Origin of the sequence: Mesorhizobium sp. M0894 (assembly GCF_040319725.1) — a bacterium.
GTDB lineage: Bacteria > Pseudomonadota > Alphaproteobacteria > Rhizobiales > Rhizobiaceae > Mesorhizobium.
In genome coordinates, this window is record NZ_JAMYOG010000008.1 from 1 (window position 1) to 108,277 (window position 108,277).

121 protein-coding genes and 1 tRNA gene are annotated in these 108,277 nt (G+C 62.3%); 53 read left to right on the plus strand and 69 right to left on the minus strand.

Annotated elements, in window-relative coordinates; genetic code table 11:
- Nucleotides 1–149: 149 nt before the first annotated feature.
- The gene (locus tag NKH91_RS16775) at nucleotides 150–647 is read right to left on the minus strand and encodes a GFA family protein (protein WP_352845046.1); all 498 of its coding nucleotides are present in this window, start codon (nucleotides 645–647) and stop codon (nucleotides 150–152) included.
- Between the two features lie 90 nt (nucleotides 648–737).
- On the opposite strand from NKH91_RS16775, the gene NKH91_RS16780 reads away from it, so the two are divergent.
- Nucleotides 738–1,055, plus strand: a complete 318-nt coding sequence (locus tag NKH91_RS16780; protein WP_352845044.1) for a TfoX/Sxy family protein — start codon at nucleotides 738–740, stop codon at nucleotides 1,053–1,055.
- Between the two features lie 34 nt (nucleotides 1,056–1,089).
- Here the strand turns inward: NKH91_RS16780 and NKH91_RS16785 are convergent, their stop codons facing one another.
- Nucleotides 1,090–2,022, minus strand: coding sequence for a PfkB family carbohydrate kinase (locus tag NKH91_RS16785; RefSeq protein WP_352845042.1), 933 nt, complete (start codon nucleotides 2,020–2,022; stop codon nucleotides 1,090–1,092).
- A 277-nt stretch (nucleotides 2,023–2,299) separates the two neighbouring features.
- Here NKH91_RS16785 and recA point away from each other — a divergent pair, with 277 nt between their 5' ends.
- From recA to NKH91_RS16800, 3 genes are all read left to right on the plus strand, one after another.
- Nucleotides 2,300–3,397 (plus strand): recombinase RecA, encoded by a 1,098-nt coding sequence (gene recA / locus NKH91_RS16790; protein WP_023717366.1) that lies wholly within the window; start codon nucleotides 2,300–2,302, stop codon nucleotides 3,395–3,397.
- A 259-nt stretch (nucleotides 3,398–3,656) separates the two neighbouring features.
- Nucleotides 3,657–6,323 carry an alanine--tRNA ligase gene (gene alaS / locus NKH91_RS16795; RefSeq protein ID WP_352845205.1) on the plus strand — a complete coding sequence of 889 codons (2,667 nt, stop codon included), beginning with the start codon at nucleotides 3,657–3,659 and terminating at the stop codon, nucleotides 6,321–6,323.
- Nucleotides 6,324–6,389: 66 nt separating this feature from the next.
- Entirely contained in the window at nucleotides 6,390–7,184 is a 795-nt protein-coding gene (locus NKH91_RS16800) for a PhzF family phenazine biosynthesis protein (RefSeq protein ID WP_352481174.1), read from the plus strand.
- A gap of 278 nt (nucleotides 7,185–7,462) precedes the next feature.
- On the opposite strand, the gene NKH91_RS16805 is transcribed toward NKH91_RS16800, so the two are convergent.
- Together NKH91_RS16805 and NKH91_RS16810 are read right to left on the minus strand one after the other, a co-directional pair.
- Nucleotides 7,463–8,089 (minus strand): glutathione S-transferase family protein, encoded by a 627-nt coding sequence (locus tag NKH91_RS16805; RefSeq protein ID WP_352845040.1) that lies wholly within the window; start codon nucleotides 8,087–8,089, stop codon nucleotides 7,463–7,465.
- Nucleotides 8,090–8,100: 11 nt separating this feature from the next.
- Complete coding sequence (locus NKH91_RS16810; protein ID WP_023717370.1) at nucleotides 8,101–9,312, minus strand: NADP-dependent isocitrate dehydrogenase; 1,212 nt, start codon at nucleotides 9,310–9,312, stop codon at nucleotides 8,101–8,103.
- Nucleotides 9,313–9,518: 206 nt separating this feature from the next.
- Between NKH91_RS16810 and NKH91_RS16815 the strand changes: the two genes are divergently transcribed.
- The 4 genes from NKH91_RS16815 to NKH91_RS16830 all read left to right on the plus strand — a co-directional run bounded on the left by NKH91_RS16815 (nucleotide 9,519) and on the right by NKH91_RS16830 (nucleotide 12,330).
- Nucleotides 9,519–10,385: an RNA methyltransferase gene (locus tag NKH91_RS16815; RefSeq protein ID WP_352495797.1), complete on the plus strand. Its 867-nt coding sequence runs from the start codon at nucleotides 9,519–9,521 to the stop codon at nucleotides 10,383–10,385.
- A 79-nt stretch (nucleotides 10,386–10,464) separates the two neighbouring features.
- Nucleotides 10,465–11,109: a DUF805 domain-containing protein gene (locus NKH91_RS16820; RefSeq protein ID WP_352884186.1), complete on the plus strand. Its 645-nt coding sequence runs from the start codon at nucleotides 10,465–10,467 to the stop codon at nucleotides 11,107–11,109.
- 140 nt (nucleotides 11,110–11,249) lie between these two features.
- Nucleotides 11,250–12,062 carry a glutamate racemase gene (murI, locus tag NKH91_RS16825; protein ID WP_352495799.1) on the plus strand — a complete coding sequence of 271 codons (813 nt, stop codon included), beginning with the start codon at nucleotides 11,250–11,252 and terminating at the stop codon, nucleotides 12,060–12,062.
- A gap of 79 nt (nucleotides 12,063–12,141) precedes the next feature.
- On the plus strand, nucleotides 12,142–12,330 hold the full coding sequence (locus NKH91_RS16830; RefSeq protein ID WP_023717374.1) for a DUF3008 family protein: 189 nt from the start codon (nucleotides 12,142–12,144) through the stop codon (nucleotides 12,328–12,330).
- Between the two features lie 90 nt (nucleotides 12,331–12,420).
- On the opposite strand, the gene NKH91_RS16835 is transcribed toward NKH91_RS16830, so the two are convergent.
- Nucleotides 12,421–12,633, minus strand: coding sequence for a hypothetical protein (locus NKH91_RS16835; RefSeq protein ID WP_023674706.1), 213 nt, complete (start codon nucleotides 12,631–12,633; stop codon nucleotides 12,421–12,423).
- A gap of 380 nt (nucleotides 12,634–13,013) precedes the next feature.
- Here NKH91_RS16835 and rpsD point away from each other — a divergent pair, with 380 nt between their 5' ends.
- The 3 genes from rpsD to NKH91_RS16850 all read left to right on the plus strand — a co-directional run bounded on the left by rpsD (nucleotide 13,014) and on the right by NKH91_RS16850 (nucleotide 15,496).
- Nucleotides 13,014–13,631, plus strand: coding sequence for a 30S ribosomal protein S4 (gene rpsD, locus NKH91_RS16840; protein ID WP_352884189.1), 618 nt, complete (start codon nucleotides 13,014–13,016; stop codon nucleotides 13,629–13,631).
- A 154-nt stretch (nucleotides 13,632–13,785) separates the two neighbouring features.
- A complete protein-coding gene (gene ttcA, locus NKH91_RS16845) occupies nucleotides 13,786–14,679 on the plus strand; it encodes a tRNA 2-thiocytidine(32) synthetase TtcA (protein ID WP_352641108.1) in 894 nt (297 codons plus the stop codon).
- Nucleotides 14,669–15,496: an inositol monophosphatase family protein gene (locus tag NKH91_RS16850; protein WP_023717378.1), complete on the plus strand. Its 828-nt coding sequence runs from the start codon at nucleotides 14,669–14,671 to the stop codon at nucleotides 15,494–15,496. The genes ttcA and NKH91_RS16850 overlap by 11 nt, the downstream gene beginning before the upstream one ends.
- Before the next feature lie 22 nt (nucleotides 15,497–15,518).
- Here the strand turns inward: NKH91_RS16850 and NKH91_RS16855 are convergent, their stop codons facing one another.
- Together NKH91_RS16855 and grxD are read right to left on the minus strand one after the other, a co-directional pair.
- On the minus strand, nucleotides 15,519–16,718 hold the full coding sequence (locus NKH91_RS16855) for a multidrug effflux MFS transporter (RefSeq protein WP_031193515.1): 1,200 nt from the start codon (nucleotides 16,716–16,718) through the stop codon (nucleotides 15,519–15,521).
- Between the two features lie 206 nt (nucleotides 16,719–16,924).
- Nucleotides 16,925–17,260 carry a Grx4 family monothiol glutaredoxin gene (grxD, locus tag NKH91_RS16860; RefSeq protein WP_023674712.1) on the minus strand — a complete coding sequence of 112 codons (336 nt, stop codon included), beginning with the start codon at nucleotides 17,258–17,260 and terminating at the stop codon, nucleotides 16,925–16,927.
- A 162-nt stretch (nucleotides 17,261–17,422) separates the two neighbouring features.
- Here grxD and NKH91_RS16865 point away from each other — a divergent pair, with 162 nt between their 5' ends.
- The gene (locus tag NKH91_RS16865; protein WP_352845035.1) at nucleotides 17,423–18,229 is read left to right on the plus strand and encodes a phosphodiester glycosidase family protein; all 807 of its coding nucleotides are present in this window, start codon (nucleotides 17,423–17,425) and stop codon (nucleotides 18,227–18,229) included.
- A 12-nt stretch (nucleotides 18,230–18,241) separates the two neighbouring features.
- On the opposite strand, the gene NKH91_RS16870 is transcribed toward NKH91_RS16865, so the two are convergent.
- The 3 genes from NKH91_RS16870 to NKH91_RS16880 all read right to left on the minus strand — a co-directional run bounded on the left by NKH91_RS16870 (nucleotide 18,242) and on the right by NKH91_RS16880 (nucleotide 22,364).
- Nucleotides 18,242–18,475: a BolA/IbaG family iron-sulfur metabolism protein gene (locus tag NKH91_RS16870; RefSeq protein ID WP_023674714.1), complete on the minus strand. Its 234-nt coding sequence runs from the start codon at nucleotides 18,473–18,475 to the stop codon at nucleotides 18,242–18,244.
- Nucleotides 18,476–18,561: 86 nt separating this feature from the next.
- On the minus strand, nucleotides 18,562–20,802 hold the full coding sequence (gene purL / locus NKH91_RS16875) for a phosphoribosylformylglycinamidine synthase subunit PurL (RefSeq protein WP_023717381.1): 2,241 nt from the start codon (nucleotides 20,800–20,802) through the stop codon (nucleotides 18,562–18,564).
- 149 nt (nucleotides 20,803–20,951) lie between these two features.
- On the minus strand, nucleotides 20,952–22,364 hold the full coding sequence (locus tag NKH91_RS16880) for an aminotransferase-like domain-containing protein (RefSeq protein ID WP_023717382.1): 1,413 nt from the start codon (nucleotides 22,362–22,364) through the stop codon (nucleotides 20,952–20,954).
- A 138-nt stretch (nucleotides 22,365–22,502) separates the two neighbouring features.
- Here NKH91_RS16880 and NKH91_RS16885 point away from each other — a divergent pair, with 138 nt between their 5' ends.
- Nucleotides 22,503–22,709, plus strand: a complete 207-nt coding sequence (locus tag NKH91_RS16885) for a DUF1127 domain-containing protein (RefSeq protein ID WP_353022699.1) — start codon at nucleotides 22,503–22,505, stop codon at nucleotides 22,707–22,709.
- 18 nt (nucleotides 22,710–22,727) lie between these two features.
- Here NKH91_RS16885 and NKH91_RS16890 read toward each other — a convergent pair whose 3' ends face one another.
- The 7 genes from NKH91_RS16890 to purC are packed head-to-tail and all read right to left on the minus strand — an operon-like array spanning nucleotide 22,728 to nucleotide 26,780.
- Complete coding sequence (locus tag NKH91_RS16890) at nucleotides 22,728–23,369, minus strand: Pr6Pr family membrane protein (RefSeq protein WP_023717384.1); 642 nt, start codon at nucleotides 23,367–23,369, stop codon at nucleotides 22,728–22,730.
- A 4-nt stretch (nucleotides 23,370–23,373) separates the two neighbouring features.
- Complete coding sequence (locus tag NKH91_RS16895) at nucleotides 23,374–23,784, minus strand: hypothetical protein (protein ID WP_023717385.1); 411 nt, start codon at nucleotides 23,782–23,784, stop codon at nucleotides 23,374–23,376.
- A gap of 2 nt (nucleotides 23,785–23,786) precedes the next feature.
- Nucleotides 23,787–24,452 carry a glutathione S-transferase family protein gene (locus NKH91_RS16900; protein ID WP_352845034.1) on the minus strand — a complete coding sequence of 222 codons (666 nt, stop codon included), beginning with the start codon at nucleotides 24,450–24,452 and terminating at the stop codon, nucleotides 23,787–23,789.
- A gap of 31 nt (nucleotides 24,453–24,483) precedes the next feature.
- The gene (gene purQ / locus NKH91_RS16905) at nucleotides 24,484–25,152 is read right to left on the minus strand and encodes a phosphoribosylformylglycinamidine synthase subunit PurQ (protein WP_352817470.1); all 669 of its coding nucleotides are present in this window, start codon (nucleotides 25,150–25,152) and stop codon (nucleotides 24,484–24,486) included.
- Nucleotides 25,149–25,706, minus strand: coding sequence for an RNA 2'-phosphotransferase (locus NKH91_RS16910; protein ID WP_352845203.1), 558 nt, complete (start codon nucleotides 25,704–25,706; stop codon nucleotides 25,149–25,151). The genes purQ and NKH91_RS16910 overlap by 4 nt, the downstream gene beginning before the upstream one ends.
- Nucleotides 25,703–25,945 (minus strand): phosphoribosylformylglycinamidine synthase subunit PurS, encoded by a 243-nt coding sequence (gene purS / locus NKH91_RS16915; RefSeq protein ID WP_023717389.1) that lies wholly within the window; start codon nucleotides 25,943–25,945, stop codon nucleotides 25,703–25,705. Before purS ends, NKH91_RS16910 begins: the two co-directional genes overlap by 4 nt.
- A 40-nt stretch (nucleotides 25,946–25,985) precedes the next feature.
- Nucleotides 25,986–26,780, minus strand: a complete 795-nt coding sequence (gene purC / locus NKH91_RS16920; RefSeq protein WP_023674725.1) for a phosphoribosylaminoimidazolesuccinocarboxamide synthase — start codon at nucleotides 26,778–26,780, stop codon at nucleotides 25,986–25,988.
- Between the two features lie 270 nt (nucleotides 26,781–27,050).
- Between purC and NKH91_RS16925 the strand changes: the two genes are divergently transcribed.
- Nucleotides 27,051–27,371, plus strand: a complete 321-nt coding sequence (locus NKH91_RS16925; protein WP_023717390.1) for a DUF1476 domain-containing protein — start codon at nucleotides 27,051–27,053, stop codon at nucleotides 27,369–27,371.
- 120 nt (nucleotides 27,372–27,491) lie between these two features.
- A complete protein-coding gene (locus NKH91_RS16930) occupies nucleotides 27,492–28,265 on the plus strand; it encodes an HpcH/HpaI aldolase family protein (protein WP_023717391.1) in 774 nt (257 codons plus the stop codon).
- On the opposite strand, the gene NKH91_RS16935 is transcribed toward NKH91_RS16930, so the two are convergent.
- On the minus strand, nucleotides 28,262–28,810 hold the full coding sequence (locus NKH91_RS16935) for an RBBP9/YdeN family alpha/beta hydrolase (RefSeq protein ID WP_023717392.1): 549 nt from the start codon (nucleotides 28,808–28,810) through the stop codon (nucleotides 28,262–28,264). The two genes, NKH91_RS16930 and NKH91_RS16935, sit on opposite strands and share 4 nt — an antisense overlap.
- Before the next feature lie 271 nt (nucleotides 28,811–29,081).
- On the opposite strand from NKH91_RS16935, the gene NKH91_RS16940 reads away from it, so the two are divergent.
- Nucleotides 29,082–29,894, plus strand: a complete 813-nt coding sequence (locus NKH91_RS16940) for a VOC family protein (RefSeq protein WP_023717393.1) — start codon at nucleotides 29,082–29,084, stop codon at nucleotides 29,892–29,894.
- 1 nt (nucleotide 29,895) lies between these two features.
- Here NKH91_RS16940 and NKH91_RS16945 read toward each other — a convergent pair whose 3' ends face one another.
- The 4 genes from NKH91_RS16945 to NKH91_RS16960 are packed head-to-tail and all read right to left on the minus strand — an operon-like array spanning nucleotide 29,896 to nucleotide 33,072.
- Entirely contained in the window at nucleotides 29,896–30,468 is a 573-nt protein-coding gene (locus NKH91_RS16945; RefSeq protein ID WP_352845032.1) for an RBBP9/YdeN family alpha/beta hydrolase, read from the minus strand.
- Nucleotides 30,468–31,775: an adenylosuccinate lyase gene (gene purB / locus NKH91_RS16950; RefSeq protein ID WP_023717395.1), complete on the minus strand. Its 1,308-nt coding sequence runs from the start codon at nucleotides 31,773–31,775 to the stop codon at nucleotides 30,468–30,470. The genes NKH91_RS16945 and purB overlap by 1 nt, the downstream gene beginning before the upstream one ends.
- Nucleotides 31,776–31,834: 59 nt before the next feature.
- Nucleotides 31,835–32,335 (minus strand): hypothetical protein, encoded by a 501-nt coding sequence (locus NKH91_RS16955; protein ID WP_031193518.1) that lies wholly within the window; start codon nucleotides 32,333–32,335, stop codon nucleotides 31,835–31,837.
- Between the two features lie 11 nt (nucleotides 32,336–32,346).
- Nucleotides 32,347–33,072 carry a DUF2259 domain-containing protein gene (locus NKH91_RS16960; protein WP_352845031.1) on the minus strand — a complete coding sequence of 242 codons (726 nt, stop codon included), beginning with the start codon at nucleotides 33,070–33,072 and terminating at the stop codon, nucleotides 32,347–32,349.
- A 248-nt stretch (nucleotides 33,073–33,320) separates the two neighbouring features.
- On the opposite strand from NKH91_RS16960, the gene NKH91_RS16965 reads away from it, so the two are divergent.
- Nucleotides 33,321–33,575 (plus strand): DUF2171 domain-containing protein, encoded by a 255-nt coding sequence (locus NKH91_RS16965; protein ID WP_254817658.1) that lies wholly within the window; start codon nucleotides 33,321–33,323, stop codon nucleotides 33,573–33,575.
- A gap of 29 nt (nucleotides 33,576–33,604) precedes the next feature.
- Here the strand turns inward: NKH91_RS16965 and NKH91_RS16970 are convergent, their stop codons facing one another.
- Both NKH91_RS16970 and NKH91_RS16975 read right to left on the minus strand, forming a co-directional pair.
- A complete protein-coding gene (locus NKH91_RS16970) occupies nucleotides 33,605–34,624 on the minus strand; it encodes a P1 family peptidase (RefSeq protein WP_352481167.1) in 1,020 nt (339 codons plus the stop codon).
- Complete coding sequence (locus NKH91_RS16975; protein WP_352884196.1) at nucleotides 34,624–35,697, minus strand: branched-chain amino acid ABC transporter substrate-binding protein; 1,074 nt, start codon at nucleotides 35,695–35,697, stop codon at nucleotides 34,624–34,626. The genes NKH91_RS16970 and NKH91_RS16975 overlap by 1 nt, the downstream gene beginning before the upstream one ends.
- Nucleotides 35,698–35,877: 180 nt before the next feature.
- Here NKH91_RS16975 and NKH91_RS16980 point away from each other — a divergent pair, with 180 nt between their 5' ends.
- From NKH91_RS16980 to NKH91_RS17010, 7 genes are read left to right on the plus strand one after another with little or no spacing between them, the layout of a single operon-like run.
- Nucleotides 35,878–36,372: a flavin reductase gene (locus NKH91_RS16980; protein WP_023717402.1), complete on the plus strand. Its 495-nt coding sequence runs from the start codon at nucleotides 35,878–35,880 to the stop codon at nucleotides 36,370–36,372.
- Nucleotides 36,373–36,403: 31 nt separating this feature from the next.
- Entirely contained in the window at nucleotides 36,404–37,333 is a 930-nt protein-coding gene (locus NKH91_RS16985) for an AAA family ATPase (RefSeq protein ID WP_352884199.1), read from the plus strand.
- Between the two features lie 4 nt (nucleotides 37,334–37,337).
- A complete protein-coding gene (locus NKH91_RS16990; protein WP_023717404.1) occupies nucleotides 37,338–38,582 on the plus strand; it encodes a vWA domain-containing protein in 1,245 nt (414 codons plus the stop codon).
- Nucleotides 38,583–38,607: 25 nt separating this feature from the next.
- Nucleotides 38,608–38,946 (plus strand): XdhC family protein, encoded by a 339-nt coding sequence (locus tag NKH91_RS16995; RefSeq protein ID WP_023717405.1) that lies wholly within the window; start codon nucleotides 38,608–38,610, stop codon nucleotides 38,944–38,946.
- Between the two features lie 6 nt (nucleotides 38,947–38,952).
- Nucleotides 38,953–39,657, plus strand: coding sequence for an XdhC family protein (locus NKH91_RS17000; protein WP_352481162.1), 705 nt, complete (start codon nucleotides 38,953–38,955; stop codon nucleotides 39,655–39,657).
- Nucleotides 39,654–41,264 carry an NTP transferase domain-containing protein gene (locus tag NKH91_RS17005; RefSeq protein ID WP_352845028.1) on the plus strand — a complete coding sequence of 537 codons (1,611 nt, stop codon included), beginning with the start codon at nucleotides 39,654–39,656 and terminating at the stop codon, nucleotides 41,262–41,264. Before NKH91_RS17000 ends, NKH91_RS17005 begins: the two co-directional genes overlap by 4 nt.
- Nucleotides 41,265–41,296: 32 nt before the next feature.
- Nucleotides 41,297–42,214, plus strand: a complete 918-nt coding sequence (locus NKH91_RS17010) for an alpha/beta hydrolase (protein WP_352855843.1) — start codon at nucleotides 41,297–41,299, stop codon at nucleotides 42,212–42,214.
- On the opposite strand, the gene NKH91_RS17015 is transcribed toward NKH91_RS17010, so the two are convergent.
- The gene (locus NKH91_RS17015) at nucleotides 42,211–43,242 is read right to left on the minus strand and encodes a DUF1176 domain-containing protein (RefSeq protein ID WP_023717409.1); all 1,032 of its coding nucleotides are present in this window, start codon (nucleotides 43,240–43,242) and stop codon (nucleotides 42,211–42,213) included. The two genes, NKH91_RS17010 and NKH91_RS17015, sit on opposite strands and share 4 nt — an antisense overlap.
- A 123-nt stretch (nucleotides 43,243–43,365) precedes the next feature.
- On the opposite strand from NKH91_RS17015, the gene NKH91_RS17020 reads away from it, so the two are divergent.
- Entirely contained in the window at nucleotides 43,366–43,872 is a 507-nt protein-coding gene (locus NKH91_RS17020) for a DUF1993 domain-containing protein (RefSeq protein WP_023717410.1), read from the plus strand.
- A 52-nt stretch (nucleotides 43,873–43,924) separates the two neighbouring features.
- Here NKH91_RS17020 and NKH91_RS17025 read toward each other — a convergent pair whose 3' ends face one another.
- Entirely contained in the window at nucleotides 43,925–44,089 is a 165-nt protein-coding gene (locus NKH91_RS17025; protein WP_023674744.1) for a hypothetical protein, read from the minus strand.
- A 385-nt stretch (nucleotides 44,090–44,474) separates the two neighbouring features.
- Between NKH91_RS17025 and NKH91_RS17030 the strand changes: the two genes are divergently transcribed.
- Nucleotides 44,475–45,542 carry an aldo/keto reductase gene (locus NKH91_RS17030; protein ID WP_023717412.1) on the plus strand — a complete coding sequence of 356 codons (1,068 nt, stop codon included), beginning with the start codon at nucleotides 44,475–44,477 and terminating at the stop codon, nucleotides 45,540–45,542.
- Nucleotides 45,543–45,590: 48 nt separating this feature from the next.
- Nucleotides 45,591–46,856: a cysteine desulfurase-like protein gene (locus NKH91_RS17035; RefSeq protein WP_352845027.1), complete on the plus strand. Its 1,266-nt coding sequence runs from the start codon at nucleotides 45,591–45,593 to the stop codon at nucleotides 46,854–46,856.
- Nucleotides 46,857–46,874: 18 nt separating this feature from the next.
- On the opposite strand, the gene NKH91_RS17040 is transcribed toward NKH91_RS17035, so the two are convergent.
- The 5 genes from NKH91_RS17040 to NKH91_RS17060 form a co-directional block, all read right to left on the minus strand.
- Complete coding sequence (locus NKH91_RS17040) at nucleotides 46,875–47,906, minus strand: histone deacetylase family protein (RefSeq protein WP_023717413.1); 1,032 nt, start codon at nucleotides 47,904–47,906, stop codon at nucleotides 46,875–46,877.
- Nucleotides 47,903–48,412 carry a GNAT family N-acetyltransferase gene (locus NKH91_RS17045; protein WP_352845025.1) on the minus strand — a complete coding sequence of 170 codons (510 nt, stop codon included), beginning with the start codon at nucleotides 48,410–48,412 and terminating at the stop codon, nucleotides 47,903–47,905. The genes NKH91_RS17040 and NKH91_RS17045 overlap by 4 nt, the downstream gene beginning before the upstream one ends.
- A gap of 193 nt (nucleotides 48,413–48,605) precedes the next feature.
- On the minus strand, nucleotides 48,606–49,535 hold the full coding sequence (gene kce, locus NKH91_RS17050; RefSeq protein WP_023717415.1) for a 3,5-dioxohexanoate:acetyl-CoA acetone transferase: 930 nt from the start codon (nucleotides 49,533–49,535) through the stop codon (nucleotides 48,606–48,608).
- 10 nt (nucleotides 49,536–49,545) lie between these two features.
- Entirely contained in the window at nucleotides 49,546–50,913 is a 1,368-nt protein-coding gene (locus tag NKH91_RS17055) for an aminotransferase family protein (RefSeq protein ID WP_023717416.1), read from the minus strand.
- Nucleotide 50,914: 1 nt separating this feature from the next.
- Nucleotides 50,915–52,555, minus strand: coding sequence for a N,N-dimethylformamidase beta subunit family domain-containing protein (locus NKH91_RS17060; protein ID WP_352845024.1), 1,641 nt, complete (start codon nucleotides 52,553–52,555; stop codon nucleotides 50,915–50,917).
- A gap of 156 nt (nucleotides 52,556–52,711) precedes the next feature.
- On the opposite strand from NKH91_RS17060, the gene NKH91_RS17065 reads away from it, so the two are divergent.
- The 5 genes from NKH91_RS17065 to NKH91_RS17085 all read left to right on the plus strand — a co-directional run bounded on the left by NKH91_RS17065 (nucleotide 52,712) and on the right by NKH91_RS17085 (nucleotide 55,476).
- Entirely contained in the window at nucleotides 52,712–52,960 is a 249-nt protein-coding gene (locus NKH91_RS17065; protein ID WP_352481155.1) for a ParB N-terminal domain-containing protein, read from the plus strand.
- A 124-nt stretch (nucleotides 52,961–53,084) separates the two neighbouring features.
- A complete protein-coding gene (locus tag NKH91_RS17070; RefSeq protein WP_352845023.1) occupies nucleotides 53,085–53,570 on the plus strand; it encodes an SRPBCC family protein in 486 nt (161 codons plus the stop codon).
- A 24-nt stretch (nucleotides 53,571–53,594) separates the two neighbouring features.
- Nucleotides 53,595–54,551: an alpha/beta fold hydrolase gene (locus NKH91_RS17075; RefSeq protein ID WP_352481153.1), complete on the plus strand. Its 957-nt coding sequence runs from the start codon at nucleotides 53,595–53,597 to the stop codon at nucleotides 54,549–54,551.
- A 195-nt stretch (nucleotides 54,552–54,746) separates the two neighbouring features.
- Nucleotides 54,747–55,145, plus strand: coding sequence for a GFA family protein (locus NKH91_RS17080; protein ID WP_352481152.1), 399 nt, complete (start codon nucleotides 54,747–54,749; stop codon nucleotides 55,143–55,145).
- 118 nt (nucleotides 55,146–55,263) lie between these two features.
- Nucleotides 55,264–55,476: a hypothetical protein gene (locus NKH91_RS17085; RefSeq protein ID WP_352495816.1), complete on the plus strand. Its 213-nt coding sequence runs from the start codon at nucleotides 55,264–55,266 to the stop codon at nucleotides 55,474–55,476.
- Between the two features lie 13 nt (nucleotides 55,477–55,489).
- Here the strand turns inward: NKH91_RS17085 and NKH91_RS17090 are convergent, their stop codons facing one another.
- On the minus strand, nucleotides 55,490–56,401 hold the full coding sequence (locus NKH91_RS17090) for a hypothetical protein (protein WP_352817500.1): 912 nt from the start codon (nucleotides 56,399–56,401) through the stop codon (nucleotides 55,490–55,492).
- Between the two features lie 258 nt (nucleotides 56,402–56,659).
- Between NKH91_RS17090 and NKH91_RS17095 the strand changes: the two genes are divergently transcribed.
- Nucleotides 56,660–57,679, plus strand: coding sequence for a GH25 family lysozyme (locus NKH91_RS17095; RefSeq protein WP_352481149.1), 1,020 nt, complete (start codon nucleotides 56,660–56,662; stop codon nucleotides 57,677–57,679).
- A gap of 287 nt (nucleotides 57,680–57,966) precedes the next feature.
- On the opposite strand, the gene NKH91_RS17100 is transcribed toward NKH91_RS17095, so the two are convergent.
- The 7 genes from NKH91_RS17100 to NKH91_RS17130 form a co-directional block, all read right to left on the minus strand.
- Nucleotides 57,967–58,173, minus strand: coding sequence for a type II toxin-antitoxin system HicB family antitoxin (locus NKH91_RS17100; RefSeq protein WP_023783899.1), 207 nt, complete (start codon nucleotides 58,171–58,173; stop codon nucleotides 57,967–57,969).
- A gap of 105 nt (nucleotides 58,174–58,278) precedes the next feature.
- A complete protein-coding gene (locus NKH91_RS17105; RefSeq protein WP_352481148.1) occupies nucleotides 58,279–59,010 on the minus strand; it encodes a hypothetical protein in 732 nt (243 codons plus the stop codon).
- Nucleotides 59,011–59,311: 301 nt separating this feature from the next.
- Entirely contained in the window at nucleotides 59,312–63,076 is a 3,765-nt protein-coding gene (locus NKH91_RS17110; protein WP_352845021.1) for a vitamin B12-dependent ribonucleotide reductase, read from the minus strand.
- Between the two features lie 654 nt (nucleotides 63,077–63,730).
- Nucleotides 63,731–64,219: an NUDIX hydrolase gene (locus tag NKH91_RS17115; protein ID WP_023717429.1), complete on the minus strand. Its 489-nt coding sequence runs from the start codon at nucleotides 64,217–64,219 to the stop codon at nucleotides 63,731–63,733.
- A 200-nt stretch (nucleotides 64,220–64,419) separates the two neighbouring features.
- A complete protein-coding gene (gene gpt / locus NKH91_RS17120) occupies nucleotides 64,420–64,920 on the minus strand; it encodes a xanthine phosphoribosyltransferase (protein ID WP_023674762.1) in 501 nt (166 codons plus the stop codon).
- A 124-nt stretch (nucleotides 64,921–65,044) separates the two neighbouring features.
- Nucleotides 65,045–65,878, minus strand: a complete 834-nt coding sequence (locus NKH91_RS17125) for a universal stress protein (RefSeq protein ID WP_023717430.1) — start codon at nucleotides 65,876–65,878, stop codon at nucleotides 65,045–65,047.
- A 79-nt stretch (nucleotides 65,879–65,957) separates the two neighbouring features.
- On the minus strand, nucleotides 65,958–66,707 hold the full coding sequence (locus tag NKH91_RS17130) for a competence/damage-inducible protein A (protein WP_352845020.1): 750 nt from the start codon (nucleotides 66,705–66,707) through the stop codon (nucleotides 65,958–65,960).
- Nucleotides 66,708–66,854: 147 nt separating this feature from the next.
- Here NKH91_RS17130 and NKH91_RS17135 point away from each other — a divergent pair, with 147 nt between their 5' ends.
- Nucleotides 66,855–67,841, plus strand: coding sequence for an alpha/beta fold hydrolase (locus NKH91_RS17135; RefSeq protein ID WP_352845018.1), 987 nt, complete (start codon nucleotides 66,855–66,857; stop codon nucleotides 67,839–67,841).
- Nucleotides 67,842–67,938: 97 nt separating this feature from the next.
- On the opposite strand, the gene NKH91_RS17140 is transcribed toward NKH91_RS17135, so the two are convergent.
- The 8 genes from NKH91_RS17140 to NKH91_RS17175 form a co-directional block, all read right to left on the minus strand.
- Nucleotides 67,939–68,832 (minus strand): carbohydrate ABC transporter permease, encoded by an 894-nt coding sequence (locus NKH91_RS17140; RefSeq protein WP_023717433.1) that lies wholly within the window; start codon nucleotides 68,830–68,832, stop codon nucleotides 67,939–67,941.
- 1 nt (nucleotide 68,833) lies between these two features.
- Entirely contained in the window at nucleotides 68,834–69,685 is an 852-nt protein-coding gene (locus NKH91_RS17145; RefSeq protein WP_376705884.1) for a carbohydrate ABC transporter permease, read from the minus strand.
- Nucleotides 69,686–69,869: 184 nt separating this feature from the next.
- On the minus strand, nucleotides 69,870–71,195 hold the full coding sequence (locus tag NKH91_RS17150; RefSeq protein WP_352495827.1) for an ABC transporter substrate-binding protein: 1,326 nt from the start codon (nucleotides 71,193–71,195) through the stop codon (nucleotides 69,870–69,872).
- A 33-nt stretch (nucleotides 71,196–71,228) separates the two neighbouring features.
- On the minus strand, nucleotides 71,229–72,314 hold the full coding sequence (locus tag NKH91_RS17155) for an ABC transporter ATP-binding protein (protein WP_352845017.1): 1,086 nt from the start codon (nucleotides 72,312–72,314) through the stop codon (nucleotides 71,229–71,231).
- A 163-nt stretch (nucleotides 72,315–72,477) separates the two neighbouring features.
- Complete coding sequence (locus NKH91_RS17160; RefSeq protein WP_023674770.1) at nucleotides 72,478–72,717, minus strand: DUF2188 domain-containing protein; 240 nt, start codon at nucleotides 72,715–72,717, stop codon at nucleotides 72,478–72,480.
- Nucleotides 72,718–72,745: 28 nt separating this feature from the next.
- A complete protein-coding gene (locus NKH91_RS17165; RefSeq protein WP_352495829.1) occupies nucleotides 72,746–73,039 on the minus strand; it encodes a DUF982 domain-containing protein in 294 nt (97 codons plus the stop codon).
- Between the two features lie 63 nt (nucleotides 73,040–73,102).
- Entirely contained in the window at nucleotides 73,103–73,420 is a 318-nt protein-coding gene (locus NKH91_RS17170; RefSeq protein ID WP_352845015.1) for an SH3 domain-containing protein, read from the minus strand.
- A 112-nt stretch (nucleotides 73,421–73,532) separates the two neighbouring features.
- Complete coding sequence (locus tag NKH91_RS17175) at nucleotides 73,533–74,636, minus strand: NADH:flavin oxidoreductase/NADH oxidase (RefSeq protein ID WP_352495830.1); 1,104 nt, start codon at nucleotides 74,634–74,636, stop codon at nucleotides 73,533–73,535.
- A 153-nt stretch (nucleotides 74,637–74,789) separates the two neighbouring features.
- Between NKH91_RS17175 and NKH91_RS17180 the strand changes: the two genes are divergently transcribed.
- Nucleotides 74,790–75,368 (plus strand): NUDIX domain-containing protein, encoded by a 579-nt coding sequence (locus tag NKH91_RS17180; RefSeq protein WP_254817694.1) that lies wholly within the window; start codon nucleotides 74,790–74,792, stop codon nucleotides 75,366–75,368.
- Between the two features lie 331 nt (nucleotides 75,369–75,699).
- Here NKH91_RS17180 and NKH91_RS17185 read toward each other — a convergent pair whose 3' ends face one another.
- From NKH91_RS17185 to NKH91_RS17210, 6 genes are all read right to left on the minus strand, one after another.
- On the minus strand, nucleotides 75,700–75,864 hold the full coding sequence (locus tag NKH91_RS17185) for a hypothetical protein (protein WP_352495831.1): 165 nt from the start codon (nucleotides 75,862–75,864) through the stop codon (nucleotides 75,700–75,702).
- 115 nt (nucleotides 75,865–75,979) lie between these two features.
- Complete coding sequence (locus NKH91_RS17190) at nucleotides 75,980–76,423, minus strand: hypothetical protein (RefSeq protein ID WP_352495832.1); 444 nt, start codon at nucleotides 76,421–76,423, stop codon at nucleotides 75,980–75,982.
- A complete protein-coding gene (locus NKH91_RS17195; protein WP_352495833.1) occupies nucleotides 76,410–76,928 on the minus strand; it encodes a hypothetical protein in 519 nt (172 codons plus the stop codon). Before NKH91_RS17195 ends, NKH91_RS17190 begins: the two co-directional genes overlap by 14 nt.
- Before the next feature lie 86 nt (nucleotides 76,929–77,014).
- Nucleotides 77,015–77,752, minus strand: coding sequence for a TIGR04255 family protein (locus NKH91_RS17200; protein ID WP_352495834.1), 738 nt, complete (start codon nucleotides 77,750–77,752; stop codon nucleotides 77,015–77,017).
- Entirely contained in the window at nucleotides 77,749–78,231 is a 483-nt protein-coding gene (locus NKH91_RS17205) for a hypothetical protein (RefSeq protein WP_352495835.1), read from the minus strand. Before NKH91_RS17205 ends, NKH91_RS17200 begins: the two co-directional genes overlap by 4 nt.
- A 115-nt stretch (nucleotides 78,232–78,346) precedes the next feature.
- A tRNA-Leu gene (locus NKH91_RS17210) sits at nucleotides 78,347–78,432 on the minus strand.
- Between the two features lie 279 nt (nucleotides 78,433–78,711).
- Between NKH91_RS17210 and NKH91_RS17215 the strand changes: the two genes are divergently transcribed.
- On the plus strand, nucleotides 78,712–79,164 hold the full coding sequence (locus NKH91_RS17215; RefSeq protein ID WP_023717441.1) for a cupin domain-containing protein: 453 nt from the start codon (nucleotides 78,712–78,714) through the stop codon (nucleotides 79,162–79,164).
- Between the two features lie 553 nt (nucleotides 79,165–79,717).
- Nucleotides 79,718–81,529, plus strand: coding sequence for an adenine deaminase (gene ade / locus NKH91_RS17220; protein ID WP_352495837.1), 1,812 nt, complete (start codon nucleotides 79,718–79,720; stop codon nucleotides 81,527–81,529).
- 261 nt (nucleotides 81,530–81,790) lie between these two features.
- Here ade and NKH91_RS17225 read toward each other — a convergent pair whose 3' ends face one another.
- The 3 genes from NKH91_RS17225 to NKH91_RS17235 form a co-directional block, all read right to left on the minus strand.
- Nucleotides 81,791–82,954 (minus strand): alpha/beta hydrolase, encoded by a 1,164-nt coding sequence (locus NKH91_RS17225; RefSeq protein WP_352495838.1) that lies wholly within the window; start codon nucleotides 82,952–82,954, stop codon nucleotides 81,791–81,793.
- A 131-nt stretch (nucleotides 82,955–83,085) separates the two neighbouring features.
- Nucleotides 83,086–84,159, minus strand: coding sequence for an alpha/beta hydrolase (locus NKH91_RS17230; RefSeq protein WP_352481136.1), 1,074 nt, complete (start codon nucleotides 84,157–84,159; stop codon nucleotides 83,086–83,088).
- A gap of 103 nt (nucleotides 84,160–84,262) precedes the next feature.
- Nucleotides 84,263–85,672: a M24 family metallopeptidase gene (locus tag NKH91_RS17235; protein ID WP_352495839.1), complete on the minus strand. Its 1,410-nt coding sequence runs from the start codon at nucleotides 85,670–85,672 to the stop codon at nucleotides 84,263–84,265.
- A 126-nt stretch (nucleotides 85,673–85,798) separates the two neighbouring features.
- On the opposite strand from NKH91_RS17235, the gene ilvA reads away from it, so the two are divergent.
- Nucleotides 85,799–87,055, plus strand: a complete 1,257-nt coding sequence (gene ilvA / locus NKH91_RS17240) for a threonine ammonia-lyase IlvA (protein ID WP_352495840.1) — start codon at nucleotides 85,799–85,801, stop codon at nucleotides 87,053–87,055.
- Nucleotides 87,052–87,624, plus strand: a complete 573-nt coding sequence (locus tag NKH91_RS17245; RefSeq protein ID WP_352844941.1) for a DUF1697 domain-containing protein — start codon at nucleotides 87,052–87,054, stop codon at nucleotides 87,622–87,624. Before ilvA ends, NKH91_RS17245 begins: the two co-directional genes overlap by 4 nt.
- 8 nt (nucleotides 87,625–87,632) lie before the next feature.
- Here NKH91_RS17245 and NKH91_RS17250 read toward each other — a convergent pair whose 3' ends face one another.
- Nucleotides 87,633–87,926: a DUF2218 domain-containing protein gene (locus tag NKH91_RS17250; RefSeq protein WP_352481132.1), complete on the minus strand. Its 294-nt coding sequence runs from the start codon at nucleotides 87,924–87,926 to the stop codon at nucleotides 87,633–87,635.
- Nucleotides 87,927–88,003: 77 nt separating this feature from the next.
- The gene (gene gloA / locus NKH91_RS17255) at nucleotides 88,004–88,444 is read right to left on the minus strand and encodes a lactoylglutathione lyase (protein WP_352481131.1); all 441 of its coding nucleotides are present in this window, start codon (nucleotides 88,442–88,444) and stop codon (nucleotides 88,004–88,006) included.
- Nucleotides 88,445–88,660: 216 nt separating this feature from the next.
- Here gloA and NKH91_RS17260 point away from each other — a divergent pair, with 216 nt between their 5' ends.
- From NKH91_RS17260 to NKH91_RS17280, 5 genes are all read left to right on the plus strand, one after another.
- Nucleotides 88,661–89,257 (plus strand): cold-shock protein, encoded by a 597-nt coding sequence (locus NKH91_RS17260; RefSeq protein ID WP_502895906.1) that lies wholly within the window; start codon nucleotides 88,661–88,663, stop codon nucleotides 89,255–89,257.
- A 19-nt stretch (nucleotides 89,258–89,276) separates the two neighbouring features.
- Nucleotides 89,277–89,840, plus strand: a complete 564-nt coding sequence (locus NKH91_RS17265; protein ID WP_352495841.1) for a DUF192 domain-containing protein — start codon at nucleotides 89,277–89,279, stop codon at nucleotides 89,838–89,840.
- Between the two features lie 20 nt (nucleotides 89,841–89,860).
- Complete coding sequence (locus tag NKH91_RS17270) at nucleotides 89,861–90,628, plus strand: alpha/beta fold hydrolase (RefSeq protein ID WP_352495842.1); 768 nt, start codon at nucleotides 89,861–89,863, stop codon at nucleotides 90,626–90,628.
- Between the two features lie 135 nt (nucleotides 90,629–90,763).
- Nucleotides 90,764–91,135 (plus strand): hypothetical protein, encoded by a 372-nt coding sequence (locus tag NKH91_RS17275; protein ID WP_352495843.1) that lies wholly within the window; start codon nucleotides 90,764–90,766, stop codon nucleotides 91,133–91,135.
- A gap of 67 nt (nucleotides 91,136–91,202) precedes the next feature.
- On the plus strand, nucleotides 91,203–91,703 hold the full coding sequence (locus NKH91_RS17280; protein WP_352495844.1) for a GNAT family N-acetyltransferase: 501 nt from the start codon (nucleotides 91,203–91,205) through the stop codon (nucleotides 91,701–91,703).
- Here NKH91_RS17280 and NKH91_RS17285 read toward each other — a convergent pair.
- The gene (locus NKH91_RS17285) at nucleotides 91,700–92,320 is read right to left on the minus strand and encodes an HD domain-containing protein (protein ID WP_352844939.1); all 621 of its coding nucleotides are present in this window, start codon (nucleotides 92,318–92,320) and stop codon (nucleotides 91,700–91,702) included. The two genes, NKH91_RS17280 and NKH91_RS17285, sit on opposite strands and share 4 nt — an antisense overlap.
- 161 nt (nucleotides 92,321–92,481) lie before the next feature.
- Between NKH91_RS17285 and cysE the strand changes: the two genes are divergently transcribed.
- Nucleotides 92,482–93,330, plus strand: coding sequence for a serine O-acetyltransferase (gene cysE / locus NKH91_RS17290; RefSeq protein WP_023717455.1), 849 nt, complete (start codon nucleotides 92,482–92,484; stop codon nucleotides 93,328–93,330).
- A gap of 212 nt (nucleotides 93,331–93,542) precedes the next feature.
- On the plus strand, nucleotides 93,543–93,746 hold the full coding sequence (locus tag NKH91_RS17295; RefSeq protein WP_352884221.1) for a DUF3126 family protein: 204 nt from the start codon (nucleotides 93,543–93,545) through the stop codon (nucleotides 93,744–93,746).
- 223 nt (nucleotides 93,747–93,969) lie between these two features.
- Here the strand turns inward: NKH91_RS17295 and NKH91_RS17300 are convergent, their stop codons facing one another.
- Together NKH91_RS17300 and NKH91_RS17305 are read right to left on the minus strand one after the other, a co-directional pair.
- Complete coding sequence (locus NKH91_RS17300; protein ID WP_352481307.1) at nucleotides 93,970–94,257, minus strand: GIY-YIG nuclease family protein; 288 nt, start codon at nucleotides 94,255–94,257, stop codon at nucleotides 93,970–93,972.
- Nucleotides 94,258–94,492: 235 nt separating this feature from the next.
- A complete protein-coding gene (locus tag NKH91_RS17305; protein ID WP_352844938.1) occupies nucleotides 94,493–95,224 on the minus strand; it encodes a hypothetical protein in 732 nt (243 codons plus the stop codon).
- Between the two features lie 119 nt (nucleotides 95,225–95,343).
- Here NKH91_RS17305 and NKH91_RS17310 point away from each other — a divergent pair, with 119 nt between their 5' ends.
- A complete protein-coding gene (locus NKH91_RS17310; protein WP_352844936.1) occupies nucleotides 95,344–95,688 on the plus strand; it encodes a DUF6949 family protein in 345 nt (114 codons plus the stop codon).
- 18 nt (nucleotides 95,689–95,706) lie between these two features.
- A complete protein-coding gene (locus NKH91_RS17315; RefSeq protein WP_352844934.1) occupies nucleotides 95,707–96,234 on the plus strand; it encodes a gamma carbonic anhydrase family protein in 528 nt (175 codons plus the stop codon).
- A 218-nt stretch (nucleotides 96,235–96,452) separates the two neighbouring features.
- Here the strand turns inward: NKH91_RS17315 and NKH91_RS17320 are convergent, their stop codons facing one another.
- The 3 genes from NKH91_RS17320 to NKH91_RS17330 form a co-directional block, all read right to left on the minus strand.
- Nucleotides 96,453–97,049, minus strand: coding sequence for a transglutaminase-like cysteine peptidase (locus NKH91_RS17320; RefSeq protein ID WP_352845202.1), 597 nt, complete (start codon nucleotides 97,047–97,049; stop codon nucleotides 96,453–96,455).
- Nucleotides 97,050–97,280: 231 nt separating this feature from the next.
- Complete coding sequence (locus NKH91_RS17325) at nucleotides 97,281–97,898, minus strand: PilZ domain-containing protein (RefSeq protein ID WP_352844933.1); 618 nt, start codon at nucleotides 97,896–97,898, stop codon at nucleotides 97,281–97,283.
- Between the two features lie 116 nt (nucleotides 97,899–98,014).
- Nucleotides 98,015–98,653 (minus strand): PAS domain-containing protein, encoded by a 639-nt coding sequence (locus NKH91_RS17330; RefSeq protein ID WP_352496722.1) that lies wholly within the window; start codon nucleotides 98,651–98,653, stop codon nucleotides 98,015–98,017.
- Nucleotides 98,654–99,045: 392 nt separating this feature from the next.
- Between NKH91_RS17330 and NKH91_RS17335 the strand changes: the two genes are divergently transcribed.
- The 4 genes from NKH91_RS17335 (at nucleotide 99,046) to NKH91_RS17350 (ending at nucleotide 102,528) form a co-directional block, all read left to right on the plus strand.
- Nucleotides 99,046–99,816 (plus strand): rhomboid family intramembrane serine protease, encoded by a 771-nt coding sequence (locus NKH91_RS17335; RefSeq protein ID WP_023717463.1) that lies wholly within the window; start codon nucleotides 99,046–99,048, stop codon nucleotides 99,814–99,816.
- A gap of 100 nt (nucleotides 99,817–99,916) precedes the next feature.
- A complete protein-coding gene (locus NKH91_RS17340) occupies nucleotides 99,917–100,348 on the plus strand; it encodes a CBS domain-containing protein (RefSeq protein ID WP_023717464.1) in 432 nt (143 codons plus the stop codon).
- Between the two features lie 190 nt (nucleotides 100,349–100,538).
- Nucleotides 100,539–102,038 (plus strand): Asp-tRNA(Asn)/Glu-tRNA(Gln) amidotransferase subunit GatB, encoded by a 1,500-nt coding sequence (gene gatB, locus NKH91_RS17345; protein WP_352844931.1) that lies wholly within the window; start codon nucleotides 100,539–100,541, stop codon nucleotides 102,036–102,038.
- Nucleotide 102,039: 1 nt separating this feature from the next.
- Entirely contained in the window at nucleotides 102,040–102,528 is a 489-nt protein-coding gene (locus NKH91_RS17350) for a GNAT family N-acetyltransferase (protein WP_352844930.1), read from the plus strand.
- Nucleotides 102,529–102,544: 16 nt separating this feature from the next.
- On the opposite strand, the gene NKH91_RS17355 is transcribed toward NKH91_RS17350, so the two are convergent.
- The 5 genes from NKH91_RS17355 to NKH91_RS17375 all read right to left on the minus strand — a co-directional run bounded on the left by NKH91_RS17355 (nucleotide 102,545) and on the right by NKH91_RS17375 (nucleotide 107,549).
- Entirely contained in the window at nucleotides 102,545–102,886 is a 342-nt protein-coding gene (locus NKH91_RS17355; RefSeq protein ID WP_352844929.1) for a hypothetical protein, read from the minus strand.
- A gap of 150 nt (nucleotides 102,887–103,036) precedes the next feature.
- Entirely contained in the window at nucleotides 103,037–104,248 is a 1,212-nt protein-coding gene (locus NKH91_RS17360) for a hypothetical protein (RefSeq protein WP_352844928.1), read from the minus strand.
- A 147-nt stretch (nucleotides 104,249–104,395) separates the two neighbouring features.
- Nucleotides 104,396–104,695, minus strand: coding sequence for a hypothetical protein (locus tag NKH91_RS17365; protein ID WP_352844927.1), 300 nt, complete (start codon nucleotides 104,693–104,695; stop codon nucleotides 104,396–104,398).
- A gap of 94 nt (nucleotides 104,696–104,789) precedes the next feature.
- On the minus strand, nucleotides 104,790–105,794 hold the full coding sequence (locus NKH91_RS17370; protein WP_352884405.1) for an ArnT family glycosyltransferase: 1,005 nt from the start codon (nucleotides 105,792–105,794) through the stop codon (nucleotides 104,790–104,792).
- A 594-nt stretch (nucleotides 105,795–106,388) separates the two neighbouring features.
- Complete coding sequence (locus NKH91_RS17375; RefSeq protein WP_352950984.1) at nucleotides 106,389–107,549, minus strand: helix-turn-helix transcriptional regulator; 1,161 nt, start codon at nucleotides 107,547–107,549, stop codon at nucleotides 106,389–106,391.
- A gap of 246 nt (nucleotides 107,550–107,795) precedes the next feature.
- On the opposite strand from NKH91_RS17375, the gene NKH91_RS17380 reads away from it, so the two are divergent.
- Nucleotides 107,796–108,194: an NADH:ubiquinone oxidoreductase subunit NDUFA12 gene (locus NKH91_RS17380; RefSeq protein ID WP_352484551.1), complete on the plus strand. Its 399-nt coding sequence runs from the start codon at nucleotides 107,796–107,798 to the stop codon at nucleotides 108,192–108,194.
- The last annotated feature ends 83 nt before the right edge of the window (nucleotides 108,195–108,277 follow it).

The following is a 108,277-nucleotide window of genomic DNA, read 5'->3' on the forward strand; positions in this document are numbered from 1 at the left end:
GAGTTTTGATTAAGACACTTATTCGGGCCAATCCCACCCAGCCCGGCGGGGTGTGTTCGTATTGCCCCGAATTGCCCTTCGCAATTCGGTTGGCAATCCGGGTGAGGGGGCGCTTGCCCATACGCGATAGCGAACGGGGAGAAGAAACGCTAATCCACCCACATCCCCGTTCGTTTATGCCAGTCGGCGATCGATTCCTCGGGATAGACGTCGAAAACCTTGTCGCCCTTGCCGATCTCGGGCTCGACCCAGTTCGCCTTGTATTTCAGCATCAGATGCACCTTCTCCGGCGGCTTCGGCAGGTTTGTGTCGATTGCCGAGGCAAACGGATGCACCAGCTCCGGCCAGGTTGGATCGTAGAGCCAGAGTGCCGTCCCGCATTTCGTGCAGAAGTTCCGTTCGCCCGTCGAGATCTCGCGTTGCGGGTGCTCGTCGTCCTCGATCTCGGCCCGGAAGACGCCGAGATGGCGCTTGCCCTGGATTTTCAGCGTCTCGTAATCGGCGCCGAGATTGATGGCGAAACCGCCACCGCCCTGCTGCTTGCGGCAGATCGAGCAGTAGCACAGCATGAACGGCACCGGCGTGTGGCTTTGCACCTCGAAACGCACGGCATTGCACCGGCAGGACCCTTTGAGCAGAAGCGGCATGAAAAACTCCGATGAAACTGATTCTGAACTTGTCAGGATGGTGCCGGTAGCGGCGATGACAAGGGGAAATCCCGGTGACATGATCGCGCCATGGACAACGAGCGCATAGAAGAGCTTTTCGAAGGCCTCGGCCCGGTCAGCATCCTGTTCGGCGGCAAGGGCATCTATTTCGATGGCGTCATCGTCGCCATTGTCATCCGTGGCGAATTGATGCTGAAGGCCGACGCCGAAAGCGCCCCGGATTTCGAAGCGGCCGGCTGCCGGCAATGGACCTATACCGGCTCGCGCCACGGAAAGCTGGTGTCGATGCCCTATTGGAGCGTTCCCGACAGCGCTTTCGACGACCCCGACGAGATGGCGATCTGGGCGCGCCGCGCCTACGAGGCAGGACGGCGCGCCGGCAAATAGGCTGCGTCATGCTTCGGCAATTCTGGGCCGCATTTCACGCCAGGTCCCGCGCCTCGGGCACGAGCGCCAGCGCCTCGGCAAAGCCGGCGCTGGTGAAGGCGGCGCTCTCGACGGTGAGCATAGCTGCGGCAACGCCTTCGCACAGTGCCGTGCGCAGCGTCAGGCCGCGCAGCAGGGCGGCGATCGTCGCGCCGGCCAATGCGTCGCCGGCGCCGGCAGCATCGGTCCGCTTTTGGAGCGGCGGTGGCAGGATCGAGAACGCGCCCAATTTGTCGAAACCGAGCACCGGTCCGTCGCCAGCGGTGATCACGCCGCTTTTCAGGCCCGCGCGTCTCAGGCCGTCGACGATGCCTTGGTCGTCAGCATCGATGTCGACGCCGGCGAGCACGCCAGCCTCGTGCCGGTTCATGAAGGCGAGTGCCAGAAGATCAAGCACCGGCGTCAGCCACGCCGCTTTGCTGGGCGAGACGGCAAGCGCAAACACCGGCTTGCCGGCGGCGAGTGCCGCCAGCCGCGCCACTGCGGAAGACGGCAGGTTGGCGTCGCACAGCACCGCGTCGGCCGAACCGATCGCGTCTCGCACCTTGGCGCGGCGGATCTGCTTGGGAAGCGCCAGCTCGTAGAGCACCATGTCGGCAAGGCCGGCGATCAGCCCGCCGTCGCTATCGACCAGCATCGTATGGCTTGGCGTCGCGCGGTCGAGGAACACCGCCGACAAATCGGCAATGCCGGCGTCGGTGACGGCGCGTAAAACCGTGTCGCCCAGGGCATCGCCGCCGCGCACCGAAAGCAGCGAGGCCGAGACGCCGCGCCGCACCGCACAGCGCAAGGCGTTGAAGGCGGCGCCGCCGACATGCTCGCGCATCGTGCCGGGGTTGGAAGCGGCCGGCACGAAGGCGCCGGCAACCCGGCCGCGCCGCTCGATATAGGCGCCACCCACGGCCAGGATCGTCGGGGATTTCATCATGCCGGCAAAATGCCCTTTGCTGTTGCCCGGGAGGAGACTAGGTCGCCGGGCGGAACCCTGCAATCGCGGGTGCGATTCGGATGGTGACGGCAACGGCGCCGCATGCGAGGCGGGATACGTCCGGAAGCAAAATTGCGAAACAAAAATAGAACAAATATGGATATTAGTTATTTTTCAAACCCTTGGGGCTCATTGACAAATGAGAACAAACGAGGTACATTCTTTTAAGGATTGCGGGATTGTCCGGCCTCCATTGACGACCACGGGGTGATGTATCATGGCTCAGAATTCTTTGCGGCTTGTAGAGGACAAAGCGGTGGACAAATCAAAGGCTCTGGATGCGGCGCTGTCGCAAATCGAGCGTGCCTTCGGCAAGGGTTCGATCATGCGGCTCGGCGCGAACGAGCAGGTCGTCGAGATCGAAACGGTGCCGACCGGCTCGCTTGGGTTGGACATCGCGCTTGGCGTCGGCGGCCTGCCGCGCGGCCGCATCGTCGAGATCTACGGACCGGAAAGCTCGGGCAAGACGACGCTGGCGCTGCACACGGTGGCCGAAGCCCAGAAGAAGGGCGGCATCTGCGCCTTTGTCGATGCCGAGCATGCGCTCGATCCGGTCTATGCCCGCAAGCTCGGCGTCGATCTCGAAAACCTGCTGATCTCGCAGCCCGATACCGGCGAACAGGCGCTGGAGATCTGCGACACGCTGGTGCGCTCCGGCGCCATCGACGTGCTGGTGGTCGATTCGGTGGCGGCGCTGACGCCGCGGGCCGAAATCGAAGGCGAGATGGGCGATTCGCTGCCCGGCCTGCAGGCCCGCCTGATGAGCCAGGCACTGCGCAAGCTCACCGCCTCGATCTCGCGCTCCAACACCATGGTCATCTTCATCAACCAGATCCGCATGAAGATCGGCGTCATGTTTGGTTCGCCCGAGACGACGACCGGCGGCAACGCGCTGAAATTCTATGCCTCGGTCCGCCTCGACATCCGCCGCATCGGCTCGGTCAAGGATCGCGACGAGGTCGTCGGCAACCAGACCCGCGTCAAGGTCGTCAAGAACAAGCTGGCGCCGCCCTTCAAGGTGGTCGAGTTCGACATCATGTATGGCGAGGGCGTCTCCAAAACCGGCGAGCTGGTCGATCTCGGCGTCAAGGCTGGCGTGGTCGAAAAGTCGGGCGCCTGGTTCTCCTATAATTCGCAGCGTCTCGGCCAGGGCCGCGAAAACGCAAAACTGTTCCTGCGCGACAATCCCGACACGGCGCGCGAGATCGAATTGGCGCTGAGGCAGAATGCCGGATTGATCGCCGAGAAATTCCTTGAGAACGGCGGCTCCGAAAGCAGCGACGACGGTTTCGAGGACGACGCCGGGGCGATGTAGGAAAAGCGACGCCTCCCGGAGCGTCAGCCAGGTTTGGATTTGATGTTTTGATTTTGAGTTTGCGTAATCGGTACATTTTGAACCGCCGGCCCCGTGCCGGCGGTTGGCGTTTGACGGCGAGTCAGACGCATTTCAAAGCGCCGGTGAAAGCCGGGATTTGAGCCCATTTGGTGTTTCTGGACAGGCTGCGGTGCGACCGCTAAAAGGCCATGTCTATTTTCCGCCGGCAGCCGGCGGTTCTCTCGAAAAGGCAGTATTCATGAGTGGCGTCAACGAGATCCGGTCGGCATTTCTCGACTATTTTCGCAAGGAAGGTCACGAGGTCGTCGCGTCGAGCCCGCTGGTGCCGCGCAACGACCCGACGCTGATGTTCACCAATGCCGGCATGGTGCAGTTCAAGAACGTTTTCACCGGTCTGGAGAAGCGGCCCTATTCGCGTGCGACGACTGCCCAGAAGAGTGTTCGTGCCGGCGGCAAGCACAACGACCTCGACAATGTCGGCTACACCGCGCGACACCTGACTTTCTTCGAGATGCTCGGCAATTTCTCCTTCGGCGATTATTTCAAGGAGCGCGCCATAGAGCTTGCCTGGAACCTGATCACCAGGGAGTTCGGGCTGAAGAAGGACAAGCTGCTGGTCACCGTCTACCACACCGACGACGAGGCCGCCTCCTACTGGAAGAAGATCGCCGGTCTTTCCGACGATCGCATCATCCGCATCGCGACCTCGGACAATTTCTGGGCAATGGGCGACACCGGACCGTGCGGGCCGTGTTCGGAGATATTCATCGACCGTGGCGAGCACATCTGGGGTGGCCCTCCCGGCAGCCCCGAGGAGGATGGCGACCGTTTCCTCGAATTCTGGAACCTGGTGTTCATGCAGTATGAACAGGTGACGAAGGACGAGCGCGTCGACCTGCCGCGTCCGTCGATCGACACGGGCATGGGCCTCGAGCGCATGGCCTCCATCCTGCAAGGAGTTGATAGCGTCTTCGAAACTGACCTGTTCCGCCACCTGATCGACGCTGCGTCGTCGGCGCTTGGCCGCGGTCCGGATGCGGACACCGTCGCATCGTTCCGCGTCATCGCCGACCACTTGCGTTCGTCCTGCTTCCTGGTCGCCGACGGCGTGCTGCCGTCCAACGAAGGGCGGGGCTACGTGCTTCGTCGCATCATGCGCCGCGCTATGCGCCACGCGCAGTTGCTCGGCTCGAATGAGCCGCTGATGTGGAAGCTGGTGCCGGCGCTGGTCCGCGAGATGAGCCAAGCCTACCCGGAACTGGTGCGCGGCGAGCAGATGATCACCGAGACGGTGAAGCTTGAGGAAACTCGTTTCCGCAAGACGCTGGTGCGAGGCTTGGGCTTGCTTTCGGAGGCGACGGAAAAGTTGGTCTCCGGCGACATGCTGGATGGCGAGACAGCGTTCAAGCTCTACGACACCTATGGCTTTCCGCTCGATCTGACGCAGGACGCGCTGCGCCAGCGCAACATCTCGGTCAACCTTGCCGGCTTCACCGAGGCGATGGAGCGGCAGAAGGCGGAGGCGCGCAAAAGCTGGGCTGGTTCCGGTGAGGCCGCAACCGAAACGGTATGGTTCGCGGTGCGTGAGGAGAACGGCGCCACCGAATTCCTGGGCTATGAGACCGAGCAGGCGGAAGGCCTCGTCCAGGCGCTGGTCAGGGACGGCAAGACCGTCGACAGTGCCGGCAAAGGCGACGCCGTTGCCGTGGTTGTCAACCAGACGCCGTTCTATGGCGAGTCCGGTGGCCAGATGGGCGATACCGGCGTCATTTCAGGCGACGGGTTCTCGATCGAGATATCCGATACGCAGAAGAAGGCCGATGGGCTTTTCGTCCATGTCGGCAAGGTGGCCAACGGCACGGTCAAGACGGGCGCGACCGTCGAGCTGAGGGTGGACCACGCGCGCCGCTCCAGGCTGCGCGCGAACCATTCCGCCACGCATCTGATCCATGAGGCGCTGCGCGAGGTGCTGGGTACCCATGTGGCGCAGAAGGGCTCACTGGTCGCGCCCGAGCGTCTGCGCTTCGACATCTCCCACAACAAGCCGATCTCGCCGGACGAGCTCGAAGAGGTCGAGCGCATGGCAAACGAAATCGTCGTTCAGAATAGCCCTGTAACCACGCGCCTGATGTCGGTCGACGACGCCATTGCCGAAGGCGCCATGGCGCTGTTTGGCGAGAAATATGGCGATGAAGTGCGCGTCGTTTCGATGGGCACGGGCCTGCATGGCGCCAAGGCCAACCGGCCCTATTCGGTCGAGCTATGCGGCGGCACCCATGTCAGGGCGACCGGCGATATCGGCCTGGTGCGCATCGTGTCCGACAGCGCGGTCGCTGCCGGCGTGCGCCGCATCGAGGCGTTGACCGGCGAGGCGGCCAGAAAGCATCTCGACGAGCAGGACAAGCGGCTGAAGGCGGCCGCCGCCGCGCTGAAGATTTCGCCGGCCGATGTGCCGGCCCGCGTCGAGGCACTGCTCGACGAGCGCAAGAAGCTCGAAAAGGAGCTGACCGAGGCGCGCAAGAAACTGGCGCTCGGCGATCGCTCGCCAGCCGGTGTGCCTGCGGAAAACGAAACGATTGCCGGTGTCGGTTTTCTCGGCAAGGCGGTATCGGGCGTCTCGCCAAAGGATTTGAAGCCGCTGGCCGATGCCGGCAAGAAGTCGCTCGGCTCCGGCGTCGTCGTCTTTGTCGGCGCCGGCGAGGACAACAAGGCGAGCGTCGTCGTCGCGGTCACCGATGATCTGACCGGCCGCTTCAGCGCAATCGATCTGGTGCGCGTCGCGTCCGCGGCATTGGGCGGGCAGGGCGGCGGCGGTCGACCCGATATGGCCCAGGCCGGCGGCCCGGACGGCTCGAAGGCCGAAGACGCGATCGCTGCGGTGAAAGCGGCTCTCGAGACGGCGTGAACCTGCACCGGGGGCGGGCACGGCCGAAATGGCGCGCCGCCCAGCGGACATCCTTGAGGGCCTGATATGCCGACGCTGACGATGTATCAGGTCGACGCCTTTGCCGAACAGGCCTTCCAGGGCAACCCTGCCGCCGTTCTCCTTTTGGAGGAGTGGCTGCCGGAGCAGGTAATGCAGGCCATCGCCAACGAAAACAATCTTGCCGAAACGGCGTTTGTGCGGGCGAATGGCAAAGGTTGGGATTTGCGCTGGTTCACGCCGGTCCATGAAGTCGACTTCTGCGGCCATGCCACTCTTGCGGCCGCCCATGTGCTGACCACGGAATACAGTGGTCAGGGCGAAATGGCCTTCGCCACCCGGGTGGGCGAGTTGCGGGTTTCCCAGCGGGAAGGGGCCTATCAGCTCGATCTGCCGTGTTTTCCGCCGCAGCCCGTCGAGGAAGAGCTGAAGTCGGCGCTGCAAGCGATATTGTCTCAGCGGACGGTTGCGGGCTTCCGCAATTTCGAGAACCTGTTTGTCGAGCTTGCCGACGAGACAAGCGTGCGATCTTTCGTTCCCGATCTGCTCAGGATCGGACGTTTTCATCCTCTCGGCTTGGTCATTACCGCGCCTGGGCAGGCCCATGATTTCGTCTCGCGTTATTTCGTGCCCGGAGCAGGCATTCCCGAGGATCCGGTAACCGGCTCCATTCATGCGACGCTGGTGCCTTACTGGGCTGAAAAACTCGGCAAGACGCATCTGTCGGCATTCCAATGCTCGCAACGCGGCGGGCACTTGCTATGCGAGCTGGCCGGAGATCGCGTGCTGATCACAGGCCGTGCGAAGACCTTTATGAAGGCGGAGATCTACCTTCCCGATTGAGCGGTATTTCGCAGTGGGTCGCCTTCGGCGAAGCTGCCGATCTCCCCCCTTGCGGGGGAGATGCCCGGCAGGGCAGAGGGGGGTGCTGTCCCTCCGACTGCCAGCCCAATCGGAGCCACGTTCTCAGGCCGTTCCCAATTGGAAAGGATCAGTCGAAGGTTAGCGATCCTTCACACCCCCCTCTGTCCTGCCGGACATCTCCCCCGCAAGGGGGGAGATTGGATGTCACTTCGGCTTTCGCTAATCACCAGAAGGCCTATTGCCGAATGCTTGTCTCCTCACTCTGCCTTTTCGGTCTTCGCAAAACCCGCACGCGCCGCGATGCGCACATACCAATCCTGGATATCGGCAAACTCCGCCAGCAGTTTTCGCCCCTCGGCGACCTTGACGAAATAGCCGATGATCGGTGCGGCGTGCAGGTCGGCCAGCGTCAGTTCCGTCCCCAACAGCCAAGGCCCTTCGGCTTTCAGCGAAGACAGCGCCTGCAATGCCGTTCTCGCCTGCCTCAACCCGTTGGCGATCACGGCTTCGTCGGGCGGCGTTTTTTCCAGCCGCTCGACGGCGACATCCCAGACCATGGCCCTGTAGGCGTAGGCGTCGAGCAGGCCGGTGATCTGGTTCATGCGTGATCGAGGCCGGGCTTCGACCGGTTGCAGCGCCGGGCCGTCAAAGGCTTCGGCGACATAACGGGCAATCGCGCCGGTCTCGTAGAGGCGAAAGCCGTCATGCTCGAAGGCTGGGATGCGGCCGAACGGCTGGTGCTCGAAGTACCAGCCGGGAATGCCGTCCGCCGCAAAGATGTCGACGGGCACCAGCTCGTAGCCGACGCCCTTTTCCTCGAGCACCAGCCGCACGATGCGCACATAGACGCTGTAGTCCGCGCCGTAGACGACGGGCTTGTCCATGTCGGAGGAGCTCAGGCCATCGCCTTCTGCAAATTCTCGTCGATCTTGTCGAGGAAGCCGGTGGTCGAAAGCCATGGCTGGTCGGGACCGATCAGCAGCGACAGGTCCTTGGTCATGAAGCCGGACTCGACCGTCTGGATGCAGACCCGTTCCAGCGTCTCGGCAAAACGCTTCAGTTCGGCATTGTCGTCGAGCTTGGCGCGGTGGGCGAGGCCGCGCGTCCAGGCAAAGATCGAGGCGATCGAATTGGTCGAGGTCTCCTCGCCCTTCTGGTGCTGGCGATAGTGGCGGGTGACGGTGCCGTGTGCGGCCTCCGCCTCGACGGTCTTGCCGTCCGGCGTCATCAGCACCGAGGTCATCAGGCCGAGCGAGCCGAAGCCTTGCGCCACCGTGTCCGACTGCACGTCGCCATCATAATTCTTGCAAGCCCAGACATAGCCGCCCGACCATTTCAGGCTGGAGGCCACCATGTCGTCGATCAGCCGGTGCTCGTACCAGAGTTTCTTGGCCTTGAACTCGGCTTCGAACTCCGCCTCGTAGACCTCCTGGAAGATATCCTTGAAGCGGCCGTCATAGGCCTTGAGGATGGTGTTCTTGGTCGACAGGTAGACGGGGTAATTGCGCAGCAGGCCGTAATTCAGCGAGGCGCGGGCGAATTCGCGGATCGACTCGTCGAGATTGTACATGGCCATGGCGACACCGGCGCCGGGTGCGTCGAAGACGTCGTGCTCGATCACCTGGCCGTCCTCGCCGACGAACTTGATCGTCAGCTTGCCCTTACCGGGAAAGCGGAAGTCGGTGGCGCGGTACTGGTCGCCGAAGGCGTGGCGGCCGACGATGATCGGCTTGGTCCAGCCGGGCACCAGCCGCGGCACGTTCTTCATAATGATCGGCTCGCGAAAGATGGTGCCGCCGAGGATGTTGCGGATGGTGCCGTTCGGCGACTTCCACATCTTCTTCAGCTTGAATTCCTCGACGCGCTGCTCGTCGGGCGTGATCGTCGCGCATTTCACGCCGACGCCGTATTTCTTGATGGCATTGGCCGAATCGATGGTCACCTGGTCGTTGGTGGCGTCGCGGTGCTCGATACCGAGATCGTAATATTCGAGCTTGAGGTCGAGATAAGGGTGGATCAGCTTGTCCTTGATGAACTGCCAGATGATGCGGGTCATCTCGTCGCCGTCGAGTTCGACGACCGGGTTCGCCACCTTGATCTTCGCCATGGAAAGAATGCCTCGCTTTTGGGGAACGGAACGGCCTTGCCCGCACGGCTGCCGGCCCTGGGATGCGGCCCGTATATCAAAGGCTTTTTGGCCGCGCAAACGGCGAACCGCGCCGTAGTGCCGGCATTCTTTGCGAAAGCTTCATTTTCGCCGCCAAATGTGGCAGGGGACTGCGAAATGCCGCAAACAGCAGTTCATTGACAACCATGACCGCCACCCAGGATCCCGACAACCCTCTTGCCTCCGGAACGCCTGCGTCCGGACCGGCGATCATCCTGGTCGAGCCACAGCTCGGCGAGAACATCGGCATGGTTGCACGCGCCATGGCCAATTTCGGCCTTGCCGAACTGCGCCTCGTCAATCCGCGTGACGGCTGGCCGAGCGAGAAGGCGCGTGCCGCGGCAAGCCGCGCCGACCATGTCATCGATGCCGTCGAGGTGTTCGACGACCTGGGCTCGGCAGTCGCCGACTTGAACTTCGTCTTCGCCACCACGGCGCGCGCGCGCGACAATTTCAAACCGGTGCGCGGCCCGGTCGAGGCGGGCAGGGCGCTGCGCGCGCGGCAGCGGGCCGGCCAGCGCACCGGCATCCTGTTGGGGCGCGAGCGCTTCGGCCTCTATAATGACGAGGTCGGCCTTGCCGACGAGATCATCACCTTCCCCGTCGATCCAGCCTTCTCCTCGCTCAACATCGCCCAGGCGGCCCTGCTGATGTCCTATGAATGGATGAAGTCCGGCCTGGAAGACGAGACCAGGACCAACTTCTCCGGTCCCGAAATGCCGCCAGCTGCCAAGGAAGAATTGCACGCCCTGTTTGCGTATCTGGAAGGTGCACTGGAGGCGCGCGGCTATTTCCGCCCGGCACCGAAGAAGCCGAAGATGGTCGACAATTTGCGCGCAGTGCTGACCCGCCCCGGTTTTGCCGAGCCGGAGCTCAAGGTGCTACGCGGTATTATATCATCGCTGGACAGGTTCTCGCCGGCCATGCCGCGCGGCGACGGATCGCCCGGCGACGATCCAAGGCGGCTCCCGGCGGCCGCGGCACGCGCCGGCAAGGCGAAGGACAAAGACTAGCCTTCGAGTTGCCCATATCTCACCAGTAACCGAATGTTATTTGATGTGATCCATTGTCTGGAAAACGATGGATCCTCGGATGTTTAGCTCGGATATCGGTCGTCCTCGCTTTTTCTTCTATTCGGCGGCCTTGCTGGTTGCGGAAATCGTGACCTTTGTGCTGTGCGTCGTGCTGACCATCGGCATCGAGGGTTTGGCCAATTCGAAGCCCGGACCTTCCAGGGAAGGGCTGGCCGCGGCCGTTCTCGTCGCCTCGCTGGTGATTGTTCTGTTCCGCGCGAATTTCGCCTGGCGTCGAAGCCGCGATGCACAAGGGTCCGGTTGGATCCTTTGGTCGTATATCGTGTTCTCGACCCTGTTTGCGATTCTGCAGGCCGGCACTGTTCTTGTCGTAAAGTTCGACGGCGACGAGTCGCATTCCGGCCTTAACCTGCTGGGATTAGCTCTCGTCGGGCTGTGGGCGGTCATCTTGGCGGCCAAGCCGGCGGGCGGTAGCTCTTCGGATATGGCGTCATCCCTGAGTTTCGACGATTTCGACCCGCCCGGGCCGCTGCGCGGCGCCGCGGCGCCCCATTCAGAGTCGGCCGCCGGCGTGACGGCCCTGGCTCCGGCCTATGCCATGCGGGCCGCACCGGTGCCGTCGAACCACCTTGCATCTCAACCTGCATCTCTGCCAACCGGCCGGCCGCGAGCCGGCGGCTTCGGCAAGCGGGGCCTTGTGTGACCGTCTCGCCGCATCAAGGCCATGATGGTTCCAGATAGAAGCGGCCGGGATAAAGCATCATTGGCCGAAGCAAAAAGCATGGGCCGAACCTTCTCTCGTGATCTCGTTTGTGATTCCCAGCCCTTAGTGACTCAATGATAATGACCAGTCCATCGAGCGCCCGTCCGATCCTGATGTTCGATTCCGGCATTGGCGGCCTCACTGTGCTGCGTGAGGCGCGCGTCCTGATGCCTGACCGCCGCTTCATCTATGTCGCCGACGACGCGGCGTTCCCCTTCGGCGCCTGGGAGGAACCGGCGCTGAGAACACACATCCTGGAGTTGTTCGCCAGGCTGCTCGAACGGTTTTCGCCGGCCATTTCGGTCATCGCCTGCAATACCGCCTCGACGCTGGTCATCGATGCGTTGCGCGAGAGGTTTCCCGGCCACCCTTTCGTCGGCACCGTGCCGGCCATCAAGCCGGCGGCGGAACGCACGCGCTCAGGCCTGGTTTCGGTGCTGGCGACGCCCGGCACCGTCAAGCGCCAGTACACGCGTGACCTGATCAGCAAATGGGCGCAGAAATGCCATGTCCGCCTGGTCGGCAGCGACAGGCTGGCTGGATTGGCCGAAGCCTATATGCGCGACGGTTTTGTCGACGAGGACGCCGTGCGCGCCGAGATCGCGCCGTGCTTCGTCGAGCATGACGGGCTGCGCACCGACATCGTCGTGCTTGCCTGCACCCATTATCCTTTTTTGGCCAACCGCATGCGCAAGACAGCACCTTGGCCGGTCGACTGGCTCGACCCGGCCGAGGCGATCGCACGCCGCGCGCTGTCGCTGCTCGCCGATACCGAGGCCCGTTATCGCAGAGAGGTACTGCCGGAAGGCGCCGATTTTGCCGTCTTCACCTCGAACGAGGCCGATTTTCCGACGCGCCGGCTGATGCAGGGATTTGGCCTGGCGGTATCCTGACCCCAGGCACTTTGGTGCTCCGGGAACATCAGCCCAGGGCGATGCGTTCTTTTCTCATTGAGGAACAGGAGAAGCGATCATGCCAGCCACCTCGAAAGCCCAGCAGAAAGCCGCCGGTGCTGCACTGTCCGCCAAGCGCGGCGAGACCAAGAAGAGCGAGCTCAAAGGCGCGTCGAAGGGAATGTATAAATCCATGAGCGAAAAACAGCTCGAGGAATTCGCCGAGACCAAGCGCAAGGGCCTGCCGGAAAAGAAATCGAAACACTGATCGACTGACCATTCTGGCGGCGGATGCCGGTCGATAAAAAGCCCGCGGCTGAGCCGCGGGCCCTGAAGTCTCAACGGGCAAGGGCGAAAATTACCAGTTCCAGCCCCACCCGCAGCGCCGCACTTTGTAGCGGATGACCTTGCGATGACCGTGCCGCCACACCACCTTCTTCTTGACCACGATGCGGCAGACCTGGTGATGCCTGTGGCCATGCCAATGCCGGGCCTGCGCCGGCTCGGGCGCGACCGCCATCGTGCCGGCCATCACCGCGGCTCCTACCAACGTAAGGAAGAACTTCTTCATGCGAATTCCAGCTCCTCTGACTTCAGTCCCTTCCTGATGCCGCTGGCGCAACCTCCCGCCACATCCGGCACGTTCTACAACCGCAACACTATCCGGTTCGGCGATTCGCGCCAGCCGGAAGCTTGACAGCGGTTAAATCTCCGTTTAACCAGCCCACCAACACCGGGCCGCAATGCCCGGTGGTTTTCTTTATGTGTGCAAGACGTTTGGGAAGCCGATTTTACTTTCCTTATGTCTTGTTTGAAATGACGTGTCCCGTGGGTTTTCCGTCGCGTTGCGTGGAAAACCCTGTCAGGTCTCGAAAACGGAGGCCAGAGGAGGGCGCGTTTCCTTCACCCGGACCATGAGGTTCCGGGTGCGTTGTTTTGAAAGGGAATGCGATGAGCAAGCGCGAATCCGCGAAGTACAAGATAGACCGCCGTCTTGGCGAAAACATCTGGGGCCGCCCGAAGTCCCCGGTCAACAAGCGTGAATACGGCCCCGGCCAGCATGGCCAGCGCCGCAAGGGCAAGCTTTCCGATTTCGGCCTGCAGCTGCGCGCCAAGCAGAAGCTGAAGGGCCACTATGGCGACGTTTCGGAAAAGCAGTTCCGCAAGGTCTATGAAGAGGCGGACCGCCGCAAGGGCGACACCTCGGAGAACCTGATCGGCCTGCTCGAATCGCGCCTCGACGCAGTCGTCTACCGCGCCAAGTTCGTACCGACCATCTTTGCGGCGCGCCAGTTCGTCAATCACGGCCACATCAACCTCAACGGCAAGCGCGTCAACATCGGCTCGTACCGCTGCAAGCCGGGCGACGTCATCGAAGTGCGCGAGAAGTCGAAGCAGCTGGTCATCGTGCTGGAATCGGTGGGCCTGGCCGAGCGCGACGTGCCCGATTACATCGAGGCCGACCACAACAAGATGACCGCCGCCTTCACGCGCATCCCCGGCCTGGCCGACGTTCCGTTTGCCGTGCAGATGGAACCGAATCTGGTCGTCGAATTCTATTCGCGCTGATCGGCGCGTTCGTACGCGATACAAGCGAAGGCCGCCCTATCGGGGCGGCCTTTTCTTTTTCGTTCCTTTTTCGCGGCGTGATTCCGAAATCGATTTCGATTTTCGGTTCGATGCGCTACTGCGGGCGGCAACAGGACTTTAGGGCCGACGCGCCGTGAACATGCAGCCAGACGCCGAAACGCTCGAACCGGTCGCCGACGCCGAAGGCGGCTTTCATCCGCTGTTTGCCGATGTGCCGTCCTCCGTCGAGTTCAACAAGCTGCGCAAGCGGCTGCTGCGGCTTGCCCGCCAGGCGATCGACGATTTCTCAATGGTGAGGCCCGGCGACCGCTGGCTGGTCGCTCTGTCGGGCGGCAAGGATTCCTACGGCCTGCTTGCCGTGCTGCTCGATCTCAAATGGCGCGGGCTGCTGCCGATCGAGCTGTTGGCCTGCAATCTCGACCAGGGCCAGCCGAACTTTCCCAAGCACATATTGCCCGACTATCTCGACAGCCATGCCATTCCGCATCGCATCGAATATCAGGACACCTATTCTGTGGTCATCGACAAGCTGGCCGAGGGCAGCACCTATTGCTCGCTGTGTTCGCGGCTGCGGCGCGGCCATCTCTATCGCATTGCCCGCGAGGAGGGCTGCTCGGCGCTGGTGCTCGGCCATCACCGCGAAGACATTCTGGAAACCTTCTTCATGAACCTGTTCCATGGCGGACGCCTCGCCGCCATGCCGCCGAAGCTGCTCAACGACGAAGGCGACGTCATGGTGCTGCGGCCGCTCGCCTATTGTGCGGAAGCCGATCTCGAGAAATTCGCCGGCGCCATGAAATTCCCGATAATTCCGTGCGATCTGTGCGGTAGCCAGGAAGGCCTGCAGCGCAACGCCATGAAAGCGATGCTCGACGACATCGAGAAGCGCATGCCCGGCCGCAAGGACACCATGATCCGTGCCATGGCCAATGTGCGGCGCTCGCATCTGCTCGACAGGACGCTGTTCGATTTCGCCGCCCTCAACGATGCTCTTAACGCAAAGCAAGACGGTCCCCATGACATTTGACGACAGCGCGATCGACTGGCTTGCCGACCTTCTGTCGGACGCTGCCGTCGCCGAGATCATGCCGCGCTTTCGCCGGTTGAGCGAGGGCGACGTGCGTCGCAAGACCTCGGCCGCCGATCTTGTGACCGAGGCCGACGTGAATGCCGAGCGGCTCATCACCGCCAGGCTGCTTCAGCGTTATCCCAAGGCGATGATCGTCGGCGAGGAGGCCTGCTCCGACGACCCGACGCTGCTCGACGGTCTCGGCGATGCCGAACTCGCCTTCGTCGTCGACCCGGTCGACGGCACCTTCAACTTCGCCTCCGGCGTGCCGCTGTTCGGCGTCATGCTTGGCGTCGTGGTCAAGGGCGAGACGGTCGCCGGCATCATCCACGATCCCGTCGGCAAGGACTGGCTGGTCGGCGTCAGCGGCGCCGGCAGTCATATTCGGCACGCGCATGGCAATTTCGAAAAAGTCCATGTCGCCAAACCGGCGCCGATATCGGAAATGACTGGAGCGGTCTCGTGGCACTATCTACCCGAGCCGGACCGCTCACGCCTGGCGCGCAATCAGACCAAGTCGCTGTCGCAGTTCAACTATCGCTGCGCAGCCCACGAATACCGCCTGCTGGCCAGCGGCCACGGCCATTTCGTCGTCTATAACAAGCTGATGCCGTGGGACCATCTGGCCGGCGTACTGATCCATGCCGAGGCCGGCGGTTATGCCGCGCGCTTCGACGGCAGCGCCTATCTGCCGTCACATGTCGGAGGTGGCCTGCTGGTCGCGCCGGACAGGGAAAGCTGGCGGGAGCTGCGCCGCGAGCTTTGGGCGGAATAGTTTTATCCGCCAGCGCGTAAAACTAGACCGGCGGGTTTTGCGGCTGGAACAGCCTGCCGCGCTCGGCGATGAGAATCATCAGCAGCGCCGCCACCGACACGCTGCAGAACCCGGCGGCCAGCGGCGTTACCGTACCGTTGAAGGCCTGGCCGATCAGCGTGCCGAGGATGCCGCCAAGAAATGTCTGCATGAACCCGAGAATCGACGAGGCGGTGCCGGCCAGGTGACCGAGCGGCTCCATGGCGAGCGCGTTGAAGTTGGCGCCGAGCGCGCCGAACGGTACCATGGCGCAGGCAAAGAAAGTAATGAAGAGCCAGAGCGGCATCTTCATTTCGATGGAAACGACCAGCCAGGCAAGGCTGATGGCCAGAAACAGCAGCAGCGCGCTTTGCGACAGACGGCGCATGCCGATGCGGCCGACGAGGCGCGAGTTGAGGTAGTTGGAAAAAGCAAGCACGCCGGCAACCCCCGCGAAGATGACCGGGAACATCTCGCCGACATCGAACACGCTGACATAGATCTGCTGGGCCGAGGCGATGAAGCCGAACATGGCGCCGAAGATGAAGGTGCTGGCGAAGGCGTAGCAGAGCGCGATGCGGTTGGTGAGAACGATGCGGAAGCCGCCGATGATGGAGGACAGCGTCAGCGGCCGGCGATATTCTGGATGTAGTGTCTCGGGCAGGCGCAACAGCGACCAGGCGGACACGATCAGCGCGCCGGCCGCCATGGTGACGAAGATCACGTGCCAGGTCGCAAACAGCATGATGAATTGGCCGATACCGGGTGCCACCACCGGAATTGCCATGAACACCATGAAGATCAAGGACATGACTTCGGCCATGCGCCTTCCGTCGAACGTATCGCGCACGATCGAGACGGCAATGACGCGCGTCGCCGCCGCGCCGATGCCTTGCACGGCCCGGCATAGCAGAAGCGTGGCGAATGACGGGGCGACTGCAGCAGCGCCCGCCGCCGCAACATAGATCACCAGCCCGGCAACCAGCGGAGCGCGGCGCCCGAAGCGGTCCGAGACGGGCCCGAAGAACAGTTGCCCACCGCCGAAGCCCAGTATGTAGGCGGTGATCACATATTGCCGGTGGTTTTCATTTTCGACGCCGAGCGAGGCGCCGATCTGCTGCAGCGCCGGCAACATGATGTCGATGGCCAGCGAATTGAGCGCCATCAGCGCCGCGCATAGCGCGATGAATTCCCAGCGCGGAATAGGCAAGGTGCTTGCCTTTTGCTGCGCTTGTGCTTGCTGATCCACGGCCAGTCCGATCTTCAAACGAAAATGCGCCGGCGTGCCGACGCATCCATTCGTTCATTGCCCCGATAGCGGGCACAACTTTTTGCCAAGGTGCCCCGGCGCTAAGCGCATGACCCCGACAATCGCAGTCGATCTTCGGAAAGCCATACGCAAAACAGAAGTCAGGCGGCGCCTTTGACGCTGACGCCCTTTTCGACGAGGAAGGTCTGCAATTCGCCCGCCTGGAACATCTCGCGGATGATGTCGCAGCCGCCGACGAATTCGCCCTTGACGTAGAGCTGCGGGATGGTCGGCCAGTTGGAATAGTCCTTGATGCCTTGCCGTAGCTCGGCCGACGTCAGCACGTCGACACCCTTATAGTCGGCGCCGATATAGTCGAGGATCTGCACGACCTGACCGGAAAATCCGCATTGCGGGAAGCCGGGCGTGCCTTTCATGAAGAGAACAACGTCGTTGCCCTTCACTTCATTGTCGATGTAGTCGTTGATGCCGCTCATGGAATACCCTTTCATGCCTGTGGGAGTCAGGCTCGAACATTACCCTTCAAATAAACCCATGGGTTGCGCGAAACAAGATGTTTGCCGCCTTGCCATGCAAATGGCGCAAAGGAACGTCTGATCTTGTGCCAAGCCGTTGGCCACCATCTTTCCCGAGGCGCGATGAAAAGACGATATCTCGCCGGGTTCCTCCTCGCCGTTCTGCTCGCCGCACTGGCCTTGATTTGGTGGGCCAGGTCGCCGAGACAGCCACCCCTCGTCGTCGGCGGTGAATTGCCGGCGCCGTGCCGCGACGCGAGCTTCGAGGCGGCCGCCTACGTCGTCTGCGAAATCGATCTGCGCCGCTATGACATCGGTGTGTTCCACGTAGGCCTCGACGGCAAGGCCTTCGGTTCCCTGGACAAATTCGACAAGGCGATGGCGGATCAGGGCCGGCCGGTGCTGCTCGCCATGAACGCCGGCATGTATCACCAAGATCTGACCCCAGTCGGCCTTCTCGTCGAAGACGGCCGGGAGAAGGCGCCGCTCAACGTCGCCGACAGCGAAGGCAATTTCTTCCTGAAACCGAATGGCGTGTTCGTGGTCCGCAAGGACGGCAAGGCGGCGGTCATGGAGACAAGTGCCTATGCCGCGGCCAGGCCGGACGTGATGGTCGCAACGCAATCCGGCCCGATGCTGGTGATCGACGGACGGCTTCATCCTCGATTCGAGCAGAACGGCACATCGCGCTATATCCGCAATGGCGTCGGCGTGCGTGACGAAAACACCGTCGTGCTGGCGATCTCGCGCTCTCAAGTCAGCCTCGGCAGCTTCGCACGGCTGTTTCGAGATGCGCTCACTTGCCCCAATGCGCTTTTCTTCGACGGGGTCGTTTCGGCGCTGTCGAATGGCGAGCGGATGATTGTTGGTGGAAACTATCCGGCCGGGCCGATCATTGCCGTGACCGGCAAGGCGCTTGCGAGCCGGTAACTGGACGGGAGTTTAGTCCGGCACGCTGGTCTGCAGGGCAAGCGCGTGCAGCACGCCGCCCATGTTGCCCTTCAGCGCGTCATAGACCATCTGGTGCTGCTGGACGCGGCTTTTGCCGCGAAAGCTTTCGGCCACCACCTCCGCCGCATAATGGTCGCCATCGCCGGCCAGGTCGCGAATCGTCACCTTGGCGTCCGGAATGCCTTCCTTGATCAGCCGTTCGATGTCGTGGGCGTCCATTGCCATGCGAGGATTCCTTGTTCAGGTCGTGAACTCATAGATATGGTCGAAACGGCGGATGAACCACAGTGAAACGGCTCCACTCGATCACATCACGGGTCCACGACCTCATTTGCCATGAAGCGAGGGAACCAGGATTCGTGGGCAGCGGTCAATTCACTGACCGGTATCGCACGTGCCTCGCCCAGCTTCAGTTCGCTGCCGCCGGTCGAGCCGATCCACGGTGCAAAAATGCCGAGCTTGCTTTGCTGTTCGCGAATGGCATCCCACGCCTCGCTCTGCGGGTCGATCGACAGCGTCAGCAGATAGCGGCCCTGATCCTCGCCGAACCAGACCGGGATCGGATCGGTGCCGATCAGGCCGGGGATGGTCGCGCCGATGCCGGAGGCCATCGCCATCTCGGCCAACGCCACCGCGATGCCGCCATCGGAAACGTCATGCGCCGCGGTAACGACGCCCGACGCAATCAGCGCCCGCACATGGTCACCGACGCGCTTTTCGTGATCGAGATCGACGGGCGGCGGCGGGCCGTCGGCACGGCCATGGATGTCGCGCATATAGACCGATTGGCCAAGATGCGTGCCCCACATGGTCGGTGCGCCGACCAGCACGATCATCTGGCCTTCGGCGGCAAAGCCGATCCGCACCATTTTCGACCAATCGGCAATCAGCCCGACGCCGCCGATGGTTGGTGTCGGCAGTATGCCTTGGCCGTTGGTCTCATTGTAGAGCGAGACGTTGCCGGAGACGATCGGGAAGCCCAGCGCCCTGCAGGCATCGCCAATACCTTTCACCGCGCCGACCAACTGACCCATGATCTCCGGCCGTTCCGGATTGCCGAAATTAAGGTTGTCGGTGGCCGCGAGCGGCAAGGCACCGGTGGCGGTAAGATTGCGCCAGCATTCGGCCACCGCCTGCTTGCCTCCCTCGTAGGGGTCGGCCTCGCAATAGCGCGGCGTCACGTCGGAGGAGAAGGCGAGCGCCTTGGTCGGATGACCGTCGATCCGCACGACGCCGGCATCGCCGCCGGGAAGCTGCAACGAATTGCCTTGGATCAGCGTGTCGTACTGCTCCCACACCCAGCGGCGCGAGGACAGGTCCGGCCCGCCAAGCAGCTTCAGCAAAGCCTCGGCCACATCGGTTTGCGGTGCATCGCCGGCGCCCAATGGCGCCGGCTTCTTCGGCTCGACCCAGGGACGGTCATATTCCGGCGCCTGGTCGCCGAGATCCTTGATCGGCAGGTTGGCGACCTCGTCGCCCTGGTGCAGCACGCGGAAGCGCAGATCGTCGGTGGTCTTGCCGACGATGGCAAAGTCGAGGCCCCATTTGTGGAAGATCGCCTCGGCCTGTTTTTCCTTTTCGGGGCGCAGCACCATCAGCATGCGCTCCTGGCTCTCCGAAAGCATCATCTCATAAGCGCTCATGCGCTCTTCACGCACCGGCACCTTGTCGAGATCGAGCTCAATGCCGAGGTCGCCCTTGGCGCCCATTTCGACCGCCGAGCAGGTGAGACCAGCGGCACCCATGTCCTGGATGGCAATAACGGCGCCGGACGCCATCAGTTCGAGGCAGGCTTCGAGCAGGCATTTTTCGGTGAAGGGATCGCCAACCTGGACCGTGGGCCGCTTCTCGTCGATCTTGTCGTCGAATTCGGCCGAGGCCATGGTGGCGCCGCCGACGCCGTCGCGACCGGTCTTGGCGCCGAGATAGACGACCGGCAGGCCGACGCCCTTGGCCTCGGACAAAAAGATTGCGTCCGTCTTCGCGAGGCCCGCGGCAAACGCATTGACCAGGATATTGCCATTGTAGCGGGCGTCGAAATTGACCTCGCCGCCGACCGTCGGCACGCCGAAGGAATTGCCATAGCCACCGACGCCGGAAACGACGCCGGCAACGAGGTGCCTGGTTTTGGGATGATCCGGCGCACCGAAGCGCAGCGCGTTCATCGCCGCGATCGGCCGCGCGCCCATGGTGAAGACATCGCGCAGGATGCCGCCGACGCCGGTCGCCGCTCCCTGATAAGGCTCGATATATGAGGGATGGTTATGGCTCTCCATCTTGAAGACGACGCAGTCGCCGTCGCCGATGTCGACCACGCCGGCATTCTCGCCCGGGCCCTGGATGACTTGCGGCCCGGTGGTCGGCAGCGTACGCAGCCATTTTTTCGAGGATTTGTAGGAACAATGCTCGTTCCACATCGCGGAAAAAATACCGAGTTCGGTAAAGCTCGGCTCGCGCCCGACCAGGTCGAGGATGCGTTGGTACTCGTCGGGCTTCAGCCCGTGCGCGGCAATGAGTTCCGGAGTGATCGGCACGGAATTGGAAATGGTCATGATCGGCAATTTGTGTCCTTGGGATCGAGTCCCGTCTTATCGCAAGCTTTGCAGCCGATACACCCCGTCGGATGACTAAAACGACGGAAAGCAACAGCTTGCCGCAAGTAGCGGAAGATCGCCACTCGACCCGCCGGTTTCAAGCCGGTTCAGGAAAAGCTGTCGTAGCCGGCGCGGCCTTCGTCCAGAAGCCGCCGGATCACAGCGACGCCGTGCGCAATATCGTCCCGCTGTCGCGGCTGCGAGATGCCAAACCGCACGCCGTGAAAGGCCTGTTCGGAACGCCCCGCCTTGAACTCGTCCTCGTCGTCGATGAGCACGCCATGTTCGAGGCAAGCCTGTTTGAAAGTGCCGGAAAGCCATGGGTCCGGCAAAGTGAGCCAGACGAACGGCACATTATCCAGCGCCTTGAAGTCGAAGCCGTCGAGTGTCTCGCGCACGATCGCGATGCGCGCACCGATCTCGGCAATGCTGCGCTTGCGCATCTCGGCGGCCTGACCGGACAACACCAGCCGGCTGCCCACCTCCGCCAGCAGAAAGGGCAGGCCGCCCGTCATCATCTTATGGGCAACCCGGATGCGGTGACGATAGGCCGGCGGGCAAGCGAGCCAACCGCCGCGAACACCCGCCGCGACCGATTTCGACAGGCCGCCGGCAACGATGGTCCGTTCGGGAGCATATTCGGCCAGTAAAGGCGTCGGGTCGTCGGTCAGTCCGCCATAGAGATCGTCCTCGATCAAGACGACGTTATATTGACGGGCGACATGCGCGATTGCCTCGCGGCGCGATGCCGACAGCGTTGTCAGCGTCGGGTTCTTGGCCGTCGGCATCAAAAACATCATCTTCGGGTGCTTTTGTGCGCAGACGCGCTCGAAATCCTGGGGATCGATGCCCTCGTCGTCAGCCGCCACCAGTGCGGTCCGGCGACCGATCAGGCCGGCGCTGCGGGAGATCTGCGAATAGGTGAGGTGCTCGAAGACGACATAGTCGCCGGGGGCGGTGAGCCCCGCAATTGTTGCCATCACCGCGGCGTGGGTGCCGAGCGTGGGGACAATGGCATCCGCCGCCGGGCGATAGGAATTGCGCGACAGCCAGCGCCTGCCGGCCTCGAACCAGCGGTCCGGGAAATCACGCGTGTAGCTTGAAATCTCATGCGGATGGTCTTGCGCCGTGCGTGTCAACACATCGGCGACGATGGCACCCTGGCCGACATCCGGTGCGGCGGTGCTATCGAAGCGCATCTTGTCGCCGGGCGCATCCATATAGCGCGTGCCTTGTTCGACCGGCTCCAGGAAATCCGGCTTTGCGCTTTCCGACTGCTGAGCGAGAACATAGGTTCCGCGGCCCACCTCGCCGCTGACCAATCCCCGCTCGCGCAGCAATTGATAGGCCCTGCCGACGGTGCCGACGGTCGTGCCGATGTCGTATGCCAGATCGCGCTGCGGCGGCAGCTTTGCCCCTGCACCGATCAGGCCGCGGTCGATGTCCGTCTCGATGGAATCGGCAAGCCGCTGATAGAGCGGGCCGGTACCCGCGGTAAGATCTGGAAGCCAAGTTGTCATGGTGACAATTTTTTACATTGCACCAGGATGTGAGTCAATACATATCAGATCGGCGGCGAGAAGGGTACAATCCGAAGTTTTGGCAGAAAGAAAATGGCTACAATAGAGACAATCCGCCCCGTTAGGGCTGAATTGCAGATGCAGGTGGCGCCTCCGTTAGGCCGGCCAACCTATGTTAGTCGGCTGGTGCGTACGCTCGGATCCTTCGCGAGATGGATTGGCAGGCTAATGGATCGTCGGCGCAGCCGGCTGGTCCTGCTCGAGATGACCGACGACCAGCTCAAGGACATAGGCATTACGCGTTGTGATGCCCATCGTGAGGGCCTCAGGCCGTTCTGGGACTGAGGGTTGAGGCACCGCACTTTAGCGGACGCCCGCCGCCCTGAGCCTCGATACGCCGTGGTCCACAAGCACGGCCACGATACACAGAACCAGAAAAAGCCCGGTGATGGCCAGAGCCGAGACGGCGACGCTGGCCGCCCCGTGTTTGGAGACGTCGAGGAATGGATAGGGTACTTCGCCGACGATCGGCGCCCGCAGCAGCGCGTAGGCCAGATAGGCGATCGGATAGATCATCCACCACGAGATGTCACGCCATCGCGTCGAGCCGTCGGCGCCCGCCACAAGCCACCACAGCACGAACACCACCGGCGTCACATAGTGCAGGAGCACGTCGCAGAGCAGGAACAGCCCTTGCGGCTGCCAAAGCTGCGCCAGGACCGTGGCGTAGATAATGAGGACCAGGCTTATGGCGACGGCTACGCCCGCCCCTATCCGTGGCCCGGCAAAGGCCGGAAACCAGGCATAACCCGTCGACGACAGCAACGAGGCATGGACGAGCACCGCGCCGATGTTGGTCAGGATGGTGAAGAAGCTGAAATAGAAGACCAGCGAGCCGACAAAGCCGCGGCCGGCTTCCATTGATGCCGGGACGGTGATGCAGAGCTGCAGGACGAGCCCGGCCAGGCCGACGACCAGACCGGTGATCTGCAGCAAGCGACCCATTGGGCTAGGCAGCAGCGCCACAGGCCGGATTGCCGGCCTGCCAGCGGGCAATGTCCGAGCCGATGCGGCCGCCGAGCGGTTCCGCCATCAATGGGCCGAACACGTCGACGCGGCTCGAATTGCCTTGCGCCTGCACGACCAGCAACGGCTTTCCGCCATAATGTTTGGCCGGCACCAGCAGGAAGCGCGGCGTGCCGCTGAACGAATTCAGCTCGTTGGCCATCTGATAGGATTTGAAGGCAGGGTCCTTGCTGGCGATCCAGCATTTGTGGGCAGCTATTGCCACCTGCTCCATGGCAAGCAGTGACGCGCTCTTGCCCGCCGGCGCCGGCGTGCTCTTCGGGCTTGACTGGCATGAGGCGAGTACAAGCCCGGCGGCAGTAGCGACGGCGAGGCGGGCGAGTGTCAATCGCATGGTCAAGCGGCGCCCATCTCGAGTTCGGACAGAAAGATCTTCAGACCGTCTGTCATCTCACCCCAGACGCGCGACAGCGCCGGATGCTGCAAGGCGATTTGCTCATAGGCATCGAATTTCGGATAGGCGTCAAGCAGGTCGGGGCGGCCGATCGTCGCCCTGAAATTGTTGAAGACGAAGCGGGTCGGCGTCAGCCACGCATCGGCGAAGGAGATGTCGTCGCCGAGCGCGAACGGGCCATGCGCCATGCGGGCCTCGATTGCCGCAAGCCCGTGATGCAATCGGGCGAACTGTGCCTTGATGTCCGCCTCGTTGCGCTGCGGCACGAAATAGAGCTCGAACAGCTTCATCGTTGGGGCGAGCACGTCAAGGTCGGTGATGCGGGCGAACATGCGCACCAACGCCCGGTCTTTCGAATCCTTGGGCAGCAGCGCTGGCTCGGGAAAGCGTTCCTCCAGATATTCGGCAATGACCACCGATTCGACGATCGTTTCGCCCGAGCCGGTGATCAGCACTGGAATCCGGTTGAGCGGGGAGATGGAACGAAAGGCTTCGGGGATGGGAAATCCCGGCGGCGGTGCAATGACCTTGAGCGGCACGTTCTTGATGTAGGCCAGCGCCCGCACGATCGACGAATAGGGCGACAGCGGTCGCGAATAGAGTTTCATGACCGTCGCTCCAGGAGGAAAATTGAATGCATCAAGCGGCGATGCCCAGCGCGCTTTCGAACAGCGCCCGGCCGTCGCTGCCGCCATGCGCCGCTTCGATCAGGTTCTCGGGATGCGGCATCAGGCCGAGCACATTGCCACGGCCGTTGACGATGCCGGCAATGTCGTTGATCGAGCCGTTGGGATTGGTGCCTTCGGCGTAGCGGAACACCACCTGGCCTTCGCCTTCGAGGCGGGCCAGCGTTTCGGCATCGGCAAAATAATTGCCGTCATGATGCGCCACCGGCGCGCGGATGACCTGGCCCGGCTGATAGCGGCTGGTGAACATCGAGTTGGCATTGGCGATCTGCAGCTTGACTTGCCGGCAGACGAATTTCAGCGAGGTGTTGCGCATCAATGCACCCGGCAACAGGCCGGCCTCGACCAGGATCTGGAAGCCGTTGCAGACGCCGATGACCGTGACGCCCTTGGCCGCCTTTTCGGCCACAGCCCGCATTACCGGCATGCGCGCGGCAATGGCGCCGCAGCGCAGATAATCGCCAAAGGAAAAGCCGCCGGGAATGGCGATCAGGTCGACGTCGGGAATTTCAGTGTCGGTCTGCCAGACGGTGACCGGCGGCGTGCCGGAAATCTTGGTCAGCGCCGCGATCATGTCACGGTCGCGATTAAGGCCGGGGAGCAGGACGACGGCTGATTTCATGAGAATTCATGCTCGTTGAGTTGGAACAGATATCGCGGCAAAACATGGCTGGTCAGCCAGACGCCATTTTCGGAAAGAAAAAATAAGGGGCCGTTTTTGGCCATGTTTTCCGAGTCGATCCGCAGGATAACACTTCTCCCCTTGCGGCGCTGTGCGACGATCACAGCTGTTTCAATGTCTTTTGACAAATGAACGTGCTGCCGAGACTGGCTGATCAAGCCTTCTCGTAAGATGCTGGGGAGAAACTCTTCCTTGGTGCCGTGATATAAGACTGTTGGAGGAATTGATGGCGACAGGCCGAGATCAATCTCGACACTGTGGCCTTGAACCGCACGGACACGATCACCGTCGATTGCAAAGCGCTTTTTCGGGTTCTCGTCGATGATCCGAACAACCTCGGCGGCGGATGTGCCGAACTTCGCCTGAATCGCCGCGCAAAGTTTGTTGAAATCAGTCCAACCGTTCTCATCCAAAGTCAGCCCCGCTTCATTGGGAGCATGGCGTAAAACAAGACTCATGAACTTCGATATCTGGATGTCTTTCGACAAGCTCAGCCGATCTCCACCGCGTAATTCTCAATCACCGTATTCGCCAGAAGCTTGTCGCACATAGCTTTCAGATCGGCCTCGGCCTTGGCCTTGTCGCCCTCGGCAAGCTCGATATCGAAAACCTTGCCTTGCCGCACCTGGCCGACGCCGCCGAAACCCATTCCGGAAAGCGCATGCTCGATTGCCTTGCCTTGTGGGTCGAGCACGCCGTTCTTGAGGGTTACGGTAATGCGGGCCTTGATCACGCTGGACATGCTCCTGTTCACCTGTTGAGCGGGCAAGCCGTCAGTGCGGCTTGCCTTTGACACCGTCGGTCGATGCGACGAGCACCGGTCCGGCAGGGCGCGGCGGTTCGTTCTCGTTCATGATGCCGAGGCGGCGGGCAACTTCCTGATAGGCTTCGACGAGCCCGCCCATGTCGCGGCGGAAGCGGTCCTTGTCGAGCTTGTCCTGGGTCGCCACGTCCCACAGCCGGCAGGAATCCGGCGAGATCTCGTCGGCGACGACGATGCGCATCATATCGCCTTCGAACAGGCGGCCGCATTCGATCTTGAAGTCGACGAGCTGGATGCCGACACCCATGAACAGCCCGGAAAGGAAGTCGTTGACGCGGATGGCCAGCGCCATGACGTCGTCGATCTCCTGCGGGCTCGCCCAGCCGAAGGCGGTGATGTGCTCTTCCGAGACCATCGGATCGTCGAGCGCATCGGCCTTGTAATAGAATTCGATGATCGAGCGCGGCAGCACGGTGCCTTCCTCGATGCCGAGGCGCTTGGCCAGCGAGCCGGCGGCGACGTTGCGTACCACCACTTCGAGCGGGATGATCTCGACTTCCTTGATCAGCTGCTCGCGCATGTTGAGCCGGCGGATGAAGTGGGTCGGAATGCCCATCCGGTTGAGATGGTTGAAGATGTGCTCGGAAATGCGGTTGTTGAGGACGCCTTTGCCATCGACGATTTCATGCTTCTTCTTGTTGAAAGCGGTGGCGTCGTCCTTGAAGAACTGGATCAGCGTGCCAGGCTCCGGTCCCTCATAAAGGATCTTGGCCTTGCCTTCATAAATGCGGCGGCGATTTTTCATCTGATTTTTCTCTGGATTTGCGGGCAGGCGGCAAGCGACCAGTTCCTGTCCGTCTGCCTAACATAAGATGGCGACGGTGGGGTTCAATGCCGGTGTCTATCCCAATCGCACTGTTTGCTCAATCGGCAAATCCTTTCAATCAACCGCTTTCGGGGACCGAAATGCCGCAGCGCAGCAAGCAATGTAGCATATTGACCGGCCGGCGCCCTTTTGGTTTGTGCTCCGGCAACACATATTGGCACAACGAATCGGATTTCACGGAGGGATGCCATGAGCAGCATGAAAGACCGCGAAGAGGGCTTTGAGCGCAAATTCGCATTCGACGAGGAACTTCGATTCAAGGCTGCGGCACGCCGCAACAGAGCGCTCGGCCTGTGGGCTGCCGAAAAGCTCGGCAAGTCAGGCGCCGAGGCCGACGCCTATGCCAGGGAAGTGGTCGTCAGCGACATCGAGGAAGCCGGCGATCACGACGTTTTCCGCAAGATACGCAAGGATTTCGATGCAGCCGGCATCGACCAGTCGGACCATCAGATCCGCCGCACCATGGATGAATTGATGGCGCAGGCGATCGAGCAGATCAAGAACACCTGATCCTTCCGCCGGTATCGATCGAATGCTGGACCAATCGACCGCCCGGCCTAACCGGGCGGTTTTTCTTTGCCTTTACGGTCATTTCCGGCTGAATTGCTGCAGCCAAAGAGGAAATCACCAATGTCCCTGAAGTCACGCCTGGCGGCCGACGAAACGCTGTTCACCGCATGGTCCGGCGTGCCGGATGCCCTGACTGTCGAGATATTGGCCAGACAAGGGTTCGACGCGGTTACGCTCGACATGCAGCATGGTGGCCATCACGAGGACAGCGTGCTGCGCGGGCTTGTGCCGGTGCTGGCGGCCAACAAGCCGGCGCTGGTGCGCATCCCGGTCGGCCGCTTCGACATGGCCAGCCGCGCGCTCGACTTCGGCGCCGAGGCTGTGATCGCCCCGATGGTGAATTCGGTGGCGGACGCAAAGCTGTTTGCCGCCGCCATGAAATACCCGCCACTCGGCGAGCGCTCCTGGGGCCCGACCTATGCTTTTCCGCGCCATGGCAAGGGCGACTATGCCGACTGGCTGCGCGACAGTAACCAGCGCACCATGGCGTTCGCCATGGTCGAAACGCGCGCCGCGCTTGATGCACTCGACGGCATTCTCGACACGCCGGGTATCGACGGGATCTTCCTCGGCCCGTCGGATTTCTCGATCGCCTGGTCGAAGGGAACCACCGTCAGTTCGACGCTGGAGAGCATGATGGAGACCGTCGCCTCGATCGCCGAGCGCACCCGCAAAGCCGGCAAGCATGCGGCGATCTATGTGATGGAACCGGCCATCGCCGGTCGCGTGGTGTCGATGGGTTACCGGCTGCTGGCGATGGGTTCCGAGCATTCGCTGATTTCGCTTGGGGCAAAGACCCTGCTGAGCAGCGTCAGGGGTTCAATCGCTTCCTAGAGATCCGTCAGGAATTTCGCGAACGTCATCGACCCTTCGGGCCAGGGGCCAAAGCCGGAATCCGCGTTGAGATGGCCGGCATCGCCGGCGTCGATGAACAGCGAGCCCCAAGCCGCGGCAATGTCCTCGGCGACGCCGAAGGCGCAGAACGGGTCGTTGCGGCTGGCGATCACCACCGACGGAAACGGCAGCGGGTCACGCGGATAGGGACCGAAGGTCATCAGGTGCCTCGGCTTTATCTTTGGATTGGCGACATCGGGCGGCGCCACGAAAAAAGCGCCGGCGACCGGCCGCTCGAACCGAGACAAGGCCTGGATGACCGCGGCGACGCCAAGCGAATGGGCGACGATGACGACCGGCCGCTCGGCCTCGTTAACCGCCTTGGCGACACCGGCCGTCCAATCCTCGCGCACCGGCTTCGACCATTCCGCCTGTTCGACGCGGCGCGCTGTCGATAGTTTCGACTGCCAGCGGCTCTGCCAATGATCGGGGCCGGAATTGGTGTAGCCCGGCACGATGAGAATATCTGCTTCCCTGACTTTCATGGCGCGCATGTAGCGAGAGGCGCTGTCGGGTGCAACCGGGTATAAACTCAACAGCGACACGCAAACGGCCTCTCACGAGCCCGGTTCTGCTCGCTATTGTGAACACCATGTTCGCTTCTTGCGCTCTTGTGTGAACGATCGCGATCGACGATCTGTCGCCAGGAAAGAATGGCTGTTCCGAGATTTTGGCACGGACACGGCGTAGAATGATTGATGGCGCCGGGTTCCTCTGTTGGAAGCTTGTCGAGCGCCGCCTGAACGGAGCACTTTGATGAGCGAACTGCCTTTTGCCGCGACGACCCCGGTCAGCGTTGCCCGCGTCGGCTTGCGGGCGCGCCATGCAGAAAATCTCGCTGCCTACTATCGCAAAGTCGTCGGTTTGCAGGAACTGAGCCGCTCCGGCGGCACGATCACGCTCGGCGCAGTCAATCGTCCTTTGCTCGACATCGAAGCGGATCCGGCTGCGAAACCGGATGACCCGCGCAGCGCCGGTCTTTTCCACACCGCCTTCCTACTACCCAGTCGGGCCGATCTCGGCCGCTGGATCAATCACGCCATCGCCGGCAAGATTGGCATCGAGGGCGCGTCCGATCATCTGGTCAGCGAGGCGCTTTATCTGACCGACCCGGAAGGCAACGGCATCGAGATCTATGCCGACCGCCGTCCGCAGGACTGGAAATGGAACGGCGACAAGATCGCGATGGCGACGGAGCGGCTGAACATCCCTTCGGTGGTTGCCGAAGTGCCGGCCGGCGACACCGGCTGGCAGGGCGCGCCGGAAAACAGCATTATCGGCCACGTCCATTTGCGGGTCGGCAGGCCGGAAGAAGCCGAAGCATGGTGGCACCAGGAGTTCGGTTTCGACACGGTGGCAAAATATGGTGGCGCGGCGGTGTTCCTGTCGTCCGGCGGCTATCATCACCACATTGGCGCAAATGCGTGGCAGAGCCCGGGTGCCGGTCGCCGAGATCCCTCCCGCTCCGGCCTGGCCTGGGTCGAGATGCGTTCGGACAATGCCGCGAGCGACACTACCCGCGAGGATCCGTGGGGCACAGTGATAAGGACGGTTCCCGGTAAGGCGTAGGCTAGAGGTTAGCCTTCTCGATTAAGCGTCCTAGCATCAGCAGGCCCGCTGGCCATACGCCCAGGCGGGCCTCGTTTCCCATATGGCCGAGATCGCCGGCATCGGCGATATCCGCGCCCCAGGCTGCGGCAAAAGCGGTCGCCTTGTCGAAGGTGACGCGCGGGTCGCTGCGGCTCGCCACCACCAATGCCGGGAAGGGCAGGCGCTTCAGCGGCATCGGCGCGAACGGGCGCACCGCGTCGAATGAGGGATCGGTATCCTCGACATTGGTCGCGGCGACCAGGAACGCCGCCGCGACCTTGTCGAGCTGGCTTTGACTGGCCCCGGAAGCCCACTTCACCGCCGTCGCCACTGCCAGCGAATGTGCAAGCAGCACGATGCGGCGCGGTGCGGCGGCCACCGCAGCATCCACCTGGCCGATCCAGTCTTCAGGCTTCGGCCGGTCCCACTCTGCCTGCAGCACGCGGCTCGAATTGGGGAGCACCCTGCACCAATGCGACATCCAATGATCCGGTCCGGAATTGCCGCGGCCGGGCAGGGCAAGAAAATCGAAATCTCCGGCCGCCGAAATCATCAGGCTTCTCCGAACACTCGGCTGAAGATCGTGTCGACATGCTTGGTATGATAGCCCAAGTCGAATTTCTCGCGGATCTCGGCCTCAGGGAGGGCTGCAACAACGTCCTTGTCGGCCAAAAGTTCCTCAAGGAAATCAGCGCCTTGCTCCCACACCTTCATGGCATTGCGCTGCACCAGCCGGTAGGCTTCCTCACGCGAAATGCCGGCTTGCGTCAGCGCCAGCAGCACGCGCTGCGAATGCACGAGGCCGCGGAACTTGTTCATGTTCTTCAGCATGTTGTCGGGGTAGACCAGCAGTTTGTCGATGACGCTGGTCAGCCGTGACAGCGCGAAATCGAGCGTCACCGTCGCGTCGGGCCCGATCATGCGCTCGACCGACGAGTGCGAGATGTCGCGCTCGTGCCACAGCGCCACATTCTCCATTGCCGGCAGCGCGAAGGAGCGCACCATGCGAGCAAGGCCGGTGAGGTTCTCGGTCAGCACCGGGTTGCGCTTGTGCGGCATCGCCGACGAGCCCTTTTGTCCGGGCGAAAAATACTCCTCCGCCTCCAGTACCTCGGTGCGCTGCAGATGGCGCATCTCGATCGCCAGCCGCTCGATCGACGAGGCGATGACGCCGAGCGTGGCGAAGAACATCGCATGGCGGTCGCGCGGGATCACCTGCGTCGACACCGGCTCGGGCTTCAGCCCAAGTTTCTTGGCCACGTACTCTTCGACATAGGGGTCGATATTGGCGAAGGTGCCGACCGCACCCGAGATGGCGCAGGTGGCGATGTCCTCGCGTGCGTGCACCAGCCTCTCGCGGCAGCGCGAGAATTCGGCATAGGCCTGCGCCAGCTTGACGCCGAAAGTGGTCGGCTCGGCATGGATGCCGTGGCTGCGGCCGATGGTAATCGTATCCTTGTGCTCGAAGGCGCGGCGCTTGAGCGCCGCAAGCAGCCCGTCAATGTCGGCCAGGAGGATGTCGCTGGCCCGGGTGAGCTGCACGGCAAAACAGGTGTCGAGAACGTCGGAGGATGTCATGCCCTGATGGATGAAGCGGGCATCCGGCCCGACGAATTCGGCAAGATGGGTGAGAAAGGCGATGACGTCGTGCTTGGTGACGCGTTCGATCTCGTCGATGGCTTCGACATCGAATTTCGCCGCCCCGCCTTTCTCCCAAATGGTCTTGGCGGCCTCCTTCGGGATGACGCCGAGCTCGGCCAATGCGTCGCAGGCGTAGGCCTCGATCTCGAACCAGATGCGGAACCGGGTTTCGGGCGACCAGATGGCCACCATTTCCGGCCGGGAGTAGCGAGGGATCATCAGTCGGTCCTGACTTGCAAGAGCATTTGCCCGCGTCCTAACAGAGGCAAGCAAAATGCTCAACGTTGCTGGCGCGCAAACCAGACACTGGCGACAGCCAGCGCAATGAAACCGAGCGGAAAATACAGCCGGATGCCGAGGACGACGAACTGGTAGAGCGCCGTCAACATCGTGAACACGAACTGGAAAACCCAGGTGATGGTGAGCGCGGGCGCATGCCATTGGACATAGTAGGAGCGGTATTGCAGCCCAAAGAGGCCGCCGGTGAAGGCGATAGTCACGGTGAGAAGGCAGACGAAGGCGGCAGCGAGGGCGATCTCCCAGTTGCGTCCGAGGGAGACGAGTCGCGCCAGAAACAGCCCAACCGGGAAGGCCAGCGCGCCGCCGGCAGCATAAAGCAGCGAGACGAAGCGGACCTTCGCCGGGGTCTCCCAATCGTACAGCTGCAGATTGAGCAGCGCGCTGGCGCCCATCGCCATGGCCCACAACAAGGCACCGACAAAAGCGGTGCGCAGCGGCGGCAAGGAGCGGCGGAGACGGCGCAGAGCGCGATAGCGCATGGCGGGGAACGTCACAGGCGACCGGTTACCGCGATCCAGCGATAGTCCGGCCCTTCGAAGCCGTATTGGCGCACCGCGATCAGCACGGCATAGGCGCTGAGGCTATCCAGTGAAAATGTCTGGACCGCGCCGATCTGGTACCCATTCGGACAGCCTCGGCTTTGCGGGATCGATTTGTCCTCGTGAATAATCCTCGTCAGGCCGCCGTCTCTCGCTTCGATGCGCAGCAGGCGAAAGCCATTGATCTCGCCCTGGCTCTGGCAGCGTTCGGTGTCGTTCATGCCGATCTGGTCGAGCCGGAACTCGAGCGGTTCGTCGACCGGCGAAAAGATCGGGCGCGGATTGACCACCATGCGGAAGGGGTCGGCAGAAAGCTCGGTCACCGGGTTGAAGCCGGCGGTGATGCCGCGATTTGCCGTGAGTTCCGCCTGACTGACGATCGCTTCGCCCTTTTGCCGGGCCTGCAGCCGCGCTGCGTCCACGGTGGCATTCTCGTGGTCGAGCCGGATACGGATCGGCGAGCCCTTGAGAAAATTGTCGTCGGCCGTGTTGATGTAATAGCGGTTGGCATACGGGAATCCCGATCCGTCCTGGACGCCATATTCTTCGAAGGCGAAGATGCCGCCGTCACGGCTGAAGCCGAGGATCTCAAGCTCGGCGACATCGCCTGCGTAGGCGGCGACCAAAGTTGCAAGCTGGGCGAACAGGCAGACGGCAAACAGGGCAAGATTTCGCATGGGGCTTTCCGTTCAGGCAGTCGACGTCGTTAAATTCCCTATCACGATGCTGTCAAAAGATCGTGCTAACTGAAACACGAAGTCGATGCATCCAATCCGGCTGTCGTTTGTTATTGTCGGCAGCTTCACCGCATCGTGCCTTCCGAAAATCAGAATCGATTTTCGGAAGGGCACGATGCATTGATTCAAAATGTTTAGAGCATCCTTTGCGCGTCCAAAGGACGCGCGGCGCCCTAAGGGAGACCCCCATGACCGATGCAGCCAAGATCCGCGAACGTATGGAAGTGATCGGCGCCGACGGCGTCCATGTCGGCACCGTCGACAAGGTCGACGGGGATCGCATCAAGCTGACCAAGCGCGACAGCGGCGAGGGCGCTCACAGGGGCCATCACCACTTCATTCCTCTCAGCCTCGTCGCCGAGGTCGAGGGCCAGAAGGTGCGCCTGTCGGCAAACTCGGATGTTGCGGTCACGTTCGAGGAAGAAAAATCCGACCCCACCTGATCGGTCGCCCGACCACAGCGTTGGCGCGTTCAGCGCGACGACCAGACCGGGAAGAGATCGCCCTCGGCCGGCGTCGCGGCAAAGACGCCGCGGCTGATGGCGCGCGCCATCGTCGCGCCGGCAGCTGCGTAGAGATCGATTGCATCGTTGGGCCCGAGCTCGATGCCGCTCTTGCCCGTTGCCAGCGCGAAGACCAGATCGCCGTCGGCGGGCGTGTGCGTCGGCCAAATGGCACGGACAAAGCCGTCATGCGCTGATATCGCCAGGCGTTTGGCGGCGGCCTTGGTGAGGACCGCATCAGTGGCGATCACGGCGATGGTCGTGTTGGCGCCGGTTTCCGCCTGCTCTGCGGCATGCTTGTCACGGAACTTCAGCAGGATCTTTCTGGCACCGTCAGGCATCGGGTGGGGATAGCCTAAGCCGCCGAACTCGTCGCCGATCTCGAACGGTGCCGCCCAGAAATGGCGGGTCCCGGCGACCGTCACCGAGCCGGTCGGGTTGACGGCGGCGAGCGCGCCGATGGTGACGCCGCTGTCCAGCATTGTCGAGGCCGAGCCGAGCCCGCCCTTCAGACCGGAGCTCAGCGCGCCGGCACCCGCGCCGGCGGTGCCGAGCGCAAAGTCTATCGCGGCGGCTTGCGCGGCTTCGTAGCCGAGGTCGCGGTAAGGCGGATACCGGCCCCAATCCTTGTCGCCGCCATTGCGCAGGTCGAACAGGATCGCCGCCGGCACGATCGGCACGCGAAAGCCGCCGACCTCGACGCCGATGCCTCTTTCGCGCAATGCCGCCTGTACCCCCGACGCGGCGTCGAGGCCAAAGGCCGAACCGCCCGAAAGCACCACGGCGTGGATGGCATGGATTGAATTGTGCGGCTCGAGCAGGTCGGTTTCGCGGGTGCCCGGCGCACCGCCCAGGATTTGCACGCCGGCCACGGCCGGTTCGTCGCAGATGACGGTGGTCACACCGGATTTCAGCTTGGCATTCGCCGCATTGCCAACCCGCAAGCCGGCAACGTCGGTGATGAGATTGCGCGGACCGGTATGGAACATTATTGGCTCTCCGCCCGCACGAAACGGCCGCCGTCGAAACGGTAGGCGCGATAAGGATTTTGCGTCAGGTCGCCTTTCTCGTCAAAGCGGATCGGCCCGATCGCCGTAGGGAAGTCATGTCCAGTAAGCAGGTCAGCCAGGCTTTTGCTGGAGGTTTCGGAAGCCGCAAAGGCCTCGCGGGCGATCTCGACCGCGGCATAGGCGGGCAGCGTATAACCATCCGGCACGATGTTTTGTGCGGCAAAGCTTTGCAGCACCTTGGGGTCGGCGACGTCAACCCATTCGGGCGGCGCGATCATTAGCGTGCCGACGGCGTAAGGCACGTCGCCGAGCGGCGCGCGCAGCGCTTCACCGCCGGCAAACACCATGCCGGTATCGAGCTGGCCGGCGTCGCGGCCCATAATGGCGACATCATCGCCGTCACCGCCGGCAAAGACATGCGTTGCGCCGGCTTTCTTCAGTCGGCCGATCAGGCCGATCTGGTTGTCGAGCTGCGGCCGGAACGTGTCGACGAACACTGGCTTCAATGCCGCCTGCTCGGCGGCAGACCGAAACGTCTCGGCCATTTCGCGGCCATAGATCGTGCCATCGTCGACGATAGCGAACAGCTCGTTCTGCCATAGGCGGGTGAGGGTGGCGGCGACGGCATTGCGCTCGTCGTCGCCGCGCGGCCCGAGACGATAGATCGGCCATCCCGTCTTGGCGCGCCGGTCGGTCAGGCTTTCCGTGCGCACGCCGACGGTGATCACCGGGATGTCGGCATCCTTGAGGATCGGCAGAGCCGCCTCGATTGCGTCGGTGCACAGAAAACCGATGACGACCTTGACCTTGGCCGCGGCGAATTCCCGAGCGGCGGCAACGCCGCCAGCGGCCGTGCAGGCGTCATCGATCGTCCTGATCTCGGTATCACTCGCTTCAGCCGCCATTGTCGCGCCTGCCTCGATCTGCTTGCCGAGGATCGCCGACGGCCCCGACAAAGGCGCCGCGACACCGATCAGCAGCGTCTCGGCACTCGCACTACCGGCGAGCGAGAGCCAGGCCAGCACCGCTATCGTGGTTGTCCAAGGTCGCATGCGAGCGAAGAATTCCTCCGCGCCGGTCGCGTGTTTTGCCGGCGCCAATGCCGTCAAGACCTAAAGGCTGGCCAGCTTTGGCGCAACACGCGAATTCGGGATATAGCTCAAGCACTTCGCTTGTGGCATGCAATATGCGGTCATATATAACGGCTGGTTCTGACTAACGGAAAATCATCGGTGCTGAAGAAGAATGAAATCGGGCCGCAGGCCTACCGCGACGCTATGGCCCATTTTGCCGGCCATGTGCATGTGGTCACCACCGATGGCCCGGCGGGCAAGCGTGGCGCGACGGTGATCGCGGCCTGCTCGGTGTCGGACACGCCGCCGACCATCCTGGTCTGCCTCAATCGTGAAAATCCCAAGAACGAGCCGTTTGTGAAAAACGGCAAATTTGCCCTGAACACGCTGGCTTCGGATCAGGAGCCGCTGTCGATCGGCTTTTCCGGCATCACCGGCCTGCCGGTCGAGGAGCGTTTCGCATTGGCCGAATGGGACGTCATCTCGACCGGTGCGCCGACGTTGAAGGGCGCGCTTGCCGTCTTCGACTGCGAGCTGATCGACACCAAGGATTTGGCCACTCATCGTGTGCTTTTTGGCAAGGTGACAGGCCTGCGCACCGGCGATAATTTGCGGCCGCTGATCTATCACGACCGCAGCTACCACGCTCTGTAGAGGCTTTGATGGCCGCGTCCATGGAGATCAAATGACCGAGCTGAAATCGCGCCCCGTGCCGCGGACCATCGACGAGACGCTCGATCTGTTGACCGGTGCGGATTATGTGGCGGACCGGTCGATGGCGACTGTGCTGTTTTTGTCGCTGCGCATGAAGCGTCCGCTGTTCCTTGAGGGTGAGGCCGGCGTCGGCAAGACCGAGATCGCCAAGGTGCTGGCCGAGGCCCTTGGCCGTAGGCTGATCCGCCTGCAATGCTATGAAGGGCTCGATGTCTCGTCTGCCGTCTACGAGTGGAACTACGCCGCGCAGATGATCGAAATCCGCATGGAGGAGGCGGCCGGCAAGGTCGACCGCTCCGACATGGAACGCAACGTCTTTTCCGAAAAGTATCTGATCCGCCGCCCGGTGCTCGATGCGCTGACTGGCAAGGCGGGCGCCGCACCGGTGTTCCTGATCGACGAACTCGACCGCACCGACGAGGCCTTCGAGGCATTCCTGCTCGAAATCCTTTCCGATTTCCAGGTGACGGTGCCCGAACTCGGCACCATCAAGGCGGAGGAGCCGCCGATCGTCGTCATCACCACCAACCGCACGCGCGAAATCCACGACGCGCTGAAGCGGCGCTGCCTTTATCACTGGGTCGATTATCCCAATGCCGAGCGCGAGCTTGAGATCGTCCGCCGAAAGGTGCCGCAGGCCAACAGCCGGCTTTCGGCCGAGGTCGTTTCATTCATCCAGAAGCTGCGTCAGATCGAGCTGTTCAAGGTGCCCGGCGTCGCCGAGACCATCGACTGGGCCGGCGCGCTGACCGAACTCGACAAGGTGGCGTTGGACCCTGAGACGGTTTCCGACACGATTGGCGTGCTGCTGAAATACCAGGACGATATTGCCCGCATCGGTGAGGGCGAAGGCCGGCGCATCCTCAACGAGGTCAAGGCCGAGCTGTCGGCGGCGGAGTAGGGCGATGCCGCGTGCGGAACCCAAAGAGGCAACGGCGGACGGGCGGATCGCCGACAACGTCGTCTATTTCTCCCGCACCTTGCGCAAGGCCGGTATGCGTGTCGGACCGGCCTCGGTCAAAGACGCCATCGAGGCAGTGCTCGCTGCCGGCATCGGCTCGCGTGACGATTTCTACTGGACGCTGCACGCCGTGCTGGTCTCGAGGCACGAAGATCACGCCACCTTCGACGAGACCTTCCGGCTGTTCTGGAAGTCGCACGAGCTGATCGAAAAGATGCTGGCGATCTTTTCGCCGATCGCTCCCGACAACAAAGGGAAGCAAAAACCCCGCGCGGCCGAGAACCGCGTCAGCCAGGCGATGTTCGAGGGTCACCAGAAGAACCAGCCGGCGCAGGAAGTTCCCGAGATCGAGGTCGACGCGCGCTTCACCTTCTCCGGCAACGAGGTGCTGAGAGGCAAGGATTTTGCCCAGATGAACGCCGCCGAGATGGCCGACGCCAAGATAGCGATCGCCCAGTTGCGGCTGCCCGTCGACATGGTTCGGACGCGGCGTTTCAAAGCCGATGCGCATGGCCGCCGTATCGATCCGCGCGCCATGATGCGCTCGGCTGCGCGCACCGGCGGCGAGTTGATCCTGCCTAAATTCCGCTCGCCCCGCGAAGTCCATCCGCCGCTGGTGGTGCTTGCCGACATTTCCGGTTCTATGAGCCAGTACACGCGGATCTTCCTGCATTTCCTGCATGCGCTGACGGAAAAGCGCCGGCGCGTGCACGCCTTCGTCTTCGGCACCAGGCTTACCAATCTGACCCGTCAGATGCGGCATCGCGATCCCGATGCCGCACTCGCCGACTGTTCTGCCGCGGTAAAGGACTGGTCGGGCGGCACGCGCATCGGCGATACGCTGGCAGAATTCAACCGTTTTTGGTCGCGCCGCGTGCTGGGGCAAGGCGCGGTGGTACTGCTGATCACCGATGGGCTGGAGCGCGACGAGGTCGCCGGCCTGTCGGAGGAAATGGAACGGCTGCATAAATCCTGCCGGCGGCTGATCTGGCTGAACCCGCTGCTGCGCTTCGACGGCTTCGAGGCGCGCGCCCGCGGCGTCAGGGCGATGCTGCCGCATGTCGACGAATTCCGTTCGGTGCACAATCTCGACGCGCTCGCCGATCTCTGTGCGTCGCTGGACAAGAATTCGGTGCGTTCGGTCGACCCGCGCCGGTGGATCCAGGCTGGCGCGAAGCGCGTCGCATAACCACATGTCTCCCAGGGAGAAAATCATGGAACACAGTGTCTATCTCGATGAAGCCCGCGACCCGCTGATCATCGCGGAGGGCTGGATGAAGGACGGCAAGGACGTCGCCATTGCCACCGTGGTCGAAACCTGGGGTTCGGCACCGCGGCCGGTCGGTAGCCATCTGGTCATCGACACCGAAGGCAATTTCCATGGCTCCGTTTCGGGCGGCTGCGTCGAAGGCGCAGTGGTGACCGAAGCAATCGACGTCATCGATAGCGGCAAGGCGAAGATGCTGGAGTTCGGGGTCGCCGATGAGACTGCGTGGCAGGTCGGCCTGTCCTGTGGCGGCCGCATCAAGGTCTATGTCGAAAGATTGGGCTGATTGTCGATGGATCCTTACGCGCTGAAGACACTCAACGCCGAACGTCGTGCCCGCCGCGCGGCGATTTTGGTAACCGATCTTGGTGACGGCCGGGACCGTATCGTGCGCGAGGGCGACCAGGTTGCCGGCGAACTCGGGGCAGCCATCGCCAAGGCATTCCGCACCGGCAATTCCGGGTCGGTCGAAGCTGAGGGACGGGCCTTCTTCCTCAACGCACATCTGCCGCAGCCACGCCTGGTGGTGATCGGCGCCGTCCACATCAGCCAGGCGCTTGCACCGATGGCCAGGATCGCCGGCTATCCCGTCGAGATCATCGATCCGCGCACGGCGTTTGCCACGTCCGACCGCTTTCCCGACATCGCGCTGCATGCCGAATGGCCGGAGGATGTCCTGAAGCGTCAGCCGCTCGACGGCTATACCGCGCTGGCTGCCCTCACTCATGATCCGAAGATCGACGATTTCGCGCTGAAGGCGGCGCTCGACGCCAACTGCTTCTATGTCGGGGCGCTTGGCAGTCGCAAGACCCATGCGAAACGCGTCGAACGCTTGCTGGCCTTGGGCGCGACCGCCGACCAGATCGCCCGCATTCATGCACCGATCGGCCTCGACATTGGGGCTGCCAGCCCGGCCGAGATCGCCGTCGCGGTGTTGGCGCAAGCGATCCACGCCTTTCGCTCTCGCGGCCTCGAATCCAAAGGCGCGGTCGCGTGAAATTTGGTCCCGTTCCGATCGATGCGGCCGAAGGGGCAGTGCTGGCGCACGCCACCACAGCCGGAGAGCGCCGCTTCCGCAAGGCGCACAGGCTAAGCGCCGAGGATGTGTCCCTGTTGAAGGCCTCCGGGATTTCCGAGGTCGTCGCGGCGGTGTTGGCGCCCGATGATCTCAGCGAGGATGCCGCGGCCGAAAAGCTCGCCGCATATATGATCCATCGCAACATTGAGGCGAAGCCCGCTGCGACCGGCAGGGTCAACCTCCACGCGCAGGCTGCCGGCATATTCACCGTCGACGCGGCGATGATCGACGCCATCAATGCCGTCGATCCGACGATTACCATCGCCACGCTGGCGCAGCATGCGCCGGTCGAAAAAGGTCAGATGGTTGCGACGGTGAAAATCATTCCGTTTGCGGTCGCCTTCGCTTTGGTCGATGCGGTGGCAAGGATCTGCGCCGAGGGCGAGATTTTTGCGGTCAACGCCTATCAGCCGGTGCGCGTCGGCGTCATCCAGACGGTGCTGCCCGGCATCAAGCCGAGCGTGCTCGACAAGACGCTGCGCGTCACCGAAGTGCGCCTGGCGCGTTCGGGCAGCCGGCTGACGACGGAGCGTCGAACCCCGCATGAGGTCAGCCCCGTCGCCGAGGCTGCCGCCTCGCTGATCCGCGACAACGATATGGTGGTGATCTTCGGCGCCTCGGCGATGGCCGATTTCGGCGACGTCGTGCCCGCCGCCATCGAAAGGGCAAGCGGCACCGTCATTCGCGCCGGCATGCCGGTCGATCCTGGCAATCTGCTGGTGCTCGGCAATCTAGGCGGCAAGCGCATCATCGGTGCGCCCGGTTGCGCCCGTAGCCCCAAGGAGAACGGCTTCGACTGGGTGCTCGACCGGCTGATTGCTGGTCTCGACGTGACCGCCAGGGATATTGCCGGCATGGGCGTTGGCGGGCTGCTGATGGAAATTCCGACGCGGCCGCAGCCGCGCGAGCCGCTGCCGGCCAAAGCAGAACCAAGGGTCGAGACGGTGCTTCTGGCGGCCGGCCGCTCCAGCCGCATGAGCGGGCCGAACAAGCTTTTGGCGCTGTTCGACGGCAAGCCCCTGGTCCGCCGCACCGCCGAACGCGCGGTCGGTTCGAAAGCCGCGGCCACCATCGTCGTCACCGGCCACGAGCGCGAGCGCGTGCGCAGCGCACTGTCGGGCATGGATGTGACCTTCGCCGACAATCCGGATTTCGCCGAGGGTCTGTCTTCGTCGCTGAAGGCAGGCATCGCCAAGGTTTCTGGCGACGCCGCCGGCGCCCTGATCGTCCTCGGCGATATGCCGGGCGTCGCCTCGGCCGACATCGACAGGCTGATCGAGGCGTTCCGCAAGTCCGAAGGGCGATCGGTGGTGCGCGCCTCTCATAATGGCCGGCGCGGCAACCCGGTGCTGCTGCCGCGCTCGCTGTTCGCCGCCATCGCTCACCTCGAAGGCGATACCGGTGCCCGTCATCTGGTCGAGGCCGAAGGGCTCGACGTCATCGATGTCGAGATCGGCGAAGGGGCGGCCGTCGATGTCGACACGCGCGAGGCGCTGGAAAGCGCCGGCGGCGTGCTGCAGGATTGACAAACCGAAGCCGAAAAACGCATGGCTGCGGGATGGCCTTTCGTTCTTGCTTCCGGTTCCGCTTGCCCCCCTCTGGCCTCCCGGCCCTGCTGATCGCGATTCTTTTGTCGCTCTCTTGTGCCGCCTACGCCAACGCTCTCGAACTCAAACCCTTCAAGGATGATCTGTTCGCCTATCCGGCGACGCTCTCATCCGAAAACAACGGCGCCTATACGGTCATCGACTATCGTGAGTTGCGCGACATCAACGCCCGTGACGAAGTGCCTGAGCGTCGTGTGCACGCGCAATACACCGATACCGGCGTGCGCAAGGTGCAGCAGGATCTGTTGCTGAAGACCGACGCTGGAGATGTCCGCCACATTGCCGTCGGCAAAGTCGGGGGCGCCAGCATCATCGTGCTTTACCTGCACGGGCAGGGCGGCAGCCGTAAGCAGGGCACCGACGACATCACCTTCGGCGGCAATTTCAACCGCATCAAGAACCTGATGGCCGGCAATGGCGGCCTCTATCTGTCGCCGGATTTTTCCGACTTCGGCGACACCGGTGCCGCCCAGATCGCTGCGCTGATCGGCCACTATGCCGAGCAGTCGCCGGGCGCAAAAATCTTCGTCGCCTGTGGCTCGATGGGCGGTTCGTTATGCTGGAAGCTGGCCGATCGCAAGGACACCGGCGGGCGCATCGACGGGCTGCTGCTGCTCGGCTCGCTGTGGGATGAGAGTTTCTTCTCAAGCCCCGCATTCAAGCGTCGTGTGCCGGTCTTCTTCGGCCAGGGTAGCAAGGACCCGGTGTTTCCAATCGAGAAACAGGAAGGCTTCTTCCGATCGATCCTAGCCAAATCGAGAACCTATCCGACCCGCTTCGTCCGTTTTGAAACTGGCACGCATGGCACGCCAATCCGCATGACCGACTGGCGGGGTACACTCAACTGGATGTTATCGAAGGCCCCCTAGGGCGCGGTGTTGTAGTCGACGACCGTCTGCGGATTTTCCTCGCCGTCGTAAGACGCGTCGACGTCGTACTGGACCAGGGAAAAATCGCCGTTGCGAAACAGATATGTCCCCGATGAAGAGGCATCGCCGATGCCACGCCATTTGTTGAACGTAGCGATCGTCTTGGTCTCTTCGTCGTAATCGGAATTGGTTGCCCAGCCGGAGGTCTGGAAGCCAACTATGGTCATGCCCAGCAATTTGCCTTCGCTGTCGTTGTTTTCGTAGCGAATGTCCATTTCGGGTTCGGCGAACTGCAATTGCCTGACGCCGAGCACGTCGTCGCTCATGTAATAAATAGAGCTTTCGTTATAGGCCGCGGCCGAGCAGGAGAAGTGGAAAAGCCGCGTTTCCCTTTCGGGATCACTGGCAGCCGCATCCTTGTCCTTATAGTGGATCGAGAAAATGTCCGGCTCCTGCGCCAAAAGATCCTTGTCGCACTGGTCGCCATAAGTCGTGGCAAACGCTCTGTTGGCCTGCTCAAGCGCTGCGTCCTTCTTCGGCGGCGGCGGTCCTTCGCCGCAGCTTGCCGGCACGGCATCCTCGAAATCGGCCTTTGACGGTTTCAGCGCACCCTTGTCGATGAAGATCGAGCGAAATGGCGGTTCCTGGATCGAGGCGTTGATCTGGCGCAGCGTATAGCAGCCGGCAAAGACATTTTCGCTGCCGTCCTTGGCTGTCGCCCGGATGGCGACCGGAACGCTGTAGTAGATACTGCCGGCAGCACCGTCTTCGGACACACCACCGGTTTTTACGTCGACCGTGTCGGTGCCGTCATAGCCTTTGACGAAGGAGTTGAAATCCTTGGCCGGCTTGGTGTCGCCGAAATAGTCCCAGGCGCGCGCGAATTCGTGCCGGCTGATGGCACTATAAAGCGACCGGATGACCGCTTCGGCATTCGACCTGTCGTCGATATAAGGCGCGTCTGCGGCGAGCGCCGATTGGCCGGCAAGAGAGATAAAAGCGGCCGTTGCGAAAAGGGCGCGTCTCATCGGGAACCTCCACTCGATGAAAAATCCTATCATATCGATTGCGGCGACGTGGTGACGCTTGAACAATCGCGTGCGAAAGCGCTACCTCTCGCCGTCGGCAGTCGGGCCGCGTGGAGATTTCTTGTGACCATATCAATGTATGAAGCATCCGTGCCGGTATTTTCGGCGAGGCTGAAGGCACTGGCCAACGTCCTGAGCATTGCCGAGCAAAATGCGGCTGACCGGAAGATCGATCCGCAGGTGTATCTCACGGCGAGGCTGGCGCCGGACATGTTCGCCCTGACCAGGCAGGTACAGATTGCCACCGATCACGCCAAGGGCGCGCCGTCGCGGCTGGCCGGGCGTGAGGTGCCAAAATACGAGGACAATGAGGCGAGCTTCGCCGATCTGCAGGCCCGCCTTAGCAAGACATTGGCTCATCTCGCGACATTTTCGGCGGCCGAATTCGATGGTTCAGATGACAGGATGGTCGAACTGAGGCTTGCGGGACGCGAGGTTTCGATGCCAGGAATGCAGTATCTGTTGCATGCCGCCATGCCCAATTTCTATTTCCACCTGACCACTGCCTATGACATCCTGCGCCACAACGGCGTGCCATTGGGCAAGTCGATCTTCCTCGGATTGCGTTGAGATTCGCTCAGGAGATATCCCGGCCGCGCCGGGATATCTCGCGGTGCACTGTTTAGCGCAAGGACATTTCCCGGGCGATGCGTGGGAAATCGGCCGGCTTGACGCCGATATCGGCGCGATCGGCATTGCTCATCGAATGGAGTAGCGCCAGTGCCGCGCGATAGCGCAGCTGTTCCCGCGGACGCGGACGGGCGAACATTTCAGTGAAGAATCCCATGATTCAAGCCCCTCTATTGAAACCTCCACGGCCTTCAATATAGGCGGATCATGACGATTGTGCAGTGCAGCATTCGCATGGCAGCCATGCTGCCCCGATCTTTTTTGACATAATTCGGCTGGTCCGGCGAAACTTCTGCGGCACTTCGACCGTATGCGTCAGTGCCGGCATTTGGCCGGTTTTTCCTCGCCGTTCCTGGCGAACTTCCGGACTGCATGCACATGCAGTCCGGCTTTTTATTGGCCGTGGGGATAAACCCCGTTCGCCGGCATCCTGGGAAAGTCGCCTGGCCTGCCGGCGGCGGGCTTGGAAGCGGCCGGCGCTTTCCTGTATGCTATTGCTTCCTCCTCGCGCAGCCGCGCAAAATTCCCGCCGGAGAACCTCCATGCACAAACGCCGCCTCGGCCAGACCGATCTTTTCGTGTCGCAGATCTGCCTCGGCTCGATGACCTGGGGCCAGCAGAACACCGAGGCGGACGGTCACGCTCAGATGGATTTGGCGTTTGCGCGCGGCGTCAATTTCATCGACACCGCCGAACTCTATCCGATCCCGCCCAAGGCCGAGACGCAGGGCCGCACCGAGACAATCATCGGCAACTGGATGAAGGAGAAGCGCAATCGCGGCCAGGTGATCATCGCCTCGAAAGTGGTGGGCCGCACCGCCAACACCTGGTTTCGCGGCGACCGCCCGTCGAAGCTGGTGCGCGCCGACATCTTCGACGCTATTGATAAGTCACTCGCCAGGCTCAACACCGATTACATCGATCTCTACCAGATCCATTGGCCGGAACGCGACGTACCGTGGGGCGCCAATCCGAACCGCATCGGCGCCGTGCCGCGACGCTCCGATGCCGCCGGCGTGCCGGAGGGCGAGACGCCGATCGCCGAGACGCTTGGTGTGTTCGACGAGCTGGTGAAGGCCGGCAAGATCCGCCACTTCGGCCTGTCGAACGAGAATTCCTGGGGCGTCATGCGTTTCATTGCCGAAGCCGACAAGGGCCTCGGCCCGCGCGTCGTCTCGTTGCAGAACGCCTATAATTTCGTCAACCGCACCTTCGAGGTGAACCTTGCCGAAGTCTGCGAGCGCGAGCAGGTGTCGCTGCTTGCCTATTCGCCGCTGGCGCAAGGCTATTTGACCGGCAAATACGATCATGGCGCGCGGCCGCAGGGCTCGCGCTCGCAGTTGTTCAACCGCGGCCAGCGCTACGAGACGCCGAATGCTGCCGAAGTGCAGCTCGAATACAACCGGTTGGCGCGCACCTTCGGCATGGAGCCGGCCCTGTTTGCCAATGCCTATGTCTCGAACCGGCCCTTGGTCACCTCGAACATCATCGGTGCCACCACCATTTCGCAACTCGAAATGGCGCTCTCTTCCGCCAACGTGGTCTGGACCGAGGACATGCAGAAAGCCGTCGATGCGATCCACCAGCGCGTCGGCAATCCGTGCCCGTGAGGCGTCGAGACGTGATCGTCCGATGATCATAAGGGGAGGGGAACAGCCATGGACTTCCGGATCGACGCGGTGCGCGCAAAATTTCCGGCTTTGTCGCTGAGCGACAATGGCCGCAGGCGCATCTATCTCGACAATCCTGCCGGCACGCAGGTGCCGCAGGCGGTGGCGGACGCGGTGTCACGCTGCCTGCTGACCACCAATGCCAATCTCGGCGGCTTCTTCGAGACCACCATCGCGGCACAAGACATCGTCGACGAGGCCCATCTGGCGATGGCGGATTTCCTTGGCGCGGCAAGTCAGCAGGAAATTATCATCGGCGCCAACATGACGACGCTGACCTACCACATGTCGCGAACGCTTGGCCGTACGATGAAGCCCGGCGACGAGATCATCCTCACCCGCATGGACCATGAGGGCAACGTCTCGCCCTGGCTGCAACTGGCTGAAGACCTTGGCCTTGTCGTGCGCTGGCTGCCTTTCGACCAGCAGAGCTGGCAAATCGAGGAGGCGGCGCTTGCCGCGTTGCTTTCCGAGAGGACGCGGCTCGTTGCGCTCAACTACGCCAGCAATCTCACCGGGTCGATCAACCGGGTGAAGGCGTTGACCCGCACTGCCAGGCAGGCCGGTGCGTTGGTCTACGTCGATGCCGTGCAGTTCGCCCCGCATGGCCTGATCGACGTCCAAAATCTCGGCTGTGATTTCCTGATCTGCTCGGCCTACAAGTTCTTCGGCCCACATATGGGAATTTTGTGGGGCAGGCTGGACGTCGTCGATGCGCTGAAGCCGTACAAATGCCGTTGCTCGTCCAATGCCTTGCCGGAGCGCTTCGAGCTCGGCACGCCGCAAATTGAATTGATGGCCGGCCTGTCGGCGGCGGTCGATTATCTTGCCGAGCTGGGCGGGGCGGCCGGCGATCAAGCATCGCGCCGCCAGAAAATAACCAAGGCCTTCGAATTGTCGATCGCTTACGAGAACCCGCTGGCGCAACGGCTGATCGACGGTCTGTCGGATATTGCCGGCCTGACCATCCACGGCATCACCGATCCGAAGCGGATCAATGAGCGCGTGCCGACGGTGTCCTTCACCGTCCAAGGCATCGTGCCGGAGGCGATCGTGCGGCAGATGAATGCGGAAAACATCTTCCTATGGTCCGGCCACAACTACGCCTGGGAGATTGTGCACCAGCTCGGCATTCCGGCCGACCAGGGCGTCGTGCGCATAGGCATCGCTCATTACAACACTTCAGCCGAGATCGACGAGACGCTGGAGAGTGTGCACCGCGTTGTCGCCATGCTGAGGCAGGAACGATCCTGAGCGCGCCTCGCGGGCCGATCATCGCTTGTGGGCGCCGCCAAAACCGGTGAGGAAGGCGGTGAGATTGTCGCCGAGCTCGTCGCAGAGATAGCCGCCTTCCTGGACGATGACTGTCGATAGGCCGAGACCGGCGATGGCCTCGCCAATGCGCGAGAAACCGGGCGTGCTCACCGACAGCCCACCGAACGGATCGCCCTCGAAGGCGTCGAGGCCGAGCGCCACCACCAGCGCTTCTGGCGCAAAGGCGCGGATACGCTGGAAAGCCACGTCCAGTGCTTCGAGGAATGCGGCGTCGCCGGATTTGCGCGGCAGCGGCAGGTTGAGATTGTAGCCGAGGCCGGCGCCTTCGCCGCGCTCGTCGGCATGGCCCCAGAAAAACGGATAGAAGCGCACCGGGTCGGCATGCAGCGACACGGTGAGCACGTCCGGCCGGGCATAGAAGATGCCCTGCGTGCCATTGCCGTGATGCAGGTCGACGTCGAGGATCGCCACCCGCGCCGCTTGCTTGCGCAGAACCCGTGCGGCGACCGCCGAATTGTTGATGAAGCAGAAGCCGCCGGCGACCTCGGCAAAGGCGTGATGGCCGGGCGGACGGCAGAGCGCATAGGCTGAAGGCACGCCCGACATCACCGCCTCGGCTGCTTCAACCGCGCTCCAGGCGCTCCACAGTGCGCTCTGCCACGTCTCGCCGGAGATCGGGCAGGCGGTGTCGGCCATGTGGTAGCCGGCCTGGCCGACTGCCGAGGCAGGATAGGAGCCGTGCCGCGCGATCGGATGGATGTTGGGAATGACCTCGGCAGAGGCACCCTCGATGCGCTGCCAGCGCGCGAAGATATGCTGGAGGAAATCGAGATATTCGGGCGTATGCACCGCCGCAATCGGGCCGAGCCCGTGATCCCGCGGCCGTTCGATCGTGCAGCCGGCAGCCTTTGCGCCGGCTAGCAATCGCTCGACCCGTTCCGGCTTTTCCGGATTGGGCTGCGGCGCGCCGCTTGAGAGGAACGCCTTCGGGTCGTGGCGCTTCTGTTCTTCGGCATAGAAGGCTTTCATGTTGGCTCCTCCGGTGCATCGGCGAAGGCGAAAAAGGCGTCGCCGACGATCTTCTGCACCTGCTCGTAGCTCGACCAGGCAATGCCCAACTGTTCGTAAAAAGCCTTGGCGGTCTCGTTGTCGGTATCGACGGACAGCCTGAGATAGACGCCGCCTGCCTTCCGGCACTGCGCCGCCACCCGGCGCAGCAGGCGCTCGCCGATCCTGCGGCCGCGAAACCGGTCCTCGACGTAGAGGTCCTGCACATACACGCCGGGTCGTCCCATCCATGTCGAGAAGATCGGAAAATGCAGGCAAAGCCCGGCAAATTCGCCGCCGACTTCGGCGATCAAGGTCGAGAAGGCAGGCTTTTCGCCAAAGCCATAGGTGCGGAGATCCGCAGTTGTCGAGGTGATCTCCTGATGTGCGCCGACATGCGCGCCGAGCCGTAGGAGTGCGGCGTGGACGGTTTCGACGTCCTCCACCCGGCCGGGGCGGATAAGCACGTTTGTGGATGGCGTACTCACGGCAGGCAGGGCGCCCAGGCACCCCCCTCTGTCCTGCCGGACATCTCCCCCTCAAGGGGGGAGATTGGATGTCGCGCCGGGTTTCGCCATTCACCAACGTTGCAGGGTGAGCAGCGAGATCGAAGCTGCCGATCTCTCCCCTTGAGGGGGAGATGGCCCACAGGCCAGAGGGGGGTGTGCCGGAGCGCAACCATCAGAACGCCACACGGTCGCCGCCCTTGAGCGCCAGCATCTGCCGCGCCTCGGCCGGCGTCGCGACGTCCAGCGACAGCCCGTCGAGCACGCTGCGGATACGGCGGACCTGGTCGGCATTGGACTTGGCCAGTTGGCGCCCGTCGTAGAGGCTGTCCTCCAGCCCGACGCGGACATTGCCGCCCATCGCCGCCGCAATCGAGATCATCGGCATCTGATGGCGTCCGGCGGCCAGCACCGAAAACTGGTAGCTGTCGCCGAACAGTTTGTCGGCGATGCGCTTCATGTGGATCAGGTTTTCGGGATCGGCGCCGATGCCACCGAGGATGCCGAACACGAACTGGATGAACAGCGGTCCCGACACCAGCCCGCGGTCGCGGAAATGCGCCAGCGAGTAGAGGTGGCCGACATCGTAGCACTCGAATTCAAAGCGCGTGCCGCAACCACGCCCAAGCTTCTCAAGCACCGTCTCCATGTCGGCAAAGGTGTTCTTGAAGATCGTGTCGCGGGTCGCCTCGAGCAGCTTCGGCTCCCATTCGTGCTGCCACTCCCGCGGCCGCTCGAGCATGGGGAACAGCGCGAAATTCATCGAGCCCATGTTGAGCGAGCACATTTCCGGCTCCGCCCTGAGCGGGGCGGCCAACCGCTGGTCGAGCGTCATCAGCGAGGAGCCACCGGTGGTGATGTTGATCACTGCGTCGGTCGCCTGCTTGATGCGCGGCAGGAACTGCATGAACACCTCGGGGTCGGCGGTCGGCCTTCCATCCTTGGGGTCGCGGGCGTGAAGATGCAGGATCGAGGCACCGGCTTCGGCGGCGGCGATCGCGTCGGCGGCGATCTGGTCCGGCGTCACCGGCAGATGCGGCGACATCGATGGTGTGTGCACCGACCCGGTGACGGCGCAGGTGATAATGATTTTTCGCGGCGCCATGGTTCGCCCCTCAGCCTTCGACCGGCAGGTCGAGTTCACCGGCCAGCACTTCGAGCGAGTCGCCGATGATGGCTACGATCTCGCCGATCTGCGCGGCGGTGACGATCATCGGCGGCGCGACCATGAAATTGTCGCCGTCGACGCCGCCCTTGACCTTGCGTCCGTAGATGATCAGTCCGCGCTCATAGGCGAGGTCGAGCAGCCGCTGGGTGGCCTTCTTTGCCGGCTCGATCGGCCTCAGCGTATCTGGGTCGGCGACCATTTCGGCACCTGTGAGCAGGCCCTTGCCGCGGACGTCGGCGATGAACGGAAACCGCTTCGCCAATCCCTTCAGCTCGTCCATCAAAAGCTTGCCCATATCGGCCGCATTGGCGATCAGGCCGAGACGGTCCATCTCGCCGAGCACGGCGAGCCCGGCGGCGCAGGCGAGCGGGTTGCCGGCATAGGTATGGCCATGCTGGAAGCCGCCCGATGCGAGCAATGGCTGCACCAGCCGCATCGGTGCCGCCAGCGCGCCGAGCGGCGCGTAGCCCGAGCCCAGCCCCTTCGACAGCGCAACGATGTCGGGCTTGCAGTTCCAGTGGTCGCCGCCGAGGAATTTTCCGGTGCGACCGGCGCCGCTCATCACCTCGTCATGGATGAGCAGGATGCCGTAGCGATCGCAGATCTCGCGGATGCGCGGATAGTAGCTGTCCGGCGCCACCAGTGCTGCCGTGGCAGCGCCGCCGACCGGCTCCATGATGAAGGCGAGCACGCTGTCCGGCCCCTCGGCGAGAATCTTCTCCTCCAGCATGTCGGCATAGCGGATGCCGCGCTGTTCCATCGAAAGATTGTCGCGGTCGCGCCAGGCGATGGGCGCCGGCACGGTCGGCATCACTTGCATCATCGGCGCAAATGTTTCGGCCAGCGCATCGTCGCCGGTGACGGCGAGCGCACCCAGCGTGCCGCCATGATAGGACGGAAAACGCGTGATCACCTTCCAGCGGCTGGGCTGGCCGGTGGCGACCGCCCATTGCCGCGCCAGCTTGACGCAGGATTCCGTTGCCTCCGAGCCGCCGGAGACGAAAAAGATGCGGTCCAGGCCCTCGGGGAGTTTGGCCGCCAGTTGCCGCGCGAGCTCCTCGGCCGGTTCGTTCTCGAAATGCAGGCGGTAGGCGAAGGTGGCGCGGTCCATCTGCCGTTTCATCGCGTCGAGCACGTTGCGGTTGGAGTGGCCGATATTGGCGACCATCGGCCCGCTCGATCCGTCGATGAAGCGGCGGCCATCCTGCGTCCACATGTAGATGCCTTCGGCGCGGTCGATCAGCGGCCGACGCAGGCTGGACAGATAAAACAGATGCGAGGCTTCGCGGGCTTCCGGGACAGGGGGCTTCAGCATGTCATGGCTTTCCAAGATAGCGGTCGAGGACATTTCTGGTGACGCGCTCGACCATCGCGTCCTGCCTTAGCAGGCCGGCGACCCATTCGCAGCTTCCTGCGTGAAACACCTCGCCCTTGCCGCGCGGGAAATTGACGATCATGCCGTTGCCGCGTTTGACCTTGTCGAGATTGGCGTCGCTTGCCTCGCCGAACAGCGTTTCGGCGGTGAAGCGACCGTCCTCGTCGCCGAGGAACTGGTCCTCGAACGGAATGTCGGCGCTTTCCTCGACCTGGGCAGCCATGCCGACCGCGAGCACCTGCAGGCCGTCCGGTGCGCCGCTGTCGGGCGTGGGGTAGGGTAGGCCGCCGCGGATCTCGAAATCGAGCCCGTCGACCTCGTAGCCATAGACATGGCTGTCGGCGCCGAGCAGGTCGCCATAGTAGATGCCGGTGCCGGCAAACGCCCAATGCTCAGGCCGGTAGACCGGAAAGCCGCGTACGCCGCGCGGCGCGCAGCCGCCCCAGCCCGCATAGACGCCTCTTGTCGCGTTGAGGCCGAAGGTCGCCGCCCCCGGCCGGCCGATTTCCGGCGCTTCCCAGGAATTGGTGGCGCGCCTTATATCGCCGCCGCGATAGGCCGGGTCCTCTGCGCGAGCGCGGTATTTGTAGCAGACCTGCCGGCGGCCTTCGTCCTCCAGCCTGGTCTGCCACATGAAATTGCCGGCGAAGCGCGCCGCATGGCCGCCGCGCTCGACATAGGTGTCGACCGCATCGCGCATCTCCCAGGTCCAGTATTCGTCGTGGCCGACGAAGACGACGCAGTCGTAGCCGTCGAGAATGTCGGGCGAAAAATGCAGATCGTGCTGGCTGGCAAGATCGACGGCGTAGCCGGCACGCTCGGCGAAGCGGAAGAAATGGCTGTCATAGCTTGCCCAGCCGGACGAGGCGTATTTCTTCGAATGGCCGGTGGCAAACGCCCATTCCATATGCGGATAGCGCGGCACGGTTTTCGGCGGCACGGCGACTTCGAGCGGCACGCGCGGCGCGTCCCTGGGCAGCACGACGAAGCCGCGGCACCAAGGCCGCTGCGTCGACACTATTCGTGCATACTGGTCGCGGCCTGGCCCGGTGATGCCTTCGTAATGGTTGGAACCGCCCCATGTGTTGTAGGCGAGCCAGGTGCCGGTGGCCGCGACCTGCAGCACGCGACCAAGCTTCTTGCCGGGCTGCGGCGCGACGATGAAAAGATGGTGGTAGCGGATCGGCTTGCCGTCGCGAGCGTCGGCTTCAAGCGTGACGCGATAGGCGCCGGACGGCCAGTCGTCGCCGATGCAAAATTCGAACGATGCTTCCCAGTCGCAGCCCTCGACCGAACACTGATCAGGCGTATCCTGCCAGCGCGCCGCGATCCCGGTCCTTTCGAATATCGTCGTTTCCCTACCGCCGTCGCGGACGATCGCGATGCCGAAACTGGCGGCCGTCGAGCTGACATGCAGCGCCACCATCTCGCCGGGGCGGTAGGAAAAACGGTCGCTGTAGCACCAGATTTCGCCGCGCCCGCCATCCATACCCGGCCATTCCCAGTAATGGCTGCGCACCGCCTGGCGTCGCTGCTCCGGCGTCAGTCCGAAATCGGGAAACTCGGTCGGCAGATGGTTCATGGACACCGCTAAGGTCGAAGGCCGCCATTTCGGCCATCCACCGGCCAAGCGTCAATTGGAAACGATCGGGCCAGTCATCGCCGGGCTGCTCCCTTGGCCTTGCCGGACAAACAGACTATCTCACAAACCGCGGCCTTGTCCGCCACGGGAGCCGATATGCTGAGAGTGCAAAAGGTTAGGGTCAACGACATTTACGTGCCGACCGCGCGCAAGAAGACGCTGCATCCCGAGACCGTCCGCCATCTGGCCGAGGACATTCTGGAAAACGGCATGAAGACGCCGATCCAGGTGCGCCATGACGGCAAGCGCCACATCCTCGTCGAAGGCCTGCACCGGTTGGAAGCGGCCAAGTGGCTGGGCGAGACCGAGATCGACGCCTACCTCGTCCAAGCCAAGCGCCACTGAAGCCACTCGGTTCCGTCGTTCGAATCTCCGGTCCCGCGGATTTTTTCTCGCGGACCCGTGTCGGCTTGCGTCTTGTCGGTTCGTCCTAGACACGAAAGCCAAACCCGACATGTGAGGAAACACCATGACCACCAAGCTCGACATCGCCCCCAACTCCGACCGCGAACTGGTTCTCGCCCGCATCATCGATGCACCGCGCGAGAACGTCTATCGCTGCTGGACCGAGCCGAAGCTGTTGACGCAATGGTTTGCGCCGAAGCCGTGGATGACGCCGCGCGCTGAGATGGACGTTCGCGCCGGCGGCACCAGCCTGGTCGTCATGGCCGGTCCCGACGGCAACGAGTTTGCGAACCCCGGCGTCTTCCTCGAAGTCGTGCCGGGCAGGAAGCTCGTCTTCACCGATGCCTATACCAAGGCGTGGGAGCCTTCCGCCAAACCGTTCATGACCGGCATTGTGACACTCGAGGACGAGGGCACGGGCAAGACCCGCTACGTCGCCCGGGTTGCGCATTGGTCGGTCGCCGACCGCGAACAGCACGAGAAAATGGGTTTTCACGAGGGCTGGGGCCAGTGCGCCGAACAGCTCGAGGAAGTCGCAAAGCGACTTTGATGCAAACGGGAGAGGGAGACTGACATGTCCAGATCGATATTTTTCGCCATTTTCGCTTCGGCCGCCGCGCTGTTTGCGGCGCCGGGCACCATCAACGCTGAGGAGGCCAAGCCCGCCATGACGACCGCAACCGCAACATTGCCGAAGCCGGAAAAATCCGGCCTGCTGCCGATCAACGGTTTGAACTATTATTACGCCGTCTATGGTAAGGGAGAGCCGCTGCTTCTGCTGCATGGCGGGCTCGGCACGACGGATATGTTCGCGCCGATCCTGCCGAAGCTTACCGAAAACCGCACCGTCATCGGCGTCGACCTGCAGGGCCATGGCCGCACCGCACTCGGCGACCGGCCGCTCAGCCTGGAGGCGATGGGCGACGACATGGCGGCGATCGTCAAGGCGCTCGGCTACGACAAGGTCGACGTCATGGGTTATTCGCTGGGTGGCGGCGTCGCCTTCCGCATGGCCGTGCAGCATCCCGAGGCGGTGCGCCGGCTGGTGCTGGTCTCGACCCCCTACGCCGCGGACGGCTTCTATGCCGAGATGCGTGGCCAGCAGGCACAGGTCGGCGCGGCGATGGCTGACATGATGAAGGACACGCCGATGTACAAATCCTACGTCGCCGTTGCGCCGCATCCGGAGGATTTTCCGAAACTCCTCGATCAACTTGGCGCCTATATGCGCAAGGACTACGATTATTCCGCCGACGTGCCGAAGCTGAAAATGCCGGTGATGCTGGTGTTTGGCGACAGCGACATGTACCGGCCCGAGCACGAGATCAAATTCTACCAGATGCTCGGCGGCGGATTGAAGGACGCCGGCTGGATGCGCGAGAACCTGTCGCAGAACCGCCTGGCGATCGTGCCGAACCGCACCCACTACGATGTGTTCTTCGCGCCGGAACTGACACCTGCCGCGCTGCCGTTCCTTAATGGCGAGACCAAGGTCAAGACCTGGGACGAAGTCGTCAACGAAACGAACTGACACGCAGTCAATTGTCTGCCGGCCGTCTCCCGCGAGACGGCCGGCATTTCGTCGATGAGGCCTTGGCGCGGCGCATCGAGCCAATCGTGTATCGGCCGCATCACAGCTATAGATGGCGCCATCAAAGCTTTTCAATTGACGCTGCCACGCCTATCGATAGGTATCGCCTATCCTTACAGGGAAGGGACGCGGGCGATGGCTGGATATCAGGGTGGATGTTTGTGCGGCGCGGTGCGCTACCGCGCCGAGGCGGCACCGATCAATGAGCGGATCTGCCATTGCCGGTTGTGCCAGAAGGCGCTGGGTGCCGCCTTCAACGCGCGCATGCTGTTCCGTATCGACGATGTGACGGTCGACGGTCCGCTGGCGATGGTGAATTCCTCGCCCGATCTCAAGCGCGGCTTTTGCCCGCGCTGCGGCACGACGATGTTTTCCCGGCGCGATTCCGCCGGCATCATCGGCGTCACCACCGGCTCGCTCGATGACCCCTCAGTGTTCAGGCCCGAGATGCATATCTGGACCGCCTCGAAGCAGCCCTGGGTGCAGATCGACGACGGCCTGCCGCAATATGAAGGCGCGCCACCTCCGGTTTGAGGTGAAATCTGGACAAAATTTAATCCAAAGCGACACGAGATAGCCGGCAAAGCGTCATTGGCGGGCCATCATTGCTGCCTATCTATTGCGTGCGGGCGGCAGTCGAGGAGGCGACGGAATGAACGACAGCATCAACACCCTGGACGAACTCTTGAGCGATCCGATGATCAAGCTGGTGATGGAGCGCGACCGCGTGCAACCGGCGCAACTTCGCACGCTGCTCGAAGAAAAAGTCCGGCGGGCGGACGATGATGTGGCGGTCAACGATCGTTTTGTACCGCCGGCCCACCTGATGGCCACGACCTGCCACAAGCTGTGGCTGTGCGGCTAGGGTCTTGAAGCGGTTAGCCGGAATTTGCCGGCAAATAGCTGTAATGGCTGCGGAAATAAGCGAGTTTGAAGCCGAGACGTGCATAGTTGCGATAGGCCGGCCCGTCGCGTTCGGCTTGCGGCGCCTCGATATCGGCCACGAACAGTTTTGCACCGGCCGCAAGTCCGTCGCGCACCATCGCTTCGCCGAGCATTGCATCGAGATCGAAGCTCGGCGCCATGATGCCGGGCACCGGCGCGTCGATGCCGCTCCAGGCCATGCCGTCGGTGCCGATGAACATCGAGCGCACCGCCGCCGCGCCGTCGCGCCGCAGCATGTAATGGTGCCAGCCGCGCCGGCCGGCCAGCGCCAGTAACCACGGTGAGGTCGGCAACCGGTATTGGCTGTCGATGAACCCAGCCCATTCCCTTGCCGTTGCCGGCGTCACCCGCTCGACCGAGACATCCTCCGTCGGGAAAAGCGGCTCCGCTGGCAACGGCGTGGCGTCGCGAAAGATGCGTTCCCAGCCTCCCTGACGCTGCAGGCCGCGCGCCTCGAGCCAGCAGCTGAGCGTCGCGGGCTCGGTGTGTGGGTTGGTGTAGAACCAGGGCCGCAGAATGCCGGCGTCGCGATAATGCCTCAGAAGCGTATCGAGCCGGCTCTCGGTGGCCGCGCTATCGACACCAAGGTTCTTGACGCAGTTGAAATGGATGAACGGGATCGTCGTGCAGGTGGTCCAGACGAGATCGCCATCTTCGGCGATGGCTAGGCCTTGCCTTGCGGCAAAGTCTGCCGGGGCGGCGCGATAGAGATCGAGCCAGGCATCGACCTCAGCGCGTTCGATGACGCGGCTGAGATCGCCGGATATCTCGTCGATCCCGATGGCGGGCGAGCGTGGCTCCGGCGTGACTAAGGGCTGCAATTCTGACAAGGCGGCGGGCTGCATGACTCCCTCCCAAGTATGGCCTTACATCGTAAGATTAGCGAAGACTAATCTCACGCAGTGAGTTGTCAAGCGGGATTGCGAAGCCAGCGACGTGGCCGAACGGTGGAAGGGCAGCGTCCCTTTGCCCGCCGACGTCTCGACGAGAGCCCTAACAATTCGATTCAAACTTTGTTGGTAGTTTCTTGTTAGGAATCCAGCTTGGTTTGTCCGGCGGCGTTGTCCTGCCTTCGGTCTGTTGTGTTTTGCGTACAGGTCCAGATGCGGATATCAGGCGTCGTCATCTTTTCGATCGCAGCGCTGTGCCTTGCCGGTTGCACGTCGACCTCCGGCGTCGATGCGCTGCAAGTGCCGTCCAGCGAGACCACCAGCTCGGTTGTGCGGCCACCCGCGCCGGTGGCATCCGTGGCGAAAACTGATGCTGCGCCCGCTTTTGCCGAACAGGAGCAGGACGAACAGCCGGTCGCGATGGACGTACCCGATCAGGACGTCGAACCGCCGGCCGAGGTGATCGCGCTGATGTCGCCGCCGAAGCGGCTGACACGCGCAGCACCGGCAATGCTTGCAGAGCCGGTCACGCGCTATGGTTTTCGCGACGCCAAGCCGATCAATTTCGGCAAGTCCTCCTCGCCAAGGCGCCTTGCCGTCCATGGCGTCGACGTTTCGCGCTGGCAGGGCAATGTGAACTGGCAAAAGCTGCGCGCCCAGGGCGCCAATTTCGCCTACATCAAGGCGACCGACGGCGGCGATCATATCGACCCGATGTTTACCAGGAACTGGCGCAATGCCGACGCCGCCGGCCTGAAGCGCGGCGCCTATCATTTCTTCTACTGGTGCCGCACCGCCGGCGAGCAGGCGGACTGGTTCATCCGCAACGTGCCGAGGGTCGAGGGTGCGCTGCCGCCGGTGATCGACGTCGAGTGGAACGGCGAATCCAGCTGCAAGCGCCGCCCGTCCCGGCAAAAGGTGCTGGAGAAGATGCAGGTGTTCATGGACAAGCTCGAGCGCCACTACGGCCAGCGGCCGATCATCTACACCGCGCCCGACTTCTACCGCGACAATCTGCGCGGCGCATTCCCAGATTATCCATTCTGGCTGCGCGCCGTGGCGGCGCATCCGTCAAAGGTCTATCCCGGCCGCAAATGGCTGTTCTGGCAATATTCCGGCTCCGGCCTGTCGCACGGTGTGAGGGGCCGCATCGACCTCAACGTCTTCCACGGCGACGAGAGGGCGTGGCGCGACTGGGTCGGTGGACGGCAGATGGTGGCGGAAGTGGAGTAGCGCGGCCGGTCGGGTGCCTGGCTTCCACTGTCGGCATCGCGCCGCCGGGCCACGGCATGGATCCTAGGGTCTCCGCAACGTCGCTTCGCTCCTGCTCCGCCCTAGGATGACGAAAGGAGGGATGTTCCCGCCAATTACCGGCTTTGGCGATTGGCCTCCAGGCCCCGTGTCTTCGTCATCCTAGGGCGGAGCGAACGCGAAGCGGAGCGCAGACCCTAGGATCCATGCCGTGCCATCAAAGCGAAACGCGTGGTAGATAACTACCAGCCCCAGTTCGGCTGGCGGCTCTACGCCTCTACATATTCCGCCAGGCTGACCCCTTTGGGCACATCCAGCCCGTCGGCCCGCAGGCCTTCGATATGAAAGCGTATTGCGTCACGAATTTCGGCTTCAACCTCAGGCACCGTCGCACCGGTGGCGATGCAGCCGGGCAGATCCGGAACATAAGCGGAAAAATTGTTTCCGGCTTTTTCAATCACCACCGCGTACCGCATGTTGTCACTCCTTCAGACCGGACTGGTATAGGATGCTGTTCAGGGTTCCTGGCGCTGCTCACCTTCTCCCCGGAACGACGGGAGAAGGTGGAGCATGCCAGATGATTACTTAAGCCGTTTCCGACTAGCCACTTCGTCAGCAATTAGCCTCGCCCGAATTGACTGCCACCTGTCTGCGATCTCTTGGCACGACGCCGCCAGCAGCTTTCTGCGTTGACTGAAACTACCAGGTGCAGTGAAGATCTTCTGCGCAAACACATCAATCACAAAACAGAACTCTGCTCGTGGTTCTCCGGCTTCTTGGAAGCATTCCTCCGCGTACCAATGGAGAAGTGCCCCATGCAGTGCCGACGTTTCTGTCGACAATGGTAGAGTCTTGCAGAGATAGGGTTTAACCAAGCCGAAGCCAAATTCCTTCTTTCCTGTCTGTGGTACCTTCGCCGAGTTTGTCGGTCGGACGCTAACAGAGACACCGCTGAGAAAGAACTTTGGCTGGCTATCCGGAATGCCGGTTAATTTCGCAGCAGTAGGTAGCTTGGCCAAGCTCATAGTGCGACAAAGTTCAATTGCATCGTGAGCAGTAAGAAGCCTTTGCTCATCGTGCGAGGTAGCAGGTTGGCGCGACAGCAAAGCCCTGTCGAGCTGCGACAGTCGGCTGTCATCCTGACCGTGAGTTTCAATGAAATGCATCATTGCGCGCTCAATCTCATTGTAGCGCGTGTCGAGGAGGAAGTTCTTGGGTCTGATGATATCTTCAATGATCACAGATCGTCGAGTGGATCGAGCGAAGCAATACTCAATCAATTTATTGGCGCTAATTTGCGGTTCGGTTTTCATAATGAGAGGGCCTTTCTGGAGCCGTTAAAAAGTCACACTGCTACCGATGCCTTCTCGACTCCTCGATCAGAATCTCCATATAATAACCTTGCTACAGGAGATGGGATTCTGATCTCGTCGCCCCGCGTGGGCTTCGGCTTATTCGCGGCATCCAAGGCCGGCCTGGGAGGGTCGGCTTTGGTGTTTTAAGAGGATGTCACATAAGGACATCCTTATGCGTCGTACCTTTTTTGTTCTCCTTACCATTTCGGCCCGATCTTGCGACCGGGCCGACGATGTTCATTTAGCGTTTCAGATTCCCTCAACTACACCCGCTCGTCGCCCCACAAGTATCGCACTTCTCGCACGTCCCGTTCCGCACCATCGTGAAATTATGGCACTCCGAGCATTCGTTGCCGGTGTAGCCCTGCATCAGCGATTGCTGGCGCCGGTTGGCGGCGAGCGCTTTGGCTTCGGCTGCTTCTTTCGCGGCCTCGTCGGTGAACAGCTCCGTCGGGTCGGAGGCTTCCGCGTAGACGATGTCCTCGACCAGTTCCCTGGCGCGCTCCTCGTAGTCGCGCTTGTAGGCGATGGCTTCGTCGCTGGCCGGCTTCAACGTCAGCACGTTGGAGCCGGAGAAGGCGGTTGGGGCGGTACGGGACGGAGTTCCGGAGCCCGCGCCGGCAAAGCCCTTGGGCTCCGCACCCATGCCCGACACCAGCTTGACCGGCGAGGCACCGCGGGTGAGACCCTTGGAGAAGGGCGTCGCCTTGCCTTCGTTGATGCCGCGTCCGAGTGCAGTCTTGTCGAAATCCGACTGGTCGACATGGGCGAGATCGTGGCGGCCGAGATAGGAGACAGCCAGTTCGCGGAACACGTAGTCGAGGATCGACGTGGCGTTCTTGATCGCGTCGTTGCCCTGCACCATGCCGGCCGGCTCGAACTTGGTGAAGGTGAAGGCCTCGACATATTCGTCGAGCGGCACGCCATATTGCAGGCCGAGCGAGATGGCGATGGCGAAGTTGTTCATCATCGCCCGGAAGGCCGCACCTTCCTTGTGCATGTCGATGAAGATCTCGCCGATACGGCCGTCGTCGAACTCGCCGGTCCTGAGATAGACCTTGTGGCCGCCGACGACCGCCTTCTGGGTATAGCCCTTGCGGCGGTTCGGCAGTTTCTCGCGGTCGCGGTAGAGACGCTCGACGACGCGCTCGACGATCTTCTCGGTCACCTGAACGGCGCGCTGCGCGGCCGGTGCCGCGATCAGCTGCTCGACGGCTTCGTCCTCGTCCTCCTCGCCATCGGCGAGCAGCGAGGCATTGAGCGGCTGCGAGAGCTTCGAGCCGTCGCGATAGAGCGCGTTGGCCTTCAGCGCCAGCTTCCACGACAGCATGTAGGCGCCCTTGGCGTCTTCCACCGTCGCGTCGTTCGGCATGTTGATGGTCTTGGAAATGGCGCCGGAGATGAAGGGCTGCGCCGCCGCCATCATCATGATGTGGCTGTTGATCGACAGCGAACGCTTGCCGATCTTGCCGCACGGGCTGGCGCAGTCGAACACCGGCAGGTGTTCGGCCTTCAGGAACGGCGCGCCTTCCAGCGTCATCGCCCCGCAGACATGGATGTTGGCGGCCTCGATGTCCTTCTTTGAAAAGCCAAGCGCCGGCAGCATCTCGAACGAGAAATCGTTGAGCTGCTCATCGGTGAAGCCGAACGTCTCCTTCACCCAGTCGGCGCCCAGCGTCCACTGGTTGAAGACGAACTTAATGTCGAAGGCCGACTTCAGCGCGGCATTGAGTGCTGCGATCTTTTCGTCGGTGAAGCCTTTTGCCTTGAGCGAGCCGGGATTGATGCCCGGCGCCTGGTTGAGATTGCCGTGGCCGACGGCATAGGCCTCGATCTCGGCGATCTGGCTCTCGGAATAACCGAGCGTGCGCAACGCTTCCGGAACCGCACGGTTGATGATCTTGAAATAGCCGCCGCCGGCGAGCTTCTTGAATTTTACCAGCGCGAAATCGGGCTCGATGCCGGTGGTGTCGCAATCCATCACCAGGCCGATCGTGCCGGTCGGCGCGATCACCGTTGCCTGCGCGTTGCGGTAGCCATGCTCCTCGCCAAGCTCGATGGCGCGGTCCCAGGCGGCCTTGGCATGGTTGGCAAGCTCCTGCTGCTTGAGATCCGAGGCGACCAGCGGCACCGGGTTGACGGCAAGCTTCTCGTAGCCGTCCCTTTCGCCATAGGCAGCACGGCGGTGATTGCGCATGACGCGCAGCATGTTCTGCGCATTGCGGTCGTAGTCGGGGAAGGCGCCGAGCTCGGCGGCCATTTCAGCCGAAGTGGCATAGGCCGTGCCGGTCATGATCGCGGTGAGGGCGGCGCAGATGGCGCGGCCCTCGTCGGAATCATAGGGAATGCCCGAGGTCATCAGCAGGCCGCCGATATTGGCGTAGCCGAGGCCGAGCGTGCGGTACTCGTAGGAAAGCTTGGCGATCTCCTTCGACGGGAACTGCGCCATCATGACGGAGATTTCCAGCACCATGGTCCACAGCCGCACCGTGTGCTCGTAGGCGGCGATGTCGATGGTGCCGTCGGCGTTGCGGTAGGGCAGAAGGTTGATCGAGGCCAGATTGCAGGCGGTGTCGTCGAGGAACATATATTCCGAGCACGGATTTGACGCCCGGATCGCACCGGCCGAGGCGCAGGTGTGCCAGTCGTTCATCGTCGTGTTGAAATGCAGGCCGGGATCGGCCGACGCCCAGGCGGCATAGCCGATCTTTTCCCAGAGATCGCGCGCCTTCAGCGTCTTCAGCACCTTGCCGTCCTTGCGGGCGGTGAGATGCCAGTCTCCATCCTGCTCGACGGCGCGCAGGAAATCGTCCTTCAGCGACACCGAATTGTTGGAGTTCTGGCCGGAAACGGTGAGATAGGCATCCGAATCCCAGTCGGTGTCGTAGGTCTTGAACGACATCGCGGTGTAGCCCTGCTTGGCGAACTGGATGACGCGGTAGATATAGTTCTCCGGCACCGCGTCCTTCTTGGCCAGCTTGATCTCGCGCTTCAGCGCGGTGTTGACCGCCGGGTCGAAGCAATCGTCGCCATTGCCTTCGCAGTTGATGCAGGCCTTCATGATTGCTTCGAGATGCTTCTTGACGATCTTCGAGCCGGTGACCAGCGAGGCGACCTTCTGCTCCTCATTGACCTTCCAGTCGATGAATTCCTCGATATCGGGATGATCGGCGTCGACGATGACCATCTTTGCCGCGCGACGCGTCGTGCCGCCCGATTTGATGGCGCCGGCCGCGCGGTCGCCGATCTTGAGGAAGCTCATCAGCCCCGACGAGCGGCCGCCGCCGGACAGCTTTTCGCCTTCGCCGCGCAGGAACGAGAAGTTGGAGCCGGTGCCGGAGCCGTATTTGAACAGGCGCGCCTCACGCACCCACAGGTCCATGATGCCGCCCTCATTGACGAGGTCGTCCTGCACGCCCTGGATGAAGCAGGCATGCGGCTGCGGATGTTCGTAGGAAGACTTCGACTTGGTCAGCTTGCCGGTGAACGGGTCGACATAGAAATGGCCCTGGCTGGGACCGTCGATGCCATAGGCCCAGTGCAGGCCGGTGTTGAACCATTGCGGCGAATTCGGCGCGACGCGCTGGGTGGCCAGCATATAGGCGAGCTCGTCGCGGAAGGCGCGCGCGTCTTCCTCCGATTTGAAGTAGCCGCCCTTCCAGCCCCAATAGGTCCAGGTGCCGGCAAGCCGGTCGAAGACCTGGCGGGCGTCGGTCTCGGAACCGTAGCGCTCGGCTTCCGGCAGCTTGGCCAGTTCAGCCTCGTCGGCGACCGAGCGCCACAGGAAAGAGGGGACTTGCGTCTCTTCGACCTTCTTCAGCCGTGCCGGGACGCCCGCCTTGCGGAAATATTTCTGCGCCAGGATATCGGCGGCAACCTGGGAGAACTGCGCCGGCACGTCGATGTTGTCCAAGCGGAACACCACCGAGCCATCCGGATTCTTGATCTCGGAAAGCGCCTTGCGGAATTCGATCTCCGCGTAAGCTGATTGCCCTGGCTTGGTGAAACGACGCTCGATGCGCATTGGTCCGGTCCCTTTTGTCTACATATAGCGCTTTTCCCAGAGGATTTCTGCCCTCTTGACGAAACGCGCATGGCCGCCGTCTGCCGGCGTTCGAAAACCCCGACTCTCATCTTCACAGTCTCCGCCGCCCTGCCGGTCGAACCTCCTGCGAGGCCGCTGTCCAACGCGCTCACGGACCCTGTGGGTCCCTCAAAACTGAAAACTTTTTGTAACACCCTCGGTCGAGGGAAATTCACATTATCTAGCGTCGAACCTACCTGCAAACACTAAATATAGTGTTAACAGACAATTTATTCAAGTCCGACAATCCTCCCCTTTCGCCCCCAAGGCTTCAAAATCCCACGCCTTCGCCGGCCTCGTAAACAGGCGGGAATGCGGATCAAAACGCACATATTCCGGGAAAAAGACCGGCCTCGAAACTTTTCCGGTCGCACTCTCAACAGGAGCGCATGGCCTATAAAAGGCGACTCGTTTTGCGCCGTCAAGGATTCGTTTGCGTAGCTTTTATGACCCCAACATCTTGTGTGTCACATATGTGGATAACGGGGACAGAAGCGCGCTGATTTCCGTTTTTGCAGCCACAAGCCTGGTGCCGACGCTCGAAGGCCCTTGGCCGCAGCGAAGACCATGCCGACTCGGAAGCCATGTGCCGACTCAGTTGAAGCGATGCGGGTCGGCACCGAAATGGGCGATGATCTGACAGAGGTCAGGCTCGTTGACCATGCGTACCGCCTCGGCGGCGCTGACCCATTTGCGGATGCGCGCCCGCTTTTCCTTCCACCGGTCGGCGACCTTGTCGACGTGCAGCGGAAACACCAGCACCTCGCAGGGCACTTCCTCGCCGGACGCCAGCACCTTGGCATAGAAATAGCGGCCGGCCTCATGATGCGAGATCGTGCCGCGCAGCCCGGCCTCTTCGCCGGCCTCGCGCGCCGCTGCTTCGCAAAGCGGCTCCTTTGCTTCCGGCCAGCCCTTGGGAAGCACCCAGCGGCCGGTATCGCGGCTGGTGATCAGCATGATTTCGACGCTGTCGCCGCTATCGCGCCAGGGCAGCGCTGCAACCTGAAGGCGGCACGGCGCCGTGCCGAAGAGCCGCCGGACTCTTTCGGCCAGATGGTTGTGCGTCGTTGGCCTCGTCAACATCGGAGAAGCTTGCCCCAGCTCCCAGAATCATTTGCCGTCTCGTGAATCTTACGGCTAATCATAAGCAATAAAAGTAAAAAACTTCATGTGGACTGGTTAACCACTCCAATGGGCGTCGATTAAGGAAATATCGTGTGCCGGGGCCACTCCTTCAAGGAGTGCTCGACGCTGTCTTCCGACGGAAGCGGCGTTACCGCGAATCAGCCGGCGTGGTCGTCGGCGATCGGCTTTTGGTAGGTGAAGCCCATGTCCCAGGGAAAATAGATCCAGGTGTCCTGGCTGACCTCGGTAACGAAAGTGTCGACCATCGGCCTGCCTTTCGGCTTGGCATAGACGGTGGCGAAATGAGCCTTGGGCATCATCGCGCGCACGATTCCTGCCGTCTTGCCGGTGTCGGTGAGGTCGTCGATGATCAGCACGCCGGCGCCGTCATCGGCGAGCAGCGCTGGGGTGACCTCCTTCAGCACCTGCAGCTGCCCCTGGCTGGTATAATCGTGATAGGAGGCAACGCAGACCGTCTCGATGATGCGGATGCCGAGCTCGCGCGAAATGATGGCGGCCGGAACCAAGCCGCCGCGCGTGATGCAGACGATTGCCTTCCATTGCCCCTTGTTGGCGCCGGCAAGCCGCCAGGCGAGCGCGCGTGCATCGCGGTGGAACTGGTCCCAGGAGACCGGGAAGGCTTTTTCGGGCAGGGACATCTTTCGCGCACTCCGCAAAGCGCGCATCGCGCGCAGACACTATGGAATGCGCGCGGAATTAACTGGAAAGGCTTGGCCTTGGCAAGGGCACGGCAAAGCGATTGTCCAACCGGTCTCTATGAACTTACCGCGACAGGAAAGCCGCCACCGGCGCGGTGCGCAGCACCGTTCGCGTCACCCCGCCGAACAGCAGCTGGCGCAGCCAGGAATGGCTGTAGGCGCCGAGCACGAGCAGGTCCGCGCCCGATTCGGCGACCCTGGTCTGGATGATGTCGTCGACCGAGGCGCCGCCGGACCTCAGCACCGAGACGCTGACGGTCGCGCCGTGCCTGGACAGCGAGGCGGCGATCTCGGCGCCGGCCGTTTCCGGCGCCTCTTCGAGCGTATCCGGCGGGTCGATGACGACGATGTCCGTCTTCTCGGCCTCGATGATGAAGGGCAGGGCATCGAAGGCCGCGCGTGCGGCCTCCTTGCTGCCGTTCCAGGCGAGCAGCACGTGCTTGAAGCTGGTGACCAGCGGACCCGAATGCGGCACCACCAGCACCGGCCGGCCGGCATCGTAGACCAGCGTGTCGACGTCGGCGCTCGGATCGCCGCTCGATTCGCGCTGCGCGGCGATGATCAGATCCGCGGTGCGAACGGTCGAGATACCGGTCAGCGCACTGTCGCCGGAAAAACTCTCGAGGCTGCGCCACTCGAACGACAGGCCGGAATTCTCGACGCGTTTGTGAAAGGCGGCCTGCAACTTCTCGGCGCGCTCCCGGTTCATGTCGGCCGAAACCTGCAGGAACTCGGTGTCCGGAAAGCCGGTGGCCGAGGTGTAGGGCACGGGCAGCGCCTCGGCATGAATGCCGATCAGATGGCTCTGGAACCGGCTGGCCAGCGGGATCGCGCAGTCGAGAACGCGCTCGGCGTCCTGTTCATTCTGCAATATGGCAACGATGGTCTTGAAGCGCATGGGCAATCCCTCAGTTTTTCGGCGATCCCACTCGTGACAAACGTCACGGCGCAATGCTTGGTTCCGTCACGCCTGCCGATCAGCCCACCTTGCTTGCCTTGGTCAGGCCCGCCACCATAACCTCTACGTCGGCGCGCGCGGAGTCCAGCGCCTGCTGGCTGCGGGCGCGCACCACCAGTTCCGTCCAGAATTTGCCGTCGCCATATTTCGGGTAGGAGCCGATGATCGTATCCGGATGCGCCTTCTGGATGTCGCCCAGCGGGCTGCCGATCAGGCCTTCACCGAACGGACATTCCACGGTTGCCGACAGCATTTTGGTGCCGGCCCGTAATGTCGGCACGACATTGTCGAGCATCGCCTGGAAAATCGCCGGCACGCCGGCCATGACATGGACGTTGCCGATGCGAAAGCCCGGCGCAACCGACACCGGGTTGTCGATGTGGTCTGCCCCGCGCGGCATCCGCGCCATGCGCTTGCGCGCTTCGGTGTATTCGATGCCGCGGGCAGCATAGCTTGCCTCCAGCAGGGCGTAGGCCCTGGCGTCGTATTCGCACGGCACGCCGAAGGCCTTGGCGATGGAATCGGCGGTGATGTCGTCATGCGTCGGGCCGATGCCGCCGGTGGTGAAGACATAGCTGTAGCGGGTGCGCAGCGCATTCACCGCAGCGACGATCTCGTCTTCCTCGTCCGCAACGATGCGCACTTCCTTCAGGTCGATGCCGATCGCCGTCATGATGTCGGCGAGGTGGCCGATGTTCTTGTCCTTGGTGCGGCCGGACAGAATCTCGTCGCCGATGACGAGCATGGCGGCGGTGACGATTTCGGTCATGGCAGGCTCCGGCAACGGGTCGCCTGAGATAGCGCGGCGAACGGCCGGCGGCAATGCCGCCAAACGACGGATCCACCTGTGCCACCTCCCTTGCAGTGGAACCTTCGGCGGGTGATGCTGCGCCGGTTTGGGGCCATGAGCAAGAACATGCCGGTATCGATTCTTCTATGGCTGCCCGGCGCGCTGTTTCTGCTGGCGCTCGTCGTGGCAGCTTATCCTGTGCTGGCGACGCTGCGGATTGCGGCGAAAGCCGAAAGGCTGGTGCCGGCCAGCGGTAAATTCATCGAGATCGACGGCAATCGCATCCATTATTTCGAGATGGGCGAGGGGCGGCCGATCGTCTTCCTGCACGGCCTTGGCGCGCAGCTTCATCAATTCCGCCACACGCTGTTCGGACGGTTCGGCCCGAACTATCGGCTGATCGCGCTCGACCGTCCGGGTTCCGGCTATTCGGTGCGGGCCAGGGGCGCCAGCGGGCGGCTACCCGAGCAGGCCGAGATCGTGCGGCATTTTATCGAGGCGCTTGGACTGCAAAAGCCGCTGATCGTCGGCCATTCGCTGGGTGGCGCCATCGCGCTGACGCTGGCTGTCGAGCATCCCGAGGCGGTTTCCGGTATCGCCTTGCTGGCGCCGCTGACCCATCTGGAGCCGGACGCGCGCGAGAAGTTCGGCCCGCTATACATTCAGTCGCCGCTGCGGCGCCGGATCATGGCTCACACGGTGGCGATCCCGGCGGCTCTCAGATACGCAGAACGCACGCTGGCCTTCATTTTCGCGCCGCAGGCGACGCCGGCCGACTATATGGTCGAGGGCGGCGGCTGGTGCGGGCTCAGGCCAAACCATTTCTATGCAACGTCGACCGATGTCGTGGCCATCGAGCACGACCTTGGCCGTATCGAGCAACGCTATCGCGAGATCACCATGCCGGCTGGCATTCTGTTTGGTGCTTCCGACGTCGTGCTGGGCGTCGATATCCATGGCTGGCCGCTGATGGAAAAGATCAGCGGGCTCGATTTCGAGCCGGTCGAGGGGCTTGGCCATATGCCACAATTCGTCGGGCCGGAACGGGTCGTCGCTTTCATCGAACGCATTGCCGACCGCGCATTTGCGCCGAAGTCCGACACCAGCAGCTGACACGCTCCCAGAACCTCACGCAAAGGTGTGCAACCCGCCGCAGCCTCGGCCGGCAGGGTGCCTCGGGACATCCCGGCCGCCGGGAATACCTCCGAACTTATTCCTTCACGGCTCCGGTCATCGAGGAAACATAGTGCTCGACAAAGAACGAATAGAGCACCACCACCGGCAGCGAGCCGATCAGCGCTCCCGCCATCAGCGCCCCCCATTCATAGACGTCCGAGCGCACCAGTTCGGTGAGCACGCCGACCGGCACAGTCTTGTTTTCGGACGACTGGATGAAGGTCAAGGCGTAGATGAACTCGTTCCATGACAGCGTGAATGCGAAGATGCCCGCGGAAATCAGGCCCGGCACCGACAGCGGCAGCACGATCTTGGTGAGGATCTGCCAGCGGCTCGCCCCGTCGATCAGCGCGCATTCCTCCAGCTCGAACGGGATCGAGCGGAAGTAACCCATCAGCAGCCATGTGCAGAACGGGATCAGGAAGGTCGGATAGGTGAGGATGAGCGCGAAGGGCGTGTCGTAAAGCCCAAGGTTGAACACCATCACCGACAGCGGAATGAACAGGATCGACGGCGGCACGAGATAGGCCAGGAACACCGCGAGGCCGACCTGCCGCGCCCCGGAGAACCGCAAGCGTTCGATCGCATAGGCAGCGAACACTGCTGCCAGCAGCGACAGGAAAGTGGCGGCGGTCGAGATGATGATCGTGTTGAGCAGCCAGCCCGGATAGGACGTCTCGAAGAGAAGATAGCGGATATGCTCGAGCGTCGGATGCACCACCCAGAATGGATTGAAATTGGCGTAGTCGGTCATCTCGAGGTTGGGCTTAACCGCCGTGATCGTCATCCAGTAGAACGGAAACAACAGCACGATGACGAATATCAGCAACGGCAGGTAAACCGTCACCACGCGGCGCGGCACACTCTGCAGGTAGCCCATGCCGCCTTCGTCGAGTTCGGGGCGTTTGCTCGTTTCGATCGCGGTCATGTCAATCTCCGCCGCCCTGCTGCCATTTGCGGCGTTGCAGGCCAAAGTAGCTGAACAGGATCGCCGCCAGCAGGAACGGGATCATGGCGACTGCGATCGCGGCGCCTTCGCCAAGCTGGCCTCCGGAAATGCCGCGCTGGAACGACAGCGTCGCCATCAGATGGGTGGCGTTCACCGGCCCGCCGCGCGTCAGCACATAGATCAGCTGGAAATCGGTGAAGGTGAACAGCACCGAAAACGTCATGGTTATGGCGATGATCGGCGTCAGCAGCGGCAGCGTCACATAGCGGAACAATTGCCAGCGGCTGGCGCCGTCGAGCGTGGCGGCCTCGTAGAGCGACTGCGGAATCGTCTGCAGGCCGGCAAGCAGCGTGATCGCCACGAAAGGAATGCCGCGCCAGACATTGGCGGCGATGACCGAAGCGCGCGCATTCTCCGGATCGCCGAGGAAGTTGATGCGATGGTCGATCAGGCCCATTTCCATAAGCGCCCAGGACAGGATCGAGAACTGCGAATCGTAGATCCACCAGAAGGCGATGGCCGACAGCACCGTCGGCACCACCCAGGGCAGCAGGACGATCGCGCGGAAGAACGACTTGAACGGCAGGTTCTGGTTGAGGATAAGCGCCAGCCAGAGGCCTAGCGCAAACTTCAGGATCGAGGCGCTGATCGTGTAGAGCAAGGTGTTGAAGACGGAGAGCCAGAAGACGGCGTCATCCCACAGATATTCGTAGTTCTCGATGCCGATGAAGATGCCGGGGCGGCCGATGCGGGCATCGGTGAAGCCGAGCCAGACGCCGAGCCCGAGCGGATAGGTTAGGAAGACCAGCAGCAGCGCCGCCGCCGGCAGCATGAAGCCGAAGCCAAGCGCGTTATGACTTTCAGACACGAACGTCAAAATGCGCGACAGCGTCGATCGGGGTGGCTGAGCGGCAGCGGAGGTCACGGCCATGGGTCGGCTCCTCTAAGTCTCATTGATCGGCCAGGCGGCCATGCGCGATTCGAAGCCGGGCAGCATGGCTGCCCGCTGAATCCGCTCAAACGCGATAGTAGCGGTTTGCGCGCTTCTCGGCTTCTGCCATCGCTTCTTGCGGCGTCGCCTGGCCTGTCACCGCCTTGGCGAACATGTCGACCAGCACATAGTCGGCCATGGTCGCCGCCGAAGCATAGCCGAGCGGGCCGGCATAGCCGTTGGGCCGCAGCGTCGCCGAGGCCTTGGCGTAGGCGGCATTGTTCGGATCGGCCGTCCACACCGGGTTGTTGTCGAAGGCTTTGAGCGTCTGGCAGCAATAGCCCGCCGAGGACGTGATCCACTGCGACATTTGCTGTTCCTCGAACATGAACTGCAGATAGGCTTTGGCCGCATTGGGGTAGGGCGTGTAGTCGAAGATCACGGCCGTGGTCACCTGGAACAGCTCGACGGATTTCCCGACAGGACCGATCGGCAGGTTGGTCGTGCGCGTGTCCTTGGCGATTTCGGTCAGTTTCGGATCCTTGTCCTTGTTGATCTTGGCGGTGTTGTAGGCGGAAATGCCATTGGCGATCACGCTCAATTCGCCGGCCAGGTAGGCGCGGTTGTTGTTGACGTCGAGCCAGCTTTCGGTACCGGGAATGAAGGTCTTGTAGAGCTGTTGCGCGTATTCGATCGCCTTCAGCGTCTCGGGGCTGTTGATCGTCACCTTGCCGCTCTCGTCGACCATCTGGCCGCCATGGCTCCATAGCAGCCAGTGGGCGTAGTTGTTGCCGTCGCCGACGCCGTGGCCATGCGTGAAGCCGGCCGGGTGTCCCTTCGCCTGCAATGCCTTGCAAAGCTCGAGCAAGCCTGCCGTGTCCTTCGGAAATTCGGAGAAGCCGGCCTCCTTCACCCAGCTTTCACGATAGACGATGGCATTGCCGATGGTGGCCAGCGGCAGGCCGAGGAATTTGCCTTGCCGTGTCGCATATTGCTTCGGTCCATCGTGCCAGCCGCCATATTTCGAGCCGAGATATTCGCCCAGTTCCGTCACGTCATGCAGCTTGTCGGGATATTGATGCGGGTCGTCGAACCAGACCAACATCAAGTCCGGGCCGGAGCCGACATTGGCGGCGACCGCTGCCTTGGGACGGATGTCCTCCCAGCTTTCCTTGTCGACGCGGACCTCGACACCGGTCGCTTCGGTGAAGCGCTTGGTGTTGGCCAGCCATTGATCCTCGTCGCCCTGCACGAAGGGCGACCAGCGCAGCAGCCTGAGCTTGGCGCCGTCCTCGGGCTTGTACTTCAATCCCTCCTGGGCAAAGGCGGGAGAGCCGATGAGCCGGCTTCCCAAGGCTCCCGCCGCAGCGCCGGCGGTGGTGCGGATCACGTCGCGTCTGGTGAATTTCATGCTCGCTTCCTCCTGCTTATTGTCCGTGCCGTCCTACTGCTTGATGGGTGTTTCGAACCGCTGTCCGGTTTTGCCGTGAAAGAGATGGATGAGGCCAGGCTCGGCCGTAAGCCAGATGGTTTCGCCCGGCGTGAAGGAATGCCGTTCCCGGAAATTGGCGACGATCTCCTCGCCGCCGGCGGTTCGGCCGATGAGCTGCACTTCGGACCCTGTCGGCTCGACCACCACGACAGTGACCGGAATGCCCTGATTGTCGGATAGCCGCAAATGCTCGGGCCGTATCCCCAGCACGACCGGCTCGCCATTGCCGATGGAAAGTGCCGAAGCCAACGGGACCGAAATCCCTCCGGCGCCGCGAAAAGACGGCGAGCCGTCGGTTACGATCTCACCCCTGAGCATATTCATGGCGGGCGAGCCGATGAAGCTGGCGACAAAGAGATTGTTCGGCCGGTCGTAGAGTTCGAGCGGCGGCCCGATCTGCTCGACGATGCCGTCATGCATGACGACGATCTTGTCGGCCATGGTCATGGCCTCGATCTGGTCGTGGGTGACGTAGACCGTCGTCGTCTTCAGGCGCTGATGCAGTTCCTTGATCTCAGCGCGCATCTGCACCCGGAGCTTGGCGTCGAGATTGGAGAGCGGCTCGTCGAACAGGAAGACCTGCGGATCGCGCACGATCGCCCGGCCCATGGCGACGCGCTGGCGCTGGCCGCCGGAAAGCTGGCGCGGATAGCGGTCGAGCAGCGGCAGCAGTCCCAGGATTTCTGCCGCGCGCCGCACGCCGGCATCGCTCTCCGTCTTGGGAACACCCTTGAGCATCAGCGAGAACGCCATGTTCTCGGCGACCGTCATGTGCGGGTAGAGCGCATAGTTCTGGAAGACCATGGCGACGTCGCGTTCTTTTGGCGCAACGTTGTTGACGACACGTTTGCCGATCGCGATCTGGCCGCGCGAGATTTTTTCCAGGCCGGCGATCATCCTGAGCAGCGTCGACTTTCCGCAACCCGAAGGCCCGACCAGCGTGACGAACTCGCCGTCGTCTATATCGACGCTGACCCCGTGCAGGACCTCGACGGTCCCAAATGACTTGTAGACATCGCCGATTGCGACAGACGCCATCGATCTCCTCCCGACTGATTCCTGCAACGACTTCGAAGGAAACCGCTTTCTTGCCTGGCCCGCGACAGCGCCCAGGCTCCTCCCGGTCACGCGCGATGTGAGACGGTAGCGCTACCAAACCGACCTGTAAAGCACGCCGGCATCACCTGGATATCGACACACCCTAATCCGAAACCTCGGTCTGCGGCCGGTCGCGGCCGTCGGCGAGCTCGTCGTGCCATTTGCCGTCGGCGTCCTCGTACTGGATGCCGTCGGTGTTGCCGGCGACCTGCTGTTCGGCGGAAGCGATCTCGGCGGCGCGCAACGCGTCCTGATGGGTGGGGAACGTTTCGGAGAATGTCGAGCCGACCTTGTAGGCCCAGCCTCCATCATGCTCGACGATCTTGTAGGTCAGTTTCGCCATGAAACCCTCCGGTTGAAAGCCCGTTGCCTCAATGCAGCCTGTCATCGGCCAGTCTGTCGTCTGGCAGCCTGTCGTCCGTAACCAGCACGTCCGATTCCCTGGCGGCTTCGATCAGTGCCCGGCGTGCATCGGCCGTCGAACGATAACCTTCCAGCACTTTTAGGCAAGTGTCGAGGGCATCACGATGACGCGGCCCGCGATTGAGTGGCCAGACCGTCATCAGGCACTCCGCCGCCTCCTGGGCGCTGCGGATATGCCGATATTTGCCGACATGGCCGAGTTCGACCACGACCGGCTTTTCAAATGGCTTGCTGTCCATCATCGCCGCCAACGCGGAGCGGCCGATTTGGTTGCAACAGCTATTTTTAGCTCAGGCGAAAATACCTCAATAGCCGCAGTCGTTGCGCAGCCAGCGCGCATTCGCCCAGCCGGCGCGGCCGCCGAAATCGACCTGGTACCAGTTTCCGCGACGGTCAAAGATCTCGGTTTGGTCGCCGTTGAACAATTGCCCGATCATGCGCGACGACGAGTTCGGCCGGGCCCGAACGGCGAGAAAGCCGCTTCCCGTTGCCAGATTGTAGTGCCTGGAAAGACCGTGCACCGTGCCTTCGCAATATTGCGCCCCGGCCGGCGTCGATGTGGCAAACGACAGCCCGGCCAAAACCGCGGCAGCAGCCGCAATGGAAATCCTCCTGAACGACATGTCTCTGCTCCCCCAACCTGCCGCGCCCAGCCGCGGCCCTCGCCACTCTACACCGGCAGAGGATCAAAGCGAAGCTATGGTTCCCTGTCCAGCGAGGTGAGAACCCGCCCCGTCAGTTCGCCGCCTTCATCCAATGCTGCATCGTCGTCACCGAGCGGGCAAGCTGCGGCGCCGGGTGGATTTTTTCGCCGAAGGTGGCCGCGGCGCGCCAGCCCCAGCGCGGATCGGCAAGGAAGGCGCGCGCCAGCGCCACCATGTCGGCGCGCCCGTCGGCGACGATCGCCTCGGCCTGTTTCGGATCGTCGATCAGGCCCACGGCCCGCGTCGCGATGCCGGCGCCCTTGCGCACCGCTTCGGCCAGATGAACCTGGTAGCCGGGTCCGGACGGCAGCTTCTGCAACGGCGAATTGCCGCCGCTCGAGCAGCAGAGATAGGCGACGCCGACTTCCTTCAGCGCTTTTGCCACTTCGATCGCATCCTCGACGTCGAAGCCGCCATCGACCCATTCCTTGATCGACAGACGCGCGCCCAGCATCAGTCTGGGCACCGCCTGCTTCACCGCCTTGGCGATTTCGACGGCGAAACGCATGCGGTTTTCCAGCGAGCCGCCCCAGCGGTCGGTGCGCCGGTTGGAGAGCGGCGACAGGAACTGGAAGATCAGATAGCCATGCGCGGCATGCAGCTCGATGAAGTCGAAGCCGGCGCGCTCGGCACGCCGGGCTGCTTCGGCGAAGCGTTCGATGATTTGCAGGATCTCGTCGTCCTCCAGCGCCCGCGGCACCTGCCAGCCGGTGTCGTAGGCGATTGCCGAGGCCGACACGATCGGCCACGGATCCTGATCGGCGTGCAGCGGGCCGCCGCCTTCCCAGGGTTTCCGGTTGGAGGCCTTGCGGCCGGCATGGGCAAGCTGCGTGCCGAATTTCGTGCCCGGCGCGGCGACACGCTTGGCTGCATCCAGCGTGCGTCGCGCCGCCGCCTCATTGTCCTCGGAATAGAGGCCGAGACAGCCATGCGAGATGCGGCCGCGCCGTTCGACCTCGGTCATCTCGACGGTGACCATGCCGGCACCCGACATTGCCAGGTTCATCCAGTGATAGAGGTGCCAATCGCTGGCCGAGCCGTCGTCGGCCGAATACTGGCACATCGGCGCGACCGCGATGCGGTTGGGGAAGGTCAGGCCGTCGAGGGTGATCGGCTGGAAAAGCGATGAGGTCATAAAAAACTCCGCGAAGGGTTGCCGCTATTTATGCAGCCGATTGTGCCAGCGCCAGACACGAGACGGTGAACCGGTGCTCTGGACCAATAGCTGGCCGGATTGCACGAACGGGCGTTCGCGGCTACGCCTTGCCGCGGCAGCAGGGAGTCCACCATGGAAGATCGCATTCGCATCCGCTCGGAGGAAGTCCTTTCCGACGAATGGGCGGTTTTGAAAAAGACCGTCTTCGACTACCGCCGGCGCGACGGCAAATGGGAAACGCATACCCGCCAGACCTACGATCGCGGCGACGGCGCGGTGATCCTGCCTTTCGATCCCGAGCGCTCGACTGTGCTTCTGGTGCGGCAGTTCCGCTACCCCGCCTACGTCACCGGCCACAAGGAGCCGCTGATCGAGGCCTGCGCCGGCCTGCTCGACGAAGACGATCCCGAAACCTGTATCCGCAAGGAGGCCGAGGAGGAACTCGGCTATCGGCTGAAGGACGTGCAGCGGCTGTTTTCGCCCTATATGAGCCCCGGCAGCGTCACCGAGCGGCTCTGGTTCTTCGTCGCTCGCTACTCGCCCGCCGACCGCATTTCCGACGGCGGCGGCGCCCACGACGAAGGCGAAGACATCGAAGTTTTGGAGATGCCGCTAGACGAGGCACTGGCCGGCATCCACGACGGTCGGATTATCGATGCCAAGACGATTATCCTGATCCAGCATTTGAAGCTGAACCCGATCGGGAGGTGAGGGTGGTGGAGCGGGCCGGGACGTCGCGGCGTTAATTTTCTGAGCCGCCGCCGGGCCGGTAGTCTATAGCGGGATGCTGGTCACTTCCGAATGCGTCATTCTCACTGTGAGAATGATCAATCCTTGGCGCGATTCTCGCGGGGGGCCCCCAAGCCGCATCATCCTTCACTCAAAATGTTCCCGCATAGCGAAACGCCGCTCAACCCGAGGGAGCGGCGTTTCTATCATGGCCAGTGTCCTAAACCTCTAGACGATCCCGCAATGGTTTGGGGAACCGGATTCGACCGGCATTTCTGGCTTGTTCGTTTTGCCTAGGCAGCCTCGCGAACGCCTAGGTTCCATCTTCCCACTGAGTCTTCTCCAAAACCAGACAATCTTCCCGCCTGAGATGACCGGCAGCGAACATAGCGAGTTCGCGGGTGGCTGCTGATTTTCCCATATTTGTCGGGTCGTCCACCGAGCCAACTCTGAACGCAATTGTATCGTCGTTTTCCATCGTGTAATCGAAACTGGTGTTGCAGCCGCTGCAACCTATCAAAGGACTTCAACCCTCTTGGGGCGACGCTGGCCACCTTTCTGCGTCGCCGTCATCATCGCTTGAAAGTCGGCTTCTAGGGGATGCTAGCGTTCAGAAACCAGTCTGACCAAGCGCCGGTTGCAAGCACTTCAAAGAGTTCCAGTTCATCACGGGGATAGCGGCGCACAGCCGCGTGGGCATCATTGTCTGGCTCTGGTTCGTGGACAATCCGAACGCTATGGCCGCGGGTCGAGCAGGCGGAACGAATGTCGCTCACCTTACCCCGCGCAAACCCACTTTTGGATGAAATTTTCAGAGAGCTTTTGCGTAGCGTATGGACAGCTGCGATGATCTTTTGCTGGTCAGATCCCGCAAAATGTTCAAGCCAGTTTGCGGACAGATATGAATCAACATCGCGCATCACGAATGCCTCGGGGAGAACTCCGATAACTTCGTCCGTGCCATCGGCCTTCCGCAACTTGGAAAATGGGACGCTTCGTATCAGGTAGTCTTCATCCGGTATCTTATCTCCCTTCATCAGAAAACCACTGCGCCGGATTGTATGGCTGCAAAACATCAGGAAGCCGAAGAATTGTGGTTTGACCGGCTGCCGTCTCACAACCCATATCGGTCTGGGTAGATATCACCCACCGAACGGTGTCATCGGACTTACAAACGATGGTGAGGCGATTGTTTCCCGTTGTCCAAGACGCCACCAAATTCCCATCACTGGTCGCGCCAAGCCCAGGCCGCCGGGCTTTGAGAAAAATCAGCATGCGAATAAAAGTCAGCGACGACCCGGAAACAACCGGCTTGTCCTCTTCATCCCATTCTTCCGCGTCAAGGAGGCTATCGACCTGTCTGAATAGGCGCGCCCTCCAGTCCGAGGACAACAGATGCATGGCAACTGTGTTTGTCGTGACCTTGAAAATTGCTTTGGCGTTTTCCAACAGCGTATCGAGATGGCTGTCACTACCGCGAGGCTTGCTATCACCCAAAGGCGTGAATGACCTGGTGAGCGCATTGGACAATGCATAATTCATCTGCGTTGAATATGCGCCGGCCGCCCCACTCGGGGGCAGCGCCGTCAGGGTTCGTGGATGAGCCGCTACCGTATGGGTAGTTCTTGTCATCGAAATAAATCTCTGGTTCGGTCGGTAATGCAGCGCTCAAAGATGATGTTCTTCAACGGCCGCGCCTCTTCGAGAATCGCCAGAACATCGGCACTTTTGGATGGTATGTCGCGCATCCTAAAGACGTCAATGTCCAACAAAAGGGACATATGGTTCAGCAATGGCGACGGTGCAACTATGGTAGACATAATGTTGCAGTCCCAATGAGGATTGGCTGTCGGCATTGACGCTTGAACTAGAAATGAGGACATCGGCTTGTCGGAAATCTTTGGGACTTGCGGCAAGAAATTTAAATAGTCGTTGAGTTCAATGCGTTCTTCGCCGTTAATTGGTATGTCTATACGGTTAATAAACCTAGCCCCAAGCCGAACAACACTCCTTCCCGATGGTCCCTTTGACCAAATACGCCAGTTTTTCCCAATGCGTTCACTTAAAACTTCCCACCCTGGATAGGGTGCGGCACGTGCAACTATCAGGCTGGTATCCGCGAAGATTACGATATCTGCTTGGTCATCCGAAGTCCTTCGGAAGCGATCAGGTGTTTGATCGGAATGGACTGTGGCAGCACCACCTAGCGTGTCGATGCGAACCTGAATGCCCTTTTCAATGGATTGGTTCTTGTAGTCGCCCGCTACCTTGTTCGACATTGCCTGCAGGTCGTCAAAGGATATCGAATTATTTGTGACGAACTCAACGACAGCTTCGACAATCGGCGGACGGAGATAGGAATTCACCAGATTGCCCCTTTTGGCTCTTTTTCAGGGCATTCTATATCGACACGCTGCGGCCGGGTCGAGCGCTGGTTTTGCAGCGAATCCGAAGCGCGGGCGGCGACGGCGCGGGCCTCATGCTCATAGAGAATGTGGGAATAGCTCAACCCGGCCAACATACCTCTTACTTCGTGAGCACGCTGCGGATTAGCCTTCAGCGCGGAGTTCATCGAATCGTTCATGACCGGTGCCCAATTCTCCACATCGGCCGCCACGGCGTTGCTGGCATCGGTGCGAAGCTGAGCGAAGACGGTACGAACATCCCATTTCTTCGTCATCCCGGCATAGTCCAGACCACGATTCCGGGCCTCGGAATCGAAGCGGTCGAACGGTGCTTGGTCGTCGCCAGTGATGGCATCGATGAGGTCGGGCAACTTGGCCAAACCCATGGCGGCGACGCCAAGGATACCGGGGGCAAACAAAAGCAGGTCAGACCATGCCATGGCGCGACTCCACCTTAGCGATAAGTGAATGGATACCCTCGCGGATACCCCGGACAATTTTTAGCAGGGCGTCCGGCAAATCTGAAAAAGTCGAATTATTTCGCAACTCCAAATCTGGTGCGGACGACGGGAATCGAACCCGTACGATCAGAGATCGAGGGATTTTAAGTCCCTTGCGTCTACCAATTCCGCCACGTCCGCAGGCCAGCCCTTTTCAGCCGCCAGCCAAAGGCCGTCAAGCCGTCTTCTGCCGTCGACAAATCTGGCACTGGAAGCTAGCGAGGCCGATCACCTACAGTGATACAAACAAAATCGTTTCACTTGGAAATGTTTTTAGCGGCAGCTTCCGCGGCTACCGCGAATGCGCGTCCCCCGTTCGCAGGATGCGTTCGGGCGCTCTGCCCTGGTAAGGCTCGAAGTGGCAAGTGGATCGGCGCTCCGATACTCGACGCCATCCTCTACAAACACTGGGAGATTGTCATGCTCAAGCTTGCCTCTGCCCTGGCACTGCTGCTTGTTGGGACGGCGCCTCTGTTTGCCGATGAGATGCCGATGAACGCCAAAGACATCAAATGGGGTCCTGCTCCTGCTGCCATTCCCGCTGGGGCGGAAATGGCTGTTGTCGCGGGAGATCCCTCAAAGGACGGCGCCTTTGTGCTGCGGTTGAAGACACCCGCCGGCTACAAAATTGCCGCACATAATCATCCCACCACGGAATACGTAACGGTGCTTTCCGGCAACTTCCATGTTGGAATGGGCGATAAGTTCGACGAGGCGAAAGGCGTCGAACTGACTGCTGGCGGCTTCGGCGTCGCGCCGGCCGGAATGAATCACTTCGCCTGGACGACAAGCGAAACGATCATCCAGGTTCATGGCGAGGGGCCATTCAAGATCACCTACGTCAACCCGGCAGACGATCCGAGCAAGAAGTGACAGTTCGCGATCGAATTGATTGAACCGGCCGAAGGCTCGAACGATGGAGTGCGTCAAACTCCGCGAGCGTCGATTCAGAAGGATCCTCTAACGAGACGAAGGCTGATTGGCCGCAACGGAATCGTATTCCGCCTGGGCCATTTGCCATGAATGGCGCAATAAAAAAAACCCGCCTCGGGAGGACGGGTCGTTGGAGCCAATTGGCACCATACCCAAATTAGTAGCATAGCTGCCGGCACAAAGCAAGAACAAAGTTGCTGCGGCCGACGCAAAATGCCCTTGGCGATTGGCGAAAGCCATGGTGGCATCAATCTCCCTCCTTGTGGGGGAGATGGCAAGTTGTGGCAAAGAGGGTAGGCCAGAGGGGGTCGTCGCGCGCCAGCCCGTTTTGTTCGCGGCAACGGTTCGCGTCAGGACGTCCCGACCCCTCTGTCGCCTTCGGCGACATCACCCCCTTGAGAGAGGAGATCGGCAGTTTCGCCGTCGGCGCTTACTTCCTCGCTGGTCAAAATCCTCCCGGCTTGGCACAGTCGGGCAAAGAGGAGCCTGTTTGATGCCGAAGACCGCCAATGCGACGAAACCAAAACCCTGGGCCGAGATGGCGACGCATCTGGTCGATGTCGCCATGGGCCGCAAACCCGCCGATCTCGTCATCCGCAACGGGCGCTGGGTCAACGTCCATTCGGGCGAGATCATCGCCGGCACCGACATCGCCATTGCCGGCGGCCGCTTCGCCTATTGCGGGCCGAATGCCGGCCATGCCATCGGCCAGGGCACCAAGGTGGTCGATGCCGGCGGCCGCTATCTGGTGCCGGGGCTTTGCGACGCGCATATGCATGTCGAGAGCGGCATGGTGACGGTGACGGAATTTTGCCGCGCGGTGATCCCGCATGGCACCACCTCGATGTTCATCGATCCGCATGAGATCGCCAATGTGCTCGGCCTTCAGGGCGTGCGGCTGATGCATGACGAGGCGGTCGCCATGCCGGTCAACGTGCATGTGCAGATGCCGTCCTGCGTGCCGTCGGCGCCGGGGCTGGAGCATGCTGGCGCCGAGCTGACCGTCGCCGACGTTGCCGAGGCGATGACCTGGGAGAACATCATCGGGCTCGGCGAGGTGATGAATTTTCCGGGCGTCGCCGCCAACGATCCGGTGATGTCGGGCGAGATCGCGGCGACGGTGAGGGCCGGCAAGACGGTCGGCGGGCATTATGCCTCGCGCGATCTCGGCCTGCCGTTCCATGGCTATGTCGCCGGCGGCCCGGAGGACGACCACGAAGGCACGCGCGCCGAGGACGCCATCGCGCGCGTCCGCCAGGGCATGAAGGCGATGCTGCGGCTGGGCTCGGCCTGGTACGACGTGGCATCGCAGATCAAGGCGGTGACGGAGAGCGGGCTCGACCCGCGCAACTTCATCCTGTGCACCGACGACAGCCATTCCGGCACGCTGGTGCATGAAGGCCACATGGACCGGGTCGTGCGCCACGCCATCAGCCAGGGCTTGAAGCCGGTGACGGCGATCCAGATGGCGACGCTCAACACCGCCCAGCATTTCAAGCTGGAACGCGAGATCGGCTCGATCGCGCCGGGACGGCTTGCCGATCTGCTGATCGTCTCCGACCTGGCCGAAATGACCATCGACGAAGTCTATGCCCGCGGCGTCAGGCTGGCCAAGGGCGGCAAGCTCGAAATCGACATTCCGGCCTACAATTATCCGCGGACGGCGAAGAACACCGTCAAGCTCGGCAAGAAGCTCAAACCTGCGGATTTCGATATCGCGGCACCCAAGGGCGCCAACGAGGTACGGGTACGCGTCATCGGCGTCATCGAGAACCAGGCGCCGACGCGGGCGCTGGAGGCCGATCTTGCGGTGGAGGACGGACTGGTCGCCATGGACCGCCGCAACGATGTCTGCCAGATCGCATTGGTCGAGCGTCACAAGGGCACCGGCGGCGTCACCAACGCCTTCGTCTCCGGCTTCGGCTATATCGGCGACTGCGCCATGGCCTCCAGCGTGGCGCACGATGCCCACCACATCATCGTCGTCGGCACCAACAAGCAGGATATGGCCCTGGCCGTGAACCGGCTGGGCGAGGTCGGCGGCGGCGTCGTGCTGTTTTCCAACGGCAAGGAGCTGGCGCTGGTCGAAATGCCGATCGCCGGGCTGATGTCGAACGAGCGGGCGGAAATCGTCGCCGCCAAGGCGGACAAACTCAGCGACGCCATGCGCCAGATGGGCTGCTCACTCAACAACGCCTACATGCAGCACTCGCTGCTGGCGCTGGTCGTCATCCCCGAGCTCAGGATTTCCGACGTCGGCCTGATCGACGTGACGACGTTCCAGAAGGTTGATCTGTTCGTTTAGGGTTGCTGCGGTGTGGAAACCTTTTGATGCCGGCGGGACAGCGCCCCCCTCTGTCCTGCCGGACATCTCCCCCACGAGGGGGGAGATCGGCAGCTTCGCCGCCGGCTCGTTCAGCAACGTTGGCGATTGGCAAAAGCCGAGGTGGCGGCCAATCTCCCCCCAAGTGGGGGAGATGTCCGGCAGGACAGAGGGGGGCGCGAAGGATCGCTGCCGTGCGCTTTGTTCCGAACTGACGTCAACAGTGACCGCTCAGCGGCCGCCTCACCCGCCGGTGGCGATGGTCAGCACCTTGAACGGCGTGGTGATGACGATCTCGGCGACCGAGCCGACGGCCTTGCCGAGGCCCTGGCCGAGATTGTCGAGCTGGGCCGGCGCGGTCTCTTCGGAGGCGAGGCCGGCCGGGGCGCGCAGGCGGTCGCCGAGCAACTGCACCAGGAACGGGTTGTCGGCGAATTTGGCGTGGTTCAGCCGGTCGCCGCCCTTGGTCTTGGTCAGGTCGACCACCGAGACGCCATAGCTGGCGAGGTCGGCCGCGTCGCCATAGTCGCCGACGCGTGGCTTGTCGCCGGAGATAAGGGTCGACAGCCTGAGCGCCCGGTCGTCGCCCGAAAGCAGCACGGCGAACGGCTTGTCTGGCTTGCCGTAGCGGATCATCTGCTTCTTGAACACGTCGACGTCGATGTCGGGGGAAGCCAGGATGACGTAGCCGAGCTTGCCGCCAAGGTCGCGGTCGCCGGTGATGGCAAGCTGGCGCAATGCTTCCATGGTCACCCAGGTCCCCATCGAATGGGCAATGATGTCGATGCTCTTGGCGCGGCTCTTGGCAAGCATACGCAGCGTCGCTTCGAGATCGTCGCGCGCCGCATTGGCGCTTTCCTTGTCGTAGATGTAGCCGGTCGTTTTGCCGCTCGAGGCCCACGAAAACAGCACCGGCGTGCCGGGATATTTCGTGTCATGCGCGATCTGCGTCAGCCGGTAGATGCCGTCGTCGAAGCCGTTGTTGAAGCCATGCACGAAAACCAGCGCCCGGTCGCCGCGCATGGCGATGTCGGCGCCGACCGCCTTGGCGAATTGCGGCGCGCCTTCGTAGAAGGTGACGCCGGTCGCCGTGAAATCCTTCGCCGGATTGCTGTTGGCCGAGCCCTTGACCCGTTCGATGGCGCCGACCTGGTGGACCTTGGGAACGGTCACCTCGACGCTGGCAAAGCTGGTGGTCGGCGAGCGGTCTCCGTCGAACACCTGCCGGGGCTCTTTCGTCGCCTTTTGCCGGGTTGTGGCGACGAAGATCTTATGCGTCGCCGCGATATCGGCAGCAGGCACCGTGATCGTCGTCTTGTTGAGCAGATCGTGCGTGTTCTGGCCGGCGCAGCCTGCCAGCGCGAGCGCGAACGCAACGACGAGAAAGATCTTCGAAGGCACGGTCACGCGGGCTCCCGCAAAGGCGACGTCGAGCCGGAGACGTCTTGGCCTATTCGATAGAGGCAGAGGCCGGCACGGTCCAGTTTAAACTGTTCCGATGGTGCGGCATGGTCAACAATCACTGCCGCGCAATGCAGCTATTGTCCGACCGAGGCGATGCGGTCGGTCACCTCGCGGTCGCTGGCAAACCCGTCATCCTCGCGCAGCTTCTGGCCGATCAACTGCACCAATTCCGGGTTGTCGGCGAATTTGGTGTGATTGAAGCGGTCGACGCCCTTGACGCTGGAGAGATCGACGACCGACACGCCATAGCTGGCGAGGTCGGCGGCGTCCTTGTAGTCGCCGACCCGCGGCCGCGCGCCGGCGATCAGGCCGGACAGCCGCAGCGCCCGGTCATCGTCGGAGAGCAGCAGGATGAACGGCTTGTCCGGCTTGCCGTAGCGGCGCATTTGGCTCTTGAACACGTCGACGTCGATGTCGGGCGAGGCCAGCACGACGTCGCCGAGCTTGCCGCCGAGATCGCGGTCGCCGGTGATGGCGAGCTGGCGCAGCGCCTCCATGGTGACCCAGGTCCCCAGCGAATGGGCGACGATGTCGATGCGCCGCGCGCCGGTCTGCGCCAGCATTCTCAGCGTCACTTCCAGCTGGTCGCGGGCAACGCTGGCGCTTTCCTTGTCGTAGACATAGTCGGTGGTCTTGGCGCCCGACGCCCAGGAAAACAGCACCGGCGTGCCGGGATAGCCGGAATCATGGGTGATCTGGGTGACGCGATAGACGGCGGCGTCGAAGCCGGTGTTGTAGCCGTGGACGAAGACCATGACGCGGCCGCCGCGCGCCGCGATGTCGGCGCTGAGCGCACTGGAGAATTTCGGCTGGGTGTCGTAGCCGACGACCTCGGAAGCCATGAAGTATTTGGCCGGATCGTCCGACTTGCCGCGCGAGCGCCGCTCGATCTGGCCTGTCTTGTGGATGCCGGGGACGGTGACGTTGACGCGGGCATAGTTCAGCGTCGCCGAGCGCTCGCCGTCGAAGACCTTGTTGGGATCGTCGGAGCGCTTGCGCGTGGTGGCGATGAAGATCGAGTGGTTGCCGGCGATTTCCGTCACCGGCACCGCCATCATGGCGCTGCCGAGCAGTTCCTCGGTTTGGCGGCCGCCGCAGCCGGCGAGCAGCGCGGCAAGGACAATGATGCAAATCGTCTTCAAGGGCACTTAAGCAATTCCACTCCGGCCTAACCAAAGGCCCATCCACCTCCGCCGCATCTCCCGGACAGCCGAAGTGCGGCGGAAGTAAGTCGCAGGCGCCGAAATGCGCTCAGCGCCGCTCGACTGCCATCGCACTGTTGCGCGAAAGCCAGAACGGCGGCAGGAAGGCCGGAATGTTGGAAAAGGGCAGCACTTCCGGCTTCAGCCTTATGCCGAGCACGTCGGTCATGAAGGCGCGGCGCGCCTCGATGCGGTGCCAGGCTTCGGGATAGCGCGCGGCGATCTCTTCGCGCAGCGCCTCGTCAGCCAGCGCGATGCCGTCCTCGATGTTGGTGGTGAAATAATCGGTGCCGGTCGCCGGGATGATGTCGACCTGCAAGGCCATGCCCGACTTCAATCTGATGTCGGAGCCGGAAAATATCGGCGAATGCATCCATTCGTCGATATGGATGAGATGGCCGGGATTGAGCGACACGCCAAAGAACGGAGCGCCAATGCGATCGTGCACCGCTTGCCACAACGCGCCGCCGGGAACGCCGATGCCGACCGTCTCGTACCAGTCGACGACGGCACAGAAATAGGGCGCGACCAGCTTCTCGACATAGTCCTGGATGCCCCTTGGAAGCTCGGCCGCGTCCTCGACCAGAAAACCGGCGCGGGCATTGAGCGAGCCCTGGATGCCATAGGCCATGGTGATCGGGTCGCCGCGCTTGATGATTTCGAGCCGCGGGCTCGGCAGGCCATAGGCCGCCCGCCTGCCGGCCGACAGCATCGGGTGGCAGCATTGCGGCAGGCCGTTGATACCCATCAGCCGCGCCGCCTGCAATTCGGTCATGCCGGGTTCGATGCCTTGCAGGACATTGCGCAGGCCTTGCGAGGAATAGGTCGCGGCGAATTCGAATGCGGCCAGCTGGTCGGCCTCGTTGATAGCGCGCAGGCCGTCGGCAGGGTTCATCAAAAGGTTCGCCGCGTTGACGATCACGCCCCCCGTTACAGCATTCCTATCGCCGGCAAGGCTGCGCAACGTGTCGGCGATGAAGGACGGCAGGTCGAGCGTCGTTTCGCCAAAACCCGCATCGCCGGGGCCGAACGGCTTCCAGCCGATGGCGCCGATGCGCTGGCGGGCTTTCAGGCCGCAATCGACGAGGATGTCGGCCAGCGCTTGCAAGCGGTCGCGCGGCTGCGCCGGCAGCGAAAACGTCTGGTAGAGCACGCGCTCGTACGGCCCGTCGCAGATCTCGGCATAGCCCCAGCCCTCATTGCCGACCAGCAGTTTCGGCGACTTGCCGGGAACGATGACCAGCAGCGTCTCCTCGAAGCGCGGATCGTAGCCGCAGAGGTAGGCGACATTGGCCGCATGTTCGCGGTCGCCATAGACGACGAAGACATCGAACCGGCCAAGTGCGACCAGCGCCGCGATACGGGCCTCATAGGTGGCGCGCGTAACCAGCGGCATCACCGTCGGCTCGCCGAACTCCGGCAGCGACACGGTTTTCCGGGCCACCGATGCGACAGGCATGAACAGACGCTCCTAACGGCCAACGAGGTTTTGGGAACACCCTTTCGGGTGACCGGACAATGGCTTCGCGAGGCCGGATATGCAATAGCGGGACCGAATTCGGCTAGCCTGTGGGGTGCTCTTGCCATGACCAGTTTCTCCTCTCGCGTCGCTGCCGCCGCTGCCGCGATCCGCGAGATCTTTCCGGAAACGCCGCTGCAGGAAAACGACTATCTGTCGAAGAAGACCGGCGCGCGGGTGCTGCTGAAGCGCGAGGACCTGACGCCGGTGCGCTCCTACAAGATCCGCGGCGCCTTCAACTTCTTCCGCAAGACGCTGGCCGCCGGCAACAATGCCGAGCTGTTTGTCTGCGCTTCGGCCGGCAATCATGCGCAGGGCTTTGCCTTCGTCTGCCGTCATTTCGGCAAAAAGGGCGTCGTCTTCATGCCGGTGACGACGCCGCAGCAGAAGATCGACAAGACGCGGCTGTTCGGCGGCGAATTCGTCGAGATCAGGCTGGTCGGCGATTTCTTCGACGACTGCTATCGCGCCGCACTCGAATTCACCGAAACTGCCGGCGCCCACATGGTGCCCCCGTTCGACCATAAGGACATCATCGAAGGACAAGCGACCGTCGCCTACGAGATATCAGGCCAGATGCCCGGGGCGCGCATGGCTGATATCGTCATGCTGCCCGTCGGCGGCGGTGGCCTGGCCGCCGGCGTCACCCATTATTTCGCCGACCAGCAGCGTGAAACACGCTTCGTCTTTTGCGAGCCGGCAGGCGCCCCGAGCCTGAGCGAGAGCCTCGCCGCCGGAAAGCGGGTAAAGCTCGCCAAGGTCGACAATTTCGTCGACGGCGCGGCGGTGGCCGAGATCGGCCGCGAGCCGCTGCGCCACCTCAGGGAGTTTGCCGCCGACGCAGTGCGGCTGATTCCGGAAAATCGGCTCTGCGCGACCATGATCGAAATGCTCAATGTCGAAGGCGTCGTGCTGGAGCCGGCCGGCGCGCTGGCGATCGACGCGCTGAAAGATTTTCCCAAAAAGGAAATCAGGGGCAAGACCATCGTTGCCGTGGTGTCCGGCGGCAATTTCGATTTCGAGCGGCTGCCGGATGTGAAGGAACGGGCGCTGCGCTTCGAGGGCTTGAAGAAATACTTCATCATCCGTTTTCCGCAGCGGCCCGGCGCGTTGCGCGATTTCCTCGAATTGCTTGGCCCCGACGACGACATCGCCCGCTTCGAATATCTGAAGAAATCGGCGCGCAATTTCGGTTCGGTTCTGATCGGCATCGAAACCAAGGACCGCCGCAATTTCGACCTGCTAAAGGCGAATTTCGACGCCGAGAGCGTCCACTATCAGGACATTACCGACAACGAGACGCTCGCCGGGTTCATCATATGAGCAGCAACGATCTTCCGAGCGCTCAGGGAAAGGTTTTTGTCGCGCTGTTTTCCGGCATCAACGTCGGCGGCAATCGCATCGTCAAAATGGTAGAACTCAGGTCATTCTTCGAGGAACTCGGTTTCTCAGATATCGCCACCTATGTGCAGAGCGGCAACGCCGTCTTCCGGTCGCCAGATGGCGATGCGGCGATGCTGACCAGGCGGTTGGAAGCGGAATTCGAAAAGAAATGGAGATTCCACTCGCGCATCATGGTGCGCGATCTCGGCTGGCTCGAGCGGCTGGCGGCGGAAAATCCCTATCCGGAAGTCGCGGGCGAGCCGACCAAGCTGCACGCCTATGCGCTGGAGCGCCAGCCGACCGCCGACGAGTTCGCCCGGCTGGCGGAAAAATGCACTGGGCCCGAACGCTTCGAGATCAAGGGCGACGTGCTTTACCTGCATGCGCCCGACGGGCTCGGCAAATCGGTCTTTGCCAATCTCATCCCGCGCGTTCTGAAGGTGCCCGGCACGGCGCGCAATTGGCGCACCGTGCTGATGCTGCTGGAGATGGCCAAGGCCGGCGGTTGATAGGTCGTCTACGCGGCCGGAGCGCGTTTCCAGTCGAATGCCAGCTCTTCGCGGAAGGCGAAGCGCTTGATGTGGTCGGCGACGACCGTTTCCAGGCGCTCGAGCGAGGCGGCCTCGTCGGTCGTCACCGCAATATGCAGCGCCGTCGGGTCGGCATCGAGAATAGTGCGGCCGAGCGTCAGATCGATGCTGCCGTGGTTCGGGTCGAATTCGACCGGGAATTTGTGCGCCCAATGTTTGCACAGCTGCTGCAGATAGCGGCTGGCATGTTCGGTGGCGACGTCGACATGGCTGGTCGGCATGAATGAATTCTCCTTGGGAATGCGGACGCGAAACCGAACCAGGGCCAGGCGATGTCCGCTCAAGATGGCGTGATCGGTTACCAGCTTCCGGTGTTCGGCATCGACGCCCAGGGCTCGGCCTTCGGCTTTGCCGGGCCTTTCTGCAACAGCTCGATCGAGATGCCGTCCGGCGATTTGACGAACGCCATGTTGCCGTCGCGCGGCGGCCGGTTGATGGTGACGCCATTGTCCATCAGCCGCTGGCAGGTGGCGTAGATGTCGTCGACCTCATAGGCGAGATGGCCGAAATTGCGGCCGCCCTTGTAGTCTTCCGGATCCCAATTGTAGGTCAGCTCGACCAGCGGCGCTTTCTCGCTGATGCCGCTTTGCTCGTCTTGGGGCGCGGCGAGGAAGATCAGCGTGTAGCGGCCCTGCTCGCTTTCGTGGCGGCGCACTTCCTTCAGGCCAAGCTTGTTGCAGTAGAAATCGAGCGAAGCATCGATGTCGGCGACGCGGACCATGGTATGCAGATAGCGCATGGATTTCCTCCGTATGTTGCGTTGCGGCGCAACATAGGGGCGGCCCGGCCAAAGGGCAATTGGCCACGCTTGCCGGCGCCGGCAAACGACAAATCCGCTATTCCTGTATGGAACCGTGAAAAAAGGCACGTCAGGTCTTGCACACACCGGAAGCCGCGGTGTTAATCTGGCGTCAAGAATCAGTTGCGGTGTTTCTTGAAAAAAGGGGGCGTTCTTATGGGGGAAAAGGCCTCTTTCATGGGGCGGGACGGGGCCGGTAGCGATGCGTTGAAGCGGGATGAGAGCGCCGATACGGCCGATCTCGTCGAAATCGCCGGCGCCATCAAATGGTTCGACGTGGCCAAGGGCTACGGTTTCATCCTTCCCGATGATGGTTCTTCGGGCGACATCCTCCTCCATGTGACATGCCTTCGAAAGGACGGTTTTCAGACCGCCCTGGAAGGCGCCCGCGTTGTCTGCCTGGTCAAGCAGGGCGAGCGCGGGCTGCAGGCTTTCCGCGTGCTCTCGATGGATGTCACCACGGCGGTGCATCCGGCAGAGCTGCAGGAGCAGCGCACCCATGTCGCGGTGACGCCGGAAAGCGGCCTCGAACGGGCGCTGGTGAAATGGTTCAACCGCACCAAGGGGTTCGGCTTTCTGACCCGGGGCGAGGGCACCGAGGACATTTTCGTCCACATGGAGACGCTGCGCCGCTACGGCATCACCGAACTCCGTCCGGGCCAGGTGGTGCTGGTCCGCTTCGGACGCGGCGACAAAGGCCTTATGGCTGCCGAAATTCACCCCGATATGGGTACCTTGCCGGTCTCGCATTAGTTCCGGCCGAGGATTTCATATGGCTCACAGGAACCGGCTGACGGCGGGCGCGCTCTGCGCCGGGATTTTCCTCATCGTCGCCACAAGCGCCTTCTTCTATTTTCAGCAACCGAGTTCGGCCGACGGCAAGGCGATGATCCTTCCGGTCGACCCGGCGCCGCTGGTCGCGGTGACGAAGGCCGGCGAGCGTTCTTTTTCCGTCGAAATCGCCGACACGCCCGCCGAGCGCGAGGCCGGCCTGATGTTCCGCCGCCACATGGCCGACAATCACGGAATGCTGTTCGTCTTCGGTGCGCCGCAGGATGTGAGTTTCTGGATGAAGAACACGCCGCTGCGGCTCGACCTGATCTTCGTCGGCCAGGACGGCCGGATCCGGGCGATCAAGCAAGGCGAGCCGCAGTCGGAGGCGATCATCTCGCCGGACGAACCGGTGCGCTTCGTGCTCGAGCTCAAGGCAGGAACCGCCGCCAAAAAGGGCATCAAGGACGGCGACCTGCTGCGCCATCCGGCCATCGGCACGGCGGCGGGGCCAGCCATGCCGCCGCCCGACAAGGGCGATGCGCCGAATGTCGATTCCGACTGAACGGGCAGGATCTTCGGCCGATGCAGTTCTTCTCCCATGACGGTTTCGAGCTTGCTTTCCTTGACCGCCAGCCAGCATCGGGGCAGGGCGATCCGGTGCTGATGATCCACGGCTTTGCGTCGAGCCACTACGTCAACTGGGTGTCGCCCGGCTGGTTCAAGACGCTGAACGATGCCGGCTACCGTGCGATCGCCTTCGACAATCGCGGCCATGGCTCGTCGTCGAAAAGCTATGACGAAGCAGACTACACGCCGGCAAAAATGGCGTCCGACGCGGCAGCGCTTTTGAACCATCTCGGCATCGAACGCGCCCATGTCATGGGTTATTCGATGGGCGCGCGCATATCGGCCTTCCTGGCGCTCTCCGAGCCGGACAAGGTGGCGACGCTGGTCTTCGGCGGTCTCGGCATCGGCATGGTCGACGGCGTCGGCGACTGGGATCCGATAGCCGACGCCCTCTTGGCCGAGGATCCCGCAGGCACCAGCGACCCGCGCGGCCGCTCGTTCCGCGCCTTCGCCGACCAGACCCGCAGCGATCGCCGGGCGCTCGCCGCCTGCATCGCCACCTCACGCGAATTGCTGAGCGAGGCCGACATTGCCCGCATTGCCCAGCCGACCTTGATTGCGGTGGGAACCAAGGACGACATCGGCGGCTCGCCGGATGAACTCGCTGCCTTGATGCCGAACGCCAGGGCATTTCATATCGAAGGCCGCGACCACATGCTGGCGGTCGGCGACAAATCCTTCAAGCAGCGTGTGCTGGAGTTTTATGCAGAGCATCCACTTTGATGGATGGCTCCCAAAAGCGGCCATCGGGCCTGAAGCTGGGTTCTTAGCGGTTTTGCAACGATACAGCAGTAAATAAGCGCGACGTGTGGATCGGTTCAAACCCGCCACGCGCTGAACGAGGGCAGGGGGGGTACGATGGCACAATGGGGAAGAAGCGACGCCGCTTTGCCGGGCGTCGTTGCGAAAAGCAGGTTCGGCGAATGGTCCGTTGTTCTAGCGGTGGCCGCATTGGCGACAGGGGCGATTGCGATCACCGCGTTGATAGCAATGCCGAGCGACGCCTCCCCACTGCTCCAGAACAGTGCGACGGGCTTCTTCGCTGCGGTATTTTTTATGGCCGGCCCTTTGGCACATCTTATCGGCGTGGTCTTCGGCTTGATGGCCGTGGGGCGCCCAGACGACAATCGTGTGCTCGGCCTGGCTGGCATCGTGGTCAATGGCGCGTCGCTTGCGGCCGGGGGGTTCATGCTGTGGGCAATGGCATCGACTTTTGGCGCATTCACCTGATCTCGACAAGCCTCCGGCAGGCAAGCGACCGACGCGACCCCTCAGCTTCAAATCTGCGCGAGTTGCCATGGTCGATCTTGTCGTCACCTATCTGGAGATGACCGAGCCGCCGTCCAGCGGCGGCTTTGCCGCACCCGCACCGGGCGCGGCGGTGATGCGCGAAACGCTTGGCGTCGCTGATTACATCAGCCTCTACCGCGCCGTTGGCGAGCCTGTGCAATGGGATCAGCGGCTGCGCATGCCCTTGGGCGACCTTGAGCGCCTTCTCGCCAGCCCGTCGACGCATATCCATGTCCTGCGCGTCGATGGCGAAGCAGCCGGCCTGTGCGAATTCACGGGCGTCGGCCAGCCGGTTGTCGAATTGGCCCATTTCGGGGTCGTTCCGGCTCTTCAGGGCCGCAAGCTTGGGCCATACCTGCTCGACCGGGCGCTGCGCGCCGTCTGGTCGCATGAACCTGAAAGGGTCTGGCTGCACACCGACACTCACGATCATCCGGGCGCGCGATCTGTCTACGGGCGAGCCGGTTTCAAGGCCTATGCGCAGCGCATGGAGACGTTTCCGGATTAGGATTTGTCTGAGCTGAGGTTATCGCCAAGCGCCCTGAGCGAGCGCGCCATGTTTTGCCGGGCCTGGGTTTCGAAGCGCCGGCGGAATTCCTCGCTATGGAAGATATGCGGACGCGCGAGGAAGCCCTTTAGGACAGCGGCACGGCCGGCCCGCCACATCGGCTCATCGACCCACTGATATTCGCGGCGAACCGCCTGTTCGTAAGCGTCGAACACGTCAGGCGCAGCACCCAGGATCGCCAGGTCCATGTCGAGGAACAGCGCCGCGTCACGAACGGAATGCTGGTCGCCAAGGGACGGCAATTCGTGGCCGGCGGTGGCAGTGATCATCGCCGCGATGCGACGGATGCGTTGTGCATCGGCGCGGCCGGCGAGCTTTGTCTCGGCAAGTGCGGCACTCCTCGCCTCATTGTCCTTGGCGCGGCCGTCGTAGATCGCGTCGTGGAACCAGATCGCCGCTTCGACTGCTTCAGGATCATGCAGCAATGCCTTGTAATCGTTGGCTAGCGCCAGCATCGCCTCGATGTGGCCAAGGTCGTGGTAGTGGCGATCCGCGGCGTCATACAGCGCGGAAAGCTCGCGCTTCAGCGTCTCGTCCATCAAGGTTGCGTTTTCCATGGCTGCTTGAAATTCCGCCAACCAAATCCATTTGACGAAGCACTAAGGAAAATTGAGTTCACCCGTGCTATGATCTGGCTTATAGGTGCGGCCGGAGAATAGGCAAGCCGCCAAGCCGAGACATTGGATGGCCTGAGACATTGGATGGCCGGAGACATCAGATGAACAGCGTTACGATTTCCCGTCCCACCAGGGTGCAGCCGGTAGATCCGATCTGGCGTTCGATCCGCGATGAAGCAATGGAAGCGGTCAACCGCGATCCGCTGCTGGCGGCGTTCCTCTATTCGACCATCCTCAATCAGGAAAACCTGGAAGAAGCGGTTATCCACCGGCTGGCCGAGCGCCTCGCCCACCAGGACATCGGCTCCGACCTCATCCGCCAGACATTCAAGGCGATGGCGGCCGACGACAAGGACTGGTCGACGACGGTGCGCGTCGACATCCAGGCCTATTACGACCGCGATCCGGCCTGCGACCGCTTCATCATGCCGGTGCTCTACTTCAAGGGTTTTCATGCCATCCAGACGCACCGGCTGGCGCATTGGCTGTGGAACCAGGGCCGCCAGGATTTCGCGCTGTATTTGCAGAGCCGATCGTCCTCGGTGTTCCAGACCGACATCAATCCGGCCGCCCGCATCGGCAAGGGCATCTTCCTCGACCACGCCACCGGCCTCGTCGTCGGCCAGACAGCGGTGATCGAGGACGACGTGTCGATCCTGCACGGCGTCACGCTGGGCGGCACCGGCAAGGCCGGTGGCGACCGCCATCCCAAGATCCGCTACGGCGTGCTGATCGGCGCCGGCGCCAAGATCCTCGGCAACATCGAGATCGGCCATTGCTCGAAGATCGCGGCCGGCTCGGTGGTGCTGTCGCCGGTGCCGCACAACAAGACGGTTGCCGGCGTGCCGGCCCGCGTCGTCGGCGAGACCGGCTGCGACCAGCCTTCGCGGCAGATGGACCAGCTGTTGCCGTCGCAGACGATGGACCACGTCGTCAGCTTCGACATCTGAGTGCTCGGGCAGGGGCTGAATTCCTGCCCCCTATGCCGGCTTGCCTTTACATGGCCATTGTCGACGTGCCAGAAGCGCGCTCACCAATGCATGTCGCCCAAAAGTGCCCAGCGGTTTTGGGATAGCGACATGCATGAAGCAAGATTTAAAGCGCGTCGCATCGATCTCTTCAGACGCGACGCACTTGAGCAAGCGACGATCGGAGAAGACTGTTGAAGCCGGACGAAGTCAGAAAGCTGGACGCCTATTTCAAGCGCACCTTCCAGAACCCCAAACTCGAAGTGAAGGCGCGGCCGCGCAAGGAAGATTCGGCCGAGGTCTATGTCGGCGACGAGTTCCTCGGCATCGTCTTCAAGGACGAGGACGACGGCGACTATAATTTCTCGATGGCGATCCTCGACATCGATCTGGCCTGAGCCGGGAGTTTGGTGCTGGCCGGACCTGCTTGTTGCAGGCGGGACCGCCTGATGGCGGAGCGCAGACGTCGGAGACTGGCTGGAGCATCCCTCCCTTCGTCATCCCAGGGCGGAGCAAGGAGCGAAGCGACGCGGCGCAGACCCTGGGATCCATGCCGTTACCTCGCGGCAGTGCTCCACTCTGACCAGAATCGAATGCTTCTTGGCACCGGCTGGGCGTCCTCTACCAACCAGTCCCGCGAAACAGTTCGAACCACTCTGGATTGGTCTTCTCGATCAGCTCGATCTTCCACCGGCGTGGCCAGCGCTTCAGCGACTTCTCGCGCTGGATGGCGTCGCGAATGTCGAAATGTTCCTCGTACCAGACCAGACGCTGTACGCCGTAGCGGCTGGTGAAGCGCGAGCCTTCGCCAGATTTGTGCTCCGGCATGCGGCGGCCGAGGTCGTTGGTGACACCGATGTAGATCGTGCCGCGCTTCTGGCTTGCAGTCATGTAGGCATAGCCCGTCATGGCTGAAGGGTAGTAGGCATTGTTGCGGATGCAAGCACCGTTCTGAGCCGCTGCATTCTTCGACTGGCGTAACGGCATGGATCCTAGGGTCTCCGCGACGTCGCTTCGCTCCTGCTCCGCCCTAGGATGACGAAGGCGTGGTGGGCCTACAGCCAATCGCAAACCCTGGAGATTGGTAGCCCGATTGGCGGGGCTCCAGCCCACAGCCCTTCAGGGTCGGTCGAAGGATCAAGCCCTACCGCCCTGTCTTCAGCATACGTGCCGCCTCGCCAGAAATCGCTGCTTCGAGCGCCTGCCAGTCGCCCAGGAATTCCCGGGGGAAGCGGTAGGTGAGGCTGAGATCATCGCCGACCAGGATGTCGCGTTCGCAGGGCGCCAGCGACTCGTCCGCGCTCGGGCCGCTCAGGCAGCGGGCAACGAACGGATCCTTGCCGGGGCGGTTTGCGACCGCCAGCACTTCGTTGAGATAGCCTGATTTTTCGCTGAAAGCGTAAAGTGTGGTGCCGCCAGGGCCGGGCGTACCCGGCTTGGCGATCAGCGCGCTGTAGATCGGCGCAAAGCGGCCGCTCATGTCGCGCGACATCATCTGCGGCTCGAACGACAGGAAAATGATGTCCTTGCTGGGTGCGGTGTGGTTGAAGTCGTTGCGGGCAGCCTCGCTGTAGCCGTTCATCTCGGGATAGCGCAGATAGAGGTCGAGCCGCGAGGCGATGCCGTCGCGCCGGGCCTGGGCAAAGCGGATGACATTGGCCGGCACGGCGATGATGTTGTTGCCGATGACGACCTCGTGGACCGTGGTGTCGTCGGTGTACCCGGCCATGGCGATCGAGCGGCCGAACCATTTGCCGCCAAGGCTGATCGCCACCGAAAGCAGCGCCAGCGTCGCGAATGCATAAAACACCCGCTTCATCAGCGTCGAATCGACGACGCTGAGTTGCGGGCCCTCTGTGGCGGCTGCCTGCTTCATCGCGATCCTCGTTTGCCGTCCCATCGGTGTGCCTGAACGGCACATCTCGGCGCGGCACGGCTCTTGCTACGCAGCTTTTGCAGGCGACTGTGCGATTTCATGGTAAACGGAGGGTAAAGATGAGCCCGGTCGAACAAATCATATTCAGTTTTATGGCTGGGCTGACGGCTTGCGGCCTGGCCGGATCGGCGATGGAAGTGGTCGCCGGCCGCAAGCTTGCCTTCGTCCAGCCCTATGTATCGTCGAAGCACATGCTGCGCTCGCTCGCCGCGACGGCTTGCGCCGGGCCGCTGATGTTCGTCAACGAGGCGCTGGACGCCTGGCGCGAGCGTCGCATCTCGGTGCTGAGGCTGATCTTCTGCGGCTGTACGGCGACCATCTGGGCGCTGGCGCTGGGCATGGTGGTGATCGCCATTGCGTCCTGGGCGGCTTCGCTTCTAGGGTCTGGCAGCTTGTCGGTGTGAGACGATCTGGAGACAGCAATGCCGATCTACGCGATTGACGGAAAAGCGCCCGCCTTCGAGGACGCCGACAGCAACTGGATCGCGCCCGATGCCACGCTGATCGGCAATATCAGGATTGGCCGCAATGCCGGCTTCTGGTTCGGCGTCGTTATCCGCGGCGACGACGAGCCGATCGTCGTCGGCACCGACACAAACGTGCAGGAGCACACAATCATGCACACCGACGCCGGCTTTCCGCTGACCGTCGGCCAGGGCTGCACGATCGGCCACCGTGCCTTGCTGCATGGCTGCACGATCGGCGACAACAGCCTGATCGGCATGGGCGCCATCGTTCTGAACGGTGCGAAGATCGGCAACAACTCGCTGGTCGGGGCTGGTGCACTGGTCACCGAAGGCAAGCAATTCCCCGACAATTCGCTAATCGTCGGCTCGCCCGCGCGCGTCGTCAGGACGCTCGACGAGACAGCAATCGCGAGGCTACGCGCCTCGGCCGCGCATTATGTCGCCAATGGGAGGCGGTTCAGGGCGGGGCTGAAGAAGGTCTAGCGCCAGGCAGTGAAGGCCGCCTATCGCAAGCCCAGAAATGGTGGAGCCGGCCCGGGGACGGGGCCGGCTCCTAAACCCGGTCGTTGGGGACGGGGAGGGTGGGGACTCGACCGGGTTTCTCCTAAAGCGCGAAGTCATGCGACGCACTTAACCTCTGTTTTATGCATGTCGTTATCCCAAAACCGCTACGCACTTTTGGGCGACATGCATTGGCGTCCTCAGCGGACGCTGGCGACCGCGTCGGAGCGGCCGTCGTTGATCGTTACCCAGGCGCCGGAATTGCGGTCGGACTGGCGCTTCAGGTAGGTGTAACTGGTCTTGGTCCAGGACAGCACCTTGGGCTGGAGATTGTCGAGGATGAACTCTCCAAGGCTGGTGCGCACGGTCAGCACCGCATGGCCGTCGCCGTTGCGCTGGCGCACCACCGTCATCAGCAGATCGCCGGCCGGCACGCCCATGCTCATCAGTTCGCGGCGCTTTTCCAGCGCATAGTCCTCGCAGTCGCCGAAGCCTTTGGGAAACGACCAGACTTCTTCCTTGCCCCACATTTCCATGTCGGTGCGCGGCGCGACCCTGCTGTTGACCGAATTGTTGATCTTGACGATCGTTGCCCACAGCTTGCGGGTGAGTTCGACCGGTGCCCGGTTCGGCGTCCTCTGATTGCATTCCTGCGGAATCTGCTGGCACAATTCGTAGTGACCGACCGGCTGCGTGGTACGGCCGCCGGTATGCATGAACGCCGGCTCCGCCGCGCTTGCAATCCCCCAGCCGAAAAGCTGCATCGCTATTGCCGCCAGCAACAGCTTGCCCCTCATCCTTTTCATTATTCAGTCTCCCCGTTTGAGGAGACAATGACACGGCTGGATTTATTTGACGCAAAAGCGCGAAGTAGACATTAAGTAAAACGCCAATAGAATAAACATAAAATTTGATGCAATTGAGTATAGAATTATTTAAGGATTCTAGCCGGGTGTATTCCTATGCTTCGTCGCACCGTTCGAACAGCTAGGATGGCGATCCTTCGCGATGGTGCTAAAACTTCCGCGTCAGCCGCGCGGCGAGCTGAATTCGGTGTCGAGCGTTTCCGGCCGCTGGACGACGGCGAACTCGATGGCGACGCCATCTTCGAAATGGCGCACCACCTGGCCGCGCATGGTGCCCAGCGTCACCTGGACGCCGATGGCCGGCTTGACGTCGATCTCGATCGCGGCGCCCGACAGCGACAGATCGATGATGCGGCACTGGTACTGCCGTCCGTCAGCAAGTTGCAGCACGCTCGTCGGGTTGCGCGGTGCCACGCGTTCATGGCGGCGGTCTTCCGGCAGGTCGAGCTCGTGCTTGTTGGCAAGCCAGGTCAGTTGCGCGGCGAGCTTGTCCCGCTTGCGTTCCGACGCGATGACGGTCATCGCAAAGCCATCCTGCAAAGTGCGGGTGATGACGCCCTCGATGCGGCCGATGTGATCGATGTAGGCAATGACCTTTTCACCCGGCAGGCCGGCGCGCTCGGTGCGCAGTGCGACGTTGCCGGGCGACATGTCGACCACCTGGCAGGGATGTTCGGTGCGGTCTTCCAGCATGAAGCGTCCGTAAATCTTCACGCGGACGCGCTGAAAGTTACGCCTTTCAGCTTGGGACGGCGCATGGTCGACCGCCGCTGACCTCATGACTGCCATACCCCGTTCGGCATTCCGCGCATGGATGCGGGGAATTTCAGCGGAAAACTACAACAAAGCAGGTTAACAAAGGGGAAAGCCCGGCACTGTTGCTTTAAGCTTTGGCATCATTCTTCGCGTCCGCCGTCGAAGACGACCAGGTGACGGATGCGACGGGCCTGGCCGAGCGCCGAAATCGTCTCGGGCGGGTCGAATTCCGATGGGGCGAGCGAGGGAACTTCGATCGCCGGGCGGTTCTTCAGGAACATCGGCTCCTTGTCGGGATCGACGACACGGATCGAATCGATCAACGCGTCGAGAACCGGGTCGGCGCCCAGCCAGAAGGGCTTTTCAACGGCGCTTATCACGCCGAGGCAACGCGGACTCTCGACACCGCCGTCGAGCGGCAGTGCGAGCAGCTCGAACCTGTTGGAACGGCCATTGCGGCTGAAACCCTCATAGGTGATGAGCACCACCGATTTCAGGTCGAAGACGCCATCGGTCAGCTTCGAAATCAGCCGCTGGTCCTTCTCGCGCCACAGCGAAGGGAATGAAAACCCCTTGAGTTCGCGGCCATAGGCCGCGCAGAGCCTGGTGCCGGCGAGCCGGAACACCGCTTCGCCGCGCGTGTCCTTTTCCAGGATGAACGTGTCGGCCAGCAGCGACTTGATGTCGGCCGGTTCGACTTCCGAGCGTTTCGGGGCAGGGCGTCCGTCACGCAATCGGTTCCAATAATGGAACAGCGTGATCGATCCGGTCTGGTTCATGCTAATGCTGCTCCGCGCATTCTGTCTTCTGATGTCCCATCGGTGAACAGAAGGGCGCCCTCCGAAGACCTACATGCGTTGCGGAGCAGGATGCGTGCCAGCATCGTTAATACTTGTTCACGGGTCGGGGCGGTTAAGGTTAACAACTGGTTTACGTTGCGCGCCGGCCAGGCCTGTGGCACACCAAAACCACTCCAGAAGCGGTCGTTTTGCGACGATCGGCAGCACTTCAGTCAAGAGTTCAGGGGGAGCAAGGGGGCTCGACCAGCCGTTCAAGGGAAACCTTGGACGGCTTCTTTTTTGATTCGGAGCTGCTGATTCGCCGTTTGTGATTCGGTTGGCCGTGATCTACATGCTCGCGAAGTCCAATCCAGCGACTGAGTGCAAGCCATATGAGCGACCCAGAAAGCCCACCGGAGATCGAGCAGGGCGAGAGTGGGCCTGCCGCCCGCGAACCGGAGCAACGCCGTGAACCGGTGTTCAACCTGCCGCCCGTGGTGCTGGCGGTGATCGGCATCTGCGTCGCCGTCCATCTGATCCGGGTCTATTGGCTGACCGACGACCAGGACTTCGAATTGCTTGTCCGGGCAGCCTTTGTGCCGATCCGCTATTCCGGCCGCTTCGACCTGGATTTCTTCGCGTTTTCAAGCCCTTTTACCTATGCCTTTCTGCATGGCGGTTTTGCCCATCTTGCCATCAACATGGTGTGGCTCGCGGCCTTCGGCTCACCGCTGGCCAACCGCTTCGGCGCGTTGCGCTTCAGCCTGTTCTTCGCCGCGACCGGACTGGCGGCGGTGGCGCTGTTCTGGGCCATGCATCCGCTTGGCGAAGCGCCGCTGGTCGGCGCCTCCGGCGCGATTTCCGGCATGATGGGTGCGGCGGCGCGCTATGGCTTCCGCATCGACCGCTCGTCGGGCAAGGCCGCCTTCGCCGGCCAGCCTTTGCCGATGGCGGCGGTGCTGCGCTCGCGCGGCGTCGTCACCTTTCTCGCCATGTGGATGGTGATCAACCTGGCGACCGGCCTCTTCGGCCTGGCGCCCGGCATTGACGGCCAGATCGCCTGGGAAGCCCATATTGGCGGCTTTCTTGCCGGCTTCTTCGGCCTGCGGTTCTTCGATCGGCGAGAGCAGGCGCTCCAACAGGCGGACGAGCCGGACACCTGAGACCTCCGCACTTGAAATGAAACCGATCGCGGCGCACCATGTTCATACTAGGGAAAGCCGGCCAAGGCAGGAGCCGGCAGGAAATGCAGAGGAGGACGTCATGACTGTTAAGGCAATTCTCGAGGCAAAAGGCCACGACGTGGTGACGCTCGGGCCCAACGAAAAGCTCAGCGAAGCCATCCGCATGCTTTCCGAACACAGGATCGGCGCGCTGGTCATCACCAACGGCGATCACAAGATCGTCGGCATTCTTTCCGAGCGCGATGTGGTGCGGGTTCTCGCCAAGGAGGGGGCGGCGGCGCTCGACCTTGCCATCCGCTCGGCGATGACGCCCAAGGTGAAGATCTGCAATGAGAACCACACCGTCAACGAGGTCATGGAGATCATGACCAAGGGCCGCTTCCGCCATCTGCCGGTGGAAAAGAACGGGCTGCTCGACGGCATCGTGTCGATCGGCGACGTGGTCAAGCGGCGCATCGAGGATGTCGAGCGCGAGGCCGAGGAAATCAGGGCCTATATCGCCACGGCATAGGTGAGGGCGGCCGGGTTGCCGGCCATTGAATTTTTTCAAGCTGCTATAGCAGTCCATCGCGGCAGGTGCGGGCCTGTGCCGCGTCGGCGCCCGCGGCTTTGCGCTTGTCTCTCTTGGCGGTTTGCACTAGCGAAGTTGCACATCAAAATATGCGTTCTCGCATATCCGCAATTCCACTATGCAGGCCACTATGACCCTCATCGATACCCGCACGCCCGACGCCAAGCGCCTGGTTCCCAGCGCCACCGGCGACTGGGAGATCATCATCGGCCTCGAGGTCCATGCGCAGGTGACCTCGCAGGCAAAGCTGTTTTCCGGCGCCTCGACCATTTTCGGCGCCGCGCCCAATGCCAATGTCAGCCTGGTCGACGCGGCGATGCCCGGCATGCTGCCGGTCATCAACGAGGAATGCGTCAAGCAGGCGATCCGTACCGGGTTGGGCCTGAAGGCTGAGATCAACCACAAATCGGTCTTCGACAGGAAAAACTATTTCTATCCCGATCTGCCGCAGGGCTACCAGATCTCGCAGTTCAAGCAGCCGATCGTCGGCGAGGGCAAGGTGATCGTCTCGGTCGGCCCGGATCGGCAGGGCGAATTCGAGGACATCGAGGTCGGCATCGAGCGCCTGCACCTGGAGCAGGATGCCGGCAAGTCGATGCACGACCAGCATGCGACGATGTCCTATGTCGATCTCAATCGCTCCGGCGTGGCGCTGATGGAGATCGTCTCGAAGCCCGATATGCGCTCCGCCGATGAAGCCAAGGCCTATGTCACCAAGCTGCGCACCATCGTGCGCTATCTCGGCACGTGCGACGGCAATATGGACGAAGGCTCGTTGCGGGCCGACGTCAACGTCTCGGTGCGCCGGCCCGGCGGCGAATTCGGCACGCGCTGCGAGATCAAGAACGTCAACTCGATCCGCTTCATCGGCCAGGCCATCGACTATGAAGCACGCCGCCAGATTGCCATCCTCGAGGACGGCGGCAGGATCGAGCAGGAAACACGGCTGTTCGACCCCAACAAGGGTGAGACACGCTCGATGCGCTCCAAGGAAGAAGCGCATGACTACCGCTATTTCCCGGATCCCGATCTTCTGCCGCTGGAATTCGACCAGGCCTATGTCGATGAGTTGGCAAAGGACCTGCCGGAACTTCCCGACGCCAAGAAGGCGCGGCTGATCTCGTCGCTTGGCCTGTCGACCTACGATGCCTCGATCCTGGTATCGGAAAAGGCGGTCGCCGATTATTTCGAGAAGGTGGCGGCCGGGCGCGACGGCAAGCTCGCCGCCAACTGGGTCATCAACGACCTCCTGGGAGCCTTGAACAAGGCCGGCAAGGATATTGAAAACGCTCCTGTTTCGCCCGACCAGCTTGGTGCGGTCATCGACCTGATCAAGGAAGGCACCATCTCCGGCAAGATCGCCAAGGATCTGTTCGAGATCGTCTGGAACGAGGGCGGCGATCCGCGTCAGCTGGTCGAAAGCCGTGGCATGAAGCAGGTCACCGATACCGGCGCCATCGAAAAGGCGGTCGACGAGGTGATCGCGGCCAACCCGGACAAGGTCGAGCAGGCGCGCGCCAAGCCGACCATGGCCGGCTGGTTCGTCGGCCAGGTGATGAAGGCGACCGGCGGCAAGGCCAATCCGCAGGCGGTCAACGAGCTGGTCAAGGCCAAGCTCGGGATCGAGTAGGATGTTCGTCCGCACCGCCGGCGAGCGCGATCTGGCGGCGGTGCGCGCATTGCTGATCGAGACATGGCATGCCACCTATGACGCCATCTACGGCGCGGCGCGGGTTACCGAAATCACCGATGAATGGCATTCGATCGCCGCGCTCAAAGCACGGCTGACGCGGCCGAACTCGGAGTTCCTGGTCGCCGACGACGGCAAAAGCATCGGCGGCATGGCTTTCGCCGCCGCCACCACGGATGCCAGGATCGTCATGCTGAACCAGCTTTACGTGCATCCGGCCTGGCACAGGCAAGGCATCGGCCAGGCGCTGCTGGACGAGATCGAGGCCAGCTTTCCGGAGGCCCGAACGCTACGCGTCGAGGTCAAGGAAGCAAATGCCCCGGCCATCGCCTTCTACCGCTCGAGAGGGTTCTTGCCCGCCGGCAACACGGCCGATTGCGGCGGCGCCACAGGGTTGCCGGCGCTGGTTTTGGAGAAGGCGATCGGCTAGCTCGTTCGCCTGACGCTCAGTTGCGTTTCACAGGCAGGTTGGAGCAGCCGGCAGCGAGAAACTCGCACGGCAGGCTGCCGCCGCCGCCCGATGTGTGCGGGGGCGTAGCGGCTTCGATTTTTTCGACCTCGTAATATTTCGAGGTGACACCCCATTTTTTGACGCCTTGGCACGTCGAGCGTACGCCAACCTCCGTCGCCTTCGCCGCCGTCTTGTAATAGGTGGTGATCCGGCAGGATTGGCTGACCGGCAGCGCGTTCGCCGGGCTCGTGACCGGCGGCACGAGGTTCGGGAAAGCAAGCAGCGAGATTGCCGCAATGATCCGGGCGGCGGGCATGGTGTGGCGAAGGTGCAGCATCGTTTGTCTCCATCGATGGCGCCGCTCGCTCGTGGCGAGCGGCGCGTTTGTTCCCGCAAGATCAGGCCATGAAGCAGGCGCTGCCGCATCTGCCGCGCGGGGGATAGCGGCAGCGGTCCGAACCGCCGCCGTCATCCGCGAGTGGCCGCGTCAGGGCGTTTTCGGCTTGATGAGCTTCTTTATCGGAACAGCGACTTTTGGTGGCCGGACCGTACTGGCTCCACCGTCGACGGCCAGCCCGCCGCTGTTGAGATAGCGCACCGTATAGTGCAGCTCGTAGCCCGGAACTCTGATCCATGTAGGCTTGTGATTGAACTGGTCAGGAGGCCTCGAATACCACTTCGGGATCTGCATGATCTTGGAACCGGCACCGAATCCCGCACTCTTGGCCGCTACCGCGAAGGCGCTGTCTCTGGGATCGTTCGGCGGCTGGTCGACATTGCCGATGACGACCAGCGAATCGTATTTTCGCGCGTCGAGCCTGAGTGCGGGAAGGTTCAGCACAGCCACGTCGCCTTCGCGCATCGTCAGCGCCTTCTGAAGGCCGCCCTCATTGGCGTAGACGTTGAGATTAATGGCCTCGGATTCCGCATAGACCACATTGTTGTGGAAGTCGCGGGCCGCCAGGCGCGTCAGGCTGTCGAAGGTCACTTCAACCGTCGGCTTGGCTATGGCGTCCGTCACAATCAGGTTGCGCCGCGGCACCGTCCAGAAGATGAGATCGTCGCCGGTGGCTTGCGTTCCGGCATCGGACCCGTCGATTGCCGAGCATTTCGAATTCGGAACCGGCGTCGTCACCGGCAGGGGTGCCGAAAACGAGCTGCGTACCTGCGCATCGATGTAGTTGCCGATGTTGAAAACATCTTCGAGGATGTTGCCGCCTTCGAAGCTCGCGGGGCCGGGTTGCGAGCGGATGATGACCTGGCTGGAATCGGTCTGCCAGCGGCCGCAGAAGACGTTGACGTCTATGGGAATGCCGATGTGACGATCGGACGTCACCGGGATCGAGACCTTGATGGTCAGGATATAGGGAACTTTGACAAACCAGCTGTTCGGCTGGTTCAGCATCTGCGTCGCAAAGCGCGACGGCCGCCATTGCTTCAGCGATTCGATCGATGCGCGCGATGATCGTCCCTGGGCGGCTAGCTGTGCGTTGGTGGCGTCGACCTTGGCTTGCGCCAGGTTGCGGACGGTGTTGGTGATCAGGAACACGCCGAGTTCGGCTTTGCAGGGCTTGTTCGATTGTGCGGGGTTGCAGGGGGCAAGTGCCGCATTGGGAACCGGCGGCCCCGAAGGCGGCGGCTGGGCGGCCGCGGTGGCCGCCATCAGGCCGAAGAACAGCATCGTGCAGGTTTTCAACATGGTATCCTCGCTTTGTCGGTTGGAAACCACCCTCCGGCTAGACAACAGCATTTCTTCGATAGCGGTTCATCGCCCGCACGGGGGATGAACCGCGAAACATCGAGCGGGACCAGCGACGTCGAGCCGCCGTCCTTTCGGATTGGATGCCTACTGCTTCACGGCGCCCTTGGTCGTCGCCTTCGGCGCTACGACCTTCGGCTTGGGGGTTTTCGGGCCTGGATCGCTTACCAACGCGGCCGTGCACGAGCATTTGCCCGAACCGCAATTCAGGTCGCCCTTGCACATTTTCGAATGCCGCATGTCGGTGCAGTCGGCGGTCCCGGAGCAGGAGCAACTGCCTTGCCCGATCGTACCGGACTGACATTTGAAGCTCCATGCCGGATCGGCGGCAACGCCGGCCACAGCGAGCGATAAGACAAAAAGCGTTGTCGAGATGAGATTGCGCATGAATACCTCCCGGTTCTATCGAGCGATGGAACCACGGAGCAGCAACGCCTTCATCTCCCGCGCGGGAGATGAATTCGCAAACCGGTGACGATCGTCAATGTTGTCCCTTCAGCACGACGAGATAACCGCGTTCGACGCGAAGCCGGAACGCGATCTGCCCTGCGGTGCCGGGATCCTTGGAAACCTTGTCGATGACATAGCCGCTGGGATGCGAGCCAAGCCATTCTTCCGGTTTGTCGGTGGTTTCGAATGGCTTTTGCAACCGGGCCAGGAAGCCGACTTCGCCTTGATAGTCGAAAGCCACGGCCCAGTCCGCATCCTTTCGCTCGTCGATGAAGTTGGCGAGCGGCGTCAGGTCATAGCGTTTGAACGCGGTTGCCGATGCCACCGCATGGCCGATGCCGAAAATGACAAGCATGACGACGGCCGAGCTTTTCAGCCTGGCGAGCGGGATCTCCGCCATGAAATACCCGAACAGGATGGTCACCAACGGCAACATCGGCACGACATAGTGAGGCTGCTTGCCGGATATCGCGCTGAACGCCAGCAACACGGCAACGAACGAGAACGACAGTAGGCGCAAGGCCCGCAGATCGGGCGACTTCGTCTCGATCAGGCTGCGTATCCGCGTGCGCAGCTTCAATCGCCATACCTCAGGTATAAAAATCCACGGTATGAACATGACCGGCAGCAGCAGCAGATAGAAATAGAACGGCCGGCCGTGCGAATTGCGCAAATTGCCGGTGACGCGCCCCGCCGATTGGTTCCAGACCAGATCGTAGACGAAACTGCCCTTTGTCAGGATGGTCGCCGGCACCAGCCAAATCGCCACCGGAATTAGCGCGGCGAGCACTGCCAGGCCCACTCCAGCGAGGAAGTTCGGTGTCGCCAGTCCCGCCCGCCGGTCGCGCCAGAACGGGTAGAACAGGATGGGCGCGCCGATATGGATGAGCACCACCGGGCCTTTCGTCAGCACGCCCATGCCGATGAACAGCCCGGCCAGAACGGCGTGCCAGCGGTCGCCGCTCCGGGCAAAGGCAATCAACGACAACAGCGCGGCGAGCACAAAGACCGTCAGCAACAGGTCGAACAGGATCAGCGTCGACGAACACGCTGCTTCCGGCGACCAGCCAGGGGACGCGCCGTGCGATGTCGTCGCGGCCGGGAAACAGGGTCCTTGCCAAAGCCGTCGTCAGCCAGATGACGAGCGAGGAGGCGGCGAAGATGACCAGCATTGCCGCCGGCCGGCTGGCGCCGAAAACGGTCCAGACAAGGTCGATAAGCCAAAACAGCAGCGGCGGCTTCTGCAGATAGGGCGCGAAATTCATCGTCGGGACGAAGATCTGTCCGCTCAGATACATTTCCCAGGTGACGCTGAGATATCGCGTTTCGTCGACGGGCAGCAGTGGCCGGAAAGCGACCGCGATGACGATCAGCCCAAGCAGGAAGAGGTAGGGGAGCAGCCGCTCGGTAGATGTCGGTGTCAAAGATCGAGATCCGCGCCAGAAACCATTTTCTTTCCAGCCGAGCACAGTGCCGCGTTTCTGGACCGCGAACGACCGCACCATGATTTTGGCCGAATTGCAACGATGCCGGTTTCGTTTCGCAGATTTGCGGGCGATGTTCTTAAAGGCTTGGAAAACTTACCGGCCGAGCCTTTTGGACCACCGCCGGTCCGGGGGATCTGCGCAAATCAACTGGAGCGCAACGGCGGCGACAATTCGCGCATCAAGAGTTCGAGCTCGCGCTGATCGCCGGTACCGGTCTTGTCGAAGATCGTTGCCAGCTGCGACTTGACGGTGCCATCCGAGACGCCGCCGGCCGCGGCGATTTCCTTTCGCGTCAGGCCGGCGGCAACGTGACCGGCGACGCGCCTTTCTGCCGCGGTCAGTCCGAACAGCGCCGCAATGGCGTCCAGCGCCGGGATTGGTGCCGAACCGGCCGCGGCGTTTAAGAGCCCCGCGGCGGCGCGCTGCGAGATACGCGCCGAGATTTCACGCCGCGCCAGCGGCATCACATGGGCCACCGCCGGAACGGCCGTCTTGGCCAGCGGAATGTTGATGCCGCAAGGTCCGAGCGCGAATTCGTCGCGCGTGCCGAGCTGGACGGCACGGCCGATCGCGGCATTGGCGTTGGCATAGGTGAAGGAAAGCTGTCCGCGCACGCAAGCGACCGAGATGTTTTCGGCGAGCAGCGCTTCGGCTGTCGGGTTGGCGAAGATGATGGTCATGTCTTCGGCGACGATCAGCACGGGATGGTCAAGGCTTTCGATGATGGAACGGAAGATTTCGGCCTTGCGCCGCTCCGCCTCGAACAGGTCGCCGATGGTCACCGCGCGCCGCACATGCGGCGCCAGCAGGCAGACAAGCTCGAGGTCCTCGCTGGAAATCTGGCGCCTGTCCTTGTCGGTAACCACCATCAGAGTGCCGATCCGGGTCGGCCGCTTCATCAACGCCACCCAGAAGAAATCGTCCAGCCGGTTGGGTTGCACCCATTCGCGCACGATGCGGCTTTCGAGCCATCTCTGTCGCGTATCCGGACCTTGCAGGGCGTAGATCGAATCGACAGTGAACGGCACGTCGATCTCCATCTTGGGAACCGCCGCATAGAACGGCACTTGCGAGCCGTAGTCATGCTTCAACGGCTCAAGAACTGCGGGATCGCCGCAAGACACCGAAAACCGCGCGGAACTGCTGATCGTGTCGATGACGGCGAGCATGGCAAGCTGGCCTTCCGCCAGGCTGCAGATGGCCTCGAGTGTCGCTTGCCAGCGGCCGACGTCGGCAATCGAATCGTAGATCGCCTCAACGACCTGCGGCAATGCGCGACCGGCCGTGCCCGCCAGCGATGACATGAGCCCCTCTCATTTGCCGCCCTTGAGGCGACGAAGCATCAATTCCTAGAATAACGCTGCGTAAGGTTGCCAACAACCCATTTCATCTGCTTCGCGCGGACGCGAGGATCGCATGAACGTATAGTTTGCCCGCCAGCCATTTGCTCGTCGGTTGCGGCAAGACCCTTGCCTTCGCAATGCCGTGACGCCATAAGCAGGAACAGGCGCCGCGAGGACTTGCTACAAGGACTTGCCACGAGGATTTGGATGAAAACTTTCCTTCTGCAGTTTTTCACCTGGTGGAACAGCCAGACGCTGGGAACGCGCTTCCACACCTGGCGGCACGGCAAGATGGTCGGGCAGGACGAGGTCGGCAACGTCTACTACGAGGGCGGCGTCGATTCGGAAGGCCGCACCCGCCGCTGGGTCATCTACCGCGACTATTCGGAAGCCTCGGCGATTCCGCCCGGCTGGCATGGCTGGATCCATCACCGTGTCGACGTTGCGCCGCCAACGGAAGACTACAAGCCCCGCGACTGGCAAAAGCCGCATGTGCCGAACCTCACCGGCAGCCCCGCAGCCTATCGCCCGAAGGGCTCGGTGCTGACCAACCAGCATCGTCCGCAGGTGACGGGCGACTACGACGCCTGGACGCCCGGTTCGTGATCGATCGCCGCGACACGCGCGCGGTTCCCACAGGCACCGTCCCCACGGGCGCGGTCCTTTGTCGCCACAATTGCTGTTTAGCT

Bases quoted from the DNA above. Each gene is read 5' to 3' on its own strand.
- NKH91_RS16775 (WP_352845046.1), bottom strand. From the start codon at position 647: ATGCCGCTTCTGCTCAAAGGGTCCTGCCGGTGCAATGCCGTGCGTTTC.
- NKH91_RS16780 (WP_352845044.1), top strand. From the start codon at position 738: ATGGACAACGAGCGCATAGAAGAGCTTTTCGAAGGCCTCGGCCCGGTC.
- NKH91_RS16785 (WP_352845042.1), bottom strand. From the start codon at position 2,022: ATGATGAAATCCCCGACGATCCTGGCCGTGGGTGGCGCCTATATCGAG.
- recA (WP_023717366.1), top strand. From the start codon at position 2,300: ATGGCTCAGAATTCTTTGCGGCTTGTAGAGGACAAAGCGGTGGACAAA.
- alaS (WP_352845205.1), top strand. From the start codon at position 3,657: ATGAGTGGCGTCAACGAGATCCGGTCGGCATTTCTCGACTATTTTCGC.
- NKH91_RS16800 (WP_352481174.1), top strand. From the start codon at position 6,390: ATGCCGACGCTGACGATGTATCAGGTCGACGCCTTTGCCGAACAGGCC.
- NKH91_RS16805 (WP_352845040.1), bottom strand. From the start codon at position 8,089: ATGGACAAGCCCGTCGTCTACGGCGCGGACTACAGCGTCTATGTGCGC.
- NKH91_RS16810 (WP_023717370.1), bottom strand. From the start codon at position 9,312: ATGGCGAAGATCAAGGTGGCGAACCCGGTCGTCGAACTCGACGGCGAC.
- NKH91_RS16815 (WP_352495797.1), top strand. From the start codon at position 9,519: ATGACCGCCACCCAGGATCCCGACAACCCTCTTGCCTCCGGAACGCCT.
- NKH91_RS16820 (WP_352884186.1), top strand. From the start codon at position 10,465: ATGTTTAGCTCGGATATCGGTCGTCCTCGCTTTTTCTTCTATTCGGCG.
- murI (WP_352495799.1), top strand. From the start codon at position 11,250: ATGACCAGTCCATCGAGCGCCCGTCCGATCCTGATGTTCGATTCCGGC.
- NKH91_RS16830 (WP_023717374.1), top strand. From the start codon at position 12,142: ATGCCAGCCACCTCGAAAGCCCAGCAGAAAGCCGCCGGTGCTGCACTG.
- NKH91_RS16835 (WP_023674706.1), bottom strand. From the start codon at position 12,633: ATGAAGAAGTTCTTCCTTACGTTGGTAGGAGCCGCGGTGATGGCCGGC.
- rpsD (WP_352884189.1), top strand. From the start codon at position 13,014: ATGAGCAAGCGCGAATCCGCGAAGTACAAGATAGACCGCCGTCTTGGC.
- NKH91_RS16850 (WP_023717378.1), top strand. From the start codon at position 14,669: ATGACATTTGACGACAGCGCGATCGACTGGCTTGCCGACCTTCTGTCG.
- grxD (WP_023674712.1), bottom strand. From the start codon at position 17,260: ATGAGCGGCATCAACGACTACATCGACAATGAAGTGAAGGGCAACGAC.
- NKH91_RS16865 (WP_352845035.1), top strand. From the start codon at position 17,423: ATGAAAAGACGATATCTCGCCGGGTTCCTCCTCGCCGTTCTGCTCGCC.
- NKH91_RS16870 (WP_023674714.1), bottom strand. From the start codon at position 18,475: ATGGCAATGGACGCCCACGACATCGAACGGCTGATCAAGGAAGGCATT.
- purL (WP_023717381.1), bottom strand. From the start codon at position 20,802: ATGACCATTTCCAATTCCGTGCCGATCACTCCGGAACTCATTGCCGCG.
- NKH91_RS16880 (WP_023717382.1), bottom strand. From the start codon at position 22,364: ATGACAACTTGGCTTCCAGATCTTACCGCGGGTACCGGCCCGCTCTAT.
- NKH91_RS16885 (WP_353022699.1), top strand. From the start codon at position 22,503: ATGCAGGTGGCGCCTCCGTTAGGCCGGCCAACCTATGTTAGTCGGCTG.
- NKH91_RS16890 (WP_023717384.1), bottom strand. From the start codon at position 23,369: ATGGGTCGCTTGCTGCAGATCACCGGTCTGGTCGTCGGCCTGGCCGGG.
- NKH91_RS16895 (WP_023717385.1), bottom strand. From the start codon at position 23,784: ATGCGATTGACACTCGCCCGCCTCGCCGTCGCTACTGCCGCCGGGCTT.
- NKH91_RS16900 (WP_352845034.1), bottom strand. From the start codon at position 24,452: ATGAAACTCTATTCGCGACCGCTGTCGCCCTATTCGTCGATCGTGCGG.
- purQ (WP_352817470.1), bottom strand. From the start codon at position 25,152: ATGAAATCAGCCGTCGTCCTGCTCCCCGGCCTTAATCGCGACCGTGAC.
- purC (WP_023674725.1), bottom strand. From the start codon at position 26,780: ATGAAAAATCGCCGCCGCATTTATGAAGGCAAGGCCAAGATCCTTTAT.
- NKH91_RS16925 (WP_023717390.1), top strand. From the start codon at position 27,051: ATGAGCAGCATGAAAGACCGCGAAGAGGGCTTTGAGCGCAAATTCGCA.
- NKH91_RS16930 (WP_023717391.1), top strand. From the start codon at position 27,492: ATGTCCCTGAAGTCACGCCTGGCGGCCGACGAAACGCTGTTCACCGCA.
- NKH91_RS16935 (WP_023717392.1), bottom strand. From the start codon at position 28,810: ATGAAAGTCAGGGAAGCAGATATTCTCATCGTGCCGGGCTACACCAAT.
- NKH91_RS16940 (WP_023717393.1), top strand. From the start codon at position 29,082: ATGAGCGAACTGCCTTTTGCCGCGACGACCCCGGTCAGCGTTGCCCGC.
- NKH91_RS16945 (WP_352845032.1), bottom strand. From the start codon at position 30,468: ATGATTTCGGCGGCCGGAGATTTCGATTTTCTTGCCCTGCCCGGCCGC.
- purB (WP_023717395.1), bottom strand. From the start codon at position 31,775: ATGATCCCTCGCTACTCCCGGCCGGAAATGGTGGCCATCTGGTCGCCC.
- NKH91_RS16955 (WP_031193518.1), bottom strand. From the start codon at position 32,335: ATGCGCTATCGCGCTCTGCGCCGTCTCCGCCGCTCCTTGCCGCCGCTG.
- NKH91_RS16960 (WP_352845031.1), bottom strand. From the start codon at position 33,072: ATGCGAAATCTTGCCCTGTTTGCCGTCTGCCTGTTCGCCCAGCTTGCA.
- NKH91_RS16965 (WP_254817658.1), top strand. From the start codon at position 33,321: ATGACCGATGCAGCCAAGATCCGCGAACGTATGGAAGTGATCGGCGCC.
- NKH91_RS16970 (WP_352481167.1), bottom strand. From the start codon at position 34,624: ATGTTCCATACCGGTCCGCGCAATCTCATCACCGACGTTGCCGGCTTG.
- NKH91_RS16975 (WP_352884196.1), bottom strand. From the start codon at position 35,697: ATGCGACCTTGGACAACCACGATAGCGGTGCTGGCCTGGCTCTCGCTC.
- NKH91_RS16985 (WP_352884199.1), top strand. From the start codon at position 36,404: ATGACCGAGCTGAAATCGCGCCCCGTGCCGCGGACCATCGACGAGACG.
- NKH91_RS16990 (WP_023717404.1), top strand. From the start codon at position 37,338: ATGCCGCGTGCGGAACCCAAAGAGGCAACGGCGGACGGGCGGATCGCC.
- NKH91_RS16995 (WP_023717405.1), top strand. From the start codon at position 38,608: ATGGAACACAGTGTCTATCTCGATGAAGCCCGCGACCCGCTGATCATC.
- NKH91_RS17000 (WP_352481162.1), top strand. From the start codon at position 38,953: ATGGATCCTTACGCGCTGAAGACACTCAACGCCGAACGTCGTGCCCGC.
- NKH91_RS17010 (WP_352855843.1), top strand. From the start codon at position 41,297: ATGGCCTTTCGTTCTTGCTTCCGGTTCCGCTTGCCCCCCTCTGGCCTC.
- NKH91_RS17015 (WP_023717409.1), bottom strand. From the start codon at position 43,242: ATGAGACGCGCCCTTTTCGCAACGGCCGCTTTTATCTCTCTTGCCGGC.
- NKH91_RS17025 (WP_023674744.1), bottom strand. From the start codon at position 44,089: ATGGGATTCTTCACTGAAATGTTCGCCCGTCCGCGTCCGCGGGAACAG.
- NKH91_RS17030 (WP_023717412.1), top strand. From the start codon at position 44,475: ATGCACAAACGCCGCCTCGGCCAGACCGATCTTTTCGTGTCGCAGATC.
- NKH91_RS17035 (WP_352845027.1), top strand. From the start codon at position 45,591: ATGGACTTCCGGATCGACGCGGTGCGCGCAAAATTTCCGGCTTTGTCG.
- NKH91_RS17040 (WP_023717413.1), bottom strand. From the start codon at position 47,906: ATGAAAGCCTTCTATGCCGAAGAACAGAAGCGCCACGACCCGAAGGCG.
- kce (WP_023717415.1), bottom strand. From the start codon at position 49,535: ATGGCGCCGCGAAAAATCATTATCACCTGCGCCGTCACCGGGTCGGTG.
- NKH91_RS17055 (WP_023717416.1), bottom strand. From the start codon at position 50,913: ATGCTGAAGCCCCCTGTCCCGGAAGCCCGCGAAGCCTCGCATCTGTTT.
- NKH91_RS17060 (WP_352845024.1), bottom strand. From the start codon at position 52,555: ATGAACCATCTGCCGACCGAGTTTCCCGATTTCGGACTGACGCCGGAG.
- NKH91_RS17065 (WP_352481155.1), top strand. From the start codon at position 52,712: ATGCTGAGAGTGCAAAAGGTTAGGGTCAACGACATTTACGTGCCGACC.
- NKH91_RS17070 (WP_352845023.1), top strand. From the start codon at position 53,085: ATGACCACCAAGCTCGACATCGCCCCCAACTCCGACCGCGAACTGGTT.
- NKH91_RS17075 (WP_352481153.1), top strand. From the start codon at position 53,595: ATGTCCAGATCGATATTTTTCGCCATTTTCGCTTCGGCCGCCGCGCTG.
- NKH91_RS17080 (WP_352481152.1), top strand. From the start codon at position 54,747: ATGGCTGGATATCAGGGTGGATGTTTGTGCGGCGCGGTGCGCTACCGC.
- NKH91_RS17085 (WP_352495816.1), top strand. From the start codon at position 55,264: ATGAACGACAGCATCAACACCCTGGACGAACTCTTGAGCGATCCGATG.
- NKH91_RS17090 (WP_352817500.1), bottom strand. From the start codon at position 56,401: ATGCAGCCCGCCGCCTTGTCAGAATTGCAGCCCTTAGTCACGCCGGAG.
- NKH91_RS17095 (WP_352481149.1), top strand. From the start codon at position 56,660: ATGCGGATATCAGGCGTCGTCATCTTTTCGATCGCAGCGCTGTGCCTT.
- NKH91_RS17100 (WP_023783899.1), bottom strand. From the start codon at position 58,173: ATGCGGTACGCGGTGGTGATTGAAAAAGCCGGAAACAATTTTTCCGCT.
- NKH91_RS17105 (WP_352481148.1), bottom strand. From the start codon at position 59,010: ATGAAAACCGAACCGCAAATTAGCGCCAATAAATTGATTGAGTATTGC.
- NKH91_RS17110 (WP_352845021.1), bottom strand. From the start codon at position 63,076: ATGCGCATCGAGCGTCGTTTCACCAAGCCAGGGCAATCAGCTTACGCG.
- NKH91_RS17115 (WP_023717429.1), bottom strand. From the start codon at position 64,219: ATGTTGACGAGGCCAACGACGCACAACCATCTGGCCGAAAGAGTCCGG.
- gpt (WP_023674762.1), bottom strand. From the start codon at position 64,920: ATGTCCCTGCCCGAAAAAGCCTTCCCGGTCTCCTGGGACCAGTTCCAC.
- NKH91_RS17125 (WP_023717430.1), bottom strand. From the start codon at position 65,878: ATGCGCTTCAAGACCATCGTTGCCATATTGCAGAATGAACAGGACGCC.
- NKH91_RS17130 (WP_352845020.1), bottom strand. From the start codon at position 66,707: ATGACCGAAATCGTCACCGCCGCCATGCTCGTCATCGGCGACGAGATT.
- NKH91_RS17135 (WP_352845018.1), top strand. From the start codon at position 66,855: ATGCCGGTATCGATTCTTCTATGGCTGCCCGGCGCGCTGTTTCTGCTG.
- NKH91_RS17140 (WP_023717433.1), bottom strand. From the start codon at position 68,832: ATGACCGCGATCGAAACGAGCAAACGCCCCGAACTCGACGAAGGCGGC.
- NKH91_RS17145 (WP_376705884.1), bottom strand. From the start codon at position 69,685: ATGCTGCCGGCGGCGGCGCTGCTGCTGGTCTTCCTAACCTATCCGCTC.
- NKH91_RS17150 (WP_352495827.1), bottom strand. From the start codon at position 71,195: ATGAAATTCACCAGACGCGACGTGATCCGCACCACCGCCGGCGCTGCG.
- NKH91_RS17155 (WP_352845017.1), bottom strand. From the start codon at position 72,314: ATGGCGTCTGTCGCAATCGGCGATGTCTACAAGTCATTTGGGACCGTC.
- NKH91_RS17160 (WP_023674770.1), bottom strand. From the start codon at position 72,717: ATGGCGAAACTGACCTACAAGATCGTCGAGCATGATGGAGGCTGGGCC.
- NKH91_RS17165 (WP_352495829.1), bottom strand. From the start codon at position 73,039: ATGATGGACAGCAAGCCATTTGAAAAGCCGGTCGTGGTCGAACTCGGC.
- NKH91_RS17170 (WP_352845015.1), bottom strand. From the start codon at position 73,420: ATGTCGTTCAGGAGGATTTCCATTGCGGCTGCTGCCGCGGTTTTGGCC.
- NKH91_RS17175 (WP_352495830.1), bottom strand. From the start codon at position 74,636: ATGACCTCATCGCTTTTCCAGCCGATCACCCTCGACGGCCTGACCTTC.
- NKH91_RS17180 (WP_254817694.1), top strand. From the start codon at position 74,790: ATGGAAGATCGCATTCGCATCCGCTCGGAGGAAGTCCTTTCCGACGAA.
- NKH91_RS17185 (WP_352495831.1), bottom strand. From the start codon at position 75,864: ATGGAAAACGACGATACAATTGCGTTCAGAGTTGGCTCGGTGGACGAC.
- NKH91_RS17190 (WP_352495832.1), bottom strand. From the start codon at position 76,423: ATGAAGGGAGATAAGATACCGGATGAAGACTACCTGATACGAAGCGTC.
- NKH91_RS17195 (WP_352495833.1), bottom strand. From the start codon at position 76,928: ATGAATTATGCATTGTCCAATGCGCTCACCAGGTCATTCACGCCTTTG.
- NKH91_RS17205 (WP_352495835.1), bottom strand. From the start codon at position 78,231: ATGGCATGGTCTGACCTGCTTTTGTTTGCCCCCGGTATCCTTGGCGTC.
- NKH91_RS17215 (WP_023717441.1), top strand. From the start codon at position 78,712: ATGCTCAAGCTTGCCTCTGCCCTGGCACTGCTGCTTGTTGGGACGGCG.
- ade (WP_352495837.1), top strand. From the start codon at position 79,718: ATGCCGAAGACCGCCAATGCGACGAAACCAAAACCCTGGGCCGAGATG.
- NKH91_RS17235 (WP_352495839.1), bottom strand. From the start codon at position 85,672: ATGCCTGTCGCATCGGTGGCCCGGAAAACCGTGTCGCTGCCGGAGTTC.
- ilvA (WP_352495840.1), top strand. From the start codon at position 85,799: ATGACCAGTTTCTCCTCTCGCGTCGCTGCCGCCGCTGCCGCGATCCGC.
- NKH91_RS17245 (WP_352844941.1), top strand. From the start codon at position 87,052: ATGAGCAGCAACGATCTTCCGAGCGCTCAGGGAAAGGTTTTTGTCGCG.
- NKH91_RS17250 (WP_352481132.1), bottom strand. From the start codon at position 87,926: ATGCCGACCAGCCATGTCGACGTCGCCACCGAACATGCCAGCCGCTAT.
- gloA (WP_352481131.1), bottom strand. From the start codon at position 88,444: ATGCGCTATCTGCATACCATGGTCCGCGTCGCCGACATCGATGCTTCG.
- NKH91_RS17260 (WP_502895906.1), top strand. From the start codon at position 88,661: ATGGGGGAAAAGGCCTCTTTCATGGGGCGGGACGGGGCCGGTAGCGAT.
- NKH91_RS17265 (WP_352495841.1), top strand. From the start codon at position 89,277: ATGGCTCACAGGAACCGGCTGACGGCGGGCGCGCTCTGCGCCGGGATT.
- NKH91_RS17270 (WP_352495842.1), top strand. From the start codon at position 89,861: ATGCAGTTCTTCTCCCATGACGGTTTCGAGCTTGCTTTCCTTGACCGC.
- NKH91_RS17275 (WP_352495843.1), top strand. From the start codon at position 90,764: ATGGCACAATGGGGAAGAAGCGACGCCGCTTTGCCGGGCGTCGTTGCG.
- NKH91_RS17280 (WP_352495844.1), top strand. From the start codon at position 91,203: ATGGTCGATCTTGTCGTCACCTATCTGGAGATGACCGAGCCGCCGTCC.
- NKH91_RS17285 (WP_352844939.1), bottom strand. From the start codon at position 92,320: ATGGAAAACGCAACCTTGATGGACGAGACGCTGAAGCGCGAGCTTTCC.
- cysE (WP_023717455.1), top strand. From the start codon at position 92,482: ATGAACAGCGTTACGATTTCCCGTCCCACCAGGGTGCAGCCGGTAGAT.
- NKH91_RS17300 (WP_352481307.1), bottom strand. From the start codon at position 94,257: ATGACGGGCTATGCCTACATGACTGCAAGCCAGAAGCGCGGCACGATC.
- NKH91_RS17305 (WP_352844938.1), bottom strand. From the start codon at position 95,224: ATGAAGCAGGCAGCCGCCACAGAGGGCCCGCAACTCAGCGTCGTCGAT.
- NKH91_RS17310 (WP_352844936.1), top strand. From the start codon at position 95,344: ATGAGCCCGGTCGAACAAATCATATTCAGTTTTATGGCTGGGCTGACG.
- NKH91_RS17315 (WP_352844934.1), top strand. From the start codon at position 95,707: ATGCCGATCTACGCGATTGACGGAAAAGCGCCCGCCTTCGAGGACGCC.
- NKH91_RS17320 (WP_352845202.1), bottom strand. From the start codon at position 97,049: ATGAGGGGCAAGCTGTTGCTGGCGGCAATAGCGATGCAGCTTTTCGGC.
- NKH91_RS17325 (WP_352844933.1), bottom strand. From the start codon at position 97,898: ATGAGGTCAGCGGCGGTCGACCATGCGCCGTCCCAAGCTGAAAGGCGT.
- NKH91_RS17330 (WP_352496722.1), bottom strand. From the start codon at position 98,653: ATGAACCAGACCGGATCGATCACGCTGTTCCATTATTGGAACCGATTG.
- NKH91_RS17335 (WP_023717463.1), top strand. From the start codon at position 99,046: ATGAGCGACCCAGAAAGCCCACCGGAGATCGAGCAGGGCGAGAGTGGG.
- NKH91_RS17340 (WP_023717464.1), top strand. From the start codon at position 99,917: ATGACTGTTAAGGCAATTCTCGAGGCAAAAGGCCACGACGTGGTGACG.
- gatB (WP_352844931.1), top strand. From the start codon at position 100,539: ATGACCCTCATCGATACCCGCACGCCCGACGCCAAGCGCCTGGTTCCC.
- NKH91_RS17350 (WP_352844930.1), top strand. From the start codon at position 102,040: ATGTTCGTCCGCACCGCCGGCGAGCGCGATCTGGCGGCGGTGCGCGCA.
- NKH91_RS17355 (WP_352844929.1), bottom strand. From the start codon at position 102,886: ATGCTGCACCTTCGCCACACCATGCCCGCCGCCCGGATCATTGCGGCA.
- NKH91_RS17360 (WP_352844928.1), bottom strand. From the start codon at position 104,248: ATGTTGAAAACCTGCACGATGCTGTTCTTCGGCCTGATGGCGGCCACC.
- NKH91_RS17365 (WP_352844927.1), bottom strand. From the start codon at position 104,695: ATGCGCAATCTCATCTCGACAACGCTTTTTGTCTTATCGCTCGCTGTG.
- NKH91_RS17375 (WP_352950984.1), bottom strand. From the start codon at position 107,549: ATGTCATCGCTGGCGGGCACGGCCGGTCGCGCATTGCCGCAGGTCGTT.
- NKH91_RS17380 (WP_352484551.1), top strand. From the start codon at position 107,796: ATGAAAACTTTCCTTCTGCAGTTTTTCACCTGGTGGAACAGCCAGACG.